The sequence below is a fragment of the Sulfidibacter corallicola genome (assembly GCF_017498545.1).
Lineage (GTDB): Bacteria > Acidobacteriota > Holophagae > Acanthopleuribacterales > Acanthopleuribacteraceae > Sulfidibacter > Sulfidibacter corallicola.
Window position 1 is genome coordinate 4,055,001 of sequence record NZ_CP071793.1, and the last position, 115,343, is coordinate 4,170,343.

Below are 115,343 nucleotides of genomic sequence, written 5' to 3' on the forward strand. Positions count from 1 at the left end.
CACCGGCATGCTCTTTCCGCTCGTGTGTCCGCCCTCGATTCCCCTGTGGCAAGTCGCCGCGGGCATCTCCTTCGGCGTCGTCGTGGGTAAGGAGATTTTTGGCGGCACCGGCATGAACGTCTTGAACCCCGCCTTGACCGCACGCGCCTTCCTGTATTTCTCCTATCCGGTACAGATTTCCGGCGACAAGGTTTGGATCATGCACGAAGCGGGCAACACCGTGGATGGCTTCAGCGGCGCAACCCCGCTCTCGGTCGCGGCTTCCACGCCTCCGGGTCAAACCGCCACGGACGTCATGGCCAACTTCTCCTACATGGCCTATGACGTGAAGAGCATGTTCATCGGGTTGATCCCGGGAAGCATCGGCGAGACATCCGCACTGATGTGCCTGATCGGGGCCGTCATCCTGATCGCGACGGGCGTCGGTAGCTGGCGCATCATGGTCAGCGTTTTGGTGGGTGCCGCGGTGACCGCATTCGGACTGAACCTGATCGCGGGCGATACCCTGCCAGGCGTCCTGACCGTCACGCCCGTCGAGCACATGGTGATGGGCGGCCTCTTGTTCGGTGCCGTGTTCATGGCCACCGATCCGGTCAGTGCCGCACGCACGACCATGGGTAAATGGATCTACGGCTTCCTGATCGGCATCATGACGATCCTGATCCGTCTGTGGAACCCGGCCTATCCCGAAGGCGTGATGTTGGCCATTTTGTTCATGAACATCTTCGCCCCCTTGATCGACTATTTCGTGGTGAAAAGCAACATCAACAGGAGGTTGAGCCGTGTCGCAAGCTAAACAGGGTGCCGCCTATACCTACATGTTCGCCATGGGCCTGTGTCTGGTTTGCAGCATCGGACTCTCCCTGGCCTACACCTACCTGAAGCCGATCCAGGCCGACAACGTGCGTTTGGACATCGTCCAAAACCTCCTGACCTCGGTCGGTTATACCCAGGACCAGCTCACCAAGATGGCGCCCGACGAAGTTCTGGGCGTTTTCGAAAAGGATTTCCAGGTTCAGATCCTCAACAAGGACAACAAGGAAGCCCAGCGCGACTTCATGGAATCGGAACTGTTGGGTCTCGGTTACCCGCAAGAGACCCTGACCGGCATGGACAAGGGCAGCCTGATGAACCTGTTCAATACAAAGGTTCGCCTGCTCGCGCGTAAAGCGGGTAAAAAACCAGACGATTACGATCCCGGTTACAAAGCGCTTTACATCTACCAGCCTGGCGGTAAGGTAGAGGCATACGTCATTCCGATCATGGGCAACGGCCTGTGGGACATCATCAAGGGATACATCGCACTCGACCTGGATCTGAATACCGTCAAAGGGATCAGTTTCTACGAACACGCCGAAACGCCGGGCCTGGGTGCCCGCATCACCGAAGACTGGTTCAAACAGAACTACGTGGGCAAACACATCCTCGACAACGGCGGCGACCTGATATCGATCACCATCGCCAAGGGCAAGGTGGTCGAAACGGTCCCCGATCGGCTGCACGACCACTACGTAGACGGCATCAGCGGTGCCACGCTTACCGGTAAAGGTATCAATGATTTTCTCAAATCCGATCTTTCGAAGTACGAGCCGTACTTCAAGACGCTGAGAAACTAGGAAAGGAGCGGTCATGAGCGTTGCAGAAGCCACGGCAGGCACCCAAGCCAAACAACCTACCGAGCTCTTTGGCAAAAAGGAACGCAAGATTGTCAAAGATCCACTCTGGGACAACAACCCCATCACCCTCCAGGTCCTGGGCATTTGCTCGGCGCTGGCGGTAACGACCAGTCTCAAGCCGACCCTCGTCATGTGCATCGCACTGACGGCGGTTCTGTGCGGTTCGAACGTGATCATCTCGATCATGCGCAATTTCATTCCCAACAAGATCCGAATCATCGTCATGCTGTCGGTCATTTCTTCACTGGTCATCCTGGTCGACCAATTGTTGAAGGCCTTCTCCTACGGCATGAGCAAGGAACTTTCGGTCTTCGTCAGCCTGATCATCACCAACTGCATCGTCATGGGGCGTGCGGAAGCCTTCGCGATGGCCAACAAACCCTGGGCCTCCTTCCTGGACGGCTTGGGCAACTCCCTGGGATACAGCATCATCCTGATCATGGTCGGATTCGGCCGTGAGCTGTTGGGTAGCGGCAAGCTGCTGGGTTTTCAAGTCATTCCCGAAGCGCTCTACCAAATGGGTTACGTGGACGTAGGCTTGATGATCACACCGCCAGGGGCGTTCATTCTGCTTGGATTCATCATCTGGATTCAACGGACATCGTCCAAGCATTTCGAGGATTGAGGGGGAACCAGTGCTCGCTGAATTGTTTAGCATATCTACCAAGGCCATTTTCATTGAGAACATTCTCTTGGCCAACTTCCTGGGAATGTGTTCGTTCCTGGCATGTTCGAAAAAAATCGAGACGGCTATCGGCCTCGGCTTCGCCGTCGTGTTCGTATTGACGGTCACCACACCGGTCAACTGGTTGATCACCGAGTTCCTGCTCAAGGACGGTGCACTGGCCTGGGCCGGTCTGCCGACCGTGGACCTCAGCTTCCTCCAATTGATCTGTTACATCGCGATCATCGCGGCCATGGTTCAGTTGGTCGAAATGATTTTGGACAAGTTCTCACCGACGCTGTACAACGCGCTGGGGATCTTCCTGCCCCTGATCGCGGTGAACTGCGCCATCCTGGGAACCTCCCTGTTCATGAACACCAAGGGTTACGCCTTCGTGGAAAGCACGGTCTACGGATTGACCTCCGGCATCGGCTGGTTGCTGGCCATCGTCGGTATGGCCGCGATCCGCACCAAGCTGCAGTACTCCAGCCTTCCGGCCGGCCTGCGCGGCCTGGGCATCACCATGATCATCACCGGCCTCATGGCGATCGGCTTCATGAGTTTCATCGGGATCAACATCTAGGAGGAATCAGTGTCCATCATTCTACTGAGTATCGTGGTGTTCTCCGTCGTCATCATGACGCTGGTCACCATTTTGAACGTGGCGGAAAAGAAGCTGCTTCCCCAAGGTGAAGTCAAGATCCTGGTCAACAACGACGAGGAAAAGAGTCCCACCGTCTCGCCGGGCGGAACCCTGCTGGGCGCGTTGAGCGGCAGCAAGATCTTCCTGCCCTCGGCCTGTGGCGGCGGCGGCACCTGCGCCATGTGCAAGTGTCAGGTCATGGAAGGCGGCGGCGACATCCTGCCGACCGAGCTGACCCACATCACGCGCAAGGAAGCCCAGGACAACTGGCGCCTGGCCTGTCAGGTCAAGGTCAAGCAGGACATGACGATCAAGGTGCCGGAAGAAGTCTTCAGCATCCAGAAGTTCAACTGCACCGTCCGCTCCAACGACAACGTGGCGACCTTCATCAAGGAGTTCGTGCTCGACCTGGACGACGGCAAGACCCTGGACTTCGATGCCGGCGGTTACATCCAGATCGACATTCCAGCCTACAATGGACTGAAATACAAAGACTTCGCCATCCAAGAGGAGTACCACGAGGATTGGGACAAGTACAACATGTGGCGCTACACCGCCAACAACCCCGAGGATTGCTTCCGCGCCTACTCCATGGCCAACCACCCCGCCGAAGGGAACATGGTCATGCTGAACGTGCGTATCGCGTCACCACCTCCGGGTCGTGACGACATTCCTCCCGGTATCGCTTCGTCCTACATCTTCAGCCTCAAGCCGGGCGACAAGGTCGTCGTCAGTGGTCCCTACGGTGAATTTTTCGCCAAGGAAACCAAACGCGAGATGTGCTACATCGGCGGCGGCGCCGGTATGGCCCCCATGCGCAGCCACTTGTTCGACCTGTTCCACACCAAAGAAACCGATCGCAAGGTCACCTTCTGGTATGGGGCCCGCTCCAAGCGCGAAATGTTCTACGACGACGACTTCAAAGGCATTGCCGAGAAGTTCCCCAACTTCAGTTACAACGTGGGTCTCTCGGATCCCAAACCCGAAGACAATTGGAAAGGGTACACCGGCTTCATCCACCAGGTATTGTTCGACAACTACCTGAAAGATCACGCCGACCCCACCGAAATCGAGTACTACCTGTGCGGTCCGCCGATGATGATCTCGGCCGTCCAGAACATGCTCTACGATTTGGGCGTCGAGAAAGAAATGATCGCCTTCGACGAGTTCTAAACCCATGATTTCATCGTCACTTCCGAAGCACCGGGCCTTTCCGGTGCTTCTTTTTTTTAGCGCGCTCCTTCTCACCTGGTCCTGCGGCAAGCAACCTTCGGAACACGCCATCCAAGGTGCGACCATGGGAACCACCTACTCCGTCAAGGTGGTCAGCGATTCGCCGGTCGACGTTCTGGCACTGCAAGCCGAGATCCAAGCGGTGGTGGATCGCATCAACGGGTTGATGTCCAATTGGGTGGAGACGAGTGATTTGTCGCGATTCAATCGCCATCAGGACACCACCTCGCTGGAAATCGACCCGGAAACGGCTGGCGTGATTCGCCTGGCGCTGAACCTGGCCCAGGAAACCAGCGGAAGCTTCGACCCTACCGTCAGCCCTCTGATCGAGCTGTGGGGGTTTGGTACGAAAAAGCGCGAAGGCTTCCCCGAAGCTTCGGAAGTCGAACGCATACGCGAGTTGTACGGTTGGGAGAAGTTGGTGCTCGAAGGAAACCAATTGCGCAAGACCCAGCCCACCCTGAATCTCAACCTGGGCGCCATCGCCAAGGGCTACGCGGTCGACGCGGTGGCCGATCACCTAGCGGGGCTTGGCTTCCAACGCTACATGGTCGAGATCGGCGGCGAGGTGCGCACCTCGGGCTCGAGCGCCCGCGGCGTCCCCTGGCGAATCGGCATCGAAGACCCACGCAGTGACGGCTCTCGGAAGATCTACAAAGTGGCGAATCTCAGCGGCAAGGCCATGGCCACCTCGGGCGATTACCGGATTTTCTTCACGCACGAGGGTCAGGTCTTCAGCCACATCCTCGACCCCCGCAGCGGCTATCCGATTCCGCGACGCACGGCCTCCGTGTCGGTGATCGCCGACGACTGTGCCACTGCCGATGCACTGGCCACGGCGTTCATGATTCCCGAGCCGGCCGCTTGTATCGAGCTCGTGGAGAACCGCCCGGATCTGGAATGTATGATCCTGGAGTACGGCGAAAACGACGAACTGAAGATCAGCAAGAGCAGCGGCTTCGATCGCTACCTGTCATCCCCGGCCCCCTGACAGGCGACAAGCCAGCCGAAACAGCCCGGAGATTTGTTTATAATAAATACATGGATGCTGTCGTTGGGCACCGGGAAAAAGCCAGTCAACTAAGCAACAGAGCAAACCAATTGGGAACGCTAATTCAATACCAGAGAGGTTGGAGAACGCATCATGATCACCTACATAGAAGGAGATCTCTTCCAGTCTCCGGCAAAAGTTCTCGTCAACGCTGTGAATACGGTCGGAGTCATGGGTAAGGGTATCGCTTTGCAATTCAAAAAAAGATATCCAGACATGTTCCGTGATTATCGAGAGCTTTGCGAACGCAAAGATTTCACAATTGGCAAGTTACACCTGCACACACTAGCTGAGAAGTGGATCCTTAACTTTCCGACGAAGACACACTGGCGACGCCCCTCGAAACTGGAGTACATCGAAGAGGGTTTGAAATGCTTCGAAAAAAAATATGCTGAAGCCGGCATAGAAAGCATCGCGTTCCCATTACTTGGATGTGGCAATGGAGAACTCCCCTGGCATGACGTCAAACCCATGATGGAAAAGCATCTGAAAAGGCTGCCCATTCAAGTATTTATCTATCTCTACAAAAACGAAACTCTTCGCCCAGAGCATCGTTGCCCTCACGAAACGAATCACTGGATACATGCTGATCCCAAAGCCATTCCCTTTCAGACGGTATTGGAAGACATCAAATCATCTCTGGAGGCGAATCCAAATTTAAAAACTCTCGAAACAGGAACGAATCTCAAGGCCAGAATTACGGTAAACCAGCAGCGGGAAAAACTACAACTCGAAGCGAAGGAGCGAACTCTGGAAATTGATCGCGAAGATCTACTGGATCTTTGGCACCTCCTTCGCGATAACGACTATCTATATGCCAATCTGGTATCGCAACGCCTCCCGTTCGAGTATCTCATGCCAATTTTTTTGAGACTTCCCTACGTTACATTCACGGAGGTCAAGGATTCTGGAAGAGCCGGAAAAAACCGTGCTCTGTGTTTGGTCCCGGGAGAATCGCAACCCCTGTTAAGAGAAAATGAATTACCTTTGATCAAAGCCAAATAGCATGATTCACGGCCAAAGAAGCGAGATCGAACGATACCTCAAGAAACTGGGAAACGCGCCTTCGCTCGGAAAAGCCAGATCGTGGTGGCCATTTTTCGTTTACCATTTCACTGAGGTTCACAACGCCGCAAGTATACTCAATCAAGGATTCCTCCGCTCTCGGAACGCCTTGACCACCCAGCGACAAACTTTCCGCGATTCAGCAAGTCAGGAAGTTATCTCCCGCACAGAGCACTCTGAAAAAGATTGGGTGCGTCTCTATTTCCGACCAAGGACACCAACCCAATTTCGAAATGAGGGCATCCGCCAACCAGACTCTCTTTACGAGGGAGCTCATTGCCCAATGCCGGTTTTTTTCCTGTTCGATGCCTCGGGTATCATTGGAAAAGAGGGCACGATCATGACCGACGGAAGCGTGGCACGACAACACAAAAAGGGATATGGCCTGACTTTTCTGAAGTCTCTCGACTTCGCTCGCATTTTTCACGACAGCCCTCTCGAGCCAGAAGAGAAAAGCGAAATCGTAAACGCCCGTCATGCGGAGGTATTGGCCGAGGACCCCTTGGACCTCTCGAATCTAAAGTACATCGTATGTCGATCTATGGCTGAACGAGAGACCCTAAACTCGCTGTTGAGCGAAAATGTGCTCGATCGATGGCGACCTCAAGTGGTTATTGATCGACGTGGGGATCTTTTCTTCAAACGCCATTTCTTCATCATAGAGGTCAGCCTGAGTCGATCTCTGATTACCATCCGAGTCTCGCCCGACAATACAGGACCTTTCGATCTACAAATCGTAGTCAAGGATGAGTACGGATATACACAAGTGTTCGAACGGACCAGATTTCAATTCGAGCCCAATCCGTATTCCCTGAGAATCTCGGAGCCTCGAAATGCATATCTGATTTCGATTCATGTGAACGGCTTCTTGGCCTATCGCAGTTTCTTTCAAGAGAGCCCATACCAAGCGAAACCACACAATTTATTGTTTTGATTCCATTCGATGCTCGCGATTCACGAGTGAGTCAAGGCCGAACCACGATCGAAGCCGTCTCGAGGCCGATTTCAGCCCAGCGGGATTTGTACTCCATTTCGGTGCCCAGGTCATAGCGATCGATGCCCTCGAGACATAGCCGTTTGATCATTTCCAACTGGAGTACGTTGCCCAGTCCCAGGCGGCTGTAGTTGTCGAGAAAGCTGAACTGAAGGCCGCGATAGGTCTTGCCCATGACCGCACCGAAAATGTACCCCACATCGCGACCTCCTTTGCACGCCATGATGGCGCGGAGCTGTCCAACCGGGCCGAGCATTTTCAACATTTCCCGATAGAACAGGAACATGCCGCCCTCGTTGACCCCCTGTTCCTGAAGCCCCTTCCAACTGCGGGCCTCGACCTCCATCATGCGCAGAAACAAGGCGTCGGCCGCTTCGGAACTCATGATCCCGTCCCAATGGGTAAAGGTGATGTCCAAATCGGCAACCGCGCGTTGATCGCGGCGCAAATTGTTGCGGAACTTGGAGGTCCGGCGCGCCAAAAAACCGTCGAGCCCGCCCTCGAGCGACGCGATGCGCCGCAACGTCTTGGGTCCGCTAAAGATACCGTAGCGCACGTAGAAAGTGCCGATAAGCCGCTGCCACAATGGGCTTTTCTCGGTCAAGCCGGCCAGAAACAACGCGTCCCAGCGGGGCCCCATACCACGCGCCAACTTGTAGAGCAGATCGACCAACTCACCGATATCGGGTCCGATGAACGGGGAAGCCAAACACCAGCTCGCTTCGAGCGGCATGATCGTGAGACCCATGCCCGGAATTCGATAGAGAATCAAACCGAGAAAACCTCGATCGGTGCGCATCACCAGGGATCGCGCGTCCGGGTAAAAGGCTTCGACGGCAGACAATCCCCAAATACTGGAAGAACAAAACACATCGATCCCCGGTGTGGCCAAAGCCAGGGTGTCGTATTCTCGGGAACAACCTCTCAGTTCCTCAAATGAAAGTTTCTTTTCCATGGTGGACAGGGGGCGAATGGTCCGATCCTCTTTCAAACCAACCCATTCCTCTAAATATGAGTACGCTTTATTCCATAGAATTCGGAGCACGACCTCTCACGGAGGTTCAACATCATTCAGATCGCCACCATCTGGTGGCCCTGCGAAGACACATCCCAAAACAGGGTTCGCGAACGGGAAGTAACCGAAAAGACAATCCCACGTGGGGGCATCAATCCTCCGCGAATTCAGACATCTTCTCGAGGAACGTCCGCAATTGCTGAATCGCTTCCACAAACTCGTACTCGAGGATATCGGCGATCATGGTCATATCGCCACTTTCCTGAGCCTCGTTCAATTCGCGCGATTTTTCGTTCAGCTCCTCGAGAAAGCCGGTGAACTCTTCCCGGAGCTCAGCCGGAAGATTGTCCTGCTGAAGAAAGGTCCCAAAAAGCTCTAAAATGGTACGCAGTCCGCTGACACCGTCTGACAAGGACTGATGATCGCCAGGATTGCCCTGGACGCGAATCTTCTCCGAGAGTTCCTGAAATCCGCTCTCGAGCCGTTGCAGGTACTCGCCCGAATCGCTGATGATCTGGGACACCGAACGAGAGGGCTCTTCCTGAACCAGCCACACACCGATGACGCCACCCTCGGCCGTGACAGCTTTGAGTGCTTCCTCGTTCAACGGCTCGATATATCGCTCTCCCACCGACACGCGACCGATGGTTTGGGTAGGAGACCATCCGTCTTTTTGGGCTTTGAGGAGTATATCGAATACGGAATCCGATTCGGAGGACTCGACCTCAATGTGTTCGCCACCATCTATTACAATTGTTGCCATCGCGATCCTCACCGATCCAGCATTGGGGAAAAAATTTCCGGGAAAAGATTACTGAAATCATGTCACAAACCATCCCGAATAGCCAGCGCTACCCATAACCCCTTTATTTTCAACAAAACCACCCTTGACTCAGATTGGCTCATCGCTTGCTCCCGGCCCCTTGTGAAAGGTCAAACGGACGCAACACGCGCGAGATTCGAGACGGACGGCAGGCGCCACCGCATGGAGTCGCCACCACCGCCGAACGTCGACTCGGTGTCCGGAAGGCTCGATCCCGGTTTTCACCCACAAGGAGGCTTCACCATGGTGGCCATTTCCAGTTTCTTCGGTGCAGACAATGCCCTACTTCGACTCCAGAGTTCGGAACGAAACATCAATCGATCATTGGAACGCCTCTCTTCCGGCGAGCGCATTCTCGAAGCCGCCGACGACCGATTGGATCTACAGATCGCCAACAACCTCAGATCCGAGATCCGATCCTATTCCGTATTGAAACGGGATCACTTCGACAGCATGAACTTCATTCAGGTCGCGGATGGTCACCTCGAGGAAATGTCGAACGTATTGACCCGGATCACCGAGCTGGCCACCGAAGCGGCATCCGGTACGACCGGCCCCGACAACTCCAACGCCAAGCTGGCTTTGGATGCCGAGTTCCAATCGCTGCTGGAAGACATCGATCAAATCAACGATGAAGTTCGCTTCAGCAACGTGACGGTCTTCGGCTCGGCCGGCACGACCATGAGAGTGAACCTGACGATCGATGCCGCCGATCCCACCGAGACCCTGATCGTCACCACTTCCACCATCAGCACCACGGCACTTGGCCTGGCCATGGGCGACCTGACCACGGAACTCACGGCCGGCAACGCGCTGACCGCGGCAAAGGCGGCCATCGAGCAGGTCAATCGCCAACGGGGCAGATTGGGCGCGATGGCCGTGCGCATCAACGAGAACATGGACTTTATCGACGAACGGATCATCAACATGCAGGATCAGGAATCGCTGATTCGCGATACCGATATCGCCGAAGAGACGGTCGCTCTGACCAAGTTCCAAATTCTCAACCAATCGAACGTCTCGGTGATGGCCCAGGCCAATCTAAATGTCAACCAAGTGCTGTCACTGCTGGGTTAGCGGCTCCTACGAACCGCTCTCGAGTGCCGCTGGCCCGAATCCGGAGAACAAGACCCCGAAAAGCGATGGGATCCATATATATGTAAGGTATGGATTCGAGCCCAGGCGGCACGCGACGATCTCGTGGCGAAGAGAGCCTCCACCAGAGTCGACTCACTGAATTTGTGGAACCCATCTCGCCCAGAGTCGTTCGAACAAATCACGGGAAGTCTCAGACAGCCCTTCACTTTCCACTTACCTTTGGATTTCAAAAAGTTCCTCGACCCGGAGTTTCGGTGTGATTCACGTCAACCCACAAACCTATTCGCGCTTTCCCCGCTCGACCGACTTTTCCACCAAGCGCACCAAGGGTCATTCGCCGACCCCGACCAAGGTCCCACCGGAACGCCCCGAACCGCCCGCATCTCCCAAGAACAGAAATCGGAGGAAAGCGCAATCCGACGAGTTCTCCGGGAGCCGGCGCATGCTTGGCGATCTGGTGGTTCGTCTGAACGCGAAATTGACCGACCGAGACCATCGCGTCGATTTTCAACTGAACTCCGAAACAAAACGGCCCCATATCGTGATGACCGAACCGGAGAACGACGAGGTCCTGGGAAAATTTCACTCAGACGAAGTGCTGGAACTGGAACGCAGTCTCCACGACCTGGCGGGCTTTCGTCTGAGTATCACCGCCTGATCACGAAGTCACGAAACCCGTAAGGCTGCAAAGCCATGTTCCCTCACCGTTTCGATGACCGCCGGGCACGGTTCGCCACGAGAGGGCGGCCCTTTTTACCTGCGCCGCATATGCGACAAGCCGCCAGCCGTGCCCTGCGCGAGAAAAAAGTGAGATAGCGCACACACCCTAACTCGGCGATTACCAGCCGAATCCATCCGATTCTCGAACACCCCGTTCATCCTGTTCCGGATCGTGTATGGTGTGTTCGGTTTTTCGGGTAGCCGATTTCGGCGAGGTTGTTCGGGGAACTGTACAGGGTTCCCGCGAAACGAACAAAAGTTGGCATCCAGACCCGCTTGAAACGGCGAAACTCCGCCTGGAGCACGGCTTTTCGAAGTTGGCACGTGGATCGCAATATGAGTTTCCCATCAAGCGAGTTCAATCGCAAAACACATCTTAGGAGAGATCGACATGACCAATTATGCTTATATCGAGTGCCCCATCGCAGGTGAGTCCCCCGACGCTGGCTTCGAAGGCCAGATCCGTGTTCACGAAATGAGCGTCAGCTCCGCCCTGCCCGTTTCCGAACTGGACAACAACATCAAAGGCCGTCGTACCCGTCAGCCTTTCATCTTCCGCGCCGAAACCGGCAAGCACACCCCCGGTTTCTACCAGCACCTGTTCAACAACCTGGAAATGGCCGATCTCACCGTGCACATGGTGAAGCCCGACATCAAGGGTGACCAGTTCGAGTACTTCACCATCAAGTTCAAGGAACTCAAAGTTATCAAAGTGGGCTCCTACAAAATGCACGTTCACGCGCCCCATTCCGGCAACTACGTGGACGAAGACGAAATCGCCCTGGTATACGGCGAAGTCACCTACTGCTACAACGAAGACGGCATCGAAGTAATGGACCGTCACGACAACAAGTAATTCGACCCGGCACGGTCGCGGCAGGATTAACCTGACCGGATCGCCTTAACAAAGCACCGGGAGTATTATCTGAGGCGCTATGCTTCACCCGGTTTCGATTCTTATGACGAGAGCCCCCACCTTGGGGGCTCTCCTTATTTATGGGCTCGGGTTTTCCCGATCGGCCGAGCGAGCGGCGCCCCCTCTCACCCCATGGGTTAAAAAAACGGCATTTCTGGTCTATATTAAAGTGCCTGGGACCGGAGCGTCCCACTTAGACGTGGCAGCAGAGGGGCACTTTGATCAAACGCAAGTTGACGAGAGAAGTCCGTATCGGATCGAGGACCATCGGCGGCGATACGCCGATCGCGGTCCAGTCCATGATCGTGGAAGACACGAGCGACGTGAAGAGCTGCGTCGAGGCCATCATCCGTTTGGACGAGGCCGGTTGCGAGATCGTACGGGTCACGACCCCCAACCTCAAGGACGCACACCACCTGGCCGAGATCCGCGCGGCGCTGAAAGCGCGCGGCCACGGTCAGATCCCGTTGGTGGCCGACATCCATCACAACGGTTACAAAATCGCGCGCGAGGTCTCGCGCCACGTCGACAAGATCCGCATCAATCCCGGCCTGTTCGTGTTCAAACGACGCCTGCCCGATCAGGAATACACGGAAGCCGAGATCCGCGAAGAACGCGAAAAGATCCACGAACAGATGACCGAGGTCATCAAGGCCTGCAAAAACAATGGGACCGCCATGCGCATCGGCGTCAACCACGGTTCGCTTTCCGAACGCATGATGTTCATCCACGGGGATACACCCGAGGGCATGGTCGAAAGCGCCTTGGAGTTCATCGACATTTGCGAATCGGAGGGTTTCTACGACATCGTGGTCTCCCTCAAAGCTTCGCGCGTGCCGATCATGTTGGCGGCCAACCGCTTGATTTCGGAGCGCTTCGCCGAGCGCATCAACGCCTATCCGCTCCACCTGGGCGTCACCGAGGCGGGCGACGGTCAATACGCCCGCATCAAGTCCACCGTGGGTATCGGTACCCTCCTGGCCGAAGGCATCGGCGATACGATTCGCGTGTCTTTGGCGGAGGATCCGCTGGAAGAAATTCCGGTCTGTTACGACATCCTCCAAGCCCTGGGCCTGCGCAAGACCAAGGTCGAATTCATCGCCTGCCCCTCCTGTGGTCGCACCAAGTTCAATTTGACGGAAGTCGTGCCCAAGGTGCGCGCGGCGACCGAGCACCTGGTGGGCCTGGACATCGCGATCATGGGCTGCATCGTCAACGGTCCCGGTGAGATGGCCGACGCGGATTACGGCTACGTCGGCAAGGGACTGGGCCGCATATCGATCTACCGCGGGCACGAGGAAGTGCTGAAAAACGTGCCAGAGGACGACGGGATCGCGCACCTGATCGCGCTGATAAAAGAAGACGGTCGCTGGGAAGAACCACCGGCAACCAAAAAGGTGGCCAATCTTTGATCTTTTGCCAAATGTGCCTGACCCAAAACCCCGATGATAGCGAATCCTGTAAAAAGTGCGGCAGTAAATTGCTGGTCGTGGGCGGCAATCAACAATGGGACGAGCCCGACCTTCCGCGCCTCTCGATCGAAGATCACTTTCTCGAGCGCATCAGCAGCCTGGAAGAATCGGTCAATAATTTGATGGATCACGTGGGTCGCCTGTCGGAATCTTTCGATATCCTCGACCGCAACTCCTTCGTGACACGGGCGGGGCTTTCGGCCCTGATCGATACCTTGCGCGAGTCCAAACTGCTGCGGGAGGACCTGCTGTACCAACGGTGGGAATCCACCATGGCGGAGCAAATGGAGGAAGCGCGCCACCGCGAACGCTTCGCCCACATGAAAAGCCGTTTCGTGGCGCTGTTCCGCGGGGAGCCGGGCAAGCGAGCCAACTTCCAGAAATTGATCGAGGAAGCGGAGCTGCTGATTTTCTCCGATCGCTTCCAGGACAGCGCGGATGTGCTGATCAAGGCGCTCGCCTTGGACGAGCGCAACTACGAGCTGGCGTTCTACCTCGCGGAATTCTACAACCAACAGGGAAAGAGTCACGAGACGATCCAATACCTGGAGACGGTTCTGGCGGCCAAACCGGATCACGCGGGCGCGCTGCTGATGCTGGGTTTGCACAACTACAGCGAGAACCAGGTAGAGGCCGCCAAGCAACAGCTCAGCGAATGCCTGCAGATCAACAAATCCCATCCCGTGGCCTTGCTGAGCCTGGCCGCCATTCTCGTGGGCGAAGAGAAGTACGACGAGGCGGTCCCCCTGCTGCAACGATGTAACGAGCTGGAGCCCCAGGCCCAGAGTTACTACCTGATGGGATTGATCTCCAAGGAGAAGGGCCGGCTGAAAGAGGCCATCGACTACCTTTCGCAAGCCACCGAATTGGATCCGGAACACGAGCAGGCAGTCTTTACCCTCGGCATGGTCTATCTGGAGCGAGGCTGGACCCGCAAGGCCCGCGCCTGCTTTTCCAAGGCGATGGAACTCAACCCCAATCGCCTGGAATACCAGGAGGAGGCACCGCTCGACACACCCATGCTGGAATCGGGTGCGGCGGAATTGACCGGCGACAGCCTGGAATTGCTGCAATTCGCCGAGGACCTGGTGCGCAAGGGCAAGTTGAAGCAGGCGTTGCCCCACTACCGCCAATTGATCAAGGAACATTCGGACGTGTACGCGCTGCTGATCAGTTACGCGGTCTTGACCTTCTCCCTCAAACGCTACGAAGAAACCGTCAAGGTGATCCGCAAGGCGATGTCCCTCGAAATGCCGGACATGGCCAGATGTATGGCCTACACGCTGGAGATGGAGTCCTTTCGTACCCTAGGTCGTTTCGACGAGGCGATCGAGTCCCTGACCGAAATGGCCCACACCTTCCCGACCGGATACGGCCGAGCGATCGCCAACTACGGCCTCGCGCTGACCAAGGCCGATTTGGGCCTGGATCTGCGCGAAGCGGAGCAGCTCGCCGGCGAGGCCCTGGAGCTGAGCCCACCCGAGTTCCGCCACAACGCGCTGGATGCCCTGGGTTGGGTCTACTTCAAGCAGGGCCGTTTCGAGGAATCGCTGGAGTTGCTGGAGAACGCGCTTTCCATGCAGGAAACCCTCAAACACCTGTACCATTACGGCATGGTACTGCTGGCCCTGAACCTTCAGGAAGAGGCATTCAAAGTATTCGAACGAGCGGCCAAACTCCGGCCTCAGAGCAACCCGATCGAGGACTTCGTCTTCCCCTCCCTGGGGTTCGAAATCGGCACCGAGCCCGGCAGCGAGGTGTTCTGACCGGAGCCACGCGGGTCGTACCGCCCGGCATCACCACCAAACCCGACCGGGCCGGTGGTTCGATGCCGGACGCCAGGAGCGATGATGGCAAATATCGCGGAGTCGTTGCGCAAGCAACTTGAAGAGTTACCGATTTCCCCCGGGGTCTACCTGTTTTCCGACGCCAAGAGCAAATTGCTCTACGTGGGCAAGGCACGCAACCTGCGGGCCCGGGTGCGCAGCTATTTTCAAAACACGCCGAAAGGCCCGCGTATCGAACGCATGGTCGCCAAGATCGCCAAGCTCGAAATCGTCATCACGCGTACCGAAGCCGAGGCCCTGCTCCTGGAAAACAGCTTCATCAAGAACAACAAGCCGCACTTCAACGTCATGCTGCGCGACGACAAGACCTACCCCTACATCAAGATCACGGATGAACCCTATCCCCGAGTGGTCCTGACGCGACGCCGCAAGAAGGGCAGCGATACCCTGTTCGGCCCCTACCCCAGCGCCCGCGCGGCACGCCAGACGATTCGCTTGATTCACCAACACTTCAAAGTGCGCAGTTGCGACCTGGCCCTGGGCCAGAAATCCTACCGCCCCTGCCTGCAGTACCACATCAAGCGTTGCGAGGCACCGTGCGACTTTCGCGTCGCCGAAGGGGAATACCAGAAAGGTGTCGATCGGGCGGCCTTGTTCCTCGCCGGCAAGCAGGACGACCTGATCCAGGAGATCTCCAACCAGATGCAGGCGGCAGCGGCTGATTTGGCTTTCGAACGAGCCGCCTACTTCCGCGACCTGCTCGGCCTGGTGACGAGGGTCCAAAATCCGCAAAAGGTCACCAGCCTGCAGTACCAGCGTCTGGACGTGGTGACCACCAGCGCCGACGGATGGAAGGGCGTGGTCCTGATCATGGCGATCCGGGCCGGTTCCATCGTGCGCTCTTCCCAATTCAAGGTGGAGTGGGAAGACGATCCACATTCCGATTTGGGGAAATGGCTGACCCATTATTATTTGAATCACGAGGACCCGCCCGACGAATTGGTGGTGCCGGAAGGCGCCGGATTGGAACTGCTCTCCCAAGCCTTCTCGGAAACGCGAGGACGCAAGCTCCAGGTCACCGTTCCCCAGCGCGGCACCAAGAAGCGACTGCTCGCCATGGCCGACGAAACCATTCGCGCCAACCTGGAATTGCAGGCGGCCGAACACGAAGAACATCCGGGCGTGGTGCAGTTGGCGGATGTGCTGAGTCTGCACGCCCTCCCCAAACGTATGGAATGTTTCGACATATCCAACACCCAGGGTACGCTTTCGGTAGCCTCGATGGTCTCGTTTCTGGACGGCAAACCGGACAAGAAAAATTACCGGAAGTTCAACATCAAGACGGTGGAAGGGCCCAACGATTTCGCCTCGATGGCGGAAGTGGTGGGGCGCCGCTACCGTCGCCTGCTGGACGAGGGCAAGGCATTGCCGGATCTGATCATCGTCGACGGCGGCCTGGGCCAACTGCACGCGGCCCACGAAGTCCTGTGCGACCTGGGACTTGGCGACCATCCCCTGATCGGGCTGGCCAAACGCGAAGAATGGGTCTATCGCACCGCGGACAACGAACCGATCATCATTCCCCATCACGAACCCGCACTGCGCATGTTGCAACACATCCGCAACGAGGCACACCGCTTCGGCATCACCTTCCACCGCAGCAAGCGCGCCAAGAACATGGTCAAATCCGCGCTGGAAGAAATTCCCGGCCTCGGCCCCGCGAGAATCAAAAAGCTCTTGAATCACTTCGGCAGCGTAAAACGCATCCGCGACGCGGATCCTCAGCAACTATCCCAGGTCGTGGGTCCGAAAATCGCCGAGAATATTCGCCAAGTGCTCAAGTAGGGGCGCTCGAAACCGATGGGTGAGCCAACGGCGAAACGACATTCGAGGGACCGCCAGCCGGGACGAAAATTCCCGCGATTCGGCCCTCTGCAAATTGGGATCCGAGTTAGAATAAGCATGGTGCGGGAATACGCTCTGCTATGGGAGGATCGGCCTCGGGCTGATATACTTTGGTAGCTGTTTTCAAAAACGAGGTATGTTGATGAAGCTTTTGTTTCGTGTGGGTCTCTTGATGTGCGCCCTGATATCGCTGGGATGCAAAGACGAGGATACCGAAAAGGCAAAAAAACTCTACGACCGCGCCGACCTGTATGCGGAACGCCGCGAATTCCGCCAGGCCATCGAAATCCTGCAACGCATTCAGATCGATTACAGCGAAACCTCCTACGCCAAGAAGGCCGAGAACGAGATCGAAGAATTGCAGCGCGTGCAAAATATGTTGATCGACAATGAGCGCGACTCGATCCACTCCAACTTCCAGCGGATCCACCGTGCCCTGGAACACTACAAAGTTCGCTTTCTCGCCTACCCGCTTACGCCGGAAGATCTCAAGAAGCTTCCGCCGGTGGTCACCCCGGAATGGGAAGATCCCTGGGGCAACCCCATCCACTACAAGCCCACCTACAGTTCTGCGCGGATCCCCAAGCGCGCACCCGACGGTTACGTTCTGGCCACGTTCGGCAAAGACGGCCTTCCCGGTGGGGTCGGTCAAGACCAGGATCGCTATTTTTCCAACAACAAGGAAGTGGACAACATTCTCGACGGCAAGTAGCGCCACCGCATTTACGGGGAACCTCGCCTTCGGCACGGCCGATCGCGGGGTTCTTCTCGTTTCAGGCCATCGATACCCAGATCCTTTTCTCCAACCGCTTCTCTCTTTTCAAGGATGATTTCGTGAACATCAAAAACGCCGTTCTCAAGCAGCTCGATTCGGTCGTCCACTCTTTCAAGACCGTCGAAGAAAAAATGGCCGATCCGCACATCGTCGCCGATGCCAACCAGTACAGCAAACTGGCGAAGCAGTATCGGGACATGGCACCGATCATCGAGGCCTACAACCGATACCGGGGGGCGTCGGACGAAATCGAGGAGTACGAGTCCCTATTGGCCGGTAAAGACGAAGATCCGGAGCTGGTGGAACTGGCCCGCGAGGGTCTGCCCGCCGCGAAAGAGACCGCGGAAGAGACCTTTTTGGAGCTGCAACGCCTGCTCCTGCCCAAAGATCCGCTGGACGGCAAGAACATCATCTTGGAAATTCGGGCCGGTACGGGCGGTGAAGAGGCCGGCCTGTTCGCCGCCGAAATGTTTCGAGCCTACAGTCGATTCGCGGAAACCAATGGCTGGAAGGTCAATGTTTCCAGCATCAACGAAACCGGCATCGGTGGGGTCAAGGAGGTCAGCGCGGTCATCGAAGGTTCTGATGTCTATTCGAAGATGAAGTACGAATCCGGAACCCACCGCGTCCAGCGCGTTCCCCAAACCGAAACGCAGGGCCGGGTCCACACCTCGGCGATCACGGTCGCCATCATGCCGGAAGCCGAAGACGTGGATGTCGAAATCAAGGAAAGTGACCTGCGCATCGACCGTTTCCGCAGCTCCGGCGCGGGCGGACAGCACGTCAACACCACCGATTCGGCGGTACGCATCACCCACAACCCGACCGGTGTGGTGGTCTCCTGCCAGGACGAGCGCAGCCAAATCAAGAACCGCGAGAAGGCGATGCGCATCCTGCGTGCCCATCTCTACGACCTCAAGCTGCGCGAGCAGCAAGACAAGGTCGCGGCCGATCGCAGGAGCATGGTCGGCAGTGGAGATCGATCCGAAAAGATCCGCACCTACAACTTTCCCCAGGGGCGCGTCACCGATCACCGCATCAAGGTCACACTCTACCAACTGGACCATTTCATGAACGGGCAGATGAAGGAAATGATCGAGGCCTGCCGCTCCTCCTTCGAGGCGGAACGCATCAAGGAAGAGTTCGGTCAGGCCTGATGGAAGTCGATCGTTTCATCGCGGAACAGGTGGCGGGATTCGCCAAGGACGATCGCGCCACCTCTCGGCGCCTTTTGCGCCAATTGATCGCGGAACGCCTGGGCCTCCCGGAGAGCCACCTGCTCTCCCACCCGGAGCGGGAATTGCCGGCGGAGTTGGTCAGCGACCTGCGAGAAGAGGTGCAGCGGCTTCAGGCGGGTCAACCCTGGGCCTACAGTTTCGGGCACGTTCCCTTTCTCGAGGATTCCTTTCGCATCGACCGCCGCGCCCTGGTTCCCAGGCCCGAAACCGAAGAGCTGACGCGACTGTTCATCGAGCGCCACCGCACGAAGCCACCCACGACCATTTTGGACATGTGCTGCGGTAGCGGGGTGATCGGCCTCAGCCTGGCCCGCGCATTCCCCCGCTCTCGGGTCTGGCTGACGGACCTTTCCCAGGAAGCCCTGAGCCTGGGCCGCGAGAACGCGGCGTCGTTGGCACTGCAGGACCGGGTGACCTTCCTCCAAGGAGACCTGTGGGAGGCGGTTCGTCGAGGCGTTCACGCAACGCTGCGGTTCGATCTCGTCATCGCCAATCCGCCCTACGTGGCCGAGAACGACACCTTGGACGACAGCGTGATCGCGTTCGAACCACCGCTCGCCCTCTTCAGCGAAGACGATGGTCAGAAACATATCAAAATCATTTTGAAGGATTTATACCGGTTTCTCGCCGTCCCGGGTCGCGCAGGCTTCGAGTTGGGCCACTACCATCACCAGACTTTGACAAATTTTCTTCAACAAAATTTTGACACGGGCGATTACAATTGGGAGCTCGATCAGCACGGCGTGCCGCGCTTTCTGGTGTTCGACCGGGGCGCGAAGGGGCATGCCGAATGATCGACCCAAACCGGGAGCCGTCCAGCCGCAGCGCGGCGACTTCATTCGGGCTTCATACTTTTTTCATACCCAAAGATCACACTTGGCCACATCAGCCTGAGCGCCGCCGGTTCTCCCGTAAGATCGCATTCTATGGCGACCCTCCTCGGGTAAAGATCGGGACCTTCAGCAGCATGCCTCGGCGCAGAGACGGCTAGAACACTTTTTTTGGGAAAGGAACATAAGCACTATGGATAAACTCGTGATTATCGGAAACGGACCCCTCGAAGGCGAAGTCCGCATCAGCGGCGCGAAAAATGCGGCACTGCCCAGTCTGGCCGCGAGTATTTTGACGGCCGACACCCTTCACCTCACCAACCTTCCCATGGTCCGCGATATTCACACCATGTGCAGCCTGCTCCAAGAGATGGGCCTGAACGTCGTCTTGGGCGACGAGGAGGTCTCCCTCTTCGGCGGCTCCATCAATTCCCACATCGCCCCCTACCAACTGGTCAAAACCATGCGAGCCTCGATTCTCGTGCTCGGCCCGCTGCTGGCCAGGTTGGGCGAGGCCCAGGTCAGCCTGCCCGGTGGATGCGCCATCGGTGCCCGCCCCGTCGACCTGCACCTTTCCGCTCTCGAAAAAATGGGTGCCGAGATCAAGCTGGAGCACGGGTACATCGACGCCAAAGCCAAACGCCTCAAAGGTGCGGAAATCTTTTTCGAGAAAGTCACGGTCACCGGAACCGAGAACATCATGATGGCGGCCACCCTGGCGGAAGGCACCACGGTTCTGCTGAATGCCGCGAGGGAGCCGGAAGTCGAGGATCTGGCCATCCTGCTCAACGCCATGGGCGCCCGTATCGAAGGTGCAGGAACCGATCGCATCGTCATTCACGGTGTCGACGAACTGCACGGCACCCATCACAGCATCATTCCCGATCGCATCGAAACCGGTACCTACGTTTGCGCCACGGCCGTCACCCGAGGCCGGGTCTCGATCACCAACACCGCCCCCAAATACCTGGGCCGGTTTCTCGAGGCCATGCAGCGCGCGGGCCTGCCGATGGAACTCCACGAGAATCGCATCGAAGTCTTCCCGCACGACGGCCTGCGCCCCTGCGACGTGGAAACCCAACCCCATCCCGGTTTCCCCACCGACATGCAGGCTCAATTCATGGCGACCATGACCCAGGCCAAGGGCGTTTCGACCATTACCGAAACCATTTTCGAGAATCGCTTCAATCACGTTCCCGAGTTGAACCGAATGGGCGCCCACATCCAGATCAATGGAAACACCGCCGTCACCAGCGGCGTCACGCCGCTTTCCGGCGCCCAGGTCATGGCCACCGATCTGCGGGCCAGCGCCTCCCTGGTCATCGCGGCCCTGATCGCCGATCAGGAGACCACCATCGACCGCATTTACCATCTGGACCGCGGGTACTACGACCTGGAGGGCAAACTGCGCAATCTGGGCGCCAAGATTCGCCGTATCAAAAACGGCGATAGCGCCGTCCGCGAAGCGGTCGACGCCCTTTCGGGAAGCTGAATCGATCTACCCCTTGCAACCAAGCCGGCCGTCGTGCCAACCTTTGGCAATCGCTCATCCGGATGCCGAATGACGTAGAACGCACGACAGCCCGCTTCCGGTCGGGCACGATGTCGGCAATCGGAGTCCGGGCCTCGTCGACGAGCTCGAGGCTCGATCCCGCCGAGTTCGGACCTGACGGCCGGTATCGCCGTTCGGGAACGGGCACCGCTCACCACGTCGCGGTTTCCGGACGGGTCCCCATGGACCCCCGCCAGCTTCCGACACCGGTGCTCGGCTCGATTGCACCTCGCGATCACGTGACGGGCCTCGGCGGGAGAGCCACGCCCTCACCGACCGAGGAGGTTCATCGATGAAGGTATTGATCAGCCAGGAAATCCACCCGTGTGGACCCGAAATGCTCGAAGCGGCGGGCTTCGAAGTCCGGTTGTGCACGTCGTCGGCACCCACCGACCACGCAACCCTCATGCGGGAACTGCCAGGCTGTGCGGCATTGATTTCGATGCCGACAGACAGAATCGACGTTTCGGTCCTGGCCACGGCGGGATTGCGCGTCGTCGCCCAGCACGCGGTGGGATACGACAACATCGACCTGGCCGAAGCCGAGCGACAGGGTGTCGTGGTGACCCACACACCGGGTGCCGTCACCGAATCCACCGCGGAGATGACCTTCGCCCTGATGCTGGCACTCGCCAGAAGGCTGCGTGAAGGCGATCAATTGGTCCGGGACGGTCGCTTTCTGGGATGGCATCCCATGAATCTCTTGGGATTCGATCTCTTCGGCTCGCGGTTGGGCATCGTCGGTCCCGGCCGCATCGGCAGCGCCGTCGCCGTTCGGGCCCAAGCCTTCGGCATGGAAGTGATCACCCATTCCCGCAACTCGGGGATGTCGTTGGCTCGACTCCTTCGCGAAAGCGACATCGTTTCGCTCCACTGCCCTCTCACCGAAGCAACTCACCACTTGATCGACGCGGCCACCCTACGACAGATGAAACCGACCGCCGTCCTGATCAACACCGCCCGTGGTCCGGTGGTCAACGAGGCCGACCTGGTGGAAGCGCTCGAGCGAGGCATCATCGCCGGTGCCGGCCTGGACGTCTTCGAACGCGAGCCAGCGGTCCATCCGGGCCTGCTCGAATGCACCAACGTGGTGCTCGCCCCCCACCTCGGCACTTCGACCATCGGCACGCGGGCCCGCATGGCCAAGATGGCCGCCGCCAACGCGATCGCCGTGCTACGGGGGGATCCGCCTCCCAATCGCATCGCATAGCGCGGCATGCTCCGGCAATCCGCCACCACTCAAGAAGGTGCATCCATTTCATTGGACAGCTCGACCAAATTCTCGTCGGGGTCTCGAAAGTAAATGGAGCGCAAGGGAGCGCGAGCACCGGTACGCATCACCGGCCCACACTCCAGTTCGACACCGTTGGCGCGCAACACTTTCAGCCAATCCTCCAGAGGTTGGCGGGTGACGAAACAGAGATCCGCGGTACCGGGGCCCGGTTTGTGGGCGACCAAGGTCTGATCAGGTGGAATGGGCATCGGATGAAGGTTGATCTTTTGATTTCCAAAGCGCAACGCCTTTCTCCCCTCACCAAAGGTAACCTCTTCCATTTTCAAAACGTTGGTATAGAACGCCAAGGTTCGGGTCATATCCGCAATCGTCAGAACCAGGTGATCCAATCGCTCGATGTGCATGACACCCTCCTATTGCGCCCATCATAGGCGAGACACACGAGCGAAACACGCGAAACCCTCGGCCAGAAAGTTCACCGCCGGAATACGCGGCCCCAACGGGCGGTGGCGAAGCAGCGCGGCGACGGTCAATGGAGCGCTGTCCTGGAACGCTCACGTTTCACAACGCCAAAGTGCACATTTTTATTTTTACTCCCGAAAAACAACCAAAAAGCTTGTTTTGAATCTTAATTAAATTGAATTACAACACCGCGAATGATATAACAGCCTCATGGCATTTTCACGCAATCCAGGACATGCACCCCACCTTTTGCATGATTTTGCATAACAACTCATGTACGGGAGTGAAGCGCTTATGAAAAAGACTGCGGGAAGACCCATGAAATACGCGCCTTTCCTTTTGGCACTGGACGATGATCAGGTGTATTCCCCCGCCACCATCGTGCGTCACGGCGAAGAGAAAGGCATTCTGGAACCCTGGGGAGACGATCCCGAGGACTATCGACGCCTGAAAATCAAGATCCGACACAGCCTGGCTCGGTTCAGCAAAAACCACGGCTTTCCCGATGAAGGAGACGGCATCGTCACCCTCGCCGGCCAGGCGCCGACGCGCGGCTGGCTCGGAAGCCGCTGGAAGGAAGCGGTGCCGGAACGTCACAAAGCCACCAAAGCATCCAAACCGCTCAAAAACTGAAACACGAAGGCCTTCCGTGACAGGTCCCAAAGGAAACGATCCCGGTCCAGCCCATCAGCGGGCACCTCGCTCCCCGTCGTCCCCTCCCGTACAGACGACTCCCAACCGGACCCATACCGTACGAGACCTTTCCGATCTTCCAGCTCCGATCGACCCCGATCCCCAACGGCGTGCATGCAAGGTGCTTCGAATGCGAAACGGCGGCCACGAGAGCAGCCATTACTCGGTACCGGCGAGTCGAGAATCACGGCGAATCAGGCACCCGCGGGCGGTCCGGATTTGTTATGATGCGCCAAAAGACATACCCACTGGAGATGGTCGCATGGTAGAAGCAATCATTTGGAAAAACACCCACTTGGAGCTCCTCGATCAACGAGTGCTGCCGTTCGAATCGCGATACGAAACCCTTCACACAGCGGTGGAAACCGCGAACGCCATTCGGTCGATGGTCGTGCGCGGTGCACCCGCCATCGGCGTTACCGCGGCCTACGGACTGGTGCTGGCGCTGCGTCAGGATCCCAGTCCCGCGGCCTTCGCCGAGGCGTGTGACGTCCTTGCCGAATCTCGTCCCACGGCCGTCAATTTGTTCGACGCCATCGAATACATGAAAACCGGCCTGGGCGATCTGGAAGCGCTGGCCAACCCAGCGGAGAAGGCAGAATCCCTGGCCATCGCCTATCACCAGGACGATCTTCAGAAAAACCACGCCATCGGCAAGCACGGCGCCTCGGTTCTGGACGGCCAGCGCAACGTGCTGACCCATTGCAACACCGGATCTCTCGCCACTTCCGGTTGGGGTACCGCCCTCGGTATCATCCGACAATTGCACCGCGAGAACCGCTTGAACATGATCTACGCCGACGAAACGCGACCTTTTCTCCAGGGCGCACGGCTCACCGTGTGGGAGTGCCGCCAGGATGGGCTTCCGGTCAAGCTGGTCACCGACGGCATGGGCGGCTACCTGATGAACGAAGACATGGTCGATTGCGTCATCGTGGGCGCGGACCGTATCGCCGCCAACGGCGACGCGGCCAACAAAATCGGCACCAGCATGCTCGCCATGGCCGCCAAATTCCACGACATCCCCTTCATCGTGGCGGCACCGACCACCACCATCGATCGCAGAACCCCCAGCGGCAAGGATATTCCCATCGAGCAGCGGCCCACGACCGAGGTGAGCCACGTGCGCGGTCAAGCCATTGTCGAGGAAGACACCGCTTGTATGAACCCCGCGTTCGACGTCACGCCGGCATCGCTGATTTCGGCCATCATCACGGAAGAAGGGGTATTTCGCTACCCTTATGATTTCAGCAAGGCGGCGAAACAGGCATGAAATGGCCCGGCCCTATCGTATCCGCACGATTTTTAAAACGTTACAAACGCTTCTTCGCCGACTTCGAGACCGAAGACGGGCGCCAACTCACGGCCCACTGCCCAAATACCGGCAGCATGGCGACCTGCTACCTGGAAAACGCCCCCTGCCTGCTGACCCACCACGACGACCCCAAACGCAAGCTGGCCTATACCTGGCAAGCCATCGAAATGCCGGACGGTTGGACGGGCATCAATACCAACTTGGCGAATCACCTTTGCCGCGAGGCCATCGAAAACGGCCTGGTTCACCAATTGGGGGGATACGAGTCCATTCAGCGCGAACAGAAGTACGGCACCAACTCGCGGATCGATCTGCTGCTGAACACCTCGCAGGGGCCCTCGTGCTACGTGGAAGTCAAAAACGTCACCCTGCTTCTCGAGCCCGGCGTGGCCGCCTTTCCGGACGCGGTCACCAATCGCGGCACCAAGCACCTGCACGAATTGACGGCGATCCTCGAAACCGGCCAACGCGCGGTGTTGTTCTTCTGCGTACAGCGCGATTCGGTGAACGAGGTGCGCCCCGCCGAAGCCTACGACCCCGAATACGCACGGGTTTTGCGCAATTCGGTCGAACGCGGCCTGGAGGTCTTCGCCTACCGCGCACACTTCGATTCATCCGGCGTCAGCCTGGATCGGGAACTGCCTGTCGTTCTGTAAACACCTCCGTAAAGATTAATGTTTTATCCATTGGTTACCGAGGTGTTTTCACAACAGACTGGTGTTTTCTTTGTCTAAAGCTACAAGGGCCACAAGATGTGAATTTTGTTTTCGTGCATTTTTGGTCGTTGAAAATTAAATTTCAAACCAAGGTTCACCTTTCGAAACAACTTCACAACGATTCGCTCCGCGTCGAAGCGCTCGCCAGGTGAAATTCCATCGAACAGGTCTCGGTCCACGACCGATGATTCGCCAGATTGGCGGCATTCCCTGACCACGTAGAACCCTTTCGACCATTTCAGATCATTATCCCGGTCCGGTTTCAGATTACGGCACACGACTTTGTGGAAAAAAGAAGGGATTTCAATTACCCCGTGTAATAAGCTCAGCACCCATGTGCATGCAAGCTGATTGTGAGTGATTCAGCCATGATCCAGCCGAAGCTCCTGATGAGCCCGCTTCTCTGGAAAGGCGTGCTGTTGTCGATCGCCCAATTGTTTTTCGCGGCGTTCGCGGAGCTGGATCGCCAGAACCCAACCGACGAGCCAAAGGCCGCATCGGTCTCCGAACAGAGCCCAATCGAAGAGGTCGAATACGACCTGTACCAGATGGTGCCCGGCAAGACGCCGAAACACACCCTCGAAAGCGATCTGATCAAGTCCATCATCGCGGACAACATTTTGGCAACCAAAGAGTTGGTCACCGCCGGTGCGGACCCCCACCAAGTGGGGCAGGGAGAGTGGACCACCTTGATGGTGGCCGCGGCATGGGGCAGGGAACGGCATGTCGCCTACTTCCTGGAACTGGGCGTCCCCATCAATGCCACGACCCATGCGGGTTGGACCGCCTTGATGCTGGCCATCTATCGCGACCATCAACAGGTCGCCTTGAATCTCATGAATCAGGGCGCGAACGTCGGTGCGGACGCCAGGGTCGCGTTCAGCTTCCTTGCCGGCCAGTTGTACACGGGTCGGTTCCCCCACCTTCGCAAGACACTCAAAATCCTGCTCGAGAAGAACCTGGAAAAAGGGGAAGGCAATTTCCTGATCTCGGCGCTGACGCTCGCCATCCTCCAAGGGAATCACGACCTCATCGAAGCCATGCTGGATCGCGGGCTCAATCCCAACCAGACGACTTCGGAGGGCACGCCTCCCTTGATCTGGGCCACCTTGACCGGCAGTCCGAATCTCACCCGATTCCTCCTGGAACACGGAGCCGATCCCAACAAATCGACACCGATGGGAAAGACCCCACTCATGTTCGCGACAGCATTTGGCTTCCACCAGGTGGTCGAGACGCTGATCGAATTCAAGGCGGACTTGAATGCGGTGGATTTTGCGGGCAACACGGTGGTTCACTTCGCCTCGGCCTGGGAGGGTTCCGGCCTGCTCTCCCTGCTCAAGGCGCACGGCGCCAAGATCGACGAGCGCAACAATACCGGCGAAACGCCACTGCTCATCGCGTTGGAAGCGAACAATCCCGATGCGGTGCTGATGCTGCTGAAAATCGGGGCCAACCCCAACAAGGCGGCAGAGGACGAGTGGACTCCACTGCTCGAAGCCGCCACCAAAGGACAGGACCACCTGATCGCACCACTGGTCAAAGCCGGCGCGGAAATCGAGGCCCGCGATCCCTACCTGAAAAAAACGCCGTTGATGTGGGCCGCAGGATACGGTCACGAACGAGTGGTCAAAATCCTGGTGCGGTCGGGTGCGAGCGTAGTGGCCCGCGATCGCGACGGTTTCACCGCAGCCGACATCGCAGCCTACCAGGGGCACCACGAGCTCTCGCGCTACCTTTGGCGCCAACTTGGGGAAAAAGAGCGATAAAGGGCAGGCCCGGCCACATCCAGGAAAGACGGCTTCGCGTTCGGTCCCCGATCGACGAAGCACGGTGGTCCCCAACCGTCCCGTTCGTCGATCGGGAGCGCTGCTCACAGGTCACGTCGGACGGTGGAACGCGCATATCTCCAACTTTGACATTCACTTTGGCGGCTCGGCGCGTGAGAATAGCGTCAAAAGACGCGGTTTGCCCTATTCGTCCCTCAATCCGCCCTTTTTCCTCCCAGAGGCTCTCCCTTTATCCGGAAGGCGGCCCGGGTCAGATCTCATACTCAAAGAGGAAGAACTGCCATGAAACGTCATCTCCCCGCGCTTCTGATCGCGGTCCTCGTCGGCTGCTCCCAACAACCCTCGGCCAAGAAACCCGATTGGTCCACGCTGCTGAAGAGCAGGGTGCAGCGAAGCGAAGCCCTTTTGAACGGCACCCAGTGGAACGAAGCGCAGCAAAACGTCGAGGCCATGAAGGCCTATCTGCTGACGCTGGGCCAGAACGGCGACCCGGCCGGTCTGCCCGAAATCACGGCCGCCCTGGAAGATTCCGAGCTGCAGGGCACCGCCATCTTCGCCTACGGCGAAGTGGAAGGTGCCGACGCGACCCCCCTGCTGGCCCTTACCGACACGGTGGCGCCGGAACATCGCGCACGATTGGCCGAGGCCCTCTCGAAACGCGGAACCGAGGTTCCCGACAAGATCACGGCATACTGGCAGACATTGGACGAACCGCTCAAAAACCAAACGCTGATGTACTTCTTCCGCAATGCCAATCCGACACTGACCGAAGCGGTGCTGAAACGACTTCGCGAGGATGCCCAGCCCCAAAACACGGGCTACCTCTACTACCTGTTCCGCAGCGAAACCAAGGTACCTGCCACGGACCTGTTGCGCTGGCTCGAGGTGTACGAGGGCGACAGCCAGGCCCTCATTTACGCCAGCCGAATCGTTCCGGAGACCAACACACCGGAACTGACCCAAGCTTGGATCGGGCTGCTGGCACACGCGGATTGGCGCATCCGGACCCAGGCGCTCCAAGCCATGCCGCGCGATACCGATACCGAAGCGGCCATGTCGAAAATGTTGGATGACGAGAATCCCAACGTCGTGCGCACCGCCCTTTCGCGATTGAGTGCCTCCCAAGACCCGGAAATCCATCGCCTACTCGGCTCGCGGCTGAGCGACCTGAGTCCCTGTCAAGTGGTCACCCTGGTGACCCAGACGGAGTCGGACACCCATCGAAAGCCCTTTCTCGCCGCACTGGCATCCTGGAAAGACAGCGAGGAACCCTGGAAGCGGCGCCAATGGGTACGCCACGTAGGACCGCAACAGCCCGAAGCCCTGAAGCCCCTCGTCCAGAAGTCCGGCGGTGGTTTGGCGGCTTTGGCCCAATCGTCCCTGCTGCAGTCGCCCGACATCGACACCACCCCGTGGCTCGAGCAGGGACTGGCCAGCAAAGATCCCTATTTGATGGCCGGTGTGGTCAGCGCGCTCGCCGAAATGAAGGAAAACCGACCCATGGAGATCGACGCCCTGCTTCCGCTGGCCGAACAAGCCTACCCGGAACCCGATTTCCACTACGCACTGCTTCACGAACTACCTCGGCTCGTGAAACAAAAGGCGCGTCGCACCATGATCCTCAATCAGTTTCAGGCACATCCGGATTACCTGGTCCGACTGGAAGCCCTGAGGCTGACCGAAGACCCGACCGCGGCCCAAAGGCAGGCCGTATTTCAAAGCGGTTGGCAGCACACCGTGCCCCAAGCCGTCCTCGACACGGCCGCCGAACTGCTTCGTGAACCCTCGGCGCGTGAATGGGTTCTCACCACCAGCAAGGGTGAGGTCCGGATTCGCCTCTTCGGAAAAGACGCACCGATCACCTGCGCCAACATGGTCTACCTCAGCGAGCGAGACTATTTCGCAAACATGCCGTTTCACCGGGTGGTGCCGAACTTCGTGGTTCAAGGCGGCGACTCGCGCGGCGACGGTTCGGGTGGACCGGGCCACACCATTCCCTGTGAAGTCAACCGTCACCCCTACGTTCGCGGCACCGTGGGCATGGCCCTGGCCGGCAAGGACACCGGCGGCAGCCAGTTTTTCATTTGCCACTCGGATCAGCCACATCTCAACGGGGGATACACGGTTTTCGGGAAGGTCACCCAGGGCATGGACGTCGTGGATCGGCTCGAGGAAGGGGACCTGATTCTGAAGGCCTCCACCCGCCAAGAGCCTTGAAAAAAGGCCCAAAAGTCATACCTGTTTTTGCTTGACCACGCTCGATGCCGTTGGTATAAATAGCGGTCATTGGCTGCCGGTGTGGTGAAATTGGTAGACGCGCTGGATTCAAAATCCTGTGGGGGCGACCCCGTCTCGGTTCGAGTCCGAGCACCGGCACCACCTCAAAACAGAATGCAAAAAAGCACCGCGAGCGGTGCTTTTTTTGTTTGAGCCGAAAGCAGAAACGACCGTTATCGCGAGCCGGTCTCACGCCGTCCCCCGATCTTTCTCCCCAAGGGGCGAAACCGGATAGAATGGTCTCGGAGGCAGGTCTCCGATTCGACGCATTCGCCCCAACGCGAGCTCCCGAGCGAATCGACACGCGTATCGACCGAATCGCCGCCCCCAACGACGCCCTCCGGGAGGGAGCAGGTATGAGGTTCAACCGCAAAGCACTGGCGCGCATCCTGATGATTGCACCCCCCATCCTGTTCGTGCTCTACATCACGCACAGTATTTCCGTGATTCGCGGCCTCTTGTCGGAATCCTCCAGCTTTCACCTGGATTACGCCAACAACCTGATTCAAGACTACTTGGAAATGAGTCTCGCCTTGGATCTGCGCGAGTTGGAATCGTGCCTCGAGCGAAACCGGGAGGGCTGTAAACGCGCCAAGTGGCTAACGGTGGAACCGGAACCGAACTCGAATCAAACGCCCTTCACCGAGGTGGCCGCAGGCGAGGAACGGCTGGCGGTATACCTGCGCAAAGAGGCACTTTCACGGATCCTGGAAAATTACTTCTCCACCAAGCCCGGCCTCAAGGGCCTGCTCACGTCCCGGTACCACGAACCCGTTTACTGGATCCAAATCTTGGATGCCGACAAACAAGTAGTCTATCGATCCGGTCCGGACCCCGACAAGGAAGCCGACCATCAAGTCTACGCCATGGACCGCACCCTGAAGGGCTACGTACTCGATATCGTCTACAGCTCGTTCGGCCCCAAACAACTCTATTCGGTGGCCCGCACCCGCATCAACTTCGGGCTCATTTTCCTGCTGTTCGTGATGGCCCTGTCCAGTCTCCTGCTGGCCACACGCGCACTACGCCAGAAAATCCTGCTGGCTCGCCAAAAAACGTTCTTTGTCACCACCGTTTCCCACGAGTTCAAAACCCCTTTGGCAATTATGAAACTGGCGGCCGAAACCCTTTCCGCCAAACGCTACAAGACCGAAGAGGACGAACAGCGATTCCACCGCATGATCACCACCGAGATCAACCGTCTCGATCTGCTCGTGCATAAAATCCTGAGTTTCAACAAGATCGAAATGGGACAAATCCAATTTCATCCTCAACGACAGGACCTGAAGGACATATTGAGACCGAGCCTGGAAGCGTTCCAGATGCAGGCCAAATCGGAAGGAATCCAACTGGAGGTGGACCTCACCGAGTCGCCCTGCCCCATCGAGGGCGATCCGGGGTTGATCCGCCACGCCTTCGACAACATCTGCGACAACGCCTTCAAGTACAACGGCGACGGCAAACGGATCGATATCGACTGCAGCCGGGAAGCTCAAAAAATTCTGGTTCGGGTCCGCGATTTCGGGGTCGGCATCAAGCCCGAGGAGTTGCCGCATATCACCAAGAGCTTCTACCGCATCGACGATCCCAAAACGCGCGGCATTCGCGGCTCCGGCCTGGGACTGTCGATCTCGAACCACATCTTCAGTCGATCCGGTGCGAAACTCAGTGTCGCCTCGATCTACGGCGAGGGAACCACCTTCACCATTTGTTTCCCTGTGTGCGAAGCCGACAACCCTGCAATGGACGCGGTATAATCCCAACCATATCTGGCGATTGACGCCTCCCCACCGCGATCCGGCGTGAAGGAAACCATGAACAAGATCCTATTGGTAGAAGATGAAAAGGAACTGCGCTTTTCTTTGGTCCACAACCTGGGATTCGAAGGTTACGAAGTCATCGAAGCCCCAAACGGCCGCCAGGCACTCGATCTGTACGGCGAGCATGCTTTCGACCTGGTCATCTTGGACATCATGATGCCCGAAATCGATGGCCTGACGGTCCTGAAACGGATTCGCGAGTCCAATGAGACGATTCCCATTTTGATGCTGACCGCCAAATCGACGGAAATGGACAAGGTCATCGGTTTCGAATTGGGTGCCGACGATTACCTGACGAAACCGTTCGGTCTGGGCGAGTTCCTGGCCCGCGTCAAGGCCCTGCTGCGACGCCGGCGATTGGCGCCCGAAACCCGATCCCAAACGGTTCGGTTCCTGGACATCGAGATCGATTTCGAGAACTACAGCGTGACCCGCGAGGAAGAGCCGATCCACTTCAGCCAAAAAGAGTTCCAACTACTCAAATACCTGGTTCGTCACCCGCACCAAGCCATCGAGAAAAGTCGCATTCTCGAAGCGGTCTGGGGTTATAAATCAAATGCCACCACGCGCACGATCGACACCCACATCGCCCGGATTCGCCGTAAACTGGACGACCAGGATGACAACCAAATCATTCAGACCGTTCCCACTGTGGGGTATAAATTCGTGGCAAAATTGGAGTCCTGAATCGGCCGTCTGCTGCCGGTTCCTGTTTTATATGTAAAGGAGTGTACTCATGTTGTTGGTCTTATTGTGTTCGATGTTCATTTATTCAGGTTCGGCCAGCCCGGAAATCTACGGCAAGGCCCCCAAAAGCGAAACCCCGATCATTACCATCGAAGCCTTCGCCAAAAACCCGGAAGCCTATATGGACAAAGTGGTTCGGGTGGAAGGCGAAGTCCAGGAAGTTTGTCCCAAGGCGGGTTGCTGGTTGGACATTTCCGACGGCAAGGAGTCGGTACGCATCAAGGTAAAAGACGGGGAAATCGTGTTCAAGCAAAAGATGGTCGGCAAGAAGGTGATCGCCGAAGGCACCGTCTACAAGTTCGATCTGACTCGGGAACAAGCGGTCAATTACTTCGCCCACCTTGCGGAAGAAAAAAACGAGCCCTTCGATCCGGCCACCGTGACGGAAGGAACCACGATCTATCAAATCGGCGGCATCGGCGTTCGGGTCCTCGGCGCCAAAAAACCGTAACCGCATCACCAGAACCATCCAGGCGTTACATGATGCCTTCGTCGATCAGAAGCTCGGTCAATTTTTCCGGACTGGCCTCGGTCACGTAGCGATCGCGCCATTGAACCACCGGCGACTCCACGCAGTTGCCGGTGCACCCGGAAATATCGTGACACAGGGGCAGCCCGGCGGCCTCGAGGTCGCGACACCAGCCGACCAGCTCATCGCTGCCCATGAGGCTGCAACTCGGTCCACGACAGACGATAACGTTCAGTGTCTTTTCGATTTCCGTCACCTGCTCTCCTCACTTCACATGGTACCGGATCGATACGAATTCCGGTTCGTGGGATCGACCCTTCAGGATCGGATTGACCTGGTTGCGTTCAGCTCTTAACCTTATGAAGGTCAGCGGCACCGTGACCTGGTTGCGGATGCGTTTGTTTGAGATTAAAATGCGCGACGCCGGGGTTTCCACCCCTTGGATCGCGTGCTTCATTGCGCGGAGGAGTCATCTATGCCTCAACGAAACCCCAACCAGCAGAAACCCCGCATCTTTACGCTGGAAGAAGCGCGACAACTCGTGCCCTGGCTGATGGAAGCCAGTCGAGAAGCTGAAGCCCGCGTTTTTGAAATTCAACAGAAAGCCAAAGATACACGCGGTGCCCAAACTCGGTCGCAACGCATTATACAATACTGGGCCGAAACCGTAACCAAGCTCGGCGCCGAACCGAAGCAACCGTTTACGGTAGACTTCGACAGTGGTAAAGACTATTTTTGCTGGGAATACCCCGAGGAAGACATCTACTTCCGTCACGACTATCACTTGGGGTACGCCGGACGATATCGAATCGAGGATTCAGAATGAACACCTTCCGTTTTAAATACACGACGCTCTTTTTGACTGTTCTCTTGTTGACGGGCACCGCTTCGACGGTTTTCGCCCAATCCTTCACCATGACCACCAGCGAAAACCGCGATAAAGCCAGCTACTCGTATCTCAACGAGCGCTGGCCGGAGAAGATGATGCTCTTCGGCTTCGAACGTGACCGGAAAGAGATCGACATCGATGCCGTCACGCTGATTCAGGTCTGGTCGGCCTGCTGTGGCGCGGAACCCTACCTGTGGGAACAGTTGGAAGCGATCAACGAAGAGTTCAAGCCCAAAGGCCTGAAGTGGGTATCGATCAACTTCGAAAACGGCACGGCCTACGACGATCAGGTGGAGATCATCCAGGAATACTTCAAAAAGAACAAGAAACCCGAGCATTTTTATTTGGATCCGATGGGCTCCACCATCAGCAAGTTGAAGGTCCACGGTTTCCCCACCTATTTTCTGGTTTCCAAAGAGGGACGACTCGTTTTCACCACCAACGGAAAAGACAACGACGGCATGGCGCTGCTCCAAGCCGAACTCGAGAAAATGCTCAACTGAAGGTGATGGGTCCATGACCTCAGTCCATGGACCCGACTCGACAGGAAACCCGACAGGAAATCATGCATGATTGATTCACACAGCCACATTTACGGCTCCCGCTTCCAGAGCGACCAACAGGACGTCATCGATCGCGCGATCGCGGCGGGCATTCGCCACCTTCTACAGGTTGGCTGCAATCTGGAAGAGTCCCGCACGGTGGTCGAATTGGCCGAACGCGTGCCGGGCATCTACGCATCCGTCGGCGTGCATCCTCACGACGCGTCGACCGTCGACGACGGGGTTTTGGATGCAATCGAGGGGCTGCTCGATCACCCGAAGGTCGTGAGCTGGGGCGAGATCGGTCTCGACTTCTACTACGACAACAGCCCGCGCGACATTCAGTGCCAGGCCTTCGAAGCCCAACTGGTGCGGGCCTGTGCCAACGAGGTTCCGGTCGTGATCCACACCCGTGACGCGGAGCCCGAGACGCTGGAGGTCCTTTCGGCCCGGGTTCCCTCCCGCGGCGGCCACGTTCATTGCTTCACGGGCACCGCACCCATGGCGAAGTCGCTGCTCGACCTGGGTTTCCACATCGGTTTCACCGGCATCATCACGTTCAGGAGTGCCGCCGAGTTGCGCGAGGTGGTGCGCATGGTGCCACTGGAGCGGCTCCTGATCGAGACCGACAGCCCCTATCTGGCACCGGTCCCGCATCGCGGCAAACGCAACGAACCGGCCTACGTGACCCACGTCGCCGAAGCGATCGCCGCCATCAAAGAGATTCCGCTGCAAGACGTCGTCGAGGCGACCAACCAAAATTTTTACCGCGTCTACGAGAAAGCGGGCCTGACCTGGGAGTTGCTGGGGGCCGCCTGACCACTGGTCGGTCCACCCCGCCGGCACGGCCCATACACGAGGGATCATGGTGACTGAAACGTTTCCGTGGGAACAGATCGGCGAGTCCCATCGCCGGCGCTACATGCTGGACTACAGCTTCGAGGAACTGGCGGCGCTGTTTCGAGATTGGGGTTACAAGGACGCCCACGCCAAAACCGTCTTTTCGGGCCTGCACCGTAAATGCTATCGCTCGGCGGACGAGTTTCGTCCGGGGCTTTTGCCGAAAACGCTGATCGCCCGCATGAAGTCACCGGAAGCCCCGCCGTTCGAGGTTTTTCGCAGCATTCAAGCCTTTCCCAGCGGAGACGGATCGGTCAAGTACCTGTACGAACTCCAAGAAGGCGGCCGGATCGAAAGCGTCTACATGCCATTCGAAAACCGCACGACCTTTTGCATCAGCTCACAGATGGGCTGCGCTCTGGGTTGCACCTTCTGCGCAACGGGTGCAATGGGATTCCGTAAACACCTGACGCCAGGAGAGATTCTCGGCCAGGTGCTGCACATGCGCCGCAGCCATCCCGACCCGCCGGGCCAGACCTACCGAACCAACGTGGTCTTCATGGGCATGGGGGAACCCCTTCACAACCTGAACAACGTCATGCACGCCTTCGACAGCCTCACCGATCCCCACGGCCTGGTGCTCTCGCAACGAGACGTGTCGGTTTCCACCTCGGGCCTGGTTCCCAAAATTCAACAACTGGCCGGCTTCGATCGGCGACCCCAGCTCATGGTCAGCATCGCCGCTACGTCGGACGAAGCCCGATCGAACATCATGCCGGTCAACCGGGCCTATCCGCTGGCGAGGCTGCTCGCGACCCTGGAGCGATATCCGCTCCGAAAGAACGAGCGCATCATGTTGAGTTACGTGTTGATCGCGGGCGTCAACGACAGCCGCGACGATGCCGACCGCCTGATCGCCATGGGCCGCCGCTTCCCGAGCATGATCAACCTGATCCCGCTCAACGAGCACGAATCGAGCCCGGACCTGAACGAGCCGGAGGAGGCCCGACTACAATGGTTCTTCAATTACTTGAACGAACACGGGGCCTTTGCCACCATTCGGCGTAGCCGAGGTCGCGATGTGGCAGCCGCCTGTGGCCAGCTGTCGAACCAGCAATTGGCGGTGTGAGTTTTCGATGCGCCTCAAAAAAGTAGTCCGTCCCGAGAAACGGCGGTGAGGTGGGACGGCGGATTCGGCGCCAAAGGGTTCAGGTTTCTTTCAGGCCGACGTTCACTTCAAAAGGACCAAAGTCGGTATTGAAGGGAATGGCGATACAGGGAATCCCCTTACGCGCGATAGCATGGCCTTTTCCCAGAATGATGTTGGGCAGCGAAATGGTGACGTTCTTACCCATGGCGACCAGGGCTCGGCGTGCATCGCCGACGATGATGTTCCCCATCTCCCCAATGGCGTCTTGGACGTTCTGATCCACTTCGGTGCATTCTTCCATCAACAGATTGCTGGCGACTTTGCAGGCCAGTTCCTTCGGCATGGACACGATTATCGAACCTTCCACCTCTCCGGTCAGGGAAACGATGCTGGAAATGTCGTAGGTGGTGATCAGATCCTGTTTCAGCGAAAGGTTATCCCGCGTGGCAGTGATCTGAGCCATCATCTCGAGAGACTTCAGCGTCGATTCGATGAAAGGGTTGATGTATTCGACTTTCATAGGCGCCAACTTCCTTCGACAAGGATTTTACCAGGCCACAAAAGGCCTACACTCAAGTGTCTTCGAGTATCTTGGGATTTCCTAACTTTAACATAACCGGTTGGCGGGGAACCAACAATGATTACAAATTTTTGTAATTCAGACAGCTTGTCGATCCCCGCCCCAATTCACTTTAGAAATGCGAAACACGCCTGAAATCAAACCATTTCGAGCATCAGTCGACCGGGCTCTTCCAGGTAGCGCTTGACTTCCTGGGCGAAGGTGGCGCCCACGTCGCCGTCGACCACGCGGTGGTCGAACGATAGCGAGATGTTCATCATTTTGCGAACGACGATCTGGCCGTCCCGCACCACCGCTCGATCCTGGAGATTGTGGATTCCCAGGATACCGACCTCGGGATGATTGATGATCGGGGTGGCCAACAAGCCGCCCAACCGTCCCAGCGAGGTGATGGTGAAGGTGCCGCCGGTGATGTCGTCCATCGTCGAGCGAAGGTTGCGCGCACGGTCGGTGACTTCGACCATTTCGCCCGCCATCTCGAGAATCGACTTGCGATCGGCCTGCTTGATGACGGGAACGGTCAAACCGTTGGGCGTGGCCGTGGCGATCCCCAGGTTGATGTAGTGCTTGTACACGATTTCGCCGGCTTCCTCGTCGATCGAGCTGTTCATGATCGGGAACTTGCGAATGGCGAGCACGATGGCCTTGGCGATGAAGGGCAGGAAGGTCAGCTTGATGCCCCGCTCGGCGGCCTCGCCCTTGAGCTCGTTGCGAAGCGCGACCAGTTTGTCCATCTCCACCTCGTCCACGTAGGTGAAATGCGGGATATGGCGCTTGGACTTGGCCATTTGCGAAAAGATGGCCTTGCGCAGACCGCGGATCCGCTCGCGCGTTTCGCCCTCGCCGGCGGGAATCGAGACCGGCGCCGGGGCGGCGACCACGGGTGCCGGGGCAGCGGGAGCGGCGGCCGGTGCGGCCGAGGCCTGCGGTTGGGCCGCAGCGGGCGCTGCCACCTGAACCGGGGGAGCCGCGGCAACGCGCTCTACGTCGGCGCGGGTGATGCGGTGATTGGGGCCGGTGCCCCGGACCCGCGTCAAATCGATGCCCTGCTGGGCGGCCATGCGACGAACCGCGGGGGTCGCCAGCGGTGTACCGAACGCACTGATCGACGGATTGTCGCCGGGTTCCACTTCGCTCGCGGCGACGGTCACCGGTGCGGCAGCGGTCGCCGGTACGGCAGCGGTCGTCGATGCGGCGGCGGATTGCGGCGAAGTCGAAATTGCAGCCTCGCCACCTTCGGCCGTCTCCAGCGTCATGATGGTTTGGCCTACCTCGATGATGTCGCCGGTGATTCCTTCCAGCGCCACGACGCGGCCGTCGACCGGCGCGGTGATTTCGACCGTCGCCTTGTCGGTGAGCACGGCCACGACGGGTTGGTCATGGGTCACGAAGTCGCCCACCCGCACGTGCCAGTCGACGATTTCCCCTTCCATGACGCCTTCGCCGATTTCCGGCAGTGGAAATTCGAACAATGCGCCCTGTCCCCCCGTGGGCTTCGGCGTTTGTGCCAATGCGGCGTTTTTGGGTGCGGCCGGTTCGGCCGCCGTATCCTGTTCCCCTTCGGGATGGTAGGTCACCAGGGTGGCGCCCACTTCCACCAAATCGCCCGAGCCACCATTCAACGATGCAATGGTCCCGGAAAATGATGAGGTGATCTCGACCGTCGCCTTGTCCGTCAAAATGGCCACGATCGGCTGGTCGTGGTGGACCGTATCACCGACGGCCACGTGCCAATCGACGATCTCGCCCTCGATGACCCCTTCGCCAATTTCGGGCAACTTGAAATCAACAGCCATGTATTTCTCCTTCTCCTTCAACCCAATCTGAAACACCCAATTCGCCCGATGATCGCGGGTCGCCCGGATGGCGACCTAGACGGCAAAGGGCCCGGTCATGGCAGGTTCCCGGTCGCCGCGCAGGGCCAGGGCCTTCTGCCGCGCCAGGTGGTTGGCCAGGAAATATTCGCCGGCCTTGTAGGAGGATCGAACCAGCGGCCCGGCGGCCACGTAGAGGAAACCCATCGCGCGCGCTTCCTCCGCCAAATCCTCGAAACGCTCGGGTGCCACGTACTCGACCACTTCGAGGTGTTTGCGCGACGGACGCAGGTACTGCCCCATCGTCACGACATCCACCCCGATGCGCCGCATGTCGCGCATCGCTTCCAGGATTTCTTCGCGGGTCTCCCCCAGACCCAACATCAAACTGGACTTGGTGATGCGTTCCGGTTCGCGGTCCTTGACCCAAGCCAGCACGTCCAACGACTGATCGTAGCCGGCGCGCGGATCGCGCACGGAGGGCGTCAGGCGCCGCACGGTTTCGAGATTGTGGGCGAAGACATCCGGCCGCGCATCGGCGACGGTGGCGATGTGCTCTCGATTCCCGCGGTAATCCGAGGTCAATACCTCGATCAGACAATCCGGTTTCGCGTCTTGGATGGCGCGAATGACATCGGCGAATTGGCCCGCCCCGCCGTCGGGCAAATCGTCGCGATCGACGCAGGTGACGACCACGTAGTTGAGGTCCATGGCCACCACGGTGTCCGCCGAGTTCTTGGCCTCCTGCGGATCCAACCAGCCTCGCGGGTTCCCCGACTTGACGTTGCAGAACCGGCAGCCGCGCGTACAGGTATCGCCCAGAATCATGAGCGTGGCGGTGCCTTCGCTCCAGCACTCGCCCATGTTCGGGCAACGCGCTTCCTCACATACGGTGAACAGCTTCTTGTCCCGCAGGCGGCTCTTGATTTCGTGAACCTTGTCGCCGCCGGGCACCTTCATTCGCAGCCATTCCGGCTTTTTCTTGGAAACAATCCGCATACAACCTCCGCGTTCGATTCGCGCCGACGATCAACGTCGCCGTGCGATCAGGTCGGAACCTCCGGCGATTTTCTGTCCCTCGCGAACCACGATCTCGCATTCGGCCGGCAAAAAGATATCCACGCGCGACCCGAACCGGATCAAGCCGAACCGCTCACCGCGAGTCACCTGATCGGCTTCGCGCGACCAACACACGATTCTTCTCGCGATCAGACCGGCGATCTGGATGACTTCCATGACAAAGTCACCATCGCGGATGATCACCTTGTTCTGTTCGTTGAGTGTGGAAGCCTCTTCCTTGTAGGCGGCCAGGAACTTACCGCGCGTGTGCTCGACCTTCTCGACCCGGCCGGCGATGGGGCAGCGGTTGATGTGTACATTGAAGATGTTGAGAAACACCGAAATCATCTGGCGGCCGTCCTCGAGTCGGCGCACGGTAACCACTTTGCCATCGGCAGGCGACACGATGCCGTCGGAATCCTCCGGAATCTGCCGGTAGGGATTTCTGAAGAAGTAGGCCACGTACAGGCCGAGTACCGCGAGCAGGACGGCGGCCACAAACCACTTCAATGCAAAAAAAACAAAAGCCAGGATCAAGGGCGGAAATAAAAAGATCCAGCCTTCCTTGGCGATCAATTCTTGGTGTTTTTTGGCCAAACGAATCCTCGATTTCTTGTTGATGAGCAACTTATCATAGCCCAAAGGTCTAACGATGTCATCATTGTAGCCCCGCCGTCAAGACCGGTGCGAAGTGCCCGCCGGCCAACGCGACCCGCGCCTCTTTTCCGCGCCAGAACCTGCTGGGCCAAAAGACCTTTTGAATCGTATACTCAACACCGAACAATCAAATTCCCAAGCACCGCCGGCGATCCCTCACTTCGAGGTCGCCCTGCGGATCCGCAATTCGGTTTTCGCCAACGGGGTCGCACGGGAGTATCACGGGAGTATCCATGTCACGAACGGCCCGATCTGTCCGCCGATGGCTCTATCCGCTATTGGTCATCGCGTTTCTCGTCCGCATCGATGTTTGGTTTTGGGACGACCCCTCGCTCTTCCTCGGGTTGCCGATCGGCCTGACTTACCACGCCCTCTATACACTGTTGCTGATCGCGCTGCTGGCGGCGTTGGTCCGTTTCGCGTGGCCCTTTCCGGAAGCGGGACACGATTCGCCGGAATCGGATCGAGGTGCCCTGTGATCATCGCGGTATTGTTGGGCTACATCGCGCTCGTCCTGGCGGTGGGCGGCCTGAGTCACCGGGGCTTCAAACGAACCGGCGAGCATTTCTTCGTCGCGGGACGCAGCATCGGCCCTTTCGTCCTGCTGATGTCCCTTTTCGGCACCCACATGACGGCCTTCGCGCTTCTGGGCGCTTCGGGCGAGGCCTATCGCGAAGGTATCGGCGTCTTCGCGTTGATGGCTTCGTCCTCGGCCCTCGTCGTGCCCGCCATTTTCTTTTTCGTCGGAACCCGACTTTGGCAATTGGGCAAACGGCACGGGTATCTCACCCAGATCCAATATTTTCGCGACCGATGGCAGTCCAACGGCCTAGGCCTGCTCATGTTCGCGGTACTCGTCGGACTGCTGGTGCCCTACCTGTTGATCGGAGTCATGGGCGCCGGGCTGACCTTCGAACAGATCACCGACGGCCAGATCCCCTATTGGGCCGGCTGCCTCACCGTATGTGTGGTGGTGTTTCTGTACGTGACCTACGGCGGCATGCGCGGGACGGCTTGGGTCAACACCTTTCAGACGTTGGTCTTCATGTCGCTGGGCGCCCTGACCACGATCGTGATCTTCTCGAAGATGGGCGGCGTGGGCGCCGTCCTGGAACAGGTCTCCGAGAGCCAACCCCAGCTTCTGGTGCGCGGCGACCACATCTCGCCCACCCTTCTGCTGACCTACGCCCTGATCCCCGTTTCGGCAGGCATGTTCCCCCATTTGTTCACCCACTGGCTGACGGCCGAAAAGGTGGAGAACTTCAAGTTCTCGATCGTGTTCTACCCGCTCTGTATCCTGATGGTCTGGATTCCCAGCGTGCTGTTGGGCATCGCCGGCACGGTCGCCTTCCCCGATCTCCAGGGACCGGCCGCGAACGGGGTCCTGATCAAGATGGTGGAACTCTACGCACCGGGGCTGCTGGGCGGCCTCCTGGCCGCAGGTGTCTTCGCGGCCATCATGTCCTCGTTGGATTCGCAAACCCTGGCCCTGGGCAACATGTTCACCCAGGACATCGTGCGCCACTATCGGCTCGGCGGCGACATGGATCCGGCCAAACAGGTCTGGTGGGGCAGGATCTTCGTCTGCCTCATTCTGGCCACGACCTTCGGCCTTTCGTTGGTCATGCCGCGCAGCATCTTCAAACTGGGGATCTGGTCGTTTACCGGATTCGCCGGATTGTTCCCCATCGTCCTGGCCGCGTTGTATTGGAAACGAAGTACCAAATGGGGTGCATTCGCGGCGGTCCTGGCCGTGCTCGTGTCGTGGACATATTTTTTCGCCGGGGGAAGCAAGACCATCGGAACCACCGACATCATGGCGGTCACCGCGGTCATGGCCCTTTCGGCCGTCGCCATGGTCGTCGGATCCCTGGCCAGTCGACCACCGGACAACCTGGACAAGTTCTTTTGAGAAACGGGCGCCTTGGGCATCACGACCCCGAGCCGGATCCCAACCCCGGAAGAAAGCGAGGCTTGTGTGCCATGCGCGCCACCCACTCCGGGTTACGGGCCAGTACGGATTCCTCGTCGCGAATCCGAACCCGAAGTACCAATGCGTTGATCAGGGAGAGGAACGCCGCGGAGAAATAGAGCTTGAAAATCAGCGGAACGCACAACAGCTCCAGGACGACCACCAAATAGTTAGGATGGCGGATGAAGCGATAGGGTCCGTTGTCGACGATCGGATAGGTGTCCCCGAAGACCACGCGAACGTTCCAACTGCGGCCCATGGTGCGAAGAGTCCAGAATCGCAACGCCAGAGCCAGCCCGGTCAACACCAGCGCGATCCAGGAAACGGGCCCGCCGAAACCGGGACGGCGCAGGATCAGCTCCAGGGGCAACAGCGCGAACATGGATAAGTGCAGCAGCACCATGAACGGAAACACCCGTTCAGTGAGCATGTGCCGCTCGTGCACGACGTGGTGCCGCCAATTGCGCTTCGAAATCACCAGCTCACCCAGGCGAAGGAGGGCGATGACGCCCAGAAACCCCAGATAAGCCTTCGCTTCCGGGGTCAACTCAGGCACGTTGTTTCAGTTCCTCGGCCGTTTTCGTCACCCAGGCCTCGATGAGCTGATCGCCGGTGGGCACTTCGACCGTTCGGCGCGACTCCACGGTGACGATCTTGAAGCCGTCCAGCACCACCGCCTCTCCGCTCTCGGGACAGGTGTCGGGAGCGGCCAGGTAGAATTCCCGCATCAACCGCGCGAAGGTCTCCACGGTGTAGTACTGCTGAAGCTCCACCATTCTGAGCGGATCGGGCAGGTCCACATGGGCCAGCTCGGGCATGCGTTTCTGCACCATTTCGCGACCCAGCGGGGTGAGCGACGCGGTTTCGTCGATCAGCATGCCTTCTTCCAGTCGGTCGGCCAGCGATTCGATGGCGTTTTGGTCACTGAACTGGAACCCGAAAAACTCTTCCAAGGCAAAGCTTGTCTCGATCATGTCGAGCGAGTCGAGACCGGCTTCCTTGATGAGCGGAATGTTGTGGGGAATGGATTGATCCTTGTCGGTATTGTCGCGAATGATCGCTTCAACCCGTTCGGCGAGTGCCGCGAGTTCAGGCACGTTCCGCATGGCGAACCTCGAAAACAGATGTGGATTTGGCCCAGCATAGCAGTCCATCCACGCCAATCCAAGCCCTAGCCGCGGATTGTAGCTACCCCATGGCAGCGCATTCTTGCCGCGGAAAACGCCAAAGTACGCAAGAAAACATGTCGCCCGACCGTTCTGCCATGAAGTTGCTTGGGAGGAGTCTTAATCGCAGGCACTTACGGGTCGGCTCACGACGGCTCCGCACCTCGTAGACAACCTATTCGGTCTTTCGAGGGAACAGTTGGGAATTGTCTTGGCGCTGATGCAAAACGGCGACGACGACAATCTCTCCCATTTCGATTTGATAGTACAGAGTCGCCGCCCAGGCCGGGGGCCCGGGTTTCAGGTGGGTAACTAATCGAAGCGAATCGTTTGGGAGTTCCCGCATTTGTGAGAGGGGCGTCGTTGCAGTAAGTTGGCCCGCCGGGCCGACATTTTTCGACGAACTCCCTGCACATCCGCCTTTTTAGGTTTTTATCTTTATCTTCGAGCTTTACAGAGTTTGTTACATAAGAGCGTAGGGAAACTGCTTGATCAATGCACGTCGGTATTTACCCAAACAAACGGGGAAAACTTCCCGATGCTCCCGAATCAACTGGACCGCATCATCAATTCGCTCGCAGAATTGTCGACCTAGCGTTTCTTGCTTTCGTTCGTAATACCGGGCAGCGTCCAAGATATCGATCTCTGCCCTTTTTCGGATTCGGACTCGAACGGTCAAAGTTCGTTCGCGATGCGTTCTTTCACTATCACCCAATCCTGGCCTGGATCAGGAGATGAAGCCCATTCTCGTTCGCGAGCGGCCAGTTCGGAGCCGTGCCATTCTGGAATGGGTAAACGTTCTGGCTCCGCTGCAATCTCATCCCAAAGATCTTGTACGACACGCACCTTTTCGGAAAGGGAAAGTAGATTGAATTCACTGTGAATCGACATAGGAGATCTCCGACCCCGCCTGAAAGAACCTAAAGAATCCTGCTCTGAAACACCATTTTATCAGGTCGACAGGCAATAACCCAGCGGGCTTCTCCATCGGGGATTGGTTCACTATCCGAATTGAGCACTCTACAATGAATGTTCAAGCCGGGTTGCTTTCCAAGAGGTCGGCCACCCAATCGAGATGCCTATGAGCGCCCAAATATTGGCGGGCGGCGAGGCTGAAGGGGGCGCAACTTGCTATCTTTTGGGCGAGTCGATCACGAATGGCTTTCCGCTCGGCCGAGCCTCGTGGAAGTGCCTCGAAGAAACTCACGTAGTTAGCGATTTCGTCGTGGAGTTGCTCCCTTTTGCTGTTGAAGTCCGGGTGGTCGAGGTTGAGGAGAATCTTGCTCTCCTCGACACGTTTTTGCGCAATGGGATCGTTTGCGGAATCAGGATGAATCACCGGGCGGCCGTCGGGCAGGAAGGCGATCAACCGACAGTCGTCCTCGTTGCAGGGATCGAGGATAATCGGGCGTTCGTGCACGATGGATCGGATACCGGTTGCCTTCTTCGATGGATCGAGCAGGGGGAAATGATCACCCTTCCCACCGGAACAGCCGTGTTCCGGGTTGTGCTTGGGGCTATTCGCGAACGGACAGGCGAGGCGATAGTTGTCGGCTTTGAAAGTGAGAAACCAGTAGTCGCATTTCGGGCGAAAGTGATCGATCGTCAAAGAAGCGCCAACCAGCTCGGCTTCGGTATACCAACACTTGTTCCCGAGTTCCGCGGTAAAGAGGTCTTTGAGGGGCGACCATTTGGCCGGCCCGTTTTTTTCGACGTAGTCCTTCCGCTTCTTCGCTGATATCTCAGTGAGGTGCTTGTGTGCCTTTGCCAATCGTATCTTTGCCGCCTTTCCGTCCTGGCAGGCAAAGATGGTGTTGAGTAGGTCGTCGATGGGGACGTGTCTCATCCGCCGCCTCGTCCCGCTTCGTGGCGACTACGCAGGAAAGCGACGTAGTCGGGATCGCGCTCACTAATGCCGGATTGCAGAATCTCGAGATCGGCATTCAGCTCCTTGAGGCGTTGCTTGTCATCCTCGGTCAACGTCTCCTTGAGACTGAGACGCAGGCGTTCGTCCATAAGGGCTTGGGTCTTCTTGTCGAGACTGGAAGGCAGGCCGAAAAATTCGCTACTGCAAAGCAGGTTGGCGACACCTTGCCCGCGCGGGTGTCGGTAAGGATGATCGAAGGTGACGTGGTCGATTCCGTTTCCATGGGCCAGGAAAATCTGCTCCCGCACGAGGCCGGAAATGACCACCGGGTCGTGGGTCGCCATGAGGACGGTGGAATGGCTTTTCTGGAATGCGTTGAAGGCTTCGTCGAGCAGCTCGGGATACTCCCAGGACCATTGGGGATTGAGATGGGTATCCGGTTCATCCAGGAGAATGAGATTGTCCCGTTGGTTGGTGAGCCGGATGGCACCGATCACGGCGATCAGTTGCTTTTCGCCTTCGCTGAGTTGGTCGAAGTCGAAGATTTGCCGGTTTGCTTCTCCGACCAGATCGAAGGTCACGCTTTTGAGCATGCCGCGGGCGGCGAGGTGTTCGAGGGAGAGGTAGAGGTTGTCATGGCCGCGTTCCAACCTGAGAGCCAGTTTCCAGAGACGTTGCTCCGGGTTCATGTTCTCCTCGTAGGTGTAGGTGCGGGTTTCCGTGAACGCGTACCCCGCAATCGCTCCGTCATCGACGATGGGCCGTTTCACCTTGTGGCTTTCCACCAGGTCGGCGGTTTCGGCCAGAGCCGAAATGACCCTTCCCACTTTGCCGGTGGTGCCCCAAAGAATCGGCTCGTCTTTCTCCGGATCGAAGCCTTTGGGCGACTGGAGAACGATTTTGATGTTGCACGCACCGGCAATGTCGAGCCGTTCGAAGAAGTCGACGTGACGATGGGCGATGAGGGCCAGCAGAATGTGGCGGGCTTGTTGGTTGGTGGAGAGCACGAACAGCGGGCGGTAGTTGTCGCGTCCGGGTTCCCGAACGAGGCTACGAAAGCTGGCGGTGTAGCGCTTGAGTAGGCGGGCGACGCGCGCGCAGTCGCCCGAGTAGTAGGCGAAAGTGGTTTCCGGGTAAAAGACTTGCGCTTCGCCGTCCCGCAGGCGACGGGTGAAGTGTTTGAGGGGCACTTCCCGGTCATCGACAATGGAACGCAGGCAACCTTCCGTAGCGGAAAGTACGATGTGCCGCCTCTGAGCTTCATATTCGAGGCGAAAGTCGAAGGGCGGTGTCTTGTTGAGGTAGGTATCGAGCAGAATGTGGAGAATGGCCTCGATCAGATTGGACTTGCCGCTGCCGTTGCCGCCGATGAAGGTGTTGAGGAGAAAGGCCCGCTCGAAGTGGATCTCGCAGTTGCGCAGGTTCTTGAAGCGATCGATCCATAGGCGGAGCAGCTTCATCGGCTAGGCACGCACTTTTGGAGATGGTGCACCGGCGGCGGTGAGTTCGGCGACGAGGGCTTCGAGCAGGTTCTTGGCGGTGGCGCGAGAGGCGGCGAGCTGGGATTCCAACTGGTCCACTAAGGTCATCAGTTCGCCCACCTTGGCCACGATTCGGTGTTGTTCGGCGAGAGGTGGAATGGGAATTAGCATTGTCTCTATTCCTCCAACTCTCAGATGCTTAACGGTTGCTCCTACGGGCTTATCTTGGACACGATTCATCATACATGGAGCTTGAATTGTCAGTAGTATGAATTTCCCATGTATAAAGCCTGGATCTAGTCGAATAAGCATCATCCTTTGTCCCATACAAAGGCGAGCGCCTTCGGGAATGATACAAGCTTCCCCCATTGGCGCTTCGCGTGTAATTAGTATGTCACCAGATTCCGGATAAACTCTCGACGCCCACCGCTTGTAAACTGCCTCGGTTACGAACTTGGGGTCCTTATAATTAAGCTGCCCGTCTCTGATGTTCGTTGTCCTGATCAATGGAATCCCGTCATTTGAATAAGGTGCGGTCTTGTTGTGGCAATCGACTACGAGAATACTTGATTCCATCAAAGTTGCCCACGCCCACCCCTTGGGGAGTTTTTTTAAATTAGGTGGCCGTCTTTGCTTCGCCTGTTTTTTTAACTGAACCTTGGACTCCGAGGGATTGGGGTATCCCTTCTCTAGAAGATTAACTCTGTGATTTTTAAGATCCTTGAGTAGTGTCGCTGCAGGTTCATCTTTTGGGTCTTGGGGAACGACTTTCCCCTGGACGGCGAGGGCGAGGATGGATTTGCGGAGATCGGCGGGATCGATGTCATAGGACTTGTGGAAGAGGAGTTGAAGATTCGCCGGGGTCGGGGCGTCGGAAAAACGGGCCAGGGCGGCGCGAGCAAGCGCGGCATGTCGCGTATCGCGTTCCTGCTGCTGCGCCTCCAGCCGATCACACAAAGCCATCAACTCATCTACCTTCACCACAATCCGCTTCTGCTCGGCGAGAGGTGGGAGAGGGAAAGGCTTGCAAGCAAAGTAGCCGATCGGAACCCGTTTTTGACCTGCCGAACCAGTCATATGAGGAATTCCCTCAAGTAGAAACTGCGGCGATCTCAGATAAATCCAAACATAATAGGGATTAATAACAGGAGCAAATGGGCGTGCTACGTGGAGTTCTGTCGTTCCAGCTCCAATACCATTCTTAAATCCATTGATCACAGCAGACTTGCCGTTCTGAAAACAGGGAGTGATTTTCGCCATAACGATGTCCCCATCTGCAAGATGTGTAAATCCCTTTTTCAGCTCTGACCAAGGTCGGATATCTCCCTTAAGTTTGCCTCCATACGACTGCGGAATAGCTGGCATGGGGAGAAATGAAGCTAGGGTCGAATCGACTGCAGAATTGCGTGGCCTGATTTCTGTAATTTCTTGGAGTGTTGTCAGGGTCCAATTTTTTGGAATATCCAAACGATCAAAATCGGCAATAGGCTGGATCACGCGTAGCTTCCGGAGCTTCTTTTCACCAGCCAATTTCTCCCGGATAGCGGAAGCTGTTGAAACAAGCTCAGCCCCCTCTCCCTCGTTTGGATTTTGTGGCACCAATTTACCTTGGACGGCCAAACCAAGCACCAACTCCCGCATTTTCGCCACGGCACCTGGCGCATCCGCGAACTGGTCAAACTTTTCAAAGAAGGTTTCGAGCTTCATTTGGAAGCTCCGGCGGTGGCGTTGAGCGCGATTTCGAGCTCCTGTTTCAGCATGGCTCGCGTTTCGGCGATCTGTTCAAGCAGCTTTTCGTATTCGGGCAGGAGGTCTTCGACCTTGCCGGGGCCCTTGTCGACCTTGTGCGGATTTTTGAGGTCGAGGTTGTAGTTCCCAGCTTTGATCTCCTCGATGCTGACACGCCAGGCCTGCTCGGTTTCTTTGCGCGAGCTGTAGCGACCATTTTGGTCGGGCTCGCCCCACCATTTCTTCTCGGGCTCGAACTCTTCGATACGGATGGGTTTGCTCTTGTTGTAACTCTTGGCGCCCGCGGGGTAGGGGTGCTCGTAATACCAGATTTCCTTGGTCGGTCGGCCCTTGGTGAAGAAGAGCAGGTTGGTTTTGATGCCGGTGTAGGGATTGAAGACTCCGTTGGGCAGGCGGACGATGGTATGCAGGTCGCACTCGCCGAGAAGCTTTTCCTTGATGCGGGTCTTGACACCTTCACCGAAAAGAGTTCCGTCGGGCAGCACGATGCCGGCGCGGCCGCCAGGCTTGAGCACGCGCATGATGAGGACGAGGAAAAGGTCGGCAGTCTCGCGCGTGCGGAACTCGCTGGGAAAGTTGGCCTCGATGCCGTCTTCCTCCATGCCGCCGAAGGGCGGGTTGGTGACGATGCAGTCCACGTATTCGCGGGGCTTCCAGTCGGTGAGCGGACGCGCGAGGGTGTTGCCGTGACGGACGCTGGAGGGCACGTCGATGCCGTGCAGCATGAGATTGGTCATGCATAGCACGTGCGGTAAGTGTTTCTTTTCGATGCCGGAAAAGCAATCCTGAATGATGGCCATATCCTTGTCGGTTTTGGCCTGGTCGCGCAGATGATCGATGGCACAGGTAAGAAAGCCGCCAGTGCCGCAGGCCGGGTCGAAAATCGTTTCGCCGAGGCGCGGGTCGACCTGCTCGACGATGAACCGGGTGACCGCACGCGGCGTGTAAAACTCACCCGCATTGCCGGCGGACTGGAGATCTTTGAGGATTTTTTCGTAGATGTCGCCGAACATGTGGCGGTCGTCGGAAGCATTGAAGTCGATGCCGTTGATTTTGTTGATGACCTGGCGCATGAGGGTGCCGTTCTTCATGTAATTGTTGGCATCCTCGAAGGCCATGCGAATCAACCCGGAGATCTGATCCTGGCCGGCGGTCATGTTCCGGAGCGTACGCAGCAATTCGTTGTTGACAAAATCGAGCAAGGCTTCGCCGGTGATGCCTTCTTCGTCGGCGGCCCAGTTGCGCCAGCGGTGATGTTCCTCCAGTGGAGATCGGTAGTCGTCGTCGAAGAGTTCGAGCTGAGACTCTCGATCGTCGAAAATTTTGAGGAAAAAGAGCCAGGCCATCTGTTCGATGCGTTGGGCGTCACCGTAGGTTCCGGCGTCCTTACGCATGATGTCCTGGATAGATTTGACGAGATTGGCGATGTTGGGCATGAGTCAGTGCTTCCTAAGCTGCATTAGTGTAAAGGGCATTTTCAAGATCACGGATGGCGGTGCGATATTCCGCTTTTCCGCCAAAGAGGTTGACGATTTCGATGGGGGTGCCGAAGCCGCGGAGGGGATCGACCGTAAGAATCTCCATCGATTGCACGGTCTGAATACCGTTGTCGGCGTATTTGTCGAGCAGAGCCCCAAGCACGGCTCGAGCCTGTTCGCCATACTTGCCGAAGAGGCTTCGTTTCTTGACGTTGTCGGCGCGTTCCCGGCGGGTGAGCGGTGGCTGGTCGTAGGCGATGTGGCAGATGAGGTCGAAGGGATCGTAGTCGCGCCCGACCTGTTGGGCCAACTCCTCGAGAAAGAGTCCCTGTTCGGCCAGCTCCTCGAGAATGACTCTCTTCTTGTCGGCGGCATTCCAGGTTTGAAGGAAGTCGCTCAAGGTGGCGAAAGACTTGTGGACCGCCTTGCGAGAGTAATCCGTGAGCGACTCGGTGATGAGGCGACCCTCCGCATTGAGGTACTGGACACGCTCGGTGGCGATGTGAACTGGGACATCGTCGACATAGTAGCGCATGGGCCTGACGGGTCCTTCCTCACCGGGGCCGTAGGGCGGCGGCTCGGGCTCTCCGAGCACGCTGTCGTCGATCTCTTCCGTCTCGGGCTCGTTGAAATCGTCAGGGGGAACGACCGACTCGTCTTCCTCCGGCTCATAGATCTGGACGGGATCTCCATCGAAATCGGGATCGGCAAAAAGTGCGGTGGCGCGCCTGAAGTCCATGATGGTGAAGAAGAGCTTGCCGTAGTCCTCGTTGATGCGGGTTCCGCGACCGATGATCTGTTTAAACTCGGTCATGCTTTTGATTTCCTTGTCGAGCACGATGAGGTGGCAGGTCTGGGCATCCACGCCGGTGGACATGAGTCGCGAGGTAGTGGCAATGACCGGGTAGGTGGATTCGGGGTCAATAAAGTTATCGAGCTGATCCTTGCCCACCTTGTTATCGCCGGTGATGCGCATGACGTATTTGCTGTTCTCGCCCGCAAGATCGGGATTGGCGTTGACCAGTGCCTGACGCATGCGCTCGGCGTGATCGATGTTCTCACAGAAAACGATGGTCTTGGCATAGCGATTGGTGGCCTCGAGGAATTCGGTAATTCTCGCCGCGACCAACTCGGTGCGCTTTTTGAGGACCAGATTGCGATCCATGTCGCGCAGGTTGTATTCGCGATCTTCAATCTCGAAGCCGTATTTATCGAGCTTCCCGATTTCAGGACGCCAGCCGTCGAGATCCTTGTCGAGACCAATGCGAATCACTTTGTAGGGCGCGAGGAAGCCATCGTTGATGCCCTGACGGAGAGAGTAGGTGTAAATCGGCTCGCCGAAGTAATGGATGTTGGAGACGTCTTTGGTCTCCTTGGGTGTGGCGGTGAGCCCGATCTGGGTAGCGGAGGAGAAATATTCGAGGACTTGGCGCCACGCGGCGTCATCGGCGGCGCTGCCGCGGTGACACTCGTCGACAATGATCAAGTCGAAAAAAGTGGGTGAAAACTGCTTGTAGATGTTGAGGGCGTCCTCGGAGCCCGTTACCGCTTGATAGAGGCTAAGGTAGATTTCGTAGGACTTGTCGACGATACGGTTGGTGATCTTTGTCATCGCCTGGCCGAAGGGTTTGAAGTCGTTGGTCTTGGTCTGATCGGCAAGGATATTTCGGTCGACAAGGAAAAGAATCCGTTTCTTGGTGCCGGACTTCCAAAGGCGCCAAATGATCTGAAAGGCGGTAAAGGTCTTCCCTGTGCCGGTAGCCATGACCAGAAGGAGGCGATCCCTACCGCGCGCGATGGCGTCGACGGTACGGTTGATGGCATTGATCTGATAGTACCGGGGTTTCTTGCCGCTGCCATCGTCGTAATAATCGAAGGTGGCGACGGCCTCCTGCCGCTGGCTGTAACCCTTGGCGGCATTGCAGCGTTGCCAGAGTTCGTCGGGGCTTGGAAATTGGTCCAGGGGAATCTCGCGTTCGACGGGATCCGCGCCCGGCAGGCGATTGTGTTCTAGGAAGGCGTCGCCGTTGGAGCTATAGACGAAGGGGAGATCGAGGATTTCGGCGTATTCGAGGGCTTGCTGCATGCCATCCCCGACGGAATGATGGTTGTCTTTGACCTCGATCACGGCGAGAGGGATGTTCAGTTTGTAGTAGAGAACGTAATCGGCTCTCTTCTTTTTGCCGCGACGGCAGGTCTGACCGCGGACGATGACTCGGCCATCCGTGAAGTAGTGCTCCTCCTTTAGCTGGTTCATGAGATCCCAGGAGCCCTGTTTGTCCTTGTCGAGGGCAGGCGTGATGAACTTGGTGCGAATATCGGCTTCGGTCAGTTGCTTTTTATCGATCATTCGCGAGCCCTCAAATAGATTGGCACCCAGGAGCACATCCGAGAAGGTCGGCAGGCTACAAAATGTCCTACATTTCATCTTAATTCTACTATGGAATCAATGTAGCAGGTCCCTGCAAACCCTCCAAGTTCAAATAATTGCTTCCTCGTGCATGTACCTGGATCGAGCGGTTCTTGCCGGCACAATGCTCAAAAGGTAGGACCAAAAACGATCCAGGCACGGCTTGGCGACAAACGATGACCGTGTATTTGGTGAACGGTTCCTCGGATGGTCGAATGTCACGGCCACAGCGTCAATCCAGCCCCATAAACGGCAAAAAGTAGCTCTTTCATGAATCGACGTGTTCCCGCGTTCGTCCAAACCCACCACCCTGGTGATACAATGATTCGAGGAGGACAACCATGACAGGCGGTCGAAAGCGCCCAGCGGGTGAATCAAGCGATGAGTTACAAAATGTGTATAACGAAGACGGAGTCGATCTCACTTTGATTCGCTGGATGTTGTCACTTTCTCTCGAGGAACGTCTGCAGGTACTCCAGGACCACGTAAATTCCATTCAGATGATGCGCCGTGAACTTACCATCAGCGCATAGAGCCAGCGGTTTGAAATCAACGGGCTACAAACCACAAAGCGTGCCCCAACGACGACCCCGAAGAAGCAAAAAACAGCAGGCGCTCTATCTGGGTGATCTTCGCTAGAACGGCAGTCCCATAAACGACAAAAGCCCCAAAAGGGGCTCGTGGCTGCATGTTGCGATGATCGCGGGATGTGAATGGTCGGGGCGAGAGGATTTGAACCTCCGACTTCCTGCTCCCGAAGCAGGCGCGCTACCAGGCTGCGCTACGCCCCGACTCGGCTCTTTCGAAATCGAATGTCAGTCCGACTTCGAGGAACGGGCGCCAGTTTAAAACAGATCTCCGGCCGCAGACAAGCAAAAAATGAACGGCGCACGCCTTTTTCCCGGGTGCCGCCGGAGCGGGGATCGGCAAACCGCCGGGCCGCGATGCCTCCCTGCGGACGTCGCCTTCATCGACGATTGATCCGCGGCAACATTTGCGTCATAGTTGAACCAATTCTCGAACATAACCCAACGCAACTTTTTCACGGTGGCCTTCGGGTGCCCACACCCGAACACAGGTTCTCGAACAACCTTCACAGGAGCACGCCATGAAATGGTCTTCGCTTTTCCCTATCGCCCTATGCACCCTGCTTTCCACCACCCTCTGGGCCGGTGAGTGGGTGGTCCCCTGGCTTTCCAATCGCGACGGCGAGTGGTCGTCCGCCATCACCATCAACAATCACGGCACCGAACCCGTCACCTATTCACTCCATGCCGTCCGCGCCAATGGCGAAAGCCAGACCATCGACGGGTTGTCAATCGGCGCCCAGGGCCAGGTCATTCTCGACGCCGCCGACACCTTCGACCAATTGGGTTCGGGCGGTGGGTTCGCGCTATTCGTCTCCTCCAGCAGCGATTCGCTCTCGATCGGGGCCAAGGTCGCCTCCCTCAACACGGCAAGCCAGGATTCGCCCGCGCTGGCGGGCGCCATCAACGCCAAAAACGCCTACACCCGACTCGTGTTCCCCAGCATGCCCTACGCGTTCGGCGCCAACAGCGCCGCGGTCCTGGTCAACATGGGCGACGAACCGATCGACGTGGTGCTGCAACTCTTCGGCACCCAGGGGCTCCTGCTCACCTCCGCCCCCATCACCCTGCAACCGCGCACGCCCTCTCCCCAGCTCATGGCGCTGGTGTTCCCCGAACTGGTCGACGACACCTACATCGTGGTAGATACCCAGGCGCCGTTGATCGGTGCGGCATTCAACTTCAACGCCCAAAACGAACCGTCGCTCATGAACGCCGAGCCGGTGCCCACCGCCGACCTGGACGAATTGACCCCCCTTCTGATGGCGATGGATACCGCCGGTACGCTGGCCTCCGGTTACGGTGACTCCACCGAGGTGGTGCTGGGCAAGAACACGCCATCACCGGCCGTCGACAAACGCGAAGACTGTCCCGCCATCACCCGTGAATTCAATCCCACCCAGGAAGAATCGTTTCTCACCGCCACGCTCGACTACGGCACCGGATGCACCTCCATGTTCGGGGTGTTTCACAGCGGTTCCGTCAGCCTGACCCTGTCGCGCGAGGGCTCGCTCACCGCGGGCTGGATGAGCGGGATGCTCGGCTTCGACGAGTTCGTGACCCGCTACCAGGGTGAGAATTTTTCCATCGACGGTCAGGTGCGCGCCGAGGGCAGTACGGCCACCCGGAACTTCACCTTGGCCGGTGACTGGCGTGCCGAAGCCGACAGCGATCGTTACGGCGTCTACGGCCAAGTCGACGCGGAAGTCTTTCTCAGCGCCAACTGGCGCGACAACATGTTCGAGGTGTACGGCTCCTACCAGACCGACATCACCAACAGCGGCTACCAGTACAGCATCTCGGGAGAGGTCCCACAAAACGATCCGCTTCAATTCGACTTCGCCACCTGTATCTGGCCGATCGACGGCACCGTGACATTTACCGTCACTTCGGGATACAGCTACTCGGGCTCGATCGATTTCGGGACCGGTGATTGCCAGACCGCGGTCGTCACGGTCGCGGGCCAGAGCCAGACCCTGGATTTGAGCGGCATTTACTGATTCGTGAAGAGCCGGCCCGCGAGGCCGGCTGCCTCACCACCGCAGCTTCAGCCGATCACCGAGGCCGCGCCGGTCCCATCCAAAGCCTCGTCCGGCTGGACGGTGGGCGCCGGCAGGCTGATCACGAACGTGGCCCCGTGGCCAGGACCGTCGCTGTAGGCGTGAATGGTGCCGCCCATGTCTTCGATCGAACCACGACAAAAATGCAGGCCGAAGCCGTGACCGTACTTCTTGGTGGTGAAGCCGTGCTGGAAAAGGCTCTTCATGTTCTCCTTGTTGATGCCCTCGCCCGAATCCGCCACCTTCAGGACAATCCAGCCATCCTCGACCGCCAATTCGAGGTAGAGGTTCTTCTCGGAGGGCGGTGAGTTCTCCATCGCCTCGATGGCGTTTTTCAACAGATTGATCAACACGTGCAGGAACGAAGCGATCGCCAGACGGATGCGCGGAACCGGCTTGAAACGCCGGTGAATGCGAATGTCGTGTTTGTTCAGCGATTCCATTTGGATCTTGAGCGCATCTTCGACCAGCTTGGAGAGATCCTCCTCGGCCACCCGTTGATTGTTCTTCGCGTGAGTCTGTTGGGTCTCGATGACGTCGCGCATCAGGTGGATCTTGTCGTTGATCTCGCGGACGAGCCGTTGCATCTCGCGAAAATCCTTGTCGATCACGCCGCCCACACGGGTCAGGTACTCCGGCAACTTGGTGCCCTTGGCGTCCTTGGTCAAAAAGTCCAGGAGGTTCTCGCTGTGATCGGTGAGCATCGCAAAGGCGCGCGCCAACTGGGGAAGCCGGCTGCGCGAGACGAATTCCTGAATCGTGTTGCCGGTGACATTGACGCTGTTCAACACGTTGGCGATGTTGTGCAGCACGCCGGTTGCGAACTCGGCGCGACCGACGGCATGGGCCTGCGCGAGTGACGCTTCCTGGGCCTTCTGCAACTCCAGTTCGGCCTCCTTGCGCTGGGTGATGTCGGTATTGGAACCGGACAACCGCAGGATCTGCCCTTTCTCGTTGAAGACCGCGGCTCCGCGAACGAAGAACCAAATGATCTGGCCGTTCTTGTGGAACATGCGGTGTTCGCCTTCGTAGACCGGTGACTGGCCCCGCAACTGGGTGGAAAGACGACGCAACAGGCCCTTGCGATCTTCGGGATGAATCAACTTGAGCCAGTCCTTGAGGTTGTTGGAAATCTCGTGATCGCTGAAGCCCAGCATCGCCTTGAGGTTGGGCGCCACGTACAGCCACCAGGAACCGACCTTCCAGTCCCAGATGCCCACCTTTCCGGCGGCGACCGCCCGAGCGTAGCGCTCTTCGCTCATGCGCAAATTGCGGGCACGCACTTCGACCTTGTATTCGAGCTTGCGGTTGAAGGACTCGATCTCCTCGAACAGGAAGTAGTTGGTGATCACGATCCCGGCTTGATCGGTGATCAATTGCAGCACGCGCTCGTTCTCCTCGGAGAAGGCGCCGATGTCCGGATGGGAGAGGTTCAGAACGCCCAGGGTGTTGCCACGCCCCTTGATCGGCAGGCAGAGCAGCGATTGGATGCGCCGCGATACCTTGGACTCGATGTGCACGAAGATGGAACTCTTGCTGACGTCTTCGATCAACAGGGAGGTGCCGTGTTCGGCAACCCAACCCGCGGCTCCCTCACCAACCTTCATCTTGCGCTGACGCGCGCTGGCGGGCGGAAAGTACTTGGGCTTGCTGTTCTCCTGGCCGCGCGCGGCCACCAGGACCAGGAAACGCTCGTCGGGATCGATGAGCCAGAGCGAACAGTTCTCGGCGGTGGTTTCGTCGATGATCAGGTCGACGATTTCGGTGCAGATCCGCTGCTTGTCGTGGCTCCAACTGATGGAATCGGATATGCGCTTGATGATGGAAAACTCTTTGACTTTGTCCACAAAGGCCGCATTGGAGGTGGCGAGCGCCTCGGCATAGGCATCCCGCTCTTTCATCAACTTTTGAATTTGCTCCTGAAGGGCCTCTTGGTTACTCATAACTCACCCAGATACAAAGGCTTCCAACTCTTCTCTGCGTTTTTCGAGATCGGCCAGAGCGGGTTCCAGCACGCGATCGGTCAACCCGTAGCGATCGCGTGCCAACGGATCCAACTCGACCTCCACATCGTCTCCGCCCGAGCCCAAATGAATTTTGCGACAGCCGTAATCGGCGGCCTGAACCAGAGCGCACAGGGGCCGGTGCTGATTTTCGGCAGCGGGAATGTCGTGATGATGGCGAATCGCGGCGACCACGGGTGCGGGGAACTGCCACTTTCGCGCGAGGTAATAGCCGGCCTCGGTATGGTCCATTTCGAGAATGCGCCGTTCGGCATGCCCGATCCATAGCTGCTCCGCTTGAACCAAACGGGCGACTTCCAAGTATTCTTCGTGGAAATAGTTGTCGAAAACGACCTTCCCCAAGTCGTGCAACAGGCCGGAAAGGAACACGGTATCCGAATCCAAATGAGGCAGAAGCTTCAATTTTTTCGCGAGCGTTTTGGCGAGGGTGGCGACCCCCAACGAATGAAGCCAAAACCGCCTGCGATCGAACCCCTCGGCACTGGGTTTGGTATTGGTGTGGAACACGGACACACCCATGGCGATCGTCTTGACCATGGGAAATCCCAAAATGACCGCCGCGTGGTTGATCGAGGAAATGTTGCGCACCTTGCCGTAAAAGGCCGAATTGACCAAACGCAATATCAACGAACTGATGGATTGATCTTTGGACAACACCTTTCCCAACGTCGTCGCATTCGCGTTCGCGCTGTCGGCGACCTGAATGATGCGGTGAATGATCGTAGGCAAGGTCGGCAGGTTGTTGATCTTCTGAATGAAAATCCGCCGTTCAACTCGTTCCATAGAAAGGGTGTTTCATCCTTGTTGGCTGCTATTTCCCAACCAACATCATAAACCATCCCCCACCCGAAAATGGGAGAAAAAGGAAGACCGGTCCCCCTCGGGAAGTCGCGCCAACCGTGCATGAAACGGTCGCCACGATACATTCGGAACGAAGGAGATCGGGACCCGACCCCGGCGGACGACGTCCGATCAGGCCTATGATGCTTGGCGTATCGTTGCCTGTCCGATCGGCCGATCGAGCCCATGACTTTACCAATGCACCGTAAACGCGGCGCTACGAGGACATTCGGTGTCTCGCGATTGTGGGAACGGTGGCGCTCCAGACTCGCAATCGGGTCACTGGCACGCCCGGCTCGTGCGGAGCGTCAGACGGGCACAAGCCAACAGCCACATCGCTTCATTTCCCCGCGGCAAAAACACCCCAGCCCGGCGGGCTCACCGCAAAAGTGGCAGGTCGCGACCGTTCAGAAAAGACGCGACCCCCAGCTCTTGGAAACGGCGCAAAACCGGGCTTGACAAATCATGACACATCTCTAAAATCCAGTGGGTTTCTTGCATTTTCCCCGGATTGCGCCCTTCGGTCCTCACCCCGACAGATTCATTTTTTCCCCGCATGATCGCATGAACGGAAAAACAAATCGGTTGGCTTTCAATAGGGCTATACTGGAGACATTCTTCCCGGAGGTAATCCACCATGCCCGACCTTCACAAGCGGGACTTCCATGCGGACCCCTTCCAGCAATTTCAGTTGTGGTTCGAAGAGGCTGCGGAAAAAGGCCAACCCATGCCCGAAGCGATGGGTTTGGGTACGGTCGACAGTTCGGGCCAGCCCGAAGTCCGCATGTTGCTCCTAAAGGGAATGAACATGTCCAGTTTCTTTTTCTACACCAACTACGAGAGCCGAAAAGCTCAGGACATCGTCAACAACCCCAATATTTCGATGATGTTCTGGTGGGAAACGGTGCGCCGCCAGGTCCGCGTTTCGGGCAAGGCGGAAAAAGCGAGTCGGGAGATTTCGGAAGAATATTTCAGATCCCGTCCACGCGACAGCCAACTCGGCGCCTGGACTTCTCCCCAAAGCAAGGAAATACCGGGACGCACCTATCTCACGAAAAAATTCAGCGAAATGGAGCGCCGTTTCGAAGGTGAAGACATTCCCTGCCCTCCCTTCTGGGGCGGATACCGCGTCATTCCCAACCGCTTCGAATTCTGGCAGGAAAACCAACACCGGGTTCACGACCGCTTCGAATACCTCCAAACGGATACAGGTTGGCGCATCCGTCGTCTCGGCCCCTGACCTTCAGGGCGAATCGAAGCCGTATCAGGTCTGGGAGCTCAGGCGGCGTGCCTGCCGTATCCGCATGAGGGAGTCGACGGTATAGACGATCAACCCGAGCCAGATGAGGGCGAAGGTGACGAGGTGGTCGCGCGTGAAGGGTTCGCGAAAGACGAGCACCGACAGGAAGAACATGCAGGTCGGCGCGATGTACTGGAAGAAGCCCACGGTCGACAGGTTCAGGCGACGTGCGGCACCGGTGAACCACAGCAAGGGCAGGGTGGTCACCACGCCGGTCAGCACCAACCACAAATCGATGGTCCAGGGTCCGGAAAGGAAGGCAGCCTCACCGCGGTGTCCCAAATAGATCAGGTACCCGAGCGCAAAGGGCGAAATCAACAGGGTCTCCACCAGGAGGCCCACCAAGGCCCCGGCACCGGAGGTCTTGCGGATCAGGCCGTAGAAGCCGAAGGTTCCGGCCAGGGAAAGCGACAGCCAGGATAGCTGGCCCGTGCTGTAGGTCAGCCAGCTCACACCGAGCGCGGCCAACACCACCGCGGCCCATTGACGCCGGTTGAGGCGCTCGCCCAGGAAGACGAGTCCCAGCAACACGTTGACCAACGGATTGATGTAATAGCCGAGGCTGCTCTCGATGACGCGGTCGGCGACGATGGAATAAATGTACAGGAACCAGTTGGCGGCGATGAGAAAGGCACTGAGGAGCAGGGTTCCGGCCACGCGCCGGTCCTTGAGCGTATCCCAAACCAGGCGGAACTGACCGAGGACCACCACGATCCCCACCAACAGCACACAGGACCACAAGACGCGATGAACCAGGATCTCGAAAGCACCCACGGTTCGAAGCAGCTTGAAATAGAGTGGTGAGGCGCCCCAAAACAGAAAGGCTCCGGCGGCATAGGCCGAACCCACCTTCATATCGCGATCGTCGTCTTTCACGTGGCCTCCGCTTTGGAATCTCCCGCCGCTTCCAAGGCGGACACCAGCTCGGGATGCGTCTTTCGGAGCAACGCCGCATAGAGCGCGTCAATTTCACCCACCAGCCGGCGAATGTGGAACGTGGTCTTGATGTCCTCGCGAACCTCTTGGGACAGGCGGGGAATGGGGTTCGATCCACCGAGCAGTCGATGCAGGTGGACACCGAGCTCTTCGGGCGCGATGTCCGCGCTCACGATGGTGCCGTGTCGCTCGTCGGCAAAGTCGCGGATGCCGCCCACGTCGGTCGAGAGAATCGGGATCCCACAGGCCAGCCCCTCGATGAGGGTCACCGGTGTGCCCTCGTTCTTGCTGACCAGCACGTTCAAATCCAGATCGGCGTAGATGGCGGGCGTGTCGCGTTGCCAGCCGGTGAACAACAAAAATTCGCGAATGTTCAATGCCTCGGCCAGGGATTCCAATTCTTCGCGGAGCTCGCCGTCGCCAATCACGACAAACCGGACCCGCTCGGGCTCGGCGTCGGGTTGCAGCTTGCGCCAGTGGGCGATCGCGTGCAACAGGAGCTGATGGTTCTTGATCGGCACCAACCGCGCCACGATGCCGACCAGCCGCGTCTCGGGCGACAAACCCCAGGCACCGCGGAAGCGTCCGGGCTCGCCGCCGGCGATGTGATCCAGCTCGAACCCCAAACGCACCACTCGACACTTACGAGCCGGAACGACCCCATAGCGCGTCACCAAGTCCTCGTATTGCCGCGGCGAAATGGCGATTATCGCATGGGACATCAACGCCAACAGGCGCTCGACCCACACGGCCACCTTGCTGAAAAAGGCGTTGAAGTAACCGTGGAACACATGCCCGTGGAACGTGTGCATGCGCACCGGCACCCGCGTCAGGAAGGCGGCCACCCGCCCCAGGGCCCCCGCTTTGGCGGTATGGGTGTGCACCACGTGGGGACGATACAAGCGCATCAACCGCATCAATTTGAACAGGGCGCGCACATCGTCGAACCAGTGGACGGACCGCCCCATCTCACCCACCATGTGCATGGCCGCACCGCGCTCCAGCGCGAAGGGCTCCATGGTCTTTTCACCGGGATCGAGCCGCCCGCCCACCGTCAAGACGGTGAACTTCCGCTGGGAAAGGCCACTGCTGACGAGCAAGGTGTTCAGGGACGGACCGCCGATGCAGATCCGCGATTGAATGCGCAGCACGCGAATCTTGGCGGATCTAGATCGATTCGGGTGGTTCTTGGGTGGCGTGGAGGGAGAATGTGGCGGCATGAGGTTCCATAAATCACAACGCGAATTCGCGAATCTCGGAGCGGACCCGGCGTGTTTCAAACAAAGCGAACCGGTTCCGCAATCGGCATTTGCCGAAGGTATCGTCGCGCATCACTGTATGAGGCCGCGAGATCGGGGTCAAGCAAAGAATCCGGGGAAGCCACCGCTCGCTTGGCCAAGTGGCCCGGCCCACGACTATAATGAAGATGCCGCGCTAGAGGCTCCAACACGAGGAGTTCACCGTGATACCGACCATTCCGTTCCCCCATTCGTCCTCGCCCGCCCTCCAGCTTTCCCCCATCGCCCCATGGACGCGGGGTTTCCACCTTTTCGAAGCGCCGCAACCCCCGGAATCACCGCCCCTGCCCGTGAAAGTCGTGGAAAAGGCCCCCCAGCAACGACACCAACACGACAGGACCTTCAAGAAGCAGTTGCTGTGCGCCGCATGCAGCCACCACATCACGTTCGAGGAGGCCCGCATCGAGGTCAACGGCGCCCACGACCATACCTTTTTCAACCCGCTGGGCATCGTCTACCAGGTGGGTTGTTTCAGCATGGCCGGGGGCTGTAGTTTGGTGGGTCCGGCCAGTGACGACTTCTCCTGGTTTCCAGGATACCGGTGGCAGATCGCCCACTGCGGCGCCTGCGGCGTCCATTTGGGTTGGTCGTTCGTGGGAGGCGGCTTCTTTTTTGCCCTGATCACCAGCCGCCTTGTCGAGGCATCCACCTCCGAAGAAAAAGGCGCCTGATCTTTTCCCGATTTCAACGGCTATCTCGATCTTTTCCAACGCTTCCGATCCTTCGAACCAGACCTCACGACGTGCCCCTCGGCACACCGGGGCGAATGCCCGATTGCGCCCCGCGGAACCATCTTTCTATAATGGCAGCTTGCCGAGCCGGGACGGGGCGATATGTGCCGGGTTCATCGAGAACGCGTCCAGTCCGGGTGTTTGCCGTCCGGATCCCGCTTTTTTCAGTGAACACCCACCGGGTTCAGGCTTCGAGGAGGTTTATTATGGGTTTTCTCTCGGGTAGTCTCGCATGTACCCGTTTCAATATCGTTTCCATGCCGGAATCGCCAAACTTCGAGTTGGCGGCCTTTCGCCTGATTCAGCCCGGCTCCAACATTACCGAAAGCAGCGGTTTCGTTCCTTTTGAAATCGACGAGCCCTACGATTGGGGCGCGCAACGATTCGCGTTCCGCGTACGCATGGACAAGATCAACATCGACAGCACCCTGGTCAAGGAACGCCTGCGCGAGTTGATCAAGGGCGAGCTGGATCGCGGCGAGCGCCTCGGCCCCAAGAAAAAGAAAAAATTGAAAGAGTTGGCCGAGGAAGAGATTTTGGCGCAATCGGCACCGCGCTCGAAAGTCATCGAAGCGGTGATCGACGGATCGCTCCTCTACGTGGGCAGCACCTCCAAGAGTCACTTGGGCAACGTGCTGGCCCTGCTTCAGAAGGTCGGCGTCGAAGTCGAGTACAAGACGCCCTGGCTGGAGCGCGGCTGGGAAGAAGAGCCCAGCGAGCTGGTCGACCTGAAAGAGCCGGGCCAATCCCTGTTCGGCTGCCGTTTCCTCAAGGAACTGCTCAACGAGGAAGAGTTCTTTGTCGAGCCTGAAAAGGGCAGCATCAAGTTAGCCACCCACACCCACGCCAAGGTCACCCTGACGGGCGAGGTCCTGGGCGAACTGGATCGTTACATCGAAGAGGGTGCCGAGCTGCTGTCCGCCAAGCTGATTTTCGGGGAGCTGCCCTTTTCCTTCGACGCCCTGGCCTATCGACTGAACGGCCTGAAGCTGCAGAACGTCAAGGGCGAACACTGGACCGAAACCCTGGATGAGCGTCTGGACATGCTGAAAGGCGTCTGGGAAACCCTCGACGAGAAGTTCACCGCGCTGATGGCCGACGGCACCCCGGCGGTTCCGCCCCTGACCATTACCACCGCGCCTTCGACGGCTGACGAACAAGCGCAATCGGCAGAAGAGACCGAGATGGCGGAAGATCGAAGTGCGGACGAAGCCGATGCGGCGACCCCCGAGGGCGAAGCCGTTTTAGCCTCGGAATAAAAAAAATGCCGGCGTGAAAAACGCCGGCACCTAAATGGAGGTTAGAGATGGTTGCACCACATGAGAATGCGGCCATCACCTCCTTGAACAGGCCTACGCGGAAGTTTTATTTCATTCGATCGAGATGATTTTCATCACTTCCGCGCGTCATCGCTTTCGCGGCGCCTATCCCAGCAGCGGCCCGATTCCGCGAGCCAGGTAGACGCCGCCGATGGTCAGGACTGTCCAACTGCACGCTTGGCGGAAGCGTGCTTCGTTGAGGAATTCCAGCAGCTTGCGACCGATGATCGTACCCGTCATACCGACCAGGACGACACCCGGAAAGATCCAAATGGGAAGCTCCGCTTCGCTACCCGCACGCCACATGACCGCGCCGAAATAGCCGATTTTCAAGAGATGCCCCAGCATTTGGGTGAAGGATTTGGTGCCGATCACCTGGAAGCGATCCAGTTTGGTATCCAAGAAAAACACATCCAACAGGGGACCCGAAACCCCTGCCGTCATTTGCGCGAAGGTCACGCACAGCCCACATAAAAAGGCGTGGCCCGGCCGGGTGAAATCGAGTTGGGGCATTTTGGGGAGCAAGTTGAGAAAGGGAATGGCACCCAACACGAGAAACAGGGTGCTCTTGTCCAGCACCAACCCCGAGGCGATGACGGTGGCGGCACTGATCGCCATGCCGGCGAAAAACGGCGCCAGGGTAGGCCGGTAGATGTGTTGCCGGAAGAGCCAGGTTCGCGTGCCGTTGGCGCCGGTTTGCGTGACGCCGTGCAAGACCATCGCCGCGGGTACGGGGAGCAACATCGCGAAGACGCCGATCAAGATCATGCCACCCCCCATCCCCAGCACACCGGACAGAATCGACGTCAACAACACCGCAAGCAAAAGTCCAAAGAAAAGCCACATCACGACATACTCCGTCCATTGAAATCCCGATCGGGTGACGACGGGTTCGTTTCCCGGCCCGTTCCGCGTTCCATGGAGCCAACAAAAGTCGTAGCGGAAACTGGCGGACGGGATTCCGAAAACCCGTTCCATTTGTTCTGCACATAAGATCGCCCAACCGTTAAAATGACACAAGCGATTTGGTCGACTAGGACCCATTCCAAAGAGGCATAGATCATCGCCATTGGGGAGGCCGTCCCGTGTTTTCCAATCTCGAGGCATTGTTCGCCCTGGCGGAAACCGGAACCATGAGCAAGGCCGCCGTCCGCCTGCATGTCTCGCAATCCGCGGTCAGCAAGCGGATCGCGACGCTCGAACGCGACCTGGGCCAGAAACTCGTGGAGCCGGAAGGGCGCCGGGTCAAGCTGACACCCTTTGCGGAGCGGCTCCTGGCTCGAGCGGCCCCGATCGTCGGCGACTTGAAGGACATCCTCTACGGCGAGGCGGCCGTCATGCGGGGCAAGCTGGTGCTCGCCGTTTCCGAATCCGTCCTGGCTTCGTGGGGACCGGTGGCATTGCAAAGGGTGTTGGCGCAGCTACCCGAAATTCACCTGGAGGTGCACGCCCATTCGAGCCCGATGGGTATCGAGCGCGTCCGCGCCGGCGAAGCCATGCTGGCGATCGTGGCCGGCACCGACACTACCGACCTGCGCACCTTGAAGCTGATCGAGGAGCCCATGGTCATCATTCCCTCGCGGCTCGCGCCCTTCATCCCGGACGACATCCTGCCGGTACTCACGATCGAGGCCCAATCGGCGACCTGGCGCTGCCTGTCGCAGCGCATCGAGCGCGATTCGCGCGAATGGCCGTTCCAAATCACCGTGCGGGGCACCCTACAGACGTTCACGGGCATTGCCCAAATGGCCCGAGCCGGGTTCGGCCACGGCCTGGTTCCCCTGAGCGTGGCGCGTTCGCTGGGGATCGCCGAGCACCATCTGTTCCCCTTGCCGGCTCCCGGCCTGACACGGCCCGTCAGCCTGATCGGACGCGGTTCGACGATCGCCCGCCCGCTGGTGAAGGCCTTCACCGAAAGCCTGCAACAGGCTGTCGTGGCAATGAACCTGGCGGAAACGATCACCCCGCCGAGCACTCAGGTTCCGCTGGAACCGCTGTAGCGGTGGCGGCCACTCACGCCGAGGCCTGGTCTCCACTCTTGTTCTTGCGCAGCTTCTTCATGATGTTCATCACGCTCTTGGCCGTGAACGGCTTCTGCAAAACCGCCGTCACCCGATCCTTGTCGATCTTTTCCAAATTGAGGCCGGTGATGAAATAGGTCGGCACCGTGTGGCCTTCCTTGCGCAACCAGGCCACGAAATCGAATCCCGACTCGCGCGGCATCATGATGTCGCAAAATATCAGGTCGGGTACCCCACGACCCTGAATCAGGCGACGCGCTTCCTCCGCACTGGTGGCCCGCATGAACTCGGCCCCCATGCTCTTGACGATGATGCTGAGCATGTCCAAAATCTGGTCCTCGTCGTCAATCGCCAGAACGTACATGCCCTTGCAGAGATCCTTGGGTTTGATGGGCTTCCTCTGTTCACCGAAAATGGGAAGCCCTTGCTCCTTCCAGGCACACTCGATTTTCACCTTGAGCTTTTTGTTGCCCTCACGCAGGGCCAGCAGCTTTTCGTAACCCGGTACATTCGGGGGCAAATTGAAGTGGGAATCATGGGCGTCCACGTAAAAAACGGGATCTCCCTGCTCGATCATGAACACCAATTTCATGTGGGGATAATTGGCGTTCCCCAGGCGCAAATTATATCGCTCCCCTTCCTTTTCCAGACGCGACCAGCTTAGCAGGTCCTGCTCGCCTTCCAGTTCGCCGAGGCTATCAGACATTTCCTGTATCGCGGACGGGACACCGTCCGGATAGGCATGCTTGAGAAATACCTGGGTGGCTAGTTGCACCATCTGATTGAGGTTCATTCTTGTGTGACCATTGGGAGGTAAAAAGTAAAAGAGCTGCCTTGATTGAGACCGGAGCTTGAAGCCCCTATTTTACCACCAAGTTCGCTTAAAATCCCCTTACAAAGTGCCAAACCCACGCCAATCCCTCGAGTCATGTATTCAAATTGTCCCGTCTTGTGGTAATTCACATCGGTTACCTGATAGAATTCGTCAAAAATTTTCTCGAGATCCTCTTCTTTGATCCCGATGCCGGTATCCGCGATTTCGAACCATCCCTTGTTGTCTTGAATCCAGGTCTTGACTTCAATTTTACCGTGATCGGGGGTAAAACAAATCGCATTTTTCAATAAATTGCTCAAAACCTGCTCGATAAGGTTGGGATCGGCCTGCACCCAGATCGGTTCGTCGGATCGCTCCATGTGAAAATCTAAATTTCGGATTTTCATAAAAAACGACATGCCTTCCCGAACATTTTTGAAAATTTCATTAATGTCGACAACTTCTAGATTCATCGGGAATTTTTTCAGCGCCAAACGGGTGAGATCGGTAATCTTGGTGATCAGGTCGCTCATCTTGGCCAGACTGGTCTGGGAGATCTGCAACACCCGATGGGTATCGTCGTTCAATTCGCCCAGCATGCCTTCCAGCAGCAGGTCGATGTAGCCCGTGGCAATCGACAGCGGCGTGCGCAGTTCGTGCGAGGTGATCCCCACGATGTTTTCCTTCAGTCGGGTGAGCCGCTGAAGCTCCAGGTTCCAATTCTGACTCTGCTCGTAGGCGTGCAGCAGTTCTTCCTTGCTTTGCCGCAGCTCCTGGTTGGTTTTTTCCAATTCCTCGATTTTAGCCTGAAGCTTATTGACGAGCGTTACGTTGAAGTCACGCAGGATCCGCGTTTTGTTGGCGGGCTCGATACGTTCGTGCTCGCCCTTGAGATAGCGCCGCACCTGATCGGCGAAGGTGCGGGCATTGATGGGCTTTTCGATGTAACCGTCACAACCGGCCACCAGGGCCTGATCGCGATCGCGCTTGGAGGTCTTGGAGGTCAGCGCCACGATGGGCACCTTGGCCAGGCCGGGCAGGGACTTGATCTTGGTGGCAGCCCCGAGTCCGTCGATCTGGGGCAGCTCCAGGTCCATGAGGATCAGATCGGGCTTGAGGTCGATCGCCTGCTTGATGCCCTGAATGCCGTCGAAAGCGGAACTCAGTTTGAAGCCGGCGGGTTCGAGAATCTTCCGAATCAGCCGCTGATTGAACTCGTTGTCTTCGATATACAGTATGTGGGGCGCGCTTTTCATATGGGGCCTTCCCATAAGGAACGAGCGGGCTCGAACCTCAGCGGGGCTCTGGAGTGAGGATCTCTATTTGACGTCGGGAATCATCGATAGACTTGATTTTAATCAAAAAGCGAGGATCGGGACATGGGTAATTCCCCAAACGTTCCGGCCACTCGATTAATTTGATGGTGGACGCCCGCAAAACTTCGTCCAATGCTATCTCTTCCAATTCAAAGGGATCCTCGAAACGGTAGAGGTCGATGTGGTCCACTCCGGGTCCGGCGTGATAGTGGTTGATGACGGTGTAGGTCGGAGAATCCACTTCCCAGGGGTCGGGCATGCCGAGCCCCTCGCAAAAGCCACGAACGAAGCTGGTCTTGCCGGCACCGAGATCGCCGTGCAGCAAGAGGATGTCGCCGGGACGGGTCTGCCGCGCCAACCGGGCGGCGAGCGATTGGGTTTGCTGGACGTCCTCGGTGACGAGGCGCAGGGGGAAGGACATGGTCATCATCACGGGTTCCCAAGAAAAATCGGCGGTCCAAGAGCGACCGGCCTATCAAGACTGCCCTGGATCGGGGGCCCGGTCAAGAACGGGATCCGGGTGCCGACGCGTTCCGTGCCGGCTCTCACCCGGCGACGGCGCCCTCCGGCAGGCGGCACGACGTGCGCCCGAAGGGTGTCCATCACTTTGGGGTCGTGAGTCAAATTTCTTTCCAAACCACCTTCTCGGCTCAGGTCCGGCTAGTACTTCAAATCTTCGATGATGTCTTCGGCGATCATGCTGTAATCGGGATGGTGACGCACCCAGCGATCGGCCGCCAATCCATGGCGCAGGCAAGCCGAAAGGACGGCCTCTTCCATCGCACAACCCTGGGCCAGCATGGCGCCGATCATGCCGCTCAAGACATCACCGCTGCCCGCGGTCGCCAGGGCCACGTTGCCGGTGCCGCAAACGAACAACTCGCCGCCGGGCGAAAGCACCAGGGTGCGGAAACCCTTGAGCAACAGCCACCCACCGGGAAAGGCTTTTGCCAGGGCGCGAATTGCGGCCAGCCGATCGCGCTGCACCTCGCCGGCGGTGGTGCCCAAAAGGACCGCGGCCTCACCGGGATGGGGCGTCATCACCCAGTCCTTGCCCGGAAACAACCGCTCTGCGGCGAGAAGGTGGAGCCCGTCGGCATCCCAGACGATCGAACGATCTCGTAAATCCCATTGGCGCAGGTGCGACCACGCCGCTTCAGCTCGCGAAAGACCGGGACCGATCACCAGCGCGTCGAAGTCGCCCACCTGTTTCCAACGATCCACGTGATCGACCATGACCGAACCCGGTTGGCCGAAGTAGGCCGGTTGATCGGTCAGAACGCGCACTTTGCCCGCACCGAAACGCAGTGCGGCGCGCGCGGCGAGGGACGCGGCCCCGGCCATGCCGGCAAAGCCACCGACGACACCCAAATATCCGTAACGACCCTTGTGTCCTTCCACATCGCGGGTCGGTCGCTGAAAATCGCGGCCTTCCACCAGCCAACTCCCGGTCCGCGCCTCGTCACTGAACGAAATCCCGATATCGTGCACCCGCACGTCGCCGCAGGAGAGGCAGGCCGGGGTGACCACATGGGCGAATTTGAGGCATTGAAACGTCACGGTCAGGCGTGCACGCACGGCCGGACCGTCGACTCGGCCGTGATCGCCACTCAAGCCGGAAGGGATGTCGACGGCGAGCACCCTCAGGCCCGAGACATTGAGCCTTTCGATCAAGTTCGCCAGCCCGCCCGTGATCGGCCTGCTCAGGCCGGTTCCGAACAGGGCGTCCACCACCCAGTCGCAACCGAGCGGAAGCCCGAAGGTCGCCGGATCCTCGATGACGGAAATGTCGACCGCTAGGTCGCGCAGCCTTTGGTGGTTCAGTGCGGCGTCACCTCGGTAGGTTTCTCCGTCCTGGAGCAGGAACACCCGAACCGTTACGCCCTCCCCATGTAACAATCGGGCGATGGCCAACCCATCGCCGCCGTTGTTGCCGGGACCCGCGAGCACGGTCACCAGGGAATCCGGCCTCAGCTCTTCCATCAATTCGCCGACGCAGGCCCGCGCGGCCCGCTCCATCAACTCGATTCCGGGCACACCCAGCCGTTCGATGGTGTATCGATCGGCCGCGGCCATTTCCGAAGCACTGACGATAGCTTTCACGATCCTGTCCTGATCGGTCGAGCCCACGCCCCGGCTCGACCGCTTCCAATGCGGGTGATCCTTAGAAAAGAGGGCGCAACACGTAGTTGCCGCTGACGGTTACATTGTGGTTGAACACGGTTTTCCCATCGGGGATCTCCGACTCCGGTACCAGCGGATCGAGGATGTCGATCTTCGGCTGAAACGATCCGGAAACCTGCTTGCGACGGTGCTTGATCAACAGGTCGAAGCTGATCGGATAGATGAACCGCTGGCGGTACTCGCTGACCTTCTTGAGCGTCCCGTACTCTTCGACCTGGGGATTCTTCTCCTCGGTGTACACGGTGCGGGCCTCACCCCAGACCTCGAGTTGCAGCTCGGCACTGATCTGGATTTCGCCCCGCTTGCGCATTCGGCCGTTGGGCTGGAAGCGCAGCGTGCCCATCTCCATATCGATACGATCGTAGGATTTGTCGTGATCGATCTGAATCGCGGTAGATTTTTTTTCGAGAACTTGAACACGGGTGTCCAACTTGACCCGTGTCTTTTTCACCTGACGCTCGTCCATGTACGCGTAGCGGTGCTCGAAGATGACTTCCTGATCGCCGGTCATGCGGTTGACGAGAATCAGGTCGGTCTCGCCGAGCTCGTTGATCTGAAATCGAAGCTTGATCATGCCGTCGACATTCATTTCACTCTTTTCTTTCGAAAAACCGACGGGAATCTGGTTGGTACCCAAGTCCTGACGGCGCGTGGCCGTGTATTGGCTGAAAAGAGGACCTTTGATGCGAATATCCAATTCGCCCTCCCACAAGGCATCCTCCAGAGCCGGTAGCGCCGAATGATCACCCGATACGGGTTCACCCGCATACGAAGCGCTCGCGATCGAGCAGGCGAACATCCCGGCGACGACCCAATTCAAGGGGAAACGAGGTTTCATGAAAGGCTCCTTGGCAAAACGACGAGGGCTCGCCACTCCCAACGGAAGCCCTCTCGATTTTTATAATAACGCCACCACGAAGGCCCAACGTGAATCCGCCTCATCGAAACGCCCGATGCCACGACCGAACCCATACACGGCGTCGTGGCGGCTGTGTAGACGAAAAAACAATGACTTTCCGGTGGCCAATACTGGGCTCCAGTCTACTCCCAAGCATGCCCGACGCCAAGCCTCGGATGGCGAGAGCCCTCGAGAAAGCCGAAAAAAAGATGTGGCTCACGGTTCCCGTTCGAGCCCGGCCATGAACCCGTCGGCCCCGAATCGGCTCGATTTTTCGGGGTCGGCGAGGCCCGTTGGAAGGCCCAAATCGGCATACGACGCCTTATCCGGGCAAGGCTCACGTTGACAGCCACAAAAGGCGTTTCCTAAGATGATAGCCTTGGCCTTCACCGTCAGCGGTGTACCGTCCCGAGGCCGACCCGATATCGCGGCGCACCTTTGCGCCCGCCAGGCGCGGCCAGACTCGGTGATTTGCACGTTTCCATGGTGAACCCGCATTTGCTTCGTGTTTCGATACCTAATTAAAAATGTCGAACCCATTTTCAGCCCGCCCACGGCGGGTCCCGATCGTTCCCTAGGGAGGAATTACATCCATGGTTCAGTTTCTTTTCCGGCTTTGCACCCGGTCTCAGGCCCGGTACCTTCTGCCGGTCATCGCGCTTTGTTTTGTGAGTTGCTACCGGGAAACCGGCGAAGAAACGCTGCCGGTCACGGCAACCCAAATCACCAGCGACAATGTGGATACACTGCCTACCGGTAAGGAAGCTTCCAGTGCGATCGGCGACTTCCTACTTCAGAATTCCGAGCTCCAGATCGTGGTCAACGGCGCCGTCGGCAGTGCCGAACGCGACCATTACTTCGCCAAGAGCGCCGGTGCCGTCCTCGATTTCACCAGCGCGGCACTCGGTGCCGACCGGACCTTCGTCACGCAAAACAACGACGGCCTGCATCAACTGTCGCAGACGGTCAACCTGAATCGCCATAACCCGGTGGGTTATTCGTCGATTCGGGTCAATCGCGAAGACGAAGCGACGGCCTCGCTGGTCATGACCGGGTCGGTCTACGACATGGACGGCTCCTTGGCCGCGGCCGGCGCACCGGTCGGTGCCAACCATCGGGTCGAGGGCCTGGAAGTCATCACGACCTATCGCATGCAGAACCGCGAGTTGGACGAAAACAACGCACAAACGGGCAGCAACATCGCCTTCATGACGGTGACCACGGTCCTGGCCAACAACAGCCAAGCCACGATGCCGGTATTCACGATCAACGACGCGCTGGCCTACGACGACGAAGCGCTGGCCACCTTCGTTCCCTTTCCGGAGTGGGGCTTCGCCATCCCCACGAGCGAAGAACGCGTCCAATCGTTCGCCTATCCACACTACTTCCAGCTCATTCCGCGCCAATCGAACACGGCGCACTACGGCATCGTCTCACGCCTCGACGGCGTTCTGATGGCCGATCGCGAACTGATTCCGGAACAAAACCTGGCCTACGCCTTCGTGGGCAAGCGCGCCCTGCCAACCCAGACCCTGGCACCGGGCGGCCAATTGACTTACGTGCGTGAAATGCATGCCGACATCTCGAATTCCGCCGTCAGCCCCCGCATCATCTACAACTTCCTGCAGAACCTGCTCAGCGAAGAAACCTCGGCCACCTCGCCCTACAGCACCACACGCCCCCTGATCGTCGGCGGTGTGCGCACCTTGAGCGCACCGGGCGGCACCTTCCAGTTGGAGTACATCAACGAATCGGTTCAGTACTTCAACGGCGCCGCATACGTGAACCTGGAACAGGGTCGCAGCTATCCGATCGTGGGCGACGTCTCGATTCCCCCGGGTTCCTTCGGCTTCGACCTGCCGCTGGGTCAACTGGCCCTTCGGACGAACCTCGACAACAACGAGCCGTTTTATACCGACGTCAGCATCGTTTCGGAAACGGACGACGACGGCAACACGACCGAAACCGAGATTCCCATCATTCTGACCGAGGAAGACACCGACGGCTTCGGCCTCAGCGCCGTCGACCCGACCACCACGCGTCACCAACGCTTCGATCTGGACCTGGCCACCACCGAACAACGGGAATTGTTGGGTCGGGCCAGCATCTACCGCATCTCCGACGAAGGCCCGATGACGCTCAGCGACACGCCCAACCTGACCCAGGGCAACCACCTCGTCTTGCGTACGATCACCGAGGTCAGCACCAACCTGCCCTTCGGCACCTACAACGTCTACATGAGCCGCGGGCCGCTGCACAACGTGAACGTCGTGAGCGACGTGGTCTCGCGAACCGTGGTCGACGACGAGGGTAACGAAACGTTCGAAGTGGAACCCCAGGACGTGGATTTCGAAATGTCGCCGGTCCTGTCGCTCCCCAACTACCTGAGCGCCGATTTCGACGCCCGTAGCGCCTTCGACGCCGAGGGTCTGATCGAAATCACCGACATGGTTCGCTACGGATTCGCCGAGGATCTGGACGTGCTGTTCTTCCCCGACGACAACCGTGTCCTGGATGTGGACATCATTCTCAGGGCCGAAGCGCTGCAATTGGGCTCGTTCGACAAGGAAGACGACGAAGCCGACGTGGACAGCCTCTTCGACGAAGTCGCCGTGTCCCGCACGACCGCGATTCTGGGACGGGACGAGAGTGGCCCCTGGGGCCGGTTCTCGATTTTTTCGCTGCCCACGCGCGAACAGCAGAGCCGGGTGACGCTGCCTTCGTTCGAAGCCGACCCCGCCGGCTTTTTCTCGCGACTGCACAGCGGCATCCCGGGCAGCCTGGTCCAAGCCACCCGCCCGCGCGGCCCGGCCGGCCCCCAAACCGGCTATTTCACGGCCCTGGCCGAACGCGGCGGCATTCCCGCCGGCCAGGCGATTCCGGGTGACAGCTCCGTCTACTCGCAGGGTTCGCCCGCGGGTGGTCAGGCCACCCGCCTCGACTTCGACCTGCTCCAAGTGCTGTCGGGCAATCGTTACGACGAGTACCTGCTGACCCGTCAAGACTGGTTCAACCTCCTGAACGCGGGCGTATTCAAGCCGGCCACCGGCGGTTCCAAGGCCGGCGATCTCCAGGACCTGCCGCAGGGCAGCGTGCGGACCTGGATCCAAGTCACGGAAACCACCCTGCGCGACATCGACCTGACCGAATTCTGGACCAACGCCTCCCAGGGCAACAGCTTCATCTCGAACGGTCCCTTGATCGAGGCCTCGGTCAACGGCGTGTCCTACGGCGGCGAGACCAGTGTCAGCGGCGGAAGCGCCACCCTGAATCTCAAGATTTCGGCGGCACCCTGGGTCCAGGTTCCGGAGGTCCGCATCATCGTCGATGGCCAGGTCCAGGTGATCGACGTGCCGCTGGACCCCAACAACCTGGTTCGCTTCGACGGTGCGGTGACCATCGATCTGCCCACATCGGGCCGCCACTGGGTGGTCGTCGAAGCGGGCGCACCGCTCTCGGATCTCCAGGCGGGACAGGGCGCGAGCGGCACCGGCATCTTCGGGCGCGTCCTGCCCGGACACCTGCCCCTGGCCTTCACGAACCCCATTTTCCTCGACAATTGACGTGCACAAGGGCGAAGGCCCGCACGGGGACGAAGCCTGGGTTCGACGGTCCGCAGCGACCGGCCGAGCGGCCTCGTTTCCCGTGATCTCTCGAGTGTGCCGCTATGCGGCCGCTCGCGGCGATCGCCTTCCAACGGGAAGAGGTTCGCCCCCTCGCCGCCAAAGATCGGCACCCTCGACAACCGGAACCGGCCACCGCGCCGGCCTCAGCATATGCTCCACGATGAGCACAACCAAGCGGATAAGGATGCAGTCATGAAAAAAGTATTGGTACTTGGCGCGGGTATGGTGTCGCGCCCTCTGGTCGATTACCTGCTGGACCACGGCTACGCGTTGACCCTTTGCGATCGCATCGCCGATGCGGCCGAGCAGGTCGTCGCCGGCCGACCCCATGCCGAGGCCTTCGCATTGGATATCGCCGAAACCGACACCATTCGTTCCCTCGTCGCCGATCACGATTTGGTGGTCAGCCTGTTGCCGCCGGCCCTGCACACGGGCGTCGCGCAAATCGCCCTCGAGGCGGGAAAACACTTCCTGACCGCGTCCTATCAATCCGAAGCCATGACGGCCATGGCACCGCAAGTGGCGGAACGAGGCCTGATCTTCCTCAACGAGGTCGGCCTGGACCCCGGCCTCGACCACATGACCACCATGGAATTGATCGACGCCTGCAATGCCGAGGGCTACGCCATCACCAGCTACGAATCCCATTGCGGTGGGCTGCCCAGTCGGAAGGCCGCCAACAACCCCCTGCGTTACAAGTTCAGTTGGAGTCCGGCGGGTGTGCTCGGTGCCCTGACACGCCCTTCGAAATACCGTCGCGGCGGCCGATTGATCGAACTGCCCGGTTCGGAAATGCTGGCCAACGCCGAGGTGCTGCACGTGCCCGGCGTCGGCGTCTACGAGTCCACCCCCAACGCGGACGCCCTGTATTACGGCGCTCGCTACGGCATCGACGAAGTGCCGACCTTGCGGCGCGGCACCCTGCGCTATCCCGGCTGGGCCTCGTTCTGGCGCTTCATGCTCTCCCTGGACCTGGTGAACCGTGAAAACAAGGTGGACTGCGAGGACGAACCGGCCCTGCGCGTCCTGTTCCGAAGCGCGGGCATGGACCCCGAGACCGACATCGCGCAACTGATCGCCGAACGCGCCCCGGAGCAGGCTTCGCGCTTTTTGGAGGCCTTCGACAGTCTCGGCCTCCTGAACGAAGACTACCGCCTCACCGGAGCCTACTCGGCATTCGACGTGCTGCTCGAATGCGCGCTCGAAACCCACCAATACGACGACGACGAGGCCGACCTGGTGGTCCTGCACCACGAATTCCACGTGGAGAAGGACGGTGTTCGCGAACTCTGGACATCCAGCATCATCCAGGAAGGGATTCCCGCCGAGAAGAAAACCGCCATGGGCCTGCTGGTCGGCATTCCCACGGCCATCGCGGCGCGCTTGATCCTCGAGGATCGCATCACCCAAAAGGGTGTGCTGATTCCGGTCGCACGCGAAATTTACGTGCCCATTCTCGAGGAAATGGAACGGCTCGGCTTCAAACATGTGGTAAAGCGAAAACGGTTGAGCTGAACTCGCCGTATACCCCTCGGAACACTGGGGAACGATCGATTCCACACAAAGCGAGGAGCTCATGCCGTTAGCGCCCGAACAGGTTTGCACACGCCGGATCCAAGCCTACGACTACCGCGCCCGCCGCATGCAGGCGCGCATCAACCGCCTGGCGGTCATTCGCCTGGTGGTGTTTCTGGTCCTGGTCGTCAGCGGGTCCCTGTTGGTGGCGGGTGGAGCGCGGTGGTTGGGCATGGTCCTGTTCCCGTTCGCCGCCGGCGCCTTTCTCTTCCTGATGGTCGTGCACGACCGTTGTTATCGCTTTCGCGATCGCTGCCGCTTCCTGAAGGAGGCGGCCGAAAACGATTTGGCTCGGGCCACCTGCCGTCCGAAGGACGTCGTGGTGGAGGAGCCGATCGCGTTCGAAGACAACCATCCCTTCGCTCATGACTTGGATCTTTCGGCTCCCTTTTCCACGCTCAAGCTGTTGGACAACAGCTTTCACCGGCGCACCAAGAACCTGCTGAAGCGCTGGATCGACACCGGCATCGACGATCGGGCCTCCGCGGCCGAGATCACCGCACGGCAACGCGCGGTGGACGAATTGGCCGAGAAAAAACGGTTTCGCCACAAGTTGCTTTTGACGGCCCACCTGGATTCGGATCGCGAATTGAATCCCGAGGAACTGGAGGCTTGGCTGCAGGTACCGGTGCCCTGGACGCTTTCCACGCCGGCATACCTGCTCGGGCGGATTCTGGTGGCGATCACGGTCGGCGTCGTGGGCCTGGCGTTTCTGCTCAACACGCCGGCCATCGTTGCGGCGGTGCCCGGCCTGATCGGATTGCGAGACATGCTCGACGGCATGATCCTGCCGGTGGTCGGTTTCCAGTTGTTGGTCTTCTTCTTTCTGGATTTTTTCCAAAAACCTTTCTATGCCGCCTTCATGAGTCGGGGACGCGCCATCACCGCCACCTGCAACGTGATACAGCAGTTCGAGAAGATTCGCCCCAAGGCCGAACCGCTGATCGATCTGCGCGAGCGGCTGTTGGTGGATGGGCGCCCGGCCGGAACCAACCTGCTCAACCTGCTCGCCATTCACGAGCGCCTGCAGTACCGCGCCAACGGGTTCGCCCACTTTCTGCTCAACGGCCTGTTCCTGTGGGACCAGCATCAGCTCCGCCGGCTCGCCCGCTGGCGCGGGGACTTTGGCGACCGGCTCCCCGAGTGGGCGGAGAGCATCTTCGAAATGGAAGCTCTGGCCGCGCTGGCCAATTTCCGCGCCCTGTTCCCCCAGTACCCGTTTCCCGAAGTCACCGACGAGGATCAAGTTCACATCGAGGCGGTCGATCTGGGCCATCCCACCATTCCACCCGGGAGCCGCATCGGCAACGACTACCGGCTGGTGGGCAACGGCCACATGCACCTGGTGACCGGCTCCAACATGTCGGGCAAAAGTACTTTCCTGCGCACCTGTGGCGTCAATCTGGTGCTTGCGCGCATGGGCGCCCCGGTGTGCGCCACGGCGCTCACCTGCAACGTCCCGAGGATCTGGACGAGCATCCGCATTCAAGACAGCCTTTCCGAGGGCGTTTCCTACTTCTATGCGGAAGTCAAACGCATCAAACTGATCCTGGACCAGGTCGCCCGCGATGACGCCCCCGTGTTCTATCTTCTGGACGAAATCCTGAAGGGCACCAACAGTCGCGAACGTCTGATCGCCTGCAAGGCCATGGTGGCCTTCCTGATCGATCACAAGGCGGCCGGCCTGATCACCACCCACGACCTGGAACTGCTCTCACTGGAGCAGGATTACCAGGGCGAAATCCTCAATTACCACTTCCAGGAAAACATCAGGGACGAGACCATGTTCTTCGACTACACCCTGAAACGCGGCCGCCTGACCTCGACCAACGCGCTTCGGGTCCTGCGTTTCGCGAAGGTTCCCCTGGAGTTCGACGAGTGATGGGCGAGCATACCTTTCGAACGGAATTCCGTTGTCCTTACTGAACACCCCTCACTCGTGACCACTTTTCGCAGGAAAACGAATGGACGCCCAAGCGTCCTGATTCCAGAGAGGTGGCCATTTGGAAACGGAAACGTCGCCAGTTATCGAGATGAGCCGACACGGCCCCGAACCCAAGGCGCAAGCACACGACAAAGCACATGTTCACAAGCAATTAGCATCTTTTTTTACCCGCAGGCCGACGATACATTGCAAGGCGTCGCGTACCGATCCGGGCGGCTCGTGCCAAAAAACCGGTGTTTCTGGGAGAGCACTAGGTTAGGATCTATGCGCATCCATTGAAATGGGGAGAGGAGGCGATTTTGTCCGTCATTCAGAAATGGCGCACGGAAATCGAATTCGCCATTGCGGAGAATTTAATCAACCCCGACGAAGCCGATCATTTGTTGGAGCGGGCTCGTCGTGCGGATCGCTCTCCCCTGGATTTGTTGATGGAGATCGGCGCCTTGAGCGACGAAACCTTGAACCGCCTGAACGACAAGGCCCGCACCATCTCGCGTCTCACACCCTATCACTCCGATCTCCCGCCGAGCCGCAAGGGTTCCAGCCACGAATTCCCGGTCGCCAACTGGGACCGATACCAACCGGAACGATTCCTGGGCGAGGGCGGCATGGGCAAGGTCTTCCTGGCCTACGACCCTCGACTCCAACGCCGGGTGGCCATCAAGTTCGTACACGAGGGCCGTGAAGAAGATGCGCGCCGGCTCATTCGCGAGGCCCGCTCGCAGGCCAGAGTGCAACACGAACGCGTGTGTAAAGTATTCGAAGTAAACGAGATCGATAGCCAGGTCTACATCGCGATGGAGTACATCGACGGCCGGTCCATGACGGATCAGGCGGTCGACCTCACCACGCGGGAACTGGTGGAGGTCGTCCGCGAAGCGGCACTGGGTGTCCACGCGGCCCACGAGGTGGGCCTGATCCACCGCGATTTGAAGCCCTCGAACATCATGCTCGCCAAATCAGAGTCGGGTGCCTGGAAGCCCTACGTGGTGGACTTCGGCCTGGCCTTCGATTGGGGCGAGGACAGCACGCAAATGTGGGCGGCCGGCACGCCGCACTTCATGGCGCCGGAACAGGCGCTGGGCCAGGAAGGTTGCCTGGACCCGCGTACGGACGTCTACAGTTTGGGCGCCACGCTGTATTGGTGCCTGTGCGGCAAACCGCCGATTCAGGGTTCCAACGCGTTGGAAACCCTGGCCCGCATTCCCCAGGACGATCCGGTGGCGCCCCACCTGCACAATCCGCGGGTCTCGAAAGACCTGGAGCTGATCACGCTCAAGTGCCTGCGCAAGAACCGCGCGGCCCGCTACCCCTCCGCCCTGGCCTTGGCCAAGGATCTGGACTGTTACCTACGCGGCGATGCCGTCTCCGTGCGCGCGGCGGATTGGAGCTACCTGGTCGCCAAAAAGATCCGCAAGCATCGCGTGTTCGCGACCATGCTCGTGACCACCCTCCTGCTCATGATCGGCGCCGGGATCTGGAATTGGAACCTCAGCCAACGCGCTGCCTTGCGGGAAGATTTCGTGCGTCGCTTCGCCGAGCAGGCCGAAGAAATCGAGGCCATGGTCCGCTTCACCTACATGCTGCCGCTCCACGATATTCGGGTGGAGCGCGAAGAGATACAAAACCGATTCAGTACCATCAAGCAGACGATGGAAACGGCCGGCCCGCTCGCCTCGGAGGCCGGCAACTACGCACTCGGCCGCAGCCACAGCGCACTCGGCGAATACCATCGGGCCCGCAGCTATTTGGAAATCGCATGGGATCAGGGGTTTCGCGAACCACGAGTGGCCTACTCGCTGGCCCAAACCCTCGGTGCGCTGTATCACGAAGCCTTGACCGAAGTGTCCAAGATCAAGGATCCGGAACTTCGGCTGGCTCGCGAAAAGGAACTGAGAACCCAGTACCGCGACCGCGTACTGGATCTGCTCAAGCTGGTGCCGACGGAAGGAGCCCGGTTCCCGGAGTACCTGGAAGCGATGATCGCGTTCTACGAGCAAGATTGGGAAAACGCACAGGAACTGTTGGTGGCAAGCCGGCGCAAAGCCCCGTGGTTTTTCGAGAGCTACCTCCTCGAGGGTCGAATCCTGCTGGCACGCGCGCGCCAGGCGGAAATCAAGGGCCATCCCGAGCAGACCCGCTCCTTTTTTCAACGAGCCAGGCAGTCCTACCGCGAAGCCCTGAAAATCGCCCCCAGCAACCCGGAAATCTATTTCGCCTTGGCCGACCTGAACGCCATTCAAACCAACTTCGTCAATTACCACGGCGGCGCCACCGACGCCCTGGTGGAAGAGGGAAACCTGGCCATCGACAATGCCCTGATCGCCAACCCCGATTCGTATCCGGCCATGGTTCGTCGGGTGAACCTGGATTCGGTGGCCCTCCAGAACCGCATCAACCGCAGTGAAGACGTCACCGAAGACTTGGCCAAGGCCCTGGCGCTCGCCCGACGCGCCCAGAGTTTCAACCCCAGGGACCCGCGCCTCTTGAAGGTCCTGGGCAAATTACATCTCCAACGGGCCCTGGGTCGCCGCGAAAAAACCCTCGACCCCAGCCGCGACCTCGCCGCCGTCTGGGCCATCTACGGCCGCATTCCGGAAGGCCATCGAGATCACGCCTACTACGTGACACTGGGTCTGGCCCACAAGATCGCGGCCGACCACCTGGCCCAAAACGGTGAAGACAGCTTGTCCCAGCGCGATGCCGCCATTCGATCCTACCGCCAAGCGATCTCCCTGGATCCCCACAACCTCCAGGGCAAGGTCAACCTCGGATTGGAAATGCTGTCGCGGGCGGACCTCGTGACCGACAGCGAATTGGAAACCAATCTGCGCGAAACGGCGACCGTCTTCCGCGAAGTTCTCGCGCAGAATCCCGAACACATGCTGGGACACTACTTCCTGGCGACCTGCCTGGAACGGCTCGGCACCCTCTACGGCGAGTGGGACCTGGACCCGGAAGGGGAATTCATGGAGGCACTGTGCCATTACGAGCGGGCCGAGGAAATCCAACCGCGGGTGCCCAACTTCCCCCAAGGTCAGGCGATCACCTGGCATTTGCTGGCCAAGGATCGCTGGAGCCGGGGGCTGCCTTACGAATCGTTCATCCAAAAGGCCGAGGAAGCCTGCGAACGCGCCATTCAAATCAATCCGGGGTTCGGTCATGCCCACAATTCGATGGCGGTCACCCTGTTTTGGGCGGCCAACGCCCAAATCAAACGCGGCCAGAACCCGGGGCAGAAAATTCAACGAGCGCTGTCCACCTTGGATACCGCCGAGGAAATCCTTCCCAATTTACCGCAAATTCATTTAACCAGGGCCGCGGCCCTGGAAGTCCGGGGCAAGGCACTCGTCGATCGCAACCGCAGTGCCGAGACCACGCTGAGACAAGCTTTGGCTTCGATCGATCGCGCCCTGGAGGAACAACCGGACAACTTTGCCTTCCACGGCGTCAAGGGCTCGATTCTGCTTTGGACGGGCATCGATCGGATTCAGCGTGGAAAGTCGGCGACATCCGTTCTGCTACAGGCCGATCACTCGTTTCAAGTGGCCCTGCAAAGCCATCCGTTCCACCGTCCCTCGCTCATTGGTCGTAGCTGGACATGGCTATACCTGATTTCGGACCTTCGGCGGCGGGCGGAACGCAGCGAGGATCCGGCACACACCATCGCCATCGAAGAAGCCGCCCATGTCATCGATACCCTGGCGGTGGCCATGCCCGATCATCCGGACATCCTGGCCATTCGAGCGCTGTACCACGGAATTCGCCAAGAACGGGATGATGTGAAAAAAGGCGACTGGGCCCAAGAGGGGCGAGAACTCTGGAATCGAGCCCTGGCAAGGAACAACTGGCCACACCACTATTGGAAAAAGCAGCGCGCCCGGTTGAAGATCGACCCATAGATTCCTCACCCCTCGTTCGCAATCAGTTCGTGGGTCCGGGAACCACGACGATCTGGCCGCGGGTGTGGAAGTTACTTTCCGTTGAGGTGGGACCGGGGTCGACGATTTCGAATTCGTAATTACCCGGGGTTGCGCTGCTCATCACGGTCAACGTTTTGGAGGTCGAGTTGGCTTTGATGGTCTCGCTGGTCGGCGAAACGGAAAAGACGCCACCGGGAAGATTCAAAGTAACCTGACGGTTGGTCAAATTATTGAAATTGACTTTGAAGCCGGCTTTCAAACCGTTGATGATTTCCGTGCTGGTTCCTTCGAAAAGCGGCGGGGCGGCGTTGAAATACCACAACAGGTCCACACCGTTGTAGGAAACGCTGGCGTTGACCGTTTCCTGGGTGGCAGCCAAAGATCCCGCGCTTTCGCTATCCATCGTTTGCTTGTTCTCCAACATAGTGTTCCTCCCTTTCGACTAAAAAGCATTGAGCAAAAGTTTTCAATTGAGGCCCATCGACTTCATGCGACGCCGTAGCGCCAGTCGCGATACTTCCAGCTCCCGAGCCATGGTTTCCACCACACCGTGATGGCGCCGGAAACAATCTTCGATCTGATCCGGACTGAGGTCCATCGTGGTTTGGAGCCGATCGCACTTTTTGACCAAGTCGTAGATGGAGGCCCGCGAAATGCCCAGGATGCGTGCCGCTTCCTTGGGCTCCCATTCGGCACGCCGCATGGCATCGATCAATTCATCTTCACCGACTTCGCTGGGCCGCCGGCGTTCCACTCGGCTTGGCGGTTCATTGCTGGGTGCCACGGAGTCCGTGGACACCGGGGTGGATTGGGCCGCCTGCACCATGCCCAGAATTCGGTCTACCTGGGGCGTCATGCGCAAGCGGGTCTGTCCTCGGTTGCCGATGATGAGTTGGCGAACCAGGTTGCGGAGTTGGCGGACATTGCCGGGCCACGAGAAGCGCACCAGCGCGGCGGCGATCTCGACCGGCAACCAGGGTAGAGCGAGAGGATCGGAAAACTCCGGCAGGGGTCCCCAACCGAACTCATCGAAATTCCTGCGGGCGAAGTGGACGAAGAGACGACCGATATCCTCGCGACGGCCGCGCAGAGGGGGAATCACGATTTCGTATCCGGCCAGGCGGTGCAGCAAGGGTTCCTTGAAGCGGTCTTCCTTGATGCGCGCTTCCAGCTCGGCATCCGTGGCGGCAAGTACCCGGACGTCCAGGCGCGTCGGCGTATGGCTGCCGACCGGTACGATTTCCTTGGTTTCCAGAACGCGAAGCAGCATACCCTGGACTTCGGCAGGCGCCTCGCCCACCTCGTCCAGAAAGAGCACGCCCTGGTGGGCGGCCCGAAAATAACCGGGTCGGTCCGCGGTGGCCCCCGTGAAGCTGCCCCGTTTCGCGCCAAACAGCTCGGCGGCGGCCAGCGATTCGGGCAGGGCGCCGAGGTTGACCGAGATGAAGGGTCGGTTGCGACGTGCACCGTAGCGGTGCAGGGCTTGGGCCACCAATTCTTTACCCACGCCGGTTTCTCCTCGAATCAAGACCGGGACATCCAGATCGGCGACTTGGCGGATCTCTTCGCGGATGCGCACCATGGCGTCGGCGTAGCCGACGAGCCCCAGATCACCGCGATCGCGCTCCAGCAGCGGACTTTCACACTCGTGCAAAAGCATGACGACATGGTCGGCCAAGATGAGAACCACGCCCTCTTTCAGGCGGCGCGCCTCGATCTCCAGGGTTTGCTCCAGTGGGATTCCATCGATCCGAACGCGGGTCGTGCAATCGCCCCGTTCAAACCGCAAATTCTCGTTACAGCTCCAAATCAGGCGAAGGGGTTTTCGACTGATACAGGGCAGGCCCAGGGGACGACCCAAATTTTGATGCGGCGTGCAAAAGTCGGGTTCCATGCGCGAAAGTCGCAAAACGCAGGAATCACCCGGCACGGTCACGAGAGCCCGCTCTCCCACCCGCGAAAGACGCGGATGAAGAACGAGGGTAAGCATCAAGGTCGTGCGAGACAGGGTGCTCGGTCCCGAACTCACGTCCCAACGCGAATGCGTTGACTGATCGGCGATTTTGTCCTTGCCGGATGCCATGCCTACACTCTTCCAAAACCGAGGGTGAGGCATTATATCACCTTTGAGTTCAGTGATTTTACTTACAAGTAAAGCTTTGAAGAACCCTAACCGCGACGGAAGGAACACCCCTTCACTACCCCTCTTTCCCTTATCTCTTGGAAAAGGTGCGATTCCGTCGCGGTCAGGAAGTCGGCGACGTTCACTTGAAGTTTCCCTCGCCGGTTACCTGAGCCTATTCCACGGCTTGTGCCACTTTTGAGCTGGATCACAAAATAAATTCAACTCGAATATTTACAGCAATTTAAAAGACCGCCTCGAATGCGGCGGACAAAATGACGCGGGCCGAACCCCGTTTCGACACGTCGATTTCGACGTCGACACCATTCTCGACACGTCATTCTCGACACGCAGGCCCGAGCCCGAGGTTTCCGACCAAAAAGAACTCTTTTTGATAGGGTAGGCGGCAAGCGATTCCGAAATGTGTCAATTTCGAAGCCGGGGTTCGGCCAGTGCGGGCGTCGGTTCAACCCGGGCTCTGACCGCACCTTCCCCAGCCGATCGCGATGGTGAAAAAGCCACCCCGAGAAGCACCGAACTCAACTCGACTCGGACCCCGCTTCCCCGCGGATCATGGCACTGTAGGCCAGGCTGCCCAATTCATCGCCGCGGGGGACCAGGCCTCGCTTCACCTCGCGCACGAAACGCCGCGTCTGTTCCAGCCAGGGCCGCAGACGCGGTGGCAGGGTCTCCAGGTATCCCTGCGCCAGGAGATATTCCTTGCCGTAACCCACCGACCAGGGGCGCCATCGGGACCAGACGGACTCGCAACCGCCGTGCAGCGTTTCGCGCAACAGCCCCTGCCGGTAACGCCCCAAATGCAGGAGGGTGGGATTGTAATAGAGCGCGGTACCGACCTCGAGGCGGAAGCGAATCTCCCCATCCAGCGGCCCGCTGGGCGCTTCGCGAAGACAAGCCAATTCATCGGCGGTCAACAGGCGGCGATGGGTACCCGGCACGAAACAAAAGCAATCGTCGTCGGGATACAGTGGGCAATTCCACTGCACCAGTTGCTGCCGCCGCGCCAACAAGGCCATTTCTCCCCGAGCATCCGCATATCGGTCCATGCCGTCGCGATGCCAGACCATGTCCACATCTCTTCGAAAATCGCCCAGCAGGCCGTGCAGGTAATTCCAGCGAACCACATCGCCGAACAGGGTCGACACCACGATCTGAACGGGATCGTCGGCAAGGTAGTCGGCGAAGGGCCCCGCCTCGAGCGCCACGATGTAACGCCCACCGCCCTTACCCGGATGGTCTGCACGCGCCGCCTCGGCCGCCGACCGCGATGCCTCGCGCAAACGCGGCAGCAGGCTCGGCGTCAGCCCGGGCGCCAAAACAAAGCCCAACTCCCGAAACCGGAGGCGAAAGAGCCCGGGCCATCGCCCGATTTGCGCAAGCGTCCAGATTTCGTTTGGGCCTGGCGGCGATTGCATCATGGTCCCACTCCTGCGGGTCCTCGCGGTCCGTTCCGGAGGATCGGTGTCATTCGGGTGACAGGTCGATGTCATCTTTCACTTCAAATCATGGCACAAAGTGATTTTCGACCAAAAAGGCTGTAATTCCAGGAACTCAACCAATCTACGCGGTTACCGATGAGATCAAGAACGTGTTATTTTTCCTAGACCTTTTCCAACACCCAAGAACCTGATCTAACGGGTCTGATATGACCGATTTGCGTCTGGAGGACCGTTCTCGGGCGCCCATTCGGTCGCGGGTTCCCACCGTCTTGCGCGAGTGCCAGGTAGGGAAACCCACCCGGTTATTATAAGGAAGTGAAGCATGAAATCAGGGATGTCCCGCTGGGGCCTCGCGGTTCTCCTGTTACTGGGAGCCGCCCCGCACCTCACAGCCCAATCCCAAGCCACGACAGGCATTATCGACGGGCGCACGGTCGACGCCGAAGGCAACGGCATTCCCGACGTCACCGTCGACATGGTCAACGTGGACACCAACTACACTAAAACTGTCACCACGGATTCAAGCGGACGCTTTCGCGGCCTGTTGATGCCGCTCGGACCCTATCGCGTCCTCGCCAGCAAAGAAGGTTTTTATTTCGCCCAACAAGAGGGACTGCAGGTCACGGTAGGTAAAACGGTGACGGTCACTCTGGAGCTCAAGCCCATCAGGGAACAAGAAGCATTGGACTTGTACGCCAAGCTGAACGAAACCCAAGACGAAGCCGAGAGAAACGAAATCATGGAATCGATCACGGTCACCGCATCGGATTACGAGGCCGTCGTCGAAACGGCGCGGGTGGAGAGTTCCACCGCCATCAGCGAAGAAGCCGTGCAGGGCCTGCCCAACAACGGCCGCAACTTTTTGGATTTTTCGCTCATGACGCCAGGCGCCACCATCGTCCAAGGCCCGGACGGTGAGGAAATCTCCATCAACGGCCAAAAGGGTATCAACAACAACATCTCGGTGGACGGCGCCGACTTCAACAACCCCTTTTTCGGCGAGCAGCGCGGCGGCCAACGACCGGCCTTCACCTTCAACCTGGACGCGGTTCAGGAAATTGTGGTGGTCAGCGACGGCGCACCGGCCGAGTTCGGGCGCTCCTCCTCCGGCTTCATCAACGTCATCACCAAATCGGGGACCAATGACTTCAAGGGTAGCGTCCACACTTTTTTCAAAGATGACAGCCTGAACGCGGAAGCGGAGAACCCGGACGGTTCCAAGCAGGAGAAATTCCCCTTCGAGCAACGGCAGATCGGTTTCACCGCCGGTGGCCCCTTCATCAAGGACAAGCTGTTCTATTTCGTGTCCTTCGACTTTCAGGACGGCGAATCCACCAAGCAGCAGAAATCCGATCGCATCGAGCAGGGAGTGGTCGACTATTTCGCTTCGATCGGGATCCCCGACGAAAACGGGCCCATCGTGCGTACCGACGAAGCCCAGGCCTTCCTCTTCAAACTGGATTGGAACATCAACGAGTCACACCTCTTGACCCTGCGCCTGTCCAACACCACGTCGCAACAGGAAAACGGCACCTTCGACGTGGATTCCTGGGGACGCAGCGCCAATGCCGTGGAAGACGCCGACACGCGGGGTATCAGCGGCCAGCTCAACTCGGTCATCAGCGGGAACCTGATCAACGAGTTCCGGTTCCAGTATTCTCGCGAAGATCGGCCCCGCCCGTACAACGGCCCGAACATCGCCGGCACCGACCGACCCTTGCCGGATACGGCCTTCGATTTCGGCTCCGGCTACCGCTTCGGGATGCCGTTTTTCATTCCGGTCGAGTACCACGACACCCGTGTCCAGTTGAACAACAACCTCTCGATCGTCACCGGAAACCACTTGATCAAGATCGGCGCCGAGTTGAACCTGACCCGTGCCGACCAGACGTTCCTGGGATTCGCCAACGGCCGCTGGATCTTCAGCTCCACCGAAGGGTTCCTGAACTACGCCGCCAACTCGAACTACGTGGAGTGTTCCGACGGCAGCAGCTCCTTCGACGGCACCTGTCCACAGGGAGCCTCGATTACGGGCCCCGTCCTGTTCTACCTCCAGCAGGCCGGTGTCGGCGACATTTCGGTTCGCGAAGCCGGTACCCAGAACATCGAAGTGTTCGAGCCCGCCATCTTCATTCAGGACAAATGGGACGTGCTGCCAAATTTGTCCATTCAGTACGGTTTGCGCTGGGAGGCACAATACCAGCCGGATCCCATCACCCCGGTCGACGAGGTGTTCTACGCGGACTTCATCGGCCGGACCGTCAACGGCATGGAGTTCCCTTCGGACGGAACCATTCCTTCGGACGACCAGATGTGGCAACCGCGCCTGGGCATCACTTGGGATCCCAGCGGACTGGGTAAGGAAGTGCTGCGTTTCAGCGCCGGCATCTACTACGCCCGCATTCCGGGTTTGGCGGTGGCCGGCACGCGCTCCACCAACGGCAGCCGCGGCCAGGCCGTGTTTCGCAGCAGCGACTTCATCGCCCCGCCGGCCTATCCGAACCTGATTCCGGCCGAAGAGATCGGCGACCCGGTTCGACCCGATGTCACGGTGTTCGACAAGAACTTCCGCAATCCCCGTTCGACTCAATTCACGCTCTCCTACGAGCGGGAAATTTTCACCGACACCTCGGCCTACGTCAAATGGACGCTGATCGAGGGGGACAACCAGACGCGGTTCCTCAACCTCAACGACGCCCTGCTGGGTTCGCCGTGGTCGACCGGCCTGGGCGAAGACGGCGAAAACGGGATCGGCAACCTGACGGTGGTGGAATCCGGCGGCGAAGCCCGTTACCAGAGCTGGACGGTGGGCTTCAACAAACTCATGACCGACAACCTCCTCATTCAAGGGAACTACACCTACGCCAAGGACAAATCCCACGACGACAACGAACGCGATCCCTTCACCTTCCGCTACGCCAGGATCACCGACCTGGACGCCGAATGGAGTTACTCGGACCGCGACCAACGCCACCGCGTCGCCACCTGGCTGCTTTGGCAGGCGCCCTACCGGTTCGACGTGAACCTGCGCTTCAACTACCGCTCGGCCCAGCCCAAATCGATCACCGCGGATGGTGAAGACGTGGGCGAGCCCAGCGACCGCATCAACGACGACGGCAGCATCACGGCCCGCAACCTGGGTCGCAAAGACAACCAGTTTCGTTCACTGGATTTGCGGGTTTCCAAGAAGTTCGATCTGGCCGAACGCTTCGAGTTCGAGGCGGTGTTCGAGGTGTTCAACCTGCTCAACAGCAAGAACCTGCTGACCCCGGAAACCACCAGCCTGATTTTCAACTTCGACGGCACCGTGCAGAGCGGCGCCGGCAATCCCCGTCAAATCCAGCTCGGCATGAAGGGTCGTTGGTAAGGGCCCACCGGCCACCGAAAGGGCCTGCCTCGGGCGGGCCCCAACCCATACTCGCGGGGGTCCGTGAAGTGCGACGAGGTTCGCGACGATTTCGGCGCGAGGGGTCGTTCCCCGCGGAAAAGGGCCCGCTTCCCGCCCGTCGGCGCTTGTGGTATAAATCGCTAAACCTCGACAGCGCCTGGTTGACGTTGCCCCGTCGCGTGCCCCGATTCCTCGGGAATGGGACCTCTTTTTCTCACATGAATCATCCAGGCCAGGCGTTACCTCCGCATATGACCTTTTCAGTAATTGCTTTTTGTATGAAGGAAGGGAAATGACTTTACAGTCCGGGCAACCCACCAACGCCAGCAACAGCATCACCATTCGCCTCAAGCTTGGGCACGAAACACAGATCCTGGCCAAGATCACCACCACGGTCAGTGACTTGGGCGGAAACATCGGCGCCATCGACATCGCCAAAGCGGGCAAAGATTACCTCTTGCGTGATTTCACCATCGATACCTCCGGCGAGAAACACATCGAGCAGATACTCGACGGGATCGCCGGCATCGACGGGGTCGAAATCATCAACTATTCCGACCGTACCTTCCTCCTTCACCTGGGCGGCAAGATCGAGGTCACCAGCAAGACTCCGCTCAAAACCCGCGACCAGCTCTCGATGGCCTACACCCCGGGCGTGGCGCGCATCTGCGAAGCCATCACGAAGCGACCCAGCGACGCCTTCAAGCTGACCATCAAGCGCAACACCGTGGCCATCATCAGCGACGGCACCGCGGTGCTCGGCCTGGGCGACATCGGACCCGAGGGGGCCATGCCGGTCATGGAAGGCAAGGCCATGCTGTTCAAGGAGTTCGCCGGTGTCGACGCCTTTCCGATCTGCCTGTCCACCAAGGATACCGACGAAATCGTCCAAACGGTGAAGCACATCTCGCCCGGTTTCGGCGGTGTGAACCTGGAAGACATTTCGGCTCCACGCTGCTTCGAAATCGAGCGCCGTCTCCAGGAAGAGCTGGACATTCCCATTTTTCACGACGATCAACACGGCACCGCGGTCGTGCTGACGGCGGCCTTCATCAACGCCATGAAGCTGATCGACAAAAAATACGACGACCTGAAAGTGGTGTTCGCGGGCGTCGGCGCGGCGGGCGATGCCTGCACCAAAATGCTGCTGAACCTCGGTGTCAAGAACATCATCGGCTGCGACCGCAAGGGCGCCCTGACCCGCGACCGGGACGACCTGAACTCGGCCAAGCGGGCCTACGCCGAAATCACGAACCCCAACCAGGAGGCCGGTACCCTGAAAGAGGTCGTGCGCGGTGCGGACGTCTTCGTGGGCCTCTCGGCGCCCAACCTGTTGGACGAGGCCGATGTGGCCGCCATGGCCCACGATTCGATCGTTTTCGCGATGTCGAATCCCATTCCCGAGGTCATGCCCGAGATCGCCCTGAAACACGCCAAGGTCGTGGCCACGGGCCGCAGCGATTACCCCAACCAGATCAACAACGTTTTGTGTTTCCCGGGCATTTTCCGCGGCGCACTGGACTGCCAGGCGTCCTGTATCAACGAAGAAATGAAGCTGGCGGCGGCGATGGCGATCGCCGAGTCGATCGACGACGAGGTCCTGACCCCGGACTACATCGTGCCCAGCGTGTTCAACACCGAGGTCGTGCCGCAGGTCGCCGAGGCGGTGGTTGAGGCAGCCATCAAGACCGGCGTGGCGCGCCGCACCAAGTCGCCTCACGAGGACTAGTCTTTTCGGCGGAGTCAGGGAGTGCCCGCCGGGCGCTCCCCGTCCCGAATCGTGCCCTGTCTCGGAACGCACCGAACCCTTCTCGAGCGCCCGGCAAAGGGGCACATCGACTCGCTTTGGGGGAAGATACGCTTAGAAGCGCGCCGATCCGAAAACCGGAGCCCCGGCCGGGCGGCTCTTCGGAACCGAGCCCCAGGCTTCGCTCGCACCTCCGCCGACATCCGAGTTAAGATGACGGAACGTGCGGTTCCGGCACGAGCGCCGGATCCCGCCCTACCGTCCGGCGACACACGCCAAAGATTCAACTGAGGGGAAAACCATGGGCAACGATTTGGATGCCTGGCGCAAGCTCGCCGAGAAAGAGTTACGCGGTCGTCCGCTGTCCGCGCTGAATTGGGAGACCGACGAGGGCATCGACGTCAAACCGCTCTATACCGCGGCCGATTTGGAAAAGGTCACCTACCGGGACACGGTGCCGGGACTGTTCCCGTTCATCCGCGGACCACGGGCCACCATGTACGCGGGTCGGCCCTGGACCATCCGCCAATACGCGGGTTTTTCGACCGCGGAGGAGTCCAACGCCTTTTACAAACGAAACCTGGCCGCCGGCCAGAAGGGTCTTTCGGTAGCCTTCGACCTGGCCACCCACCGCGGCTACGACTCCGATCACCCCCGCGTGGTGGGCGACGTAGGCAAGGCCGGCGTCGCCATCGACAGCGTGGCCGACATGAAGATCCTGTTCAACGGTATTCCGCTGGACAAAATGTCGGTTTCCATGACCATGAACGGTGCGGTCCTCCCGATTCTGGCGGGGTACATCGTCGCCGCGGAAGAGCAGGGCGTGGCGCGAGACCAACTTTCGGGCACCATCCAAAACGACATCCTCAAAGAGTTCATGGTGCGCAACACCTACATCTTCCCGCCCGAGCCCTCGATGCGCATCGTCTCCGACATCATCGCCTATACCTCCGAGCACATGCCGCGCTTCAATTCCATTTCCATCAGCGGCTATCACATCCAAGAGGCAGGTGCCCACGCCGCCCTGGAGCTCGCGCTGACCCTGGCGGACGGCCTGGAATACGTGCGGGCCGCCCTCGCCACCGGGCTCGACATCGACGCCTTCGCCCCGCGCCTCTCGTTTTTCTTCGGAATCGGCATGAACTTCTACATGGAGATCGCCAAGCTACGTGCCGCCCGCGGGCTCTGGGCCAACATGATCAAACAATTCGAGCCCAAGAACCCGCGCTCCATGATGCTGCGCACCCATTGCCAGACCTCGGGCTGGAGCCTGACCGAACAGGACCCCTACAACAACGTGGTGCGCACCACGATCGAAGCGATGGCCGCGGTGTTCGGCGGGACCCAGTCGCTGCACACCAACGCGCTCGACGAGGCGGTGGCGCTGCCCACCGATTTCTCGGCCCGCATCGCGCGCAACACCCAGCTCATCATTCAGGAAGAAACGCACATCCCCAAGATCGTCGATCCTTGGGCCGGCAGCTACGCGATGGAATCCTTGACCCAGGGCCTCACCGACGAAGCCCAAAAGATCATCGACGAAATCGAGGCCCACGGCGGCATGACCAAGGCCATCGAAGCCGGCATTCCCCAGCGGCGCATCGAGTCGGCCTCCGCCAAGCGCCAAGCCCGCATCGATCGGGGCGAGGAAGTCATCGTCGGCGTCAACAAGTACCGCATCGAGAAGCAAGACGATCTGGAAATTCTCGAGATCGACAACACCCGGGTGCGCGAAGAGCAGCTCGCGCGACTGGCCGAAGTGAAAGCCAATCGCGATCAGGAAAAGACCAAAGCCAGTCTGGATGCGCTCTGTCGGGCCGCGGAAAGCGGTGAGGGCAACCTTCTGGACCTGGCGGTGGCGGCCACCCGCGCCCGCGCCACCGTCGGCGAGATCAGCGACGCCCTGGAGAAGTCCTTCGGCCGCTACCGCGCCAACGCCCAATCCATCAGCGGGGTGTACGGTGCAGCCTATGCGGAAGACCCCGAATGGCAGGCGATTCAGGAAGACATCGCGACCTTCGAATCGGAAGAAGGGCGCCGGCCGCGGATCCTGGTCGTCAAACTCGGCCAGGACGGGCACGATCGAGGCGCCAAGGTCATCGCCACGGCTTTTTCCGACCTGGGTTTCGACGTAGACATCGGCCCGCTTTTCCAAACCCCGGAAGAAGCGGCGCGCCAGGCGGTCGAGAGCGATTGCCACATCATCGGCATTTCCAGCCAGGCCGCCGGCCACAAGACGCTGGTTCCATCGCTGATCGCGGCCCTCGAAGCCGAAGATGCCAGCGACATTCTGGTCGTCTGCGGCGGCGTGATTCCGCAACAGGACTACGAATTCCTGCGTGAAGCCGGTGTCGGCGCCATCTTCGGCCCCGGCACCAACATCCTCCACGCCGCTCGCGAGGTCATCCAGAAAACCAGGGCTCTGCTGGCCCACAACTGATCACGGTGCCATCGGTCGGTTTCGCGCCTCGGGAACCGGCCACACCACCCAGGCGACCCATATGAAGCAATCCACCACTTTCGAGCCGCCTCCCATCTCGGAGGCGACCGCATCCCTGGAGGCGGGCGTGCTGGCGGGTAAACGCCGTGCGCTCGCAAAAGCCATCACCCTGATCGAGAACACGCGAGCCGATCGGCGCGCCGAGGCCAACGGGCTCGTTTCCCGGATCCTGCCCCACACCGGCAAGGCGATTCGGGTCGGCATTTCCGGCGTGCCCGGGGTCGGCAAGAGCACCTTCATCGAGGCACTGGGCTTGTTTCTCGTGAAAACCGGTTTGAAGGTCGCGGTGCTGGCCGTCGATCCCTCGAGCCGCATCAGCGGCGGCAGCATTCTGGGCGACAAGGTCCGCATGGAATATCTCGCCCGCGAAACCAACGCCTTCATCAGGCCCAGCCCCTCGGCCGGAACCCTCGGCGGCGTGGCGCGGCGCACTCGGGAAAGCATGTTGCTGTGCGAGGCGGCGGGTTACGACGTCATCCTGATCGAAACGGTGGGCGTCGGTCAATCGGAGATCGCCGTCAGCGAGATGGTGGACTTCTTTCTGGTCCTGCTGCTCCCCAACGCCGGCGACGAGATTCAGGGCATCAAGAAGGGAATCATCGAAATGGCGGACGGCCTCGTCGTCCACAAGGCCGACAGCGGCAACGAGGATCAGGCCACCCAGGCCCAACGCCACTACCGCAACGCGGTCAACCTGGTCCGTGCCAAACGCAAGGATTGGCGCGCGCCGGTGCTGCGAGCCAGTTCCACGGAAGGTCACGGTATCGACAAGGTGTGGGACATGGTCAGTCGCCATCGCCGCCTGTTGTGCGAGCGCAATCAACTCGAATCCATGCGATCGGCACAAATGCAGCGCTGGTTCCAAACGGCCCTCGAAGAGGAATTGCTGGATCGTTTTCACGAGGATCCACGCATCCGGGAACGCCTCGCGGATCTGCAGGCACGGATGAGGGCGCGCCGCCTTTCACCGCACCACGCCGCCGAACATTTGGTGGACCTGTTCCTGAGCTGAGAAGCGACGAGAACCGCCACACGCGATAGAGATGGCGTCGATGGGGCCGTCGCCTCGTTTCTCATTCATTTTTGACAGGTCTGTACAAGACCGAACGATCGTGGCATGATTACGGGTTATGTCGCGGCGGCAGGTGCCACAGCGCGGCATCGACCCCACGCTTCCGCAATTCTGATCTGGACCCCGCTTTTCCCCGGAATGACCAACCTTTCGACCATGCCGACGTCCATGTGCACGACTTTTTCGCCCGTTCGACTTTTTTTGACGGGGGCCGACCCAGCAACCCCCGACGTAGGCGGCATCGGTTTGGCGTCGACACCTTTCAGCCGGGGCAAAACTCTCTTCGGCGAAGCGCCCACCGCCCTGCATCACAGGCTTTTTGTCACCAGCGGCCCCCTCGGGCCGCTTTTTTATTGCGCTTTCCCCACGGCGAGGTGTCGCTACCGGCTCGCCACTCCCCCCCAGTTTGCAACCCCAAAGCCGATTCCCAAGATCGGCTTCAAAACCAATGCGCGTTGGTCCCATCGTCACGGGCCATCCGCAAAACCATCTCGGAGCAGAACATGACCAGTGCAGATATTTTTGGAAGTTACGTCCTAGACCTTCAAAGCATCAAGAAGCGTCTCCCCAAACCCACCTTCCACGCGCTCAAAGCGGCCATCGAAGAGGGCGCCGACCTGGGTAACGCCCATGCCGACACCATCGCCCAAGCCATCATGGAATGGGCCATGAGCAAAGGTGTCACCCACTACACCCACTGGTTCCAGCCCATGACCGGGCTCTCGGCCCAGAAGCACGATTCCTTCCTGGCCTTCGACTCCGACCTCAAGCCCATCGATCGGTTTTCGGGGAATCAGCTCATCCAGAGTGAACCGGACGCGTCCAGTTTCCCCTCGGGCGGTACCCGCACCACCTTCGAGGCCCGCGGCTACACCGCATGGGATCCCAGCAGCCCGGCGTTCATCATGCACAACGGGGAAGTGCCGGTCCTGTGCATTCCCAGCGTGTTCTTCTCCTACACGGGCCACGCGCTCGACCAGAAGACGCCGTTGCTGCGCTCGATGAAGAAGCTGAACGAATCGGCCAGCGCCGCGCTGGAGCTGCTGACCGGCAAGAAACTGACCGTGATCGCCACCATGGGTTGGGAGCAGGAGTACTTCCTGGTCGACGAAAAATGGTTCGAGCTTCGTCCCGACCTGATCATGGCGGGCCGCACCCTGCTCGGTGCACCGCCGGCCAAGGGTCAACAGATGGAAGACCACTACTTCGGCGCCATCAAGAACCGGGTCCTGGCCTTCATGGAAGATCTGGAAGGTCGCCTCTACAAGCTGGGTGTGCCCTGCAAGACCCGCCACAACGAGGTGGCCCCGCACCAGTACGAGATGGCACCCATCTACCTGAACGCCAACCTGGCCGCGGACAACAACCAGCTCGTGATGGAGATCATGCGCAAGGTGGCCCGTGAGCACAATCTGGCCGTGCTGATCCACGAGAAACCGTTCGCCGGCGTCAACGGTTCCGGCAAGCACCTCAACTGGAGCATGGAGGCCAGCGACGGCAACAACCTGCTCGAGCCCGGCCACTCACCGCAGAACAACCTGCTGTTCCTCTACTTCCTGGTGGCCGTTGTGAAGGCCAGCCACAAGCGCGGCAACCTGTTGCGCGCCACGATCGCCAGCGCCGGAAACGACCACCGCTTGGGTGCCAACGAGGCGCCGCCGGCCATCATGTCGGTCTTCCTCGGTTCGCACATCACCAAGATCCTGAACACCTTGGAATCCGCCGAATCGTTCTCCGAAGAGACCGTGGCCAACATCGACCTGGGCCTCGCCGAACTGCCGAACATCATGGTCGACCGCACCGACCGCAACCGCACCTCGCCCTTCGCCTTCACCGGCAACAAGTTCGAGTTTCGCGCCTGCGGTTCGGCCCAGTCGATCTCGTTCCCGATCGCGGTGCTCAACGCCGCGGTAGCGGAGAGCCTGGACGAAATGAACGCCAAGCTGGAAAATCTCAGCTCGGTGGACGAAAAGTCCGTGTTCGAACTGCTGCGCGGGTTCATCTCGGAGAGCAAGGGCATTCGCTTCGAAGGCAACAACTACAGCCAGGAATGGGAAGAGGAGGCGGCGCGCCGCGGCCTGTCCAACGACAAGACCACACCGGAAGCCTACTCGGCCTGGAAGTCGGAAGAAGCCGCCAAATTCGTGGAAAAGACCGGTTTCCTGACACCGCTCGAATTGAGCGCGGTGTACAACGTGCGCATGGAACACTACGCCAAGCAGCTCGAGATCGAAGCCGCCCTGATGCTGCGGATGATCGATACCTACATCCTGCCGCCTGCCTTCACCTACCAGGGCGAAGTGGCCGCATCCATTTCGGCGCTGAAGGAGACCCTGGGTGAATCCGCCCTGGCCGTCAAACCTCAGACCGAAAACCTGGAGCGGCTGTCGGGAACCATCGCTTCTCTGCTGACCGAGCGCAACACCCTGGAGAAGCTGTGGCTCGAGACCAAGACGCTGGAGACCGAAGAGGAAGCGTTCTCCTTCGCCCAAAAAGTCCTGCCGCAGATGGCCAAGGCCCGCGAACACGCCGACCAACTGGAAGTGATGGTCGACGCGAGCGCTTGGGAACTGCCTACCTACCAGGAGCTTCTGTTCCAGATGTAAGCTTCACATTAATATATGTGCCCGAGTCGCAACCGCGATTCGGCGGAAGAGGCCCGGATGGATCGTCCGGGCCTTTTTTCTTGCCTGGTCCCCGAAGCGGCCGCCGTCCACCCAGCGAAGCCCGATCGCCGGCCAGGCCGCGACAAGCGTCTATGGGACGTAAAATCAACTGGATCGGCATCTCCCCGACATCGTTCATCATTTGCTAACAAATGGCTGTTATACCTGGGTTCTTCGACTCGGTGCGCCGGTGAAGACCGAATCCCAGGCGCCCCAAGGGTCGGAAGTCTCATCGGAAAGTCACGGTCCCACGCCGACACCCGCGCCTATCATGCGAGGGCACGAATTCCTTCTGGGCAAGCGACATCGAATGGATGTATTTCCTTGAAACTTCAACACTTCATTCCATGGATCTGGCTGGTGGCCACTGCGGCGTCGGGAGCCTCGTCGGTTCCCCCGGAACCGGCTTCGTCCCGACCGGTCCAGGCCGGTCACCCCCACGACGAGGCACTCCAACACCTGGCCCCCTACAAGCGTCGGAGCGGCGTGTCGGGCAGCCTGAGCAGTGCGGGTTCGGATACCTTGAACAACCTGATGACCCTCTGGGCGGAAGGTTTTCGTCGCCAATACCCCAGCGTCAACATTCAAGTGGAGGGCAAGGGCTCCAGCACCGCACCGCCCGCCCTGATTCAGGGTGTGGCCCAGTTGGGCCCGATGTCGCGACTGATGAAGGACGACGAGGTCAACGCCTTTCAACGCAGGCTGGGCTTCATGCCGACCCCGGTTCCGGTGGCCATGGACGCCCTGGCCATCTTCGTCCATGCCGAAAACCCGGTCGAGTCGCTGACCCTGGCCGAAGTCGACGCCATATTTTCCCGCACGCGTCGCGGTGGGTTGCTACGCACCTTCTCCACCTGGAGCGATCTGGGTGTGGCCACCGGTCCGGCGCGATACCCACTGAGCCTCTACGGGCGCAACTCGGCCAGCGGCACCTACGGATTGTTTAAATTGACCGCCCTGTTTCGCGGGGATTTCAAGAACAGCGTCAAGGAGCTGCCGGGCTCCGCGGCGGTCGTGCTCGCGGTGTCCCAAGATCCCGCCGCCATCGGCTACGCCGGTATCGGGTACCGAACCTCGGGCGTCAAAATGCTTTCGATCGCACCCGAGAAGGGGTCTCTCGCCAAACCGGCCACCTCGCAGAACGTGTTGAACGGCGCCTACCCCCTAGGCCGCCTGCTCTACATCTACGTCGCCAAACCGCCCTCGCAATCGCTGCCGGTGCCGGTCGAAGAATTCCTCAAATTCGTGCTTTCTCGCGAAGGCCAACGCATCGTCCGGAAGAGCGGGTACATTCCGCTGCCGGTGGAAATGCTCGAGGCCCAAAGGTCGCGCCTATGGTGAACTGCCGTATACCGTCCTGGCCGACCCGGTCATGTGGACGGCACCAGGCCGAGATGGGAGGAGCCCAATGAGCCTGGCCCCGCTCAGAAAAGCGCGCTTGTGGGATTCCATGGCCCGCAAAGTCATTACACTCGGTGGCTTTTCCATCCTGCTCTGTCTCGCCTTGATCATGGGATTCCTGATCCTGGAAACCCTGCCGCTGCTGAAATCGGGCAGCTACGACCTGATTGGCCCCATTGCGGCACCGGGCAAATCATCGCCGACGGTGTACGTGGGCAGCGACCCCAACGGGCAACAGGCCTATTGGTTGGATCGCTCGGGGCACTTGAATGTCGGCAATCTCACAAGCCAGGGTGTCGCCGAAATCCATACCCGCATCTCCCTGAACCCCGCGACCGATTCCGTCGGCAAAGGCGAGGCGCCCGTTCCCCTGATGGAGGTCCGTCCGATTCAGCAGGATCTCTTTCTCCTGGTCTGGGGGGACGGCACCCTGACCTGCGAGCGGCTTCATTTCAAGCGCCCCGGTTCGGACGAGGTCATGGATCCGTCCTTCCAACGGGAACGCCAATTCGAACTCGCGACGGACCTGGCCTGGCCGGATCACCACAACTGGGGGGTGGGCGGTTGGTTCGAGGATGCGTTGACCGCGGCGTTCCCCCTGGTCGAGGGTAGGATCCTGCTCGGTCGTTGGCCGTTGTCCGCGCGTCAGGGGCCCAACGAACTCCCGCTTCACCGCCCCCCACCACTGAAACCGGAACGGGCCGAGGGCCACCTGGCGGTGCACCACCTCAACCGGCACGGCGAAGTTACGGCGCTGGCCGTCAGCCGCAACGGCGCGCGCCTCTATGTGGGTAGCGGCACCGGATGGCTCTCGGTCTGGGACCTGGAAGACCTGAACGCCCCACGCCTTCTGACGGAGGAGCAGGTGATTGCCGGTGGGGACGCGATCCAGGCCTTGGACCTCATCTTCGGCGATCTCTCGGTGATGATCGGCGATGCTTCGGGTGGGATATCCGTTTGGGGCTACGTACCGCAACGGCGCGGCGGCCTGGTCAATCTGCACAGCTTCGATTCCTTCGGGGAGCCCGTGGCGCGAATGACCGCATTTCCGTCCACCAAGCTGTTTCTGGCCCAAAGCGATCGGGGCGGAATGCGGCTGTTCCACTTGACCAGCGCAAAAACCCTCTTCGAAATGAACGCACCGGCGACCTTGACGGAGCTGTTCGCGGGTGCGGACGGCCACAGCCTGCAGGCCATGGACGAACAGGGCAGCTTTTGGTTCTGGCGCTTTTCCCTGGACCACCCCGAAATCACGTTTCGCACCCTTTGGCGGTCGGTCCTCTACGAGGGTTACCCCGAATCGGATTTCGTCTGGCAGTCCTCTTCGGCGGCCAACGACTTTCAGCCGAAAATGAGTTTGGTTCCCCTGCTGTTCGGCACGCTGAAAGGTGCCAGCTACGGGCTGTTGTTCGCGTTGCCGATCGCGGTCCTGACGGCGCTCTACGTGTCGCACCTGATGCACCCCAAGTGGCGCCAATTCATCCGTCCCGCCATCGAACTCATGGCGGCCCTGCCCACGGTGGTGATCGGATTCTTCGCATCGGTGTGGCTGGCCCCGCTGGTGGCCGACCACCTGATCGGTATGGGGCTGGTAGTTCTGGTGCTTCCCTGGCTGATCGGCTTGGGCATTCTACTCCTGCTTCGCTCCAAAAGAGGCGTGACCGGCCGCGAGTTTCTGTGGGGTATTCCCCTGTTCGGGATCTCGACCTGGCTGGCGTTCGCCCTCGGAACCCAGGTGGAGCGCATCTTTTTCGATTCGGAATTCAAACTTTGGTTGTTCGAACACTTTCGCATGATTCCCGATCAGCGCAACAGTGTGTTGGTGGCCTTCGCCCTGGGATTCGCCACCATTCCGCTGGTGTTCTCGATCACCGAGGAAGCCCTTCGCAACGTTCCCCGATCGCTGACCGCGGCGGCCTTCGCCCTGGGCAGCAGCCGCTGGCAGACCTTGCGATACGTGGTTCTTCCGCAAGCCTTTCCGGGCATCCTCGCCGCCGCCCTGATCGGTTTCGGTCGAGCGATCGGCGAGACGATGATCTTTCTGATCGTCTCGGGCAATACACCCATACTGAGTGCGAGTATTTTCAATGGTATGCGTGCCCTGACCGCCAACATCGTCATCGAGATCCCGGAGGCGCCGGTCGGCAGCAGCCTGTATCGCGTCCTGTTCCTCTCGGCCTCGTTGCTATTGGCCATCACCTTCCTGGTGAACACCTTGGCCGAGGTTGTCCGGGCCCGATTGTACAAGCGGTATGAACTCTGAGGGCGATGCGGTTCCCGCAACCCGCCTCGTGTTCCGGCTCCATTGGATGCCGGCCTTCGATACCGCGCTCCTTTCATCCCCACCCTTTCGAAAGCCATGACAGAGAAACCCACCATGATCGTCGAAAAACGCAGAACACCACGCGGACATCGCAAGGCCGCCCAGGAGTCCGTGAGCAAGACGCTTCGCGCCCGACTTCCCGCCTTTCCCAAGCGGCCCAAGGTTCGCGGCGGCGATTTCCTGTTGTGGCTCTGCGCAGTCACCACCGGTGCGGTGCTGGTGCTCTACCTGATGCTGCTCGGCGTCATCGCGGTCAACGGGCTTCAGTCGCTGTGGCCGAAACGGGTGGTGACCATCGAGATGGAGGACGGCCGGCGGCTCATCGGCCAGCTCCAGGGTCACGACACGAAGCACGACCGCTACCGGCTCTATCGAGCCAACCGCGTGTTTCAAGGAGACGATTTCGTTTGGATCGAGGCCGACCAAATTGAAACCAAGGACTATCATCGCGACATCGTGCTGGTGGAGCGACGGGAAAACGGCAATCTGATCGGCTACCTCCGCGCCATTCAACCGGGCAACCTGGTGAGCGACGAAGCCGCCCTCTGGCAGGAAGTCCAGAAACGACGGGCCCGCGTCATGGCCGAGGAAGCCCTGGCCGTGACGAAGCTGACCAAACGCATGGCGACCATCAACGGCCGCCTGGAAAAGCTGCGCCTGGAGCGACGGCGATACGAGGACGCGGGCCGCGAACCACCCGACAACCTGCTTCAGGACGAAACCCGGCTGCACGAGACCTATCTCGAATTGGATCGGCGTCACCTGCGCCTGATGGCCTCGATGCGGGGCCAGCTCGTGGTGCTGGAAGACGCGGCCGGAATCCGCCATCTGGTGCCTTTCAGCCAGATCGTGCGCGCCTATCGGCCCAACCGGCTCTCCACCTTCGATCGGCTCTCCATCTACGGCGACAAGCTGGTGGAGCTGTTCACCGAGGGGCCGCGCGAATCGAATACCGAGGGCGGCCTCTTCCCCGCCATTCTCGGCACCGTCATGCTGGTCATGTTGATGAGCCTGTTCTGCGTCCCGCTCGGCGTGCTGGCCGCGGTCTACCTGCACGAATACGCCAGCGAAGGCTGGCTCATGACGGCCATCCGCTTGGCGGTACACAACCTGGCCGGCGTACCGGGCATCGTCTACGGCATTTTCGGGCTCGGGTTTTTCGTGTACGGGCTGGGCGGTAGCCTGGACGAGCTGTTCTTTGCACACAAACTGCCCATTCCCACCTTCGGCACGGGTGGGATTCTCTGGGCCAGCCTGACCATGGCGATCTTGACCGTTCCCGTGGTGATCGTCAGCACCGAAGAAGGCCTGCGATCGGTCCCGAGGGTCGTACGCGAGGGCTCGATGTCGCTGGGTGCCACCCAGTTCCAAACCCTGGTTCGGGTCGTCCTGCCGATGGCTTCGCCAGGGATTCTGACCGGATTCATCCTGGCGATCATTCGCGCGGCGGGCGAGGTCGCCCCCCTGATGATCGTCGGTGTCGTCAAAATGGCGCCGATGCTGCCCGTGAGCGACGAGTTCCCCTTCGTTCATTTGGAGCGCAAGTTCATGCATCTCGGATTCCACATCTACGATGCCGGATTTCAATCGCCCAACGTGGAGGCCGCACTTCCTATGGCCTACCTGACCACGACCCTGCTGGTGTTCCTCGTGCTGTGCATGAGCTTCGCGGCCATGGTGTTGAGAGCCCGCATTCGGGCACGCTACTCGGAGTTGTCGTTATGAGTGAGAGATCATCCGCGAATACGGTCTTCCAATTGCCCGAAGGCATGCCCATCGCCTTCGAATTGAACAATCTGAATCTCCACTACGGCAGCAGTCACGTGCTCAAAAACATCAACATGAAGATACCCAAGCACCACGTCACCGCCCTGATCGGCCCCTCCGGTTGCGGCAAATCGGCGCTGTTGCGCTGCCTGAACCGCATGAACGACCTGATGGAGCGGGTCAAGACCCGAGGCTCCGTCAAACTGGAAGGCGAGGAAATCAACCAGTCCTCCCACGACATCATTCGGCTGCGGAGAAGGGTCGGCATGGTGTTCCAAAAATCGAACCCCTTCCCGATGTCGGTGTTCGACAATGTGATCTACGGGTTGAAAATCGCGGGCATCAAGGACCGCAAGGTGCTGCGCGATACCTGCGAGCGATGCCTGCGCGCCGCGGCCCTGTGGGACGAGGTCAAAGACCGGCTTCACGAGAGCGCGTTGGAGCTCTCGGGCGGCCAGATGCAACGGCTTTGTATCGCTCGGGCCATCGCCATCAATCCGGACGTGCTTCTCCTGGACGAGCCGTGCAGTGCCCTGGACCCCATCGCCACCGGCCGCATCGAACGCCTGATCCACGACCTCCGAGATCACTACACCCTGATACTCGTCACCCACAACATGCAGCAGGCCGCGCGATTGGCGGACTACACCGCCTTTCTCCTCAACGGGGAACTGGTCGAGTTCAACGAAACGTCGACCCTCTTCACCGTCCCGCTCGAGCGGCGAACGGAAGATTACATCACCGGTCGATTCGGCTGACGGCCGTTCATCGCACCACCTCCACATGACCGCCAAGGGAGCCCACCATGAAACTCCACTTTCACCGAGAAATCAGTCAACTCAATACGGAAATCGCCAAGCTCGGCGGCCTGGTCGAGGACGCCATCGGCAAGGCACTGGTCAGCTTGCGCGAGGGCAATCACAAACTGGCCGAAGAGGTGCTCGAGGGCGACGATTACATCGACCAACTGGAAGTGGAAATCGAAGAACACTGCCTCAAGATCCTGGCACTCTATCAACCGGTGGCGCGGGACCTGCGCTTCATCATCTCGGTCCTGAAGGTCAACAACGAATTGGAACACATGGGTGACTTCGCCCAGAGTATCGCCCAGAAGATCACCTACGTTCCCAAGGCCGCCATCGAAAAATCGGGCATGAAGCTGTTGGAAATGGGCAGCGGTACCCAGAAGATGGTGGGCATGGCCCTGGACGCCCTGCTCAAGGAGGATGCCGAACGGGCCCTCGAGGTCATCGAGATGGACGACCACATCGATCAGCTCCACATCCAACACCATCGCCTGGTGGCCGACAGACTCAAGTACGCCAACCCACCCCTGAAGCTTCCCGACCTGGGCCTGCTCTCGGTTTCGCGCTCGCTCGAGCGAATCTCGGACAAGGCCACGTCGATTGCCCAGGACGTCATCTACTACGTGGAGGCCCGAATCATCCGCCACCAGAAGATGCGCGACTTGAAACCATTCTCGCCCAGATAACGAAATGGCCAAACGCAATTCCCAAAAGAAGAAAGGTGACAAAACCGTCAAATCGCCAGAAAGTTCATGCTACACACGGGTTTTCCTTGATTTTTGATCGCCCGACGTCGTACTTTGGGATCAGTTTAATTTTTACAAAGACGTGACAAATATCCCCTTGAACGGTGACCTCTGTTATCAAATCTCCACCAAACAGTGGGCTGTTCTCAAAAGCTGATTCTCAAAAACCCAGATCCTGTGTTAGCCTGCTTCCTCGTCCAGTGCCATTGGCTGTGGACCTGTCATCTCAATTGGAGCATTCGGGATGTCCTTAAGCGTTCAGGTTCTCGCTTTTTTGTGGTTGGCCACCTACCCGCCAAATCACGGTCACCAGTGTCCTCAATCGGAATATCTGCAACCCAGCCTAGAGCAGGAAAAGCTTCTCTTCACGCTGGACATCAGCCAAAGAACACTCGGAAAATTGTCCCAGGATTTGGAGACGCTCCGCCAGACGCCCCACAATGCCGCGCTGAACGTGGAAGTCGGCCTGGACTACCTCACGATCGCCAATTCCGAGAATTTCACCTTTTTGGCTCGGGCCGTGGAACATTTCGAAATCGCTCGATTGGAGCACCCCTCCGAAGCGACCCTGTTGATGTACCTCGGATTGGCGACCGGCTCGCAAGCTCTGGACATGGCGCCGTCGGTCATGAAGCGCCTCAAATTGGCACGACAGGGGTTCAAGTACATGGACCAGGCCGTCGCCAAAGCGCCTAACTGCGTCTACCTGCGCATGTTGCGCGGTACGGCCCAGCTCCTGGCCCATCCCGTGCTTCGGCGTGCGGCGGCACTGAAAGAGGATGCGGATCGCGTCAAGGCATTCATGGGATCGCCGGAATTCGAACGGCTCCCGGATTTCCAAAAGGCCAAGTACCACCTTTTCCTCGGTAGTTTTCTGGGCCGCGACAAAAAGGAAGATGGCGAGGCACGCCAGCACTGGGAACAAGCCTTGTTGCTCGCGAAGGAATCCCACGTAGGCCGCGAAGCCGCTTCACGCCTGGCGGGCAGCCACGAATCGGTGGGTTACTCCGGCGATTGAGCCACGCCCGCGGAGCGGGTCATGGTGATGTGGGGAATGCCGTCCTCGAGATAGGGTTCGCCCCGAGATTGAAAGCCCAGGTCGCTGTAGAATCCTTCCAGGTAGCATTGGCCCGATAGCTTCAGGTCCACACCGGGAAACCGGCGCTCGGATTCGCGAATGGCCTCGCGCATCAATGCCTTCGCCAGGCCTTCACCCCGTCGTTCCGGTGCGATGACCACCCGTCCGATGGCGGCCTCGGGGTATTTGACTCCGGGAGGCATCAGGCGAAGGTAGGCCACGACCGTCTCACCGTCCCAACCACAAAGGTGGCAACTGTCGATGTCGAGGCCGTCCGCATCCAAATAGATGCACTCCTGCTCCACGACGAACACGCGCTCTCGAAGCGAGATGATGCGATAGAGCTGGCGGGCGCTCAAGTCGTCCAATGCGTACCAGGCCCAGGCGATCGGTCGGCGATTCACGATGCCTCCTCGGAGTGATCGAGCCGAGGTTCCGGGAGGAGAAAACGAGCTCGTTCGCTGTAGTCCGGCCAACATGCCAAACCCTGTTTCAATGGCTCCGGGGCAACGAGGTGGGTCAGCAACATCGTCGCATAGCTGCCGGAGGGCAGGCCGAATGCGAGCGTCACCCCCTGTTCCGTCGGTGTCGCCAAATACTCGGACGGTCGCACGAACAGCGGGCGGCGGGTGCCTTTGGCGGCCTTGCCCCAACGGCGAAACGCCTCGGCTTCCAAACCCATTTCCGCTAAAAAGGCCTGTTCCGACGCACGGAGCTTGACTTTATATCCGAAAAGCGGGCCGCTGGGCGAGATCTCTCCGATCTCGAAACGCCGGAGGATTTCCTCGTCCGGATCGCTTTCGAAAAACTGCTTGCCGCCGACCCGCATCCACAATTCGTCCTCGGCCACCGAACGCCCGTACCCTTCCAAATGACGCAACAGCCAGAGATTGAAGAACCAGGACTGAATCACCGAAATGGTGTTGGGATTCTTGGATCGCGGCCCGCGCAACAGGTCTACGAAGTGATCGGTGTCCACCTGCTTCAAGGACTGACCGAAACGCTGGGGGCCGAACAAGTTGGGAAACGAGCCCTGGCGCTCCGTCAGGAAGACGGCCACACGCTGGGGCTCCTCGGCAGTCAACAACAGCTTGAAGTGGTTCCGCTTCACATGCCCGATGGAAAGGGCGTGCTCGTGGCGATGGGATTCGATCACCTCGAAACCGTCACCGGATTTCAGCGAACTCTTCTGCGCCGCCTCGGGCCACGAGAGCCACTGGGTGGCGGTGGCCAATTGGTCTTTTTGACCTGCATGGTGGATGTGGGCCAGGGGGACGCCGATCTGTTCGGAGATCTTCCGCTTCAAGGCCCTGGTGGACATCGACCATTTGCGAATGCGGCAAAAAAGGTGGGAGCCCTGGCCCTGGGGCTCGTAAAACAGCTCCTCGTCCACGAAGAAACTTTCGGGCGACTGTTGAAAAGAAAGCAATCAGTGAGTCCTTTGACGACAAATTCACGGAATCGGATCGCACGCGGACCCTTTCACGCACAGAAGATTCAACCCTCTTTACGCCCATCCGCGCAAGTCAAACTTCACCGCATGTCCATTCGATCGGTGGGGCGGCGGCACCAACCCGAAGTCCAAACAGGACGGCACCCGAAACCGAACCCCGGATTCGAAGACCTACTTGGTCCAACACCCTCAACGCGCGGTCAACTCCGGTACCTGAATGGCGCTTTCGTTCTCGTAGACGCGTTTGTAATGATGGTAGGCCCGCAAAACCTTCTGGCAGTAGTTCTTGGTTTCCTCGTAGGTCACATCCCAAACGAAATGAACGGGATTGGTTTCACCCGAGAAAGTTCGCCAGCGATTGACCGCCCCCTCGCCGGCATTGTAGGCGGCGACGGTGAACAGTGACTTCCCTTCGAAATTGGACATCAGGTTGTTGACGTAACGAGCGCCCAACGCGATGGCCGTTTCGGGCTCGTAAAGGTGGGCCAGGGAGAAGTGCTGCAGGTCCTCCAGCTCTCCGGCGATCGATTGGGCCGTGGAGGGGATGAACTGCATCAATCCCCGGGCGCTGGCCCCCGACTTGGCGAATTGGTTGAACCGGCTTTCCTCGCGGATGATGGCGAGCAGGAGGTAGGGATCCACATCTTGGCGGGAAGCCTGGGATTCGATGATGTCCCCAAAGGCGATCGGATACACGAGCTGTTGAATCGATTGGGGTAACAACTCGTGAGGGACCCAACGGGGGTAGTGTTTGGCCAGGATTTCCCCGTGGGAGATGGAACGATAGGCGTTGCCCGCCAAACCATGCCAGGAAGCCTTGAGAAAGTGAAAGGTTTCCCTGGAGGTGTGCTTGGCTTCCAGGGACTTGGCAGCCCAGGCAAATTGGCCCACAGCGGCCCAACGCCGGGCTGGATGGGCCTCGCTCAGGGCATCGATGGTGAACCGGTTTTCGAGCGCCGGCAGGTGTTCGATCAGGCTCGAGGCCACGCGCTTCCGATGGTTTCGATCCGGCGCCAGGTAATACAGTCTCTGCAGCAACTCGCGGGACGGTTTCTCCTCTTTTTCGAAACGCGCCCATTGGCGGAAGTAATCGGTGTACAGGTGCCGGTTGCTCGCCAGTAGCTCGCGAGCCACCAGGCCGAAGTAATGGTTGGGATCGGCGTTGGCGACCTCCAGCCAAAGCTGGATCGCCTTGTCGCTGTCGCCTTCCTCCCAACGAATCATGCCTTCCCACAAATTGGCTTCCTGACGCTGCTGGAGCTTCATTCTGGGCCGTCGATACTTGTTGAGATAGTAGAGGGCTCGGCCCGGATCGTGGCGTTGCATGGACCAAATGACGCCGTTGCGATGGTAGAAGTCGAAGAGCGATGCATTGGCCCCGACCGCCTTCATTCGCTTGGCCAGTGTCCGAAATTCGGACCAATCACCCAACCGTCGCAGGGCCAGGATCTCCAGCCGCATGCTCTCGCGCAACCACCGATCGCGTTTCATCTTGCCCGACGTGCTCTGAACCAGTTCGACGACTTCGCGATCCTGGCCGTTCATGAGCAGGGTGCGTGCGTATTGGAAAGTGGCCAAGCCCTTGTAGAATTCGGTCTTCAGTTCGGGCAGGGCGGTTTGGAAGACTTTGGCGGCAACCGCCGGCTTTTCCCGTTTGGTGTGGGTCAGCGCCAGGAAGTAACGAGCTCGGTCGCGTTCCTTGAGCGAGTCCGCGTGGTCGGCGATTTTTTGGAAGTAATGATCGGAGCGTTGGTAGGCTCGGTTTCGGTAACAGACCCAGGCGAATCGTTTCCACACGGAGGTGCGCTTCAAAAAAGCCTCGTCCTCGGCCTGCTCCTGAAGCGTGACCGCATACAGGGCCTCGTCACTGCCGGGCCAGTTACCCTGAAGCGCCTCGGCGAACCGGCGGGCTCGCCGGTGATCTTCCAACCGATAATATAAGGAGGCGAGCTGGTAATAGGCGTCCAACCGGTAACGCATCGGCGTTTTACGCGCGGTCAGGTCCTGGTAGATGCGCTCGGCATCGCCCTCCCGACCCAGCGCCAGAAAGGCCTCGGCCTGGGCCGCTTTCAAATCCCAACGATCGGCACGACTCAGCTTCGCCCCCGAGGCGGCCAAGTCCAAAACCGCCGCGTGGCGACCCATTTTCTGGAGACAGCGCAGTTCATCCATCACCTTGAGGTTTGGTTCCACCGGGGCATCGTGATAGGCACGCCAAGCCGTTTCCAGGTACCCGTGTCGTTCGGCGAGTTCGGCCAGGCGCAGGAGCCAGAGCTCCTCGGCATAGCGCTTTTCGTTCAAGCTCGATAGGTGACCGAGCTCGCGCAACGCACGGGGAAAGTCTCGCGCTTCGCGATACTGCTCGAACCGCTGGGCGTGGTACTGCCAGAGGCCCTCTCTCGCAGAGGGGGTCAACGCCATAAGGGAACACAAAAAAAGAACCAATCCGTTCAATGAAGCCGCCTCGTCGCCTATGAAAGACTGGTGGATCAAGTGGGGGAAAAGGTCGGGGGAAATGCATGGTACAGGATTCAATCTGGGTAGGGCGAGCTGGGTTTTGCAAGCCCGTTACAGGAATTTTACGTTGTCGTTCACCCCTTCTCGAAGACGACCAAAATCAGTCAATCCAAAGTCGACAAAGGGTCTCTCGGTTTGATGTCACACTGACGTGTGACATGAGAATTACCAGGAAAGTCATATGGTTGGAGTCAAAAAAAGCGGGTCGATGCGACCCGCTCCCAAGTATTCAGCAAATGAGGTGCTCAGCCCGGCGGCCAGGCAAAAGGGCGACCACCGAGAATGTGCAAATGCAAGTGGAACACGGACTGCCCGGCTCCCTCACCGTTGTTGATCACCAATCGATAGTCGGTCAGGTTTTCGTCGGCGGCGATTCGCGTCGCCCGATGCATCAAGTGCCCGACGAGGTTCCGATCTTCTTCGTCCATGTCGCCAATCTTGACGATGGGCTTTTTGGGAATCACCAGGATGTGGACCGGCGCCTGGGGTTGAATGTCGCGGAAGGCGCACACCATGTCGTCTTCATAGACGATATCGGCGGGAATCTCGCGATCTAGAATTTTTTGGAAGATGGTCATGATGTCCTCACGATTGAATTGAAATCAGGAAGAACCGGGGGATCAGTTGGCTTTGAAGGGCAACCCGATGTAGACCCAGGTCTTCACGGGCACACCCAATTTGGAGGGTGCCGAGAAATAGAGATCCTGGGCCACCTCGATGGCGTCATCGACCATGCCGTAATCGGACTCGCCCGGTTTCAGGGGATTGCGAACCAACTCGGCCTGATCCACCTTGCCGTTTTCATTGACCAACAACCGCATCAGGAAGACGAGGGTGCGACCGCGCTTGACCACGCCGGCGCGAATGGCCTTTTTCGGCACCTTCTGGGGGTTGTAGGGCTTGAGCAACACGGGTTTGTTCAAGTTGGGGTCGTTCAGGTCGACGAGTTCGCCAATTTTCGGCGGCGTCACATCCACCTTGGGCGGAGAACCCGCCTCGGCTCCCGCTCCGGAAGGCGAGTCCGAGCTGGGCGTTTTTTCAGGCGGAGAAACAGGCAGGGGTGTATCAGAGGTCGTGCCCGCATTGCTGGCCACCTGGGTTTGGGGTTTCTTGGTGGTCGCGGGTTGCGGGGTGGTCATTTTCGGCTCGTTGATGCGCGTATCCTTGGCGGGCGTAGCGGTCTTGGCCGTAGCCGTGGCCGGGCCCTTGCCCTCCACCAAGTTTTCCAGCTCTTTCTCTTTCTTTTCCTGCTGCTTGGCGAGCGTATCGATTTCCTCTTTCTTGCGTTCGAGTTCCTGCATTTGCTTTTGCAACTTGCGTTGCAACTGGTCCTGCTCCTCCTTGGCCTTCATGCGCGCCAGATCTTCCTCGATCTGCTTGACTTCGGCCTCGAGCTGCTTGGCCTTGATCTCTTTCTCGCGTCGCGCCTGTTCCTGGGCGATGATCTCCTGTGCCTTGATCAACTCTTCGTTCTGACGCTTCAACTCTTCCATTTCGCGTGCCTGGCGTTCGGCTTCCAGGTCCTTGGCAAGCTTGTCGGCGTCGATCCCATCCTCCGGCGCGCTACCGCTCATGAAGGTGTACCCGATGGCCGCCACGACCAGCAGGACCACCACCCCGATGAGAATCGGCATCTTTGATCTGCCACCGCTTGCCGCGGGCACGGTGGCGGCTGCCGGCTCCGGCATGGTCACGCCCGGCGGGGGTCCCTTGACGCCGGCGGAGGTCGCACTCGCCACGGGCGCGGCGGCGGTCGGTGAGGCTTTGGCCTCCTCGACGGGCGTGTTCAGGAAATTCTTTTCCTTCTCGTTGGAAATCTTTTCGGCAAGTTCTTCCATTTCAACCCGAAACGCCGAGTGCATGAAAAAGGCGAGGTTGAAGGTGGTGGGGCTGTATTCACCGGAGTACAGCAAATCTTCCATGTCCTTGGACATTTTCTGGATATCGGTGTAGGCCGAGGGTGCCTTGGGGTCGAGTGCGGAAACCAGGATGTTGGCGATCTGGGTGGGAATGCTCTCGCCTTCCGAGGCCGTCACGGCATTTCCGATGCGCGTGGCCGCATCGCCGCCGCCTTCGTTGAACGGCTCGCCGGTGAGCATTTCGTAGAGAATGGCGCCGCAACCGAAGATGTCCAACTGATCGCGGTCTTCCGAGGTGTAATCCATTCCCTTGGGCACGTAATTTCCGTAGGTGGACTCGAGATCGGCAACCAGGCCCGGCAGGGCGCGCAGGGCCGAATTCAAGGCAAATCCCTTTACCTTGATTTCACCTTCGTGGGTGACGAACACGACCGACGGATTCACGAATCCGTGCGTCATGTGTTTGGTCTTGGCGTAGGCCAATGCGGAAAGCATCTTGGAGGTCACGAGCAAAGCATGGTCGATGGAAAGCGGAAAACCCTCGGAGTTGCATCGATCCAAAACCCGATACAGGCTGAAACCCTCGTAATACTCGTAAGCGGTGGCCAGCTTCCCATTTTCCGGCAAGCTGGTTACCTGGCGCAAAATGTTGGGATGCTCCAATTTGGCCGTAATCATGCTCTGGTTGAGAAATTGATCGAGAAAATCATCATTGCCTGACAGACTTTCACTGATGAAATCCATCAGAAAATACTTATCGATCTTGCCGTTGACCATTTCAGCGGCGCGCCAAGTAGTGCCCAAGCCCGTTTCTTCCTGCAGCTCGAGTAAGTGAAACTTGTTGAACTTTTTGATGCTTTCCATTTTGCCGAAGCCTCCACGTGGGTGAAACGAAGTTCGAGAGTCCTGTAATGCTCAATCATTACCGAGGTTCGCCTTGGGAAAAAGAGAAAACACATCCGCCGGAACGGATATGGCGCGGTTCTCGAAATGTCGTGGTTGAATGTTGGTTGCGTGTTGTCCATCTCCAACATGACGACCAAGAGCCCAAAGTTTTTGAACCCAAAGTTTGCATCGATGCTATCTCATTCTACATGCTAACTATGTTTGTGAAACGAAGTCAATTGGCTAAAGGACCGGTTATTTGGTCCAGACGTAAAGGTCGGACAGAGGTTGCATCCGAATAAAAAGGGCGGCCGGAAACCGAGCGGCGCGGGCATCGCCGGTGCCGAAGCCTCCCGAAAAATTGTCGATCCCATCGAAAGTGAGGCCGAGAAGGTCCTTTCCGTCAATGGCGATTGCGCGCTTCACGTCCCAGTTCGATCAGCCGCGAGAGGAATTCGGCCGGCTTGAGCCTGGTTTCGGGGGTGGTCAACGCCTGGGTGTAGATAATGGTCGCCGAGGTCAAGCCTGGCAACGTATTCACCTCGATTAAATACACTTTATCCGTGGGAGGCTGGTACATGATATCGATGCGGGCATAGCCTTCGATACCCAATCGGTTGGCGAAGGTGGCCACGCGCTCGCGAATTCGCCGCACCTGATCGACCGTCAATCCCGGAGGCGGCGTCAAATTGATACCGACTCCCTTGTTGAATTTTTCGTCGAGCGATAAAACGTCGGTTTGGGCCCGAGTCTCCGAAGGCATCAGGGCGATCTGATTTCCGGCCGGACCCAGAACGCCCACCGTCATTTCCACAAAGTGCCCCGGCGCATCGGGTCGACCCAGGTACTGCTCGACGATCAGTTGATCGAACATCGGCATCTGAAGGAAGACATCGTCTTCGGTGACGCCGGGATAGAGCAGTTTAAGGGGCATGCGATCGAGCGAGGAAAGGGCGAACAGGAGGTACAGGGGTATTTGCGCTCGCGGATCGCGACTCACGAGCACCCCGCTGGAGCACCCGTCGCTTTTGGGTTTCAGCACCAATCCGTGCGGTGAATCCAACCGATCGCGACACCGGTCGGCCCAGAGACTGCAGCAGTTGGCGAACGCCTGATATTCGGTCGAAGCGCACAGCGCGGCGATATCGCGATGGCGATCGAAGCCATCCACCAATTCCCGCATGCGACCGGGCGCCAAGCCTTCCGCCACCAGGTCCGCTTCCAGGGCCGCCACATCGAGGATGATCTGGCCAGGCGCCTCGAAACCGGGAATGGCCCATGCTCGACACCGAAGATTGGTTTCGTGTTTGTCCATGCAGATTCGGGAAACCCGCGAACCGCTGCCGTTGAAGGGCATGCCGCGCTCGGCGAACGCTGCCTGAAGCGTACCGTCTTCCCCAATGCCGCCGTGCAAAGCCAGGAACACGAAATCGAAATGGCGCTCGAAATCGGCCAAGGCCACTTGCCGCGGCAGGAAATTGATGGCGTCCACGGGATGACCCACCTCGCGGAAGGCGTCGCCCTTCAAGCGATTGCAGAGCTCGATCGTGGCGCGATAATGCTCGGGATTCCCGATCATGGCGTCGATTTCGTCGACGGTGTGTTGCAATGCGATGAAGGGCGCCACGATCCAGTATCGTTCCTCGCGATCCAAATAGACCGATGTCACGCGGTACCGCTGCAGGGCGGTCAACTTCTGGGTCACGTTGAACCAGCTCATCCGCGACACGTGACGCTCGGACGAACTGCCGCCGCCGATGACGGCGACGCGCATGCCTTCGCCCCCTTTCCGAGCGGATTCACCGACCAAACGGCGATCTTCCCGTCTGGCGGCGCGGTGCAGCATCAACTGAAACACATCACTGTGGCGAAGACCGAACAGGGAGGCTTGCTGAAAGAGAAAGGAGTCGAGACCGCATCCGGGAATGCCGTTGAGATCGGACCAGTAAATGCGGCCGTCTTCGGTGACGAAGCCGTCGAAACGAGCCCAATCGCGCAGCCCGAAATCGCGGAACAGGGAAAGCGCCTGTTCGCGCATGCGACCCAGCAAGGCTTCATCGTGGGTGAAGGGTGTTTCGTGAATGGCGCCGGCGCCCGGCATGTACTTTTTGTTGCGGGTGTAGAGCGCGGTCTCGTCGCCTGGCAGGCCTTCCTGAACGCGAATGCCGGTGGGCAGCAGCGGGAAGATGGCGCCGTCTACATCCTGCAGGACGATCAGGGAAAATTCACGACCCAAGATGCGTTGTTCGACGAGAACCTGATCGCTGTGAGTGAAGGCGCGGGCCAAGCCTTCGGCAAAAGCCTCGCGATCGACCAGGCTCACGCCGTCGGAAGATCCGCAGTTGTTGGGCTTGGTGATCAGGCGACCGCCGGCATCCAGCGGGATCCGACCAAAAATGTCCGCGGTGAGACCGGCCGGATCGGCGTCCCATTCGCCTTTCGACAGCAGCCGGTTGGGCACGACCGGAAACCCCAGCTCGGCCAACTTGGCCACCGTCGCGCGTTTGTCCAAGGTCAGCGCCAAGCCGTCGGGATCCGATCCCACGTAGGCGTGTCGTCCATGGTCCTCGAACAGGCGACTGAGCGCGCCGTCTTCGCCGAACTCACCGTGGACGATGGGACACAGAACGTCGGTTTCGCGCAACAGGCGATCGCGCGCTTCGGCGGTGTAGGCGGGAAGATCCAGGCCCTCGAAATCCTCGATGGTATTCGAATAGATCCATTGGCTTTCCAAGCGGTGAAACGTCAGATCGGGGCCGATGAATACCAGGCTGATGAGACGTTCGTCCATCGACTTGCGGATACTGTCAAAAAAGGTGCGGGCAGAATCCAGCGAAATGTTGCGCTCGTTGCTGGGGCCGCCAAAAAAAATGGCGACACGCGTCTGCTTGGGATCAAGTGGCTGCATGAAAGGTCCTTTTTCGATACTTCGCGAGTCGGGGTGGTGCCGGAGGCAGATCGACCCAGTCTATCACTCCTCGTTGACCAGATAAATTCTTTGGATCCGGTCGCTGAGACGGCATAAAACCTCGTAGGGAATGGTGCCCTCGAGTTCGGCCAGGTCCTCGACCCGAATGTGCTGGCCGCGCCAATCACCGAAGATCAGCACTGGTTCGCCCACTTCGATTTCGGGAAGGTCGGTCACGTCGATGGCGGTGAAATCCATGCAGATCGAACCGACGATCGGCGCTTTACGACCCCGAATCATGACGTAGCCCTGGTTCGAAAAAGCCCGCGACAGCCCGTCGTGATAGCCGATGGGCAGGAAGGCGATGCGGCTGTCGCGTTCGGTCGTGAAACGCTGGTTGTAGCTGATGGGATAGCCGGGCGGGTAGGTTTTCAGACTTCCGATCTTGCTTACCAGGGCGATGGGACAGGCGAGGTCGATATCGGCAGCGACGGAATTGGACGGATAGATCCCGTAGATTCCCAGTCCGATGCGGGTCATGTTGAAACGCGCCTCGGGGAAGCGGGCACTCGCGGCCGTTGCGGCGGCGTGCTTCAGGGGCGGATCGATACCCA

General features: G+C 59.0%; 90 protein-coding genes and 2 tRNA genes (2 of these 92 cut by a window edge). 54 read left to right on the plus strand and 38 right to left on the minus strand.

Annotated elements, in window-relative coordinates; translation table 11 throughout:
• From J3U87_RS11950 to J3U87_RS11985, 8 genes are all read left to right on the plus strand, one after another.
• On the plus strand, window positions 1-796 hold the 3' portion of the coding sequence (locus tag J3U87_RS11950; RefSeq protein WP_237383267.1) for an NADH:ubiquinone reductase (Na(+)-transporting) subunit B. It extends 401 nt beyond the left edge of the window; the window shows 796 of its 1,197 coding nt (coding positions 402-1,197); the start codon falls outside the window, past its left edge; the stop codon is at window positions 794-796.
• Window positions 783-1,616, plus strand: coding sequence for an NADH:ubiquinone reductase (Na(+)-transporting) subunit C (gene nqrC, locus J3U87_RS11955; RefSeq protein WP_237383268.1), 834 nt, complete (start codon window positions 783-785; stop codon window positions 1,614-1,616). Before J3U87_RS11950 ends, nqrC begins: the two co-directional genes overlap by 14 nt.
• Before the next feature lie 13 nt (window positions 1,617-1,629).
• Complete coding sequence (locus tag J3U87_RS11960; protein ID WP_237383269.1) at window positions 1,630-2,301, plus strand: NADH:ubiquinone reductase (Na(+)-transporting) subunit D; 672 nt, start codon at window positions 1,630-1,632, stop codon at window positions 2,299-2,301.
• A gap of 22 nt (window positions 2,302-2,323) precedes the next feature.
• Window positions 2,324-2,923 (plus strand): NADH:ubiquinone reductase (Na(+)-transporting) subunit E, encoded by a 600-nt coding sequence (nqrE, locus tag J3U87_RS11965; protein WP_237383270.1) that lies wholly within the window; start codon window positions 2,324-2,326, stop codon window positions 2,921-2,923.
• 9 nt (window positions 2,924-2,932) lie between these two features.
• Window positions 2,933-4,156 carry an NADH:ubiquinone reductase (Na(+)-transporting) subunit F gene (gene nqrF / locus J3U87_RS11970; RefSeq protein WP_237383271.1) on the plus strand — a complete coding sequence of 408 codons (1,224 nt, stop codon included), beginning with the start codon at window positions 2,933-2,935 and terminating at the stop codon, window positions 4,154-4,156.
• Between the two features lie 124 nt (window positions 4,157-4,280).
• Window positions 4,281-5,207 carry an FAD:protein FMN transferase gene (locus J3U87_RS11975; RefSeq protein ID WP_237383272.1) on the plus strand — a complete coding sequence of 309 codons (927 nt, stop codon included), beginning with the start codon at window positions 4,281-4,283 and terminating at the stop codon, window positions 5,205-5,207.
• Window positions 5,208-5,360: 153 nt separating this feature from the next.
• Window positions 5,361-6,272, plus strand: a complete 912-nt coding sequence (locus J3U87_RS11980) for a macro domain-containing protein (RefSeq protein WP_237383273.1) — start codon at window positions 5,361-5,363, stop codon at window positions 6,270-6,272.
• Window position 6,273: 1 nt separating this feature from the next.
• Window positions 6,274-7,266 (plus strand): DarT ssDNA thymidine ADP-ribosyltransferase family protein, encoded by a 993-nt coding sequence (locus tag J3U87_RS11985; RefSeq protein WP_237383274.1) that lies wholly within the window; start codon window positions 6,274-6,276, stop codon window positions 7,264-7,266.
• Between the two features lie 31 nt (window positions 7,267-7,297).
• Here the strand turns inward: J3U87_RS11985 and J3U87_RS11990 are convergent, their stop codons facing one another.
• Together J3U87_RS11990 and J3U87_RS11995 are read right to left on the minus strand one after the other, a co-directional pair.
• On the minus strand, window positions 7,298-8,317 hold the full coding sequence (locus J3U87_RS11990; protein ID WP_237383275.1) for a GNAT family N-acetyltransferase: 1,020 nt from the start codon (window positions 8,315-8,317) through the stop codon (window positions 7,298-7,300).
• A 175-nt stretch (window positions 8,318-8,492) separates the two neighbouring features.
• Window positions 8,493-9,116: a hypothetical protein gene (locus tag J3U87_RS11995; protein WP_237383276.1), complete on the minus strand. Its 624-nt coding sequence runs from the start codon at window positions 9,114-9,116 to the stop codon at window positions 8,493-8,495.
• A gap of 291 nt (window positions 9,117-9,407) precedes the next feature.
• On the opposite strand from J3U87_RS11995, the gene J3U87_RS12000 reads away from it, so the two are divergent.
• The 11 genes from J3U87_RS12000 to J3U87_RS12050 all read left to right on the plus strand — a co-directional run bounded on the left by J3U87_RS12000 (window position 9,408) and on the right by J3U87_RS12050 (window position 22,667).
• Window positions 9,408-10,241 carry a flagellin gene (locus J3U87_RS12000; protein WP_237383277.1) on the plus strand — a complete coding sequence of 278 codons (834 nt, stop codon included), beginning with the start codon at window positions 9,408-9,410 and terminating at the stop codon, window positions 10,239-10,241.
• Between the two features lie 277 nt (window positions 10,242-10,518).
• Window positions 10,519-10,920: a flagellar protein FlaG gene (locus J3U87_RS12005; RefSeq protein ID WP_237383278.1), complete on the plus strand. Its 402-nt coding sequence runs from the start codon at window positions 10,519-10,521 to the stop codon at window positions 10,918-10,920.
• Window positions 10,921-11,373: 453 nt separating this feature from the next.
• Window positions 11,374-11,838: a type VI secretion system tube protein TssD gene (gene tssD, locus J3U87_RS12010; RefSeq protein ID WP_237383279.1), complete on the plus strand. Its 465-nt coding sequence runs from the start codon at window positions 11,374-11,376 to the stop codon at window positions 11,836-11,838.
• 278 nt (window positions 11,839-12,116) lie between these two features.
• A complete protein-coding gene (gene ispG, locus J3U87_RS12015; RefSeq protein WP_237383280.1) occupies window positions 12,117-13,310 on the plus strand; it encodes a (E)-4-hydroxy-3-methylbut-2-enyl-diphosphate synthase in 1,194 nt (397 codons plus the stop codon).
• Window positions 13,307-15,136, plus strand: a complete 1,830-nt coding sequence (locus tag J3U87_RS12020) for a tetratricopeptide repeat protein (protein WP_237383281.1) — start codon at window positions 13,307-13,309, stop codon at window positions 15,134-15,136. The genes ispG and J3U87_RS12020 overlap by 4 nt, the downstream gene beginning before the upstream one ends.
• Before the next feature lie 84 nt (window positions 15,137-15,220).
• Complete coding sequence (gene uvrC / locus J3U87_RS12025; RefSeq protein ID WP_237383282.1) at window positions 15,221-17,002, plus strand: excinuclease ABC subunit UvrC; 1,782 nt, start codon at window positions 15,221-15,223, stop codon at window positions 17,000-17,002.
• 202 nt (window positions 17,003-17,204) lie between these two features.
• Window positions 17,205-17,774, plus strand: coding sequence for a type II secretion system protein GspG (locus J3U87_RS12030; protein ID WP_237383283.1), 570 nt, complete (start codon window positions 17,205-17,207; stop codon window positions 17,772-17,774).
• A gap of 122 nt (window positions 17,775-17,896) precedes the next feature.
• Window positions 17,897-18,994 carry a peptide chain release factor 1 gene (prfA, locus tag J3U87_RS12035; RefSeq protein WP_237383284.1) on the plus strand — a complete coding sequence of 366 codons (1,098 nt, stop codon included), beginning with the start codon at window positions 17,897-17,899 and terminating at the stop codon, window positions 18,992-18,994.
• Window positions 18,994-19,869, plus strand: a complete 876-nt coding sequence (prmC, locus tag J3U87_RS12040) for a peptide chain release factor N(5)-glutamine methyltransferase (protein ID WP_237383285.1) — start codon at window positions 18,994-18,996, stop codon at window positions 19,867-19,869. The genes prfA and prmC overlap by 1 nt, the downstream gene beginning before the upstream one ends.
• 229 nt (window positions 19,870-20,098) lie before the next feature.
• The gene (gene murA, locus J3U87_RS12045) at window positions 20,099-21,397 is read left to right on the plus strand and encodes a UDP-N-acetylglucosamine 1-carboxyvinyltransferase (protein WP_420038265.1); all 1,299 of its coding nucleotides are present in this window, start codon (window positions 20,099-20,101) and stop codon (window positions 21,395-21,397) included.
• A gap of 352 nt (window positions 21,398-21,749) precedes the next feature.
• Window positions 21,750-22,667, plus strand: a complete 918-nt coding sequence (locus J3U87_RS12050) for a 2-hydroxyacid dehydrogenase (protein ID WP_237383287.1) — start codon at window positions 21,750-21,752, stop codon at window positions 22,665-22,667.
• Between the two features lie 29 nt (window positions 22,668-22,696).
• On the opposite strand, the gene J3U87_RS12055 is transcribed toward J3U87_RS12050, so the two are convergent.
• Entirely contained in the window at window positions 22,697-23,095 is a 399-nt protein-coding gene (locus J3U87_RS12055) for a VOC family protein (protein ID WP_237383288.1), read from the minus strand.
• A 376-nt stretch (window positions 23,096-23,471) separates the two neighbouring features.
• On the opposite strand from J3U87_RS12055, the gene J3U87_RS12060 reads away from it, so the two are divergent.
• The 9 genes from J3U87_RS12060 (at window position 23,472) to J3U87_RS12100 (ending at window position 32,962) form a co-directional block, all read left to right on the plus strand.
• Window positions 23,472-23,786, plus strand: coding sequence for a hypothetical protein (locus J3U87_RS12060; protein ID WP_237383289.1), 315 nt, complete (start codon window positions 23,472-23,474; stop codon window positions 23,784-23,786).
• A 322-nt stretch (window positions 23,787-24,108) separates the two neighbouring features.
• Entirely contained in the window at window positions 24,109-25,119 is a 1,011-nt protein-coding gene (gene mtnA, locus J3U87_RS12065; protein ID WP_237383290.1) for an S-methyl-5-thioribose-1-phosphate isomerase, read from the plus strand.
• A complete protein-coding gene (gene sfsA, locus J3U87_RS12070) occupies window positions 25,116-25,817 on the plus strand; it encodes a DNA/RNA nuclease SfsA (RefSeq protein ID WP_237383291.1) in 702 nt (233 codons plus the stop codon). Before mtnA ends, sfsA begins: the two co-directional genes overlap by 4 nt.
• Before the next feature lie 428 nt (window positions 25,818-26,245).
• Complete coding sequence (locus J3U87_RS12075) at window positions 26,246-27,646, plus strand: ankyrin repeat domain-containing protein (protein ID WP_237383292.1); 1,401 nt, start codon at window positions 26,246-26,248, stop codon at window positions 27,644-27,646.
• Between the two features lie 303 nt (window positions 27,647-27,949).
• On the plus strand, window positions 27,950-29,884 hold the full coding sequence (locus tag J3U87_RS12080) for a peptidylprolyl isomerase (RefSeq protein ID WP_237383293.1): 1,935 nt from the start codon (window positions 27,950-27,952) through the stop codon (window positions 29,882-29,884).
• A 75-nt stretch (window positions 29,885-29,959) separates the two neighbouring features.
• Window positions 29,960-30,046: transfer RNA gene (locus J3U87_RS12085), tRNA-Leu, on the plus strand.
• A gap of 254 nt (window positions 30,047-30,300) precedes the next feature.
• Window positions 30,301-31,701, plus strand: coding sequence for a sensor histidine kinase (locus tag J3U87_RS12090; protein WP_237383294.1), 1,401 nt, complete (start codon window positions 30,301-30,303; stop codon window positions 31,699-31,701).
• A 57-nt stretch (window positions 31,702-31,758) separates the two neighbouring features.
• Complete coding sequence (locus tag J3U87_RS12095) at window positions 31,759-32,451, plus strand: response regulator transcription factor (protein ID WP_237383295.1); 693 nt, start codon at window positions 31,759-31,761, stop codon at window positions 32,449-32,451.
• A 49-nt stretch (window positions 32,452-32,500) separates the two neighbouring features.
• Window positions 32,501-32,962 (plus strand): DUF4920 domain-containing protein, encoded by a 462-nt coding sequence (locus J3U87_RS12100; protein WP_237383296.1) that lies wholly within the window; start codon window positions 32,501-32,503, stop codon window positions 32,960-32,962.
• Window positions 32,963-32,987: 25 nt separating this feature from the next.
• On the opposite strand, the gene J3U87_RS12105 is transcribed toward J3U87_RS12100, so the two are convergent.
• Window positions 32,988-33,236, minus strand: coding sequence for an NAD(P)H-dependent oxidoreductase subunit E (locus tag J3U87_RS12105; RefSeq protein ID WP_237383297.1), 249 nt, complete (start codon window positions 33,234-33,236; stop codon window positions 32,988-32,990).
• 219 nt (window positions 33,237-33,455) lie between these two features.
• On the opposite strand from J3U87_RS12105, the gene J3U87_RS12110 reads away from it, so the two are divergent.
• The 4 genes from J3U87_RS12110 (at window position 33,456) to rlmN (ending at window position 36,380) form a co-directional block, all read left to right on the plus strand.
• Window positions 33,456-33,806, plus strand: coding sequence for a DUF2203 family protein (locus J3U87_RS12110; RefSeq protein WP_237383298.1), 351 nt, complete (start codon window positions 33,456-33,458; stop codon window positions 33,804-33,806).
• The gene (locus J3U87_RS12115) at window positions 33,803-34,372 is read left to right on the plus strand and encodes a TlpA family protein disulfide reductase (RefSeq protein ID WP_237383299.1); all 570 of its coding nucleotides are present in this window, start codon (window positions 33,803-33,805) and stop codon (window positions 34,370-34,372) included. The genes J3U87_RS12110 and J3U87_RS12115 overlap by 4 nt, the downstream gene beginning before the upstream one ends.
• 66 nt (window positions 34,373-34,438) lie before the next feature.
• Window positions 34,439-35,230, plus strand: a complete 792-nt coding sequence (locus J3U87_RS12120) for a TatD family hydrolase (RefSeq protein WP_237383300.1) — start codon at window positions 34,439-34,441, stop codon at window positions 35,228-35,230.
• Window positions 35,231-35,276: 46 nt separating this feature from the next.
• A complete protein-coding gene (gene rlmN, locus J3U87_RS12125) occupies window positions 35,277-36,380 on the plus strand; it encodes a dual-specificity RNA methyltransferase RlmN (RefSeq protein ID WP_237383301.1) in 1,104 nt (367 codons plus the stop codon).
• Window positions 36,381-36,459: 79 nt separating this feature from the next.
• Here rlmN and J3U87_RS12130 read toward each other — a convergent pair whose 3' ends face one another.
• The 4 genes from J3U87_RS12130 to J3U87_RS12145 form a co-directional block, all read right to left on the minus strand.
• Window positions 36,460-36,921, minus strand: coding sequence for a chemotaxis protein CheX (locus J3U87_RS12130; protein ID WP_237383302.1), 462 nt, complete (start codon window positions 36,919-36,921; stop codon window positions 36,460-36,462).
• A 197-nt stretch (window positions 36,922-37,118) separates the two neighbouring features.
• Window positions 37,119-38,777, minus strand: coding sequence for a 2-oxo acid dehydrogenase subunit E2 (locus J3U87_RS12135; protein ID WP_237383303.1), 1,659 nt, complete (start codon window positions 38,775-38,777; stop codon window positions 37,119-37,121).
• Window positions 38,778-38,852: 75 nt separating this feature from the next.
• Window positions 38,853-39,794, minus strand: coding sequence for a lipoyl synthase (lipA, locus tag J3U87_RS12140; RefSeq protein ID WP_237383304.1), 942 nt, complete (start codon window positions 39,792-39,794; stop codon window positions 38,853-38,855).
• A gap of 30 nt (window positions 39,795-39,824) precedes the next feature.
• Window positions 39,825-40,451: a phosphatidylserine decarboxylase family protein gene (locus tag J3U87_RS12145; protein WP_237383305.1), complete on the minus strand. Its 627-nt coding sequence runs from the start codon at window positions 40,449-40,451 to the stop codon at window positions 39,825-39,827.
• Between the two features lie 293 nt (window positions 40,452-40,744).
• On the opposite strand from J3U87_RS12145, the gene J3U87_RS12150 reads away from it, so the two are divergent.
• A complete protein-coding gene (locus J3U87_RS12150; protein ID WP_237383306.1) occupies window positions 40,745-40,990 on the plus strand; it encodes a hypothetical protein in 246 nt (81 codons plus the stop codon).
• Window positions 40,987-42,423, plus strand: coding sequence for a sodium:solute symporter family protein (locus tag J3U87_RS12155; protein WP_237383307.1), 1,437 nt, complete (start codon window positions 40,987-40,989; stop codon window positions 42,421-42,423). Before J3U87_RS12150 ends, J3U87_RS12155 begins: the two co-directional genes overlap by 4 nt.
• Before the next feature lie 19 nt (window positions 42,424-42,442).
• Here J3U87_RS12155 and J3U87_RS12160 read toward each other — a convergent pair whose 3' ends face one another.
• The 9 genes from J3U87_RS12160 to J3U87_RS12200 form a co-directional block, all read right to left on the minus strand.
• Window positions 42,443-43,039 carry an isoprenylcysteine carboxylmethyltransferase family protein gene (locus J3U87_RS12160; protein ID WP_237383308.1) on the minus strand — a complete coding sequence of 199 codons (597 nt, stop codon included), beginning with the start codon at window positions 43,037-43,039 and terminating at the stop codon, window positions 42,443-42,445.
• Window positions 43,032-43,589, minus strand: a complete 558-nt coding sequence (locus tag J3U87_RS12165) for an acyl carrier protein (protein WP_237383309.1) — start codon at window positions 43,587-43,589, stop codon at window positions 43,032-43,034. Before J3U87_RS12165 ends, J3U87_RS12160 begins: the two co-directional genes overlap by 8 nt.
• A 735-nt stretch (window positions 43,590-44,324) precedes the next feature.
• On the minus strand, window positions 44,325-44,540 hold the full coding sequence (locus J3U87_RS12170) for an addiction module protein (protein WP_237383310.1): 216 nt from the start codon (window positions 44,538-44,540) through the stop codon (window positions 44,325-44,327).
• Window positions 44,541-44,682: 142 nt separating this feature from the next.
• Entirely contained in the window at window positions 44,683-45,495 is an 813-nt protein-coding gene (locus tag J3U87_RS12175) for an HNH endonuclease family protein (RefSeq protein ID WP_237383311.1), read from the minus strand.
• On the minus strand, window positions 45,492-46,976 hold the full coding sequence (locus J3U87_RS12180; RefSeq protein WP_237383312.1) for an AAA family ATPase: 1,485 nt from the start codon (window positions 46,974-46,976) through the stop codon (window positions 45,492-45,494). The genes J3U87_RS12175 and J3U87_RS12180 overlap by 4 nt, the downstream gene beginning before the upstream one ends.
• Before the next feature lie 3 nt (window positions 46,977-46,979).
• A complete protein-coding gene (locus J3U87_RS12185; RefSeq protein ID WP_237383313.1) occupies window positions 46,980-48,704 on the minus strand; it encodes a restriction endonuclease subunit S in 1,725 nt (574 codons plus the stop codon).
• Entirely contained in the window at window positions 48,701-50,182 is a 1,482-nt protein-coding gene (locus J3U87_RS12190; protein ID WP_237383314.1) for a type I restriction-modification system subunit M, read from the minus strand. The genes J3U87_RS12185 and J3U87_RS12190 overlap by 4 nt, the downstream gene beginning before the upstream one ends.
• 13 nt (window positions 50,183-50,195) lie before the next feature.
• Entirely contained in the window at window positions 50,196-52,571 is a 2,376-nt protein-coding gene (hsdR, locus tag J3U87_RS12195) for an EcoAI/FtnUII family type I restriction enzme subunit R (RefSeq protein WP_420038300.1), read from the minus strand.
• Window positions 52,572-53,348: 777 nt separating this feature from the next.
• Window positions 53,349-53,425: transfer RNA gene (locus tag J3U87_RS12200), tRNA-Pro, on the minus strand.
• Window positions 53,426-53,742: 317 nt separating this feature from the next.
• Here J3U87_RS12200 and J3U87_RS12205 point away from each other — a divergent pair.
• Window positions 53,743-55,221 (plus strand): hypothetical protein, encoded by a 1,479-nt coding sequence (locus J3U87_RS12205; RefSeq protein WP_237383316.1) that lies wholly within the window; start codon window positions 53,743-53,745, stop codon window positions 55,219-55,221.
• 47 nt (window positions 55,222-55,268) lie between these two features.
• Here the strand turns inward: J3U87_RS12205 and J3U87_RS12210 are convergent, their stop codons facing one another.
• The 3 genes from J3U87_RS12210 to J3U87_RS12220 all read right to left on the minus strand — a co-directional run bounded on the left by J3U87_RS12210 (window position 55,269) and on the right by J3U87_RS12220 (window position 58,784).
• On the minus strand, window positions 55,269-57,224 hold the full coding sequence (locus J3U87_RS12210; RefSeq protein WP_237383317.1) for an ATP-binding protein: 1,956 nt from the start codon (window positions 57,222-57,224) through the stop codon (window positions 55,269-55,271).
• A gap of 3 nt (window positions 57,225-57,227) precedes the next feature.
• Window positions 57,228-58,088 carry an HDOD domain-containing protein gene (locus J3U87_RS12215; protein WP_237383318.1) on the minus strand — a complete coding sequence of 287 codons (861 nt, stop codon included), beginning with the start codon at window positions 58,086-58,088 and terminating at the stop codon, window positions 57,228-57,230.
• A 435-nt stretch (window positions 58,089-58,523) separates the two neighbouring features.
• Complete coding sequence (locus J3U87_RS12220; RefSeq protein ID WP_237383319.1) at window positions 58,524-58,784, minus strand: hypothetical protein; 261 nt, start codon at window positions 58,782-58,784, stop codon at window positions 58,524-58,526.
• Between J3U87_RS12220 and pdxH the strand changes: the two genes are divergently transcribed.
• On the plus strand, window positions 58,783-59,385 hold the full coding sequence (gene pdxH / locus J3U87_RS12225) for a pyridoxamine 5'-phosphate oxidase (RefSeq protein WP_237383320.1): 603 nt from the start codon (window positions 58,783-58,785) through the stop codon (window positions 59,383-59,385). The two genes, J3U87_RS12220 and pdxH, sit on opposite strands and share 2 nt — an antisense overlap.
• Window positions 59,386-59,409: 24 nt before the next feature.
• Here the strand turns inward: pdxH and rarD are convergent, their stop codons facing one another.
• Both rarD and J3U87_RS12235 read right to left on the minus strand, forming a co-directional pair.
• On the minus strand, window positions 59,410-60,321 hold the full coding sequence (rarD, locus tag J3U87_RS12230; RefSeq protein ID WP_237383321.1) for an EamA family transporter RarD: 912 nt from the start codon (window positions 60,319-60,321) through the stop codon (window positions 59,410-59,412).
• The gene (locus J3U87_RS12235) at window positions 60,318-61,601 is read right to left on the minus strand and encodes a glycosyltransferase (protein ID WP_237383322.1); all 1,284 of its coding nucleotides are present in this window, start codon (window positions 61,599-61,601) and stop codon (window positions 60,318-60,320) included. The genes rarD and J3U87_RS12235 overlap by 4 nt, the downstream gene beginning before the upstream one ends.
• Window positions 61,602-61,843: 242 nt before the next feature.
• Here J3U87_RS12235 and J3U87_RS12240 point away from each other — a divergent pair, with 242 nt between their 5' ends.
• Both J3U87_RS12240 and rdgC read left to right on the plus strand, forming a co-directional pair.
• Entirely contained in the window at window positions 61,844-62,350 is a 507-nt protein-coding gene (locus J3U87_RS12240) for a cereblon family protein (RefSeq protein WP_237383323.1), read from the plus strand.
• A gap of 266 nt (window positions 62,351-62,616) precedes the next feature.
• On the plus strand, window positions 62,617-63,669 hold the full coding sequence (gene rdgC / locus J3U87_RS12245; protein WP_237383324.1) for a recombination-associated protein RdgC: 1,053 nt from the start codon (window positions 62,617-62,619) through the stop codon (window positions 63,667-63,669).
• A gap of 165 nt (window positions 63,670-63,834) precedes the next feature.
• Here the strand turns inward: rdgC and J3U87_RS12250 are convergent, their stop codons facing one another.
• Entirely contained in the window at window positions 63,835-64,575 is a 741-nt protein-coding gene (locus tag J3U87_RS12250) for a TSUP family transporter (protein WP_237383325.1), read from the minus strand.
• A 239-nt stretch (window positions 64,576-64,814) separates the two neighbouring features.
• On the opposite strand from J3U87_RS12250, the gene J3U87_RS12255 reads away from it, so the two are divergent.
• On the plus strand, window positions 64,815-65,729 hold the full coding sequence (locus J3U87_RS12255) for a LysR family transcriptional regulator (protein WP_237383326.1): 915 nt from the start codon (window positions 64,815-64,817) through the stop codon (window positions 65,727-65,729).
• A 13-nt stretch (window positions 65,730-65,742) separates the two neighbouring features.
• On the opposite strand, the gene J3U87_RS12260 is transcribed toward J3U87_RS12255, so the two are convergent.
• The 5 genes from J3U87_RS12260 to J3U87_RS12280 form a co-directional block, all read right to left on the minus strand.
• Window positions 65,743-66,456, minus strand: coding sequence for a response regulator (locus J3U87_RS12260; protein ID WP_237383327.1), 714 nt, complete (start codon window positions 66,454-66,456; stop codon window positions 65,743-65,745).
• Between the two features lie 83 nt (window positions 66,457-66,539).
• A complete protein-coding gene (locus J3U87_RS12265; protein ID WP_337249562.1) occupies window positions 66,540-67,835 on the minus strand; it encodes a hybrid sensor histidine kinase/response regulator in 1,296 nt (431 codons plus the stop codon).
• 22 nt (window positions 67,836-67,857) lie between these two features.
• Entirely contained in the window at window positions 67,858-68,310 is a 453-nt protein-coding gene (gene tsaE / locus J3U87_RS12270) for a tRNA (adenosine(37)-N6)-threonylcarbamoyltransferase complex ATPase subunit type 1 TsaE (RefSeq protein WP_237383329.1), read from the minus strand.
• A 230-nt stretch (window positions 68,311-68,540) separates the two neighbouring features.
• On the minus strand, window positions 68,541-69,983 hold the full coding sequence (locus J3U87_RS12275) for an NAD(P)H-hydrate dehydratase (RefSeq protein ID WP_237383330.1): 1,443 nt from the start codon (window positions 69,981-69,983) through the stop codon (window positions 68,541-68,543).
• Between the two features lie 61 nt (window positions 69,984-70,044).
• The gene (locus J3U87_RS12280; RefSeq protein ID WP_237383331.1) at window positions 70,045-70,902 is read right to left on the minus strand and encodes a hypothetical protein; all 858 of its coding nucleotides are present in this window, start codon (window positions 70,900-70,902) and stop codon (window positions 70,045-70,047) included.
• 653 nt (window positions 70,903-71,555) lie between these two features.
• Here J3U87_RS12280 and J3U87_RS12285 point away from each other — a divergent pair.
• From J3U87_RS12285 to J3U87_RS12300, 4 genes are all read left to right on the plus strand, one after another.
• Window positions 71,556-74,525 carry a CehA/McbA family metallohydrolase domain-containing protein gene (locus J3U87_RS12285; protein ID WP_237383332.1) on the plus strand — a complete coding sequence of 990 codons (2,970 nt, stop codon included), beginning with the start codon at window positions 71,556-71,558 and terminating at the stop codon, window positions 74,523-74,525.
• A 255-nt stretch (window positions 74,526-74,780) separates the two neighbouring features.
• Window positions 74,781-76,103, plus strand: a complete 1,323-nt coding sequence (locus J3U87_RS12290) for a saccharopine dehydrogenase C-terminal domain-containing protein (RefSeq protein ID WP_237383333.1) — start codon at window positions 74,781-74,783, stop codon at window positions 76,101-76,103.
• Window positions 76,104-76,164: 61 nt separating this feature from the next.
• Window positions 76,165-78,045, plus strand: coding sequence for a MutS-related protein (locus tag J3U87_RS12295; protein WP_237383334.1), 1,881 nt, complete (start codon window positions 76,165-76,167; stop codon window positions 78,043-78,045).
• A 362-nt stretch (window positions 78,046-78,407) separates the two neighbouring features.
• A complete protein-coding gene (locus tag J3U87_RS12300; protein ID WP_237383335.1) occupies window positions 78,408-82,010 on the plus strand; it encodes a serine/threonine-protein kinase in 3,603 nt (1,200 codons plus the stop codon).
• Window positions 82,011-82,032: 22 nt separating this feature from the next.
• Here the strand turns inward: J3U87_RS12300 and J3U87_RS12305 are convergent, their stop codons facing one another.
• From J3U87_RS12305 to J3U87_RS12315, 3 genes are all read right to left on the minus strand, one after another.
• A complete protein-coding gene (locus J3U87_RS12305; RefSeq protein WP_237383336.1) occupies window positions 82,033-82,455 on the minus strand; it encodes a hypothetical protein in 423 nt (140 codons plus the stop codon).
• 42 nt (window positions 82,456-82,497) lie between these two features.
• Entirely contained in the window at window positions 82,498-84,114 is a 1,617-nt protein-coding gene (locus J3U87_RS12310) for a sigma 54-interacting transcriptional regulator (RefSeq protein ID WP_237383337.1), read from the minus strand.
• 578 nt (window positions 84,115-84,692) lie between these two features.
• The gene (locus tag J3U87_RS12315) at window positions 84,693-85,592 is read right to left on the minus strand and encodes a phytanoyl-CoA dioxygenase family protein (protein ID WP_237383338.1); all 900 of its coding nucleotides are present in this window, start codon (window positions 85,590-85,592) and stop codon (window positions 84,693-84,695) included.
• 343 nt (window positions 85,593-85,935) lie between these two features.
• On the opposite strand from J3U87_RS12315, the gene J3U87_RS12320 reads away from it, so the two are divergent.
• The 11 genes from J3U87_RS12320 to J3U87_RS12370 all read left to right on the plus strand — a co-directional run bounded on the left by J3U87_RS12320 (window position 85,936) and on the right by J3U87_RS12370 (window position 105,047).
• Entirely contained in the window at window positions 85,936-88,980 is a 3,045-nt protein-coding gene (locus J3U87_RS12320; RefSeq protein WP_237383339.1) for a TonB-dependent receptor, read from the plus strand.
• Between the two features lie 313 nt (window positions 88,981-89,293).
• Complete coding sequence (locus tag J3U87_RS12325; protein ID WP_237383340.1) at window positions 89,294-90,730, plus strand: NAD-dependent malic enzyme; 1,437 nt, start codon at window positions 89,294-89,296, stop codon at window positions 90,728-90,730.
• Window positions 90,731-91,049: 319 nt separating this feature from the next.
• Window positions 91,050-93,188, plus strand: a complete 2,139-nt coding sequence (scpA, locus tag J3U87_RS12330) for a methylmalonyl-CoA mutase (protein WP_237383341.1) — start codon at window positions 91,050-91,052, stop codon at window positions 93,186-93,188.
• A 61-nt stretch (window positions 93,189-93,249) separates the two neighbouring features.
• Window positions 93,250-94,260 (plus strand): methylmalonyl Co-A mutase-associated GTPase MeaB, encoded by a 1,011-nt coding sequence (meaB, locus tag J3U87_RS12335; protein ID WP_237383342.1) that lies wholly within the window; start codon window positions 93,250-93,252, stop codon window positions 94,258-94,260.
• A gap of 563 nt (window positions 94,261-94,823) precedes the next feature.
• Window positions 94,824-96,926: a glutamine synthetase III family protein gene (locus tag J3U87_RS12340; RefSeq protein ID WP_237383343.1), complete on the plus strand. Its 2,103-nt coding sequence runs from the start codon at window positions 94,824-94,826 to the stop codon at window positions 96,924-96,926.
• A 384-nt stretch (window positions 96,927-97,310) separates the two neighbouring features.
• Window positions 97,311-98,327, plus strand: coding sequence for a PstS family phosphate ABC transporter substrate-binding protein (locus J3U87_RS12345; protein WP_237383344.1), 1,017 nt, complete (start codon window positions 97,311-97,313; stop codon window positions 98,325-98,327).
• Window positions 98,328-98,394: 67 nt separating this feature from the next.
• Window positions 98,395-100,650: an ABC transporter permease subunit gene (locus J3U87_RS12350; protein ID WP_237383345.1), complete on the plus strand. Its 2,256-nt coding sequence runs from the start codon at window positions 98,395-98,397 to the stop codon at window positions 100,648-100,650.
• Between the two features lie 96 nt (window positions 100,651-100,746).
• A complete protein-coding gene (gene pstA, locus J3U87_RS12355; protein ID WP_237383346.1) occupies window positions 100,747-102,435 on the plus strand; it encodes a phosphate ABC transporter permease PstA in 1,689 nt (562 codons plus the stop codon).
• Window positions 102,432-103,235 (plus strand): phosphate ABC transporter ATP-binding protein PstB, encoded by an 804-nt coding sequence (gene pstB, locus J3U87_RS12360; protein WP_237383347.1) that lies wholly within the window; start codon window positions 102,432-102,434, stop codon window positions 103,233-103,235. The genes pstA and pstB overlap by 4 nt, the downstream gene beginning before the upstream one ends.
• A 47-nt stretch (window positions 103,236-103,282) precedes the next feature.
• Window positions 103,283-103,969 (plus strand): phosphate signaling complex protein PhoU, encoded by a 687-nt coding sequence (phoU, locus tag J3U87_RS12365; protein WP_237383348.1) that lies wholly within the window; start codon window positions 103,283-103,285, stop codon window positions 103,967-103,969.
• Between the two features lie 304 nt (window positions 103,970-104,273).
• The gene (locus J3U87_RS12370; protein ID WP_237383349.1) at window positions 104,274-105,047 is read left to right on the plus strand and encodes a hypothetical protein; all 774 of its coding nucleotides are present in this window, start codon (window positions 104,274-104,276) and stop codon (window positions 105,045-105,047) included.
• On the opposite strand, the gene J3U87_RS12375 is transcribed toward J3U87_RS12370, so the two are convergent.
• From J3U87_RS12375 to alr, 7 genes are all read right to left on the minus strand, one after another.
• Window positions 105,032-105,511, minus strand: coding sequence for a GNAT family N-acetyltransferase (locus tag J3U87_RS12375; protein WP_237383350.1), 480 nt, complete (start codon window positions 105,509-105,511; stop codon window positions 105,032-105,034). The genes J3U87_RS12370 and J3U87_RS12375 overlap by 16 nt on opposite strands.
• Window positions 105,508-106,536: a tRNA pseudouridine(13) synthase TruD gene (truD, locus tag J3U87_RS12380; protein WP_237383351.1), complete on the minus strand. Its 1,029-nt coding sequence runs from the start codon at window positions 106,534-106,536 to the stop codon at window positions 105,508-105,510. The genes J3U87_RS12375 and truD overlap by 4 nt, the downstream gene beginning before the upstream one ends.
• Window positions 106,537-106,749: 213 nt before the next feature.
• The gene (locus J3U87_RS12385) at window positions 106,750-108,981 is read right to left on the minus strand and encodes a transglycosylase SLT domain-containing protein (protein ID WP_237383352.1); all 2,232 of its coding nucleotides are present in this window, start codon (window positions 108,979-108,981) and stop codon (window positions 106,750-106,752) included.
• Window positions 108,982-109,322: 341 nt separating this feature from the next.
• Window positions 109,323-109,655 (minus strand): histidine triad nucleotide-binding protein, encoded by a 333-nt coding sequence (locus J3U87_RS12390; RefSeq protein WP_237383353.1) that lies wholly within the window; start codon window positions 109,653-109,655, stop codon window positions 109,323-109,325.
• A 42-nt stretch (window positions 109,656-109,697) separates the two neighbouring features.
• On the minus strand, window positions 109,698-111,800 hold the full coding sequence (locus J3U87_RS12395) for a protein kinase domain-containing protein (RefSeq protein ID WP_237383354.1): 2,103 nt from the start codon (window positions 111,798-111,800) through the stop codon (window positions 109,698-109,700).
• Between the two features lie 424 nt (window positions 111,801-112,224).
• Window positions 112,225-114,729 carry a D-alanine--D-alanine ligase family protein gene (locus J3U87_RS12400; RefSeq protein WP_237383355.1) on the minus strand — a complete coding sequence of 835 codons (2,505 nt, stop codon included), beginning with the start codon at window positions 114,727-114,729 and terminating at the stop codon, window positions 112,225-112,227.
• A gap of 63 nt (window positions 114,730-114,792) precedes the next feature.
• Window positions 114,793-115,343, minus strand: partial view of an alanine racemase gene (gene alr / locus J3U87_RS12405; protein ID WP_237383356.1) — the final stretch only. It continues 1,957 nt past the right edge of the window; 551 of the gene's 2,508 nt are visible here — the last part of the coding sequence; its start codon lies beyond the right edge, outside the window; it ends in the stop codon at window positions 114,793-114,795.

Bases quoted from the DNA above. Each gene is read 5' to 3' on its own strand.
- J3U87_RS12170 (WP_237383310.1), bottom strand. From the start codon at position 44,540: ATGTCGATTCACAGTGAATTCAATCTACTTTCCCTTTCCGAAAAGGTG.
- J3U87_RS12030 (WP_237383283.1), top strand. From the start codon at position 17,205: ATGAAGCTTTTGTTTCGTGTGGGTCTCTTGATGTGCGCCCTGATATCG.
- J3U87_RS12150 (WP_237383306.1), top strand. From the start codon at position 40,745: ATGTCACGAACGGCCCGATCTGTCCGCCGATGGCTCTATCCGCTATTG.
- scpA (WP_237383341.1), top strand. From the start codon at position 91,050: ATGGGCAACGATTTGGATGCCTGGCGCAAGCTCGCCGAGAAAGAGTTA.
- J3U87_RS11985 (WP_237383274.1), top strand. From the start codon at position 6,274: ATGATTCACGGCCAAAGAAGCGAGATCGAACGATACCTCAAGAAACTG.
- J3U87_RS12280 (WP_237383331.1), bottom strand. From the start codon at position 70,902: ATGAAACCTCGTTTCCCCTTGAATTGGGTCGTCGCCGGGATGTTCGCC.
- J3U87_RS11980 (WP_237383273.1), top strand. From the start codon at position 5,361: ATGATCACCTACATAGAAGGAGATCTCTTCCAGTCTCCGGCAAAAGTT.
- J3U87_RS12110 (WP_237383298.1), top strand. From the start codon at position 33,456: ATGCCTCAACGAAACCCCAACCAGCAGAAACCCCGCATCTTTACGCTG.
- J3U87_RS12400 (WP_237383355.1), bottom strand. From the start codon at position 114,729: ATGCAGCCACTTGATCCCAAGCAGACGCGTGTCGCCATTTTTTTTGGC.
- J3U87_RS12350 (WP_237383345.1), top strand. From the start codon at position 98,395: ATGAGCCTGGCCCCGCTCAGAAAAGCGCGCTTGTGGGATTCCATGGCC.
- J3U87_RS12315 (WP_237383338.1), bottom strand. From the start codon at position 85,592: ATGATGCAATCGCCGCCAGGCCCAAACGAAATCTGGACGCTTGCGCAA.
- meaB (WP_237383342.1), top strand. From the start codon at position 93,250: ATGAAGCAATCCACCACTTTCGAGCCGCCTCCCATCTCGGAGGCGACC.
- J3U87_RS12075 (WP_237383292.1), top strand. From the start codon at position 26,246: ATGATCCAGCCGAAGCTCCTGATGAGCCCGCTTCTCTGGAAAGGCGTG.
- prmC (WP_237383285.1), top strand. From the start codon at position 18,994: ATGGAAGTCGATCGTTTCATCGCGGAACAGGTGGCGGGATTCGCCAAG.
- J3U87_RS12165 (WP_237383309.1), bottom strand. From the start codon at position 43,589: ATGCGGAACGTGCCTGAACTCGCGGCACTCGCCGAACGGGTTGAAGCG.
- J3U87_RS12080 (WP_237383293.1), top strand. From the start codon at position 27,950: ATGAAACGTCATCTCCCCGCGCTTCTGATCGCGGTCCTCGTCGGCTGC.
- J3U87_RS12310 (WP_237383337.1), bottom strand. From the start codon at position 84,114: ATGGCATCCGGCAAGGACAAAATCGCCGATCAGTCAACGCATTCGCGT.
- J3U87_RS12305 (WP_237383336.1), bottom strand. From the start codon at position 82,455: ATGTTGGAGAACAAGCAAACGATGGATAGCGAAAGCGCGGGATCTTTG.
- J3U87_RS12395 (WP_237383354.1), bottom strand. From the start codon at position 111,800: ATGGAAAGCATCAAAAAGTTCAACAAGTTTCACTTACTCGAGCTGCAG.
- J3U87_RS12185 (WP_237383313.1), bottom strand. From the start codon at position 48,704: ATGAAGCTCGAAACCTTCTTTGAAAAGTTTGACCAGTTCGCGGATGCG.
- J3U87_RS11960 (WP_237383269.1), top strand. From the start codon at position 1,630: ATGAGCGTTGCAGAAGCCACGGCAGGCACCCAAGCCAAACAACCTACC.
- pdxH (WP_237383320.1), top strand. From the start codon at position 58,783: ATGCCCGACCTTCACAAGCGGGACTTCCATGCGGACCCCTTCCAGCAA.
- J3U87_RS12130 (WP_237383302.1), bottom strand. From the start codon at position 36,921: ATGAAAGTCGAATACATCAACCCTTTCATCGAATCGACGCTGAAGTCT.
- tssD (WP_237383279.1), top strand. From the start codon at position 11,374: ATGACCAATTATGCTTATATCGAGTGCCCCATCGCAGGTGAGTCCCCC.
- J3U87_RS12120 (WP_237383300.1), top strand. From the start codon at position 34,439: ATGATTGATTCACACAGCCACATTTACGGCTCCCGCTTCCAGAGCGAC.
- J3U87_RS11975 (WP_237383272.1), top strand. From the start codon at position 4,281: ATGGGAACCACCTACTCCGTCAAGGTGGTCAGCGATTCGCCGGTCGAC.
- J3U87_RS12320 (WP_237383339.1), top strand. From the start codon at position 85,936: ATGAAATCAGGGATGTCCCGCTGGGGCCTCGCGGTTCTCCTGTTACTG.
- J3U87_RS12050 (WP_237383287.1), top strand. From the start codon at position 21,750: ATGAAGGTATTGATCAGCCAGGAAATCCACCCGTGTGGACCCGAAATG.
- J3U87_RS12370 (WP_237383349.1), top strand. From the start codon at position 104,274: ATGTCCTTAAGCGTTCAGGTTCTCGCTTTTTTGTGGTTGGCCACCTAC.
- uvrC (WP_237383282.1), top strand. From the start codon at position 15,221: ATGGCAAATATCGCGGAGTCGTTGCGCAAGCAACTTGAAGAGTTACCG.
- J3U87_RS12175 (WP_237383311.1), bottom strand. From the start codon at position 45,495: ATGAGACACGTCCCCATCGACGACCTACTCAACACCATCTTTGCCTGC.
- J3U87_RS12325 (WP_237383340.1), top strand. From the start codon at position 89,294: ATGACTTTACAGTCCGGGCAACCCACCAACGCCAGCAACAGCATCACC.
- pstA (WP_237383346.1), top strand. From the start codon at position 100,747: ATGACAGAGAAACCCACCATGATCGTCGAAAAACGCAGAACACCACGC.
- J3U87_RS12095 (WP_237383295.1), top strand. From the start codon at position 31,759: ATGAACAAGATCCTATTGGTAGAAGATGAAAAGGAACTGCGCTTTTCT.
- J3U87_RS12090 (WP_237383294.1), top strand. From the start codon at position 30,301: ATGAGGTTCAACCGCAAAGCACTGGCGCGCATCCTGATGATTGCACCC.
- mtnA (WP_237383290.1), top strand. From the start codon at position 24,109: ATGGTAGAAGCAATCATTTGGAAAAACACCCACTTGGAGCTCCTCGAT.
- J3U87_RS12250 (WP_237383325.1), bottom strand. From the start codon at position 64,575: ATGTGGCTTTTCTTTGGACTTTTGCTTGCGGTGTTGTTGACGTCGATT.
- J3U87_RS12000 (WP_237383277.1), top strand. From the start codon at position 9,408: ATGGTGGCCATTTCCAGTTTCTTCGGTGCAGACAATGCCCTACTTCGA.
- J3U87_RS12235 (WP_237383322.1), bottom strand. From the start codon at position 61,601: ATGCCGCCACATTCTCCCTCCACGCCACCCAAGAACCACCCGAATCGA.
- J3U87_RS12180 (WP_237383312.1), bottom strand. From the start codon at position 46,976: ATGAAGCTGCTCCGCCTATGGATCGATCGCTTCAAGAACCTGCGCAAC.
- rdgC (WP_237383324.1), top strand. From the start codon at position 62,617: ATGGGTTTTCTCTCGGGTAGTCTCGCATGTACCCGTTTCAATATCGTT.
- pstB (WP_237383347.1), top strand. From the start codon at position 102,432: ATGAGTGAGAGATCATCCGCGAATACGGTCTTCCAATTGCCCGAAGGC.
- J3U87_RS12190 (WP_237383314.1), bottom strand. From the start codon at position 50,182: ATGCCCAACATCGCCAATCTCGTCAAATCTATCCAGGACATCATGCGT.
- J3U87_RS12100 (WP_237383296.1), top strand. From the start codon at position 32,501: ATGTTGTTGGTCTTATTGTGTTCGATGTTCATTTATTCAGGTTCGGCC.
- rlmN (WP_237383301.1), top strand. From the start codon at position 35,277: ATGGTGACTGAAACGTTTCCGTGGGAACAGATCGGCGAGTCCCATCGC.
- J3U87_RS12205 (WP_237383316.1), top strand. From the start codon at position 53,743: ATGAAATGGTCTTCGCTTTTCCCTATCGCCCTATGCACCCTGCTTTCC.
- J3U87_RS12385 (WP_237383352.1), bottom strand. From the start codon at position 108,981: ATGGCGTTGACCCCCTCTGCGAGAGAGGGCCTCTGGCAGTACCACGCC.
- J3U87_RS12135 (WP_237383303.1), bottom strand. From the start codon at position 38,777: ATGGCTGTTGATTTCAAGTTGCCCGAAATTGGCGAAGGGGTCATCGAG.
- J3U87_RS12115 (WP_237383299.1), top strand. From the start codon at position 33,803: ATGAACACCTTCCGTTTTAAATACACGACGCTCTTTTTGACTGTTCTC.
- J3U87_RS12285 (WP_237383332.1), top strand. From the start codon at position 71,556: ATGGTTCAGTTTCTTTTCCGGCTTTGCACCCGGTCTCAGGCCCGGTAC.
- phoU (WP_237383348.1), top strand. From the start codon at position 103,283: ATGAAACTCCACTTTCACCGAGAAATCAGTCAACTCAATACGGAAATC.
- J3U87_RS12220 (WP_237383319.1), bottom strand. From the start codon at position 58,784: ATGGTGGATTACCTCCGGGAAGAATGTCTCCAGTATAGCCCTATTGAA.
- J3U87_RS12340 (WP_237383343.1), top strand. From the start codon at position 94,824: ATGACCAGTGCAGATATTTTTGGAAGTTACGTCCTAGACCTTCAAAGC.
- J3U87_RS12290 (WP_237383333.1), top strand. From the start codon at position 74,781: ATGAAAAAAGTATTGGTACTTGGCGCGGGTATGGTGTCGCGCCCTCTG.
- sfsA (WP_237383291.1), top strand. From the start codon at position 25,116: ATGAAATGGCCCGGCCCTATCGTATCCGCACGATTTTTAAAACGTTAC.
- J3U87_RS12390 (WP_237383353.1), bottom strand. From the start codon at position 109,655: ATGACCATCTTCCAAAAAATTCTAGATCGCGAGATTCCCGCCGATATC.
- J3U87_RS12210 (WP_237383317.1), bottom strand. From the start codon at position 57,224: ATGAGTAACCAAGAGGCCCTTCAGGAGCAAATTCAAAAGTTGATGAAA.
- J3U87_RS12295 (WP_237383334.1), top strand. From the start codon at position 76,165: ATGCCGTTAGCGCCCGAACAGGTTTGCACACGCCGGATCCAAGCCTAC.
- tsaE (WP_237383329.1), bottom strand. From the start codon at position 68,310: ATGATGACCATGTCCTTCCCCCTGCGCCTCGTCACCGAGGACGTCCAG.
- J3U87_RS12265 (WP_337249562.1), bottom strand. From the start codon at position 67,835: ATGGGAAGGCCCCATATGAAAAGCGCGCCCCACATACTGTATATCGAA.
- J3U87_RS12215 (WP_237383318.1), bottom strand. From the start codon at position 58,088: ATGGAACGAGTTGAACGGCGGATTTTCATTCAGAAGATCAACAACCTG.
- murA (WP_420038265.1), top strand. From the start codon at position 20,099: ATGGATAAACTCGTGATTATCGGAAACGGACCCCTCGAAGGCGAAGTC.
- J3U87_RS12260 (WP_237383327.1), bottom strand. From the start codon at position 66,456: ATGTCTGATAGCCTCGGCGAACTGGAAGGCGAGCAGGACCTGCTAAGC.
- J3U87_RS12055 (WP_237383288.1), bottom strand. From the start codon at position 23,095: ATGCACATCGAGCGATTGGATCACCTGGTTCTGACGATTGCGGATATG.
- lipA (WP_237383304.1), bottom strand. From the start codon at position 39,794: ATGCGGATTGTTTCCAAGAAAAAGCCGGAATGGCTGCGAATGAAGGTG.
- J3U87_RS12060 (WP_237383289.1), top strand. From the start codon at position 23,472: ATGAAATACGCGCCTTTCCTTTTGGCACTGGACGATGATCAGGTGTAT.